Here is a 115,343-nt window from a genome sequence, read left to right on the forward strand (position 1 = left end):
CCTCGGCACCCTTCCCCCACTTCGGAACCTGTGGGGAAAGGGCGCCGAGGCGTCTGGGCGGCCGAACGGGATTGGCGAGGATCGGCCGGCCACACAGGACGGGGTCGGACGGTAGCAAGGTCGGACGGCATCAGGCGGAGCAGACATCGGATGACTGTGCCCGACGCGGGCGGGCCTCACGCGTGCGCGAGACCCGCCCCCGGGTGGCGGCACCTAGTCCTCCTGCTGCCGCTTCGTCCAGAACTCGACCTCGGCGACGTTCGCGTGGCCGCCGTCGGGGCCGAGGTAACGCAGCCAGCGGTAGCGGCTCTCGTCCTCGACCGGCAGCTGCAGCCAGTCGTAGCCCGGCGGGCGCCACATGACGGTCGCCAGATCCACGCATCCCCGGTCCGGGCCTTCGGTACAGCCCTGCAGCTTCCCGCCGGTCATCCGCTTCAGGTCCGCGGCGGCCTGACTGCGCGGCACGATCCGCACCTTCGTCACGCGCGCCCGGTGCCCGAGGTCGAGGCCCGCGTACCCGCCGTTCGCCTCCGGAGAGTCGAAGAAGGTCCCGGGGTCGCCGTCGAAGACCTTGTCATAGGTGGGTTCGGAGCCGCCGCCGGCCGGGCCGGTGCCGTACGGCGTCCCCGTCAGGCGTACGCCGTCGGCCGGGACGGCCGCGTACCCGTCCGTCACTCCGGGCGCCGGTCCGATCCGGTCCACCCGGTTCTCGTAGTCCAGGTTGCTGCCTGCACGCGGCCCGCCCCAGGCGCGGTCGGCCAGCACCTGCTGCGCACGGTGGGCGAACCAGTCGTGGTAGGCGTCCGACTCGGTGGTGGAGCGGTCGGTCCAGCGGGAGATGAGATAGCCGGACAGCTTGGGGTGATCGATGGGCTGCCACTGGCCGTACAGCCATACGTCGTTGGGGACGAGGGCGCTGTTCCCGGGGAGCGTTCCCGGTACCACGTACAGCTGCCGGTACGGCGAGATGGCGACCTCGTAGCCCTTGTCGAGGTACGTCTGCTCACTGTTCCACCAGACCTCGACCTTGATGTCGCGGTTGGGGTCGATGGTCGGGGACAGGTTCGGCTTCCACGGGTGGACCTTGACGTCCCACCAGTTCCAGATGACGGTGCGCTTCCCGTGGCTGCGCACGATCTCGTCCAGGTAGTCGATGAAGCGGACATTCACATCGGCCACGTTGGCGTAGCCGTTCTTCTTGGCGTAGTCGACGAGTTCGGGGCACTCCTCCAAGTTGGCCTGCCCGGGCGTTTCGTCGGCTCCGACATGGAACTCGGGGCTGCGCGGGAACCAGGGGATGAACTCGTCGAGCAGCTCCTTGGCTACATCACGCGTGGCCTGCTTGGTGACGTCGAGGTTGACGGGGTAGGGCTTGCGATTCATCGACTCGCAGGCCCACTTGGTCTCGGGCCAGTGCTCCGCGATCGCGCCCGCATGGGCCGGCAGGTCGATCTCGGGCACGATCGTCACGTGGTACTTCGCGGCCACTGCCTCGAAGCGCGCGATGTCGGCCTTCGTATAGGCCTGTTCGGGCGCCAGGCCGGGGAACTTCGGGCTCTTGAGGCGGAAGGCCTCCGACTCCGTCAGGTGCAGGTGGACGGTGTTGAGCTTGTACCAGGCCGCCGTACGGATCTGCTGCTCGATGTAGGACGGCTGGTAGTACTTGCGCCCGGCGTCCATCATGAATCCGCGCTCGTCGAGCCGGGGCCAGTCGGTGGCACTGCCGCGCGGGATCGAGGTCTTCCGGGTGTCGAGCGCGAAGAGTTGCTCCACGGTCTGGGTGCCGCGCGAGACTCCCGTCTCCTGTCGTGCGGCGACCGTCACTCGGTCACCAATGGTCAGCGCATAGCCTTCGCGGTGCTCGGGGGCCTGGTCACCGAGGGAGAGCACGAGATCGCCGGGGTGCGACCGCCGACCGGCTTCCACCGGCAGCCGTCGTCCGGTGATCCGCCGCAGGTCCGCCGCGAACGTGCGGGCCTCGTCGGCCAGCCGACGGTCGTGCGCCACGACTCTGGCGCGAGACGACAGGGTGAACCTGCCCTCACCGCCCTTCCACTCCTGCAGTGCCGGGGCCACTGGAGGAACCGGGTTGCTCTGGCTCTCGGCGGCGTGACCGGTCGGGACGACGCCGAGACCCAGAGCGGTCAGGGCGGCCACGACGGCCACGGTCGCGACGGACAACAGCTTGCGCATGCCTGACATGGGCCGGTGAACCTCCTGAACGGAACGCACGCCGGAGACGGCCGCGGTGAAGTGGCGGCCTGGCGAGGGGGCGGACGACCGCGCCTGTCCTGCCGTGACCTCAGGGGGCCAAGTACGCATCGACCAGGCGCCCCTGAGGGAGCGGCGATCGGGAATCTAATTGGTATAGACATCGGAGGTCAAGGAGAACGGCAGGCTCAGTGGTTCGGCCCGTGACGGCCCAGCGTCGGCTTGACCGGCCGATGTTCGGCAACGCGGCACGTCACAGCGCTCGGGCCAGGACGGCCTGAGGACGGGCTTCCGGCCGGGCGGCCGCGGGCTGACCGGGACCGCTTTCGGATCAACCGTCGAGGTTCCGGATCCTCAGGCGGCGCGCAGCTCTTCGGCGCTCTCCTTGTCCAGGGCGACGCGTACCAGGCCCGCCGCCAGCCGGGGCAAGTCGCCCTCGTCCACCAGCCCCGCGAGGTCCTTCGGGGTCGTCGGCAGGCCGAGGCGTTCCGCCCCCTGCAGCGCCTTCGCGTCGAGGTACGGCGCCACCTCCGGCCAGACGCCCTGAACCTCCCGGAGGAAGATGTCGACGCCGGACGGCCCGATGCCCGGGAAGTCGCGCAGCAGCTTCTTGGGGTCTCCGGCCTCGCGCAGCCGCCGCAGATCGCCCTGGTACTCCCGCTGCAGCAGTTCGGCCGCGTCCCCGAGCTGGGTGGCGGTCCGCTCGTCGTAACGCCGGTAGCCGCCTTCGCCGAGCGCGTCGACGCGCTGCTGCCAGGTCGCCTCGGCCATCCTCCGCGCGTCCCGCATCCCGGCGTTGAAGAGCGCGCGGGCGGCCGCGACCGCGATGTCCGCCTTGATACGGGCGGACAGCAGATGGGAGAGCACGAGGAGCTGGTACAGGGGTCCGGGCGTGTCCCGCAGCGTGATACCGGCCTCGGATGCGTACGTCCGGCCCTGCTGGTCCAGCAGAGTCCGCACCACCGCTTCGTGCTTCCTGCTCATGGCGGTCTCACCTGCCTGCCTCGTGCGTACGGGTGTGGGGACGTCCTGCGCCGGGTGCCCGGCCCTGGGGCGGGTAATCGGCCCTCGGAGGGTTTCCTCCCGGTTTGCTGGCACGGCGTACGGGCACTCGTGGCGCATGGCCGGCAACGACAGGGATCGGCTGAAGACCTACCGCTCCAAGCGGCATGAGGGCCGGACACCCGAACCCATGGGTGGTACGCCGTCCCGGGGCGGCGAGCCGCACTTCGTGATCCAGAAGCACGCGGCGACCACCCTCCACTACGACTTCCGCCTCGAGGCGGACGACGTACTGCTGTCCTGGTCGGTGCCGAAGGGCCCGTCCACCGATCCGCGAGACAAGCGGCTGGCCATGCGAACCGAGGACCACCCGCTCGACTACCTCGATTTCGAAGGGGTCATCCCGAGCGGCGAGTACGGCGCGGGCCGGGTCATCGTCTGGGACACGGGCACGTACCAGAACCTGACCGAGCTCCGCCACCGGGAGGTCCCCCTCGCCGAGGCGGTCGAGTCGGGCCACGTCACCGTATGGCTGGAGGGCGAGAAGCTGCGCGGCGGATACGCGCTGACGCGCATGGGCGGCGACGACGAGCGAGAGCGTTGGCTCTTGGTGAAGAAGTCCGACGAAGGCGCCGACGCCCGCCGCAACCCGCAGAGCTCGCAACCCGCCTCGGTCCGCAGCGGCCGCACCATCGAAGAACTGGCCGAGGACTGCTGACCGTGGGCCCCTGCACAGGGCTTCGGCAGCCGGGACCGGCGGATGCGCGGTCCACGGGCACGCGCGGCACCGCCGAGGGTGCCTGCGGTCGCCGCCGGCTCGGACGGACCCCGTAGGAGATCTGGGAGGAACGGCATGACCAGCGGGACGACGGGCGGCGAGGGACTGCGGATCGTCGTGGTCGGCGCCACCGGGAACGTCGGTACGAGCGTGCTCGAAGCGCTCGGCACCGACCCGCAGATCGGTTCGATCCTGGGCCTGGCCCGGCGGATCCCCGCGTGGACGCCGCCGAAGACGGCTTGGGCGAGTGTCGATGTGGGCAAGGAGCCCGACCTGGTCGAGCTCTTTCGCGGCGCGGACGCGGTCATCCACCTCGCCTGGCTCTTCCAGCCCACGCACGACCCGGAGACCACCTGGCGAACGAACGTGCTGGGCAGCATCCGGGTCTTCCAAGCCGTCGCGGAGGCGGAGGTGCCGGCGCTGGTCTACGCGTCCTCGGTCGGCGCGTACTCGCCCGGCCCGCGGGACCGGGCCGTCGCGGTCGACGAGTCATGGCCCACACACGGCTGGCCCGGGGCCGCCTACACCCGCGAGAAGTCCTACCTGGAGCGGACACTCGACGCCTTCGAACGCGAGCACCCGGCGGTCCGGGTGGTGCGGATGCGGCCCGCCTTCATCTTCAAGCGAGAGTCGGCGAGCGAGCAACGCCGGCTGTTCGGCGGGCCGCTGGTGCCGGGCAGCCTGGTCAGGCCCGCACTGCTGCCGCTCGTACCCGACCTCCCAGGGCTGCGCTTCCAAGCGCTGCATGCCGCCGACGCGGGTGAGGCGTACCGGCTCGCCGCGACGCAAGATGTGCGGGGCGCCTTCAACCTCGCGGCCGAGCCAGAGGTCGATGCGCAGTTGCTGGCCGAGCTGCTCCAGGCACGGGTCGTCAAGCTGCCGGTGCCGGCCGTACGGGCGGGGCTCGCGGCGGCCTGGCACCTCCACCTGGTCCCGGCGTCACCCCATCTCTTCGACGCGGTCCTCCGGTTGCCGATCATGGACACGTCGCGAGCCCGCGAGGAGCTGGGCTGGCAACCGCGCCACACCGCCGAGGAGGCGCTGCGGGAGTTCCTGTCCGGTCTCCGGGAGGGCGCGGGCGCGCCGACGGCCCCGCTGGCGCCGCGAACCCGGGGCGGCCGCTTCGGTGAACTCGTCACGGGAGTCGGTCACCGGCACTGACCCACCCACCTGCGGCTCCGGAGCGGGCAGGGCTCCGGAGCCGCCAAGGGGTCAGGGCAGGGGGACCACCTGCTCCGCCTGTGGCCCCTTCGGGCCCTGGGTCACCTCGTATTCGACCTTCTGGCCCTCCTCCAGCGACTTGTATCCGCCGGTCTGGATGGCCGAGAAGTGGACGAACACGTCCGGGCCGCCCTCGTCCTGGGTGATGAAGCCGAACCCCTTGTCGGCGTTGAACCACTTCACAGTGCCCTTTGGCATAAGTCCCGATCCTCATCCGGTCCACGGCGTGACGTCGACGCCGGCCGCAGTCCATCGCGCGCGACTGCGGCATTTGATCATTCCTCCGCGGCGCCGACCGTGTGCACATCTGCTCTCCAGGTCACCCGGAGGGAGGTTCCGCGTTCTCGCGTTCTGTCGTGCCGCCGGCCGACGGGGCCGCGTAGAGCCCAGGGAGCGCCTCCTAGTCCTCGGGCGCCATCTGATGGACCAGCGGTGTCAGGGCCGTACCGATCAGGGTGGCCGAGGCGATCGCACCGAGCGTGATGCCCCAGGCGACCGGGCCGAGTGGGGTGCAGCCGAAGAACTGGCTGACGCCGGGCGTCTGGACGATGGCGGCGAGTGCCACGGCCGAACCGAGGCCCGCGATGAGGACATGGGGATCCAGGCCACCGGTGGTGAGGGTCTGCGCCAGCTGGGTGCCGACCACCGCTGCCAGCGCCACCGTACTGGCGCGCCGCCGGGTGCCCGTCAGGCGTGCCGCGCTCCAGGCCAGTCCGGCGCCGAGCGCGGTGATGGCACCGCGCAGCAGCATCTCGTTGGTCAGCGCGGTGCCCAGGGAACGGTGCGGGCCTTCACGCAGCAGCCGCTCGCCGGTCTGTCCAGTGGGCTCGCGTACGGCGATGGCGAGCGCCGGAGCGAGATCGGTGAGGAGGTTCACCAGCATGATCTGACGGGCACTCAGCGGCGTGCTGCCGGTGAGGGCGGAGGTCAGCACGCTGAAGGTGACCTCGCCGAGGTTGCCGCCGATGAGGATGGCGAGTGCGGCCCTGACGGAGGCCCACATCGCCCGCCCCTCCATCAGGGCGGAGACGATCGTCTCCAGTCGGTCGTCGCTGACGACGAGGTCGGCCGCGGCGGTCGCGGCCGGGGTTCCGCGCCGTCCCAGGGCGATGCCCACATCCGCGAGCCGGATGGCGGGCGCGTCGTTGGCGCCGTCGCCGGTCATCGCCACGACCTGCCCGAGTCGCTGATAGGCCTGGACGATACGGACCTTGTGGTGCGGGCTGCAGCGGGCGATCACGTCCACGGTCGGCAGCAGTGCGTCCAGTTCGGCGTCGTCGAGCTCGTCCAGTTCGGGGCCGGTGGACACCTTCGGATCCGTGACGTCGCTGATGGTCGCCGCGATGGCGTCCGCGGTGGCGGGGTGGTCGCCGGTCAGCATGACGGTCTGCACACCCGCCTCGTGCAGGCGGGCGGTGGCGGGGGCGGCGCTGGTGCGGACGGGGTCGGCGAGGGCGATGAACCCGAGGAAGACCAGGTCCTCCACGGCGTCGTCGGTGAGCACCTCGTCCGCGGCCATGGGGCGTTCGGCCACCGCGAGCACCCGCCGGCCGGCGCCGGCGAGCTCTTCCGCCGCACCGGTCAGCTCCGTCACCGAGGCCTCGTCGAGGTCGGTGTCCCCCTCCGGCAGCCGCCTGCGGCGGCAGCGGTGCAGCACGTTCTCCGGGGCCCCCTTCACACTCAGCAGTACGCCGTGTGCGGTACGGCCCGTGGTGGCGTGGTAGGCCCGGGAGGGCTCGAAGGGCAGCGCGTCGGTTCGCCGCCAGCGGGGCGCGCCACGACCCACGGCGACGCGCGCCCGGCGGGCTCCGGCCGTCACCGCGCGGTCGGTCTGGTGGGCCATGGGCTCCGCCTGCCGCGCCGGCGGGGTGGCCCGCAGCGCGGCGGCGAGCACCGCCTTGCGCGGAGTGTCGAGGCGCTCCGCGGGCAGTGTGCCGTCCCCGTCGCTGACCGCCGCGAGCTGGAGGTTGCCCTCGGTGAGGGTCCCGGTCTTGTCGAAGCACAGCACCTCGGCGCGGCCGAGCGCCTCGATGGTGCGGGGGTTGCGTACCAGCGCGCCGAGGTCGGCAAGCCGGCGGGCGGCGGCCAGTTGGGCCGCGTTGACCAGGAACGGCAGGCCTTCGGGGACGGATGCGACGGCGAGGTTCACCGCTGAGGCGAGGTTGTCGGTCAGGGCGTGTCCGTGCAGCAGCCCGGCGCCTGCCACGGCGGTCGCAGAACCGAGTGCGACGGGCACGCTGGCCCGGGTGAGCGAGGTCAGGCGCGCCTCCACGCCGGTCACCGGGGCCGCCTGCCGGGCCGTGGCCAGACTGCGCCCGACTTCGGTGGCCGGTCCCGTGGCCACCACGACGGCCAGGGCCCGTCCGGCGGACACGACGGTTCCCTCGTAGAGCATCGAGCTGCGGTCCGTGAGGTGCGCGGCGACCACCGGCGCCGGGTCCTTGCCCACGGGGAGGGACTCCCCGGTCAGGGACGACTCGTCGACTTCGAGCCCGTCGGCCTCCAGCAGCCGGCAGTCCGCCGGAACCACGTCCTCAGGACGCAGCACGATGACGTCCCCGTGGACCAGGTCACCGGCCGTCACCAGCCGTTCCGTACCGCCTCGGCGGACGCGCGCGCCGATCGCCGAGCGGGCGAACAGCTCTGCCAGGGCGCGCTCGGTTCTGACCCGCTGGAAACCGCCGACCAGCGCGGACGTGGTCGTGATGGCGGCCACGAGCGCGGCGTCGACGCGTGAACCCACGGCGGCGGCGAGTGCGGCTCCGGCGGCGAGGACCGGGGTCAGCGGGTTGGCCAGTTCCTCAATGAAGGCCGACGGCAGGCTGGTGCGCGTCGGCTCATCCGTACGCCGGGCCAGCCCGGCCCGGGAGGCGGCCTCCTGCGGTGACAGGCCGTCGGTACTGGTGCCCAGGCGCTCCAGCACCCGGTCGGCGGGCATCAGATGCCAGGGAATGGTGGTCACCGGCGGGGCCAGGGGACGGGCGAGAAGCTGCCGGGCGCGCCAATTGCCCAGCCAGAAGGCCACCGCCCCGGCGGAGTTGCCCACCGCCATCTCCCGCGCACACGCCTGCCACGGGGGAGCCTGGAGGGCGGCGACCGCGCCCACCCCGCTTCCTCCTCCGGCCAGCACGGCGCTCTCCCGGTCGACCCGCGCGGCCACGCCGACCGCGTCCACGATCAGTCCTGCCGACTCCAGGTCCGCCCCGACCAGCAGGTGTGCGCCCCAGGCCGGAGGCTCGCCCGCGCGGTGCACGCCGACCCCGCAGTCGGCCGCGCCCAGCGCCCGGCGGTTCCCGGAGACGAGCAGGACGACCGCGCCGTCGGCCTGCAGTCCGCGCACCGAGGCCACCAGCCTGCTGCCGGCCGGCACCATCGCGTCGGCGAAGGAGAACGCCGGGTCGCTCCGTTCTCCGGCCATGACCACGCGCGCGCCTGCCCGGCGGGCGGCGGCCGCCACGGCCTCCGCGCCCGGCGCCGTCTGCCCGGCCAGGCCTGCTACGGCCTGCAGCCGACGCCCTTTGGCCAGGCCCAGCTCCCGCTCGCTGCCCTTGCGGCGCAGCCGGCCGGCCGCCTGCCGCCCCGTACGGCCCGAGAGGTCCAGCCGGTCCAGTGGCCCCAGGGTCCAGCCCGCGTCGTCGCGGCGGGTCTCCAGAGGCTCTTCCGGGTCGAAGAGGGCGAAGAGCCGCTCGGTGGTCTCCTCGGGCTCCGCACCGCTCAGCAGCTCCAGGTCGATCGGCTCGTACCGCTCGGTGCGCAGCGCCTCCTCGTCCAGCACCACGGTGTCCACCTGGCCGAGCCGCCGCAGTGCGCCGCGGTCCATGGCCACGACGCCACGCAGAGCAAGGAACCGGCCGAGTCGGGTGGCGAAGCCCTCCCGCCCGGCCTCCGGTGCCTTGGGCACGCCGGCCAGAGCGACGGCCAGGCCACGGCGGGGCCCGGCGAAGGGTACGGAGAGGGCGCCGGCCGCCGCACCGGCCGCTATCGACCACTCGGCATAGCGGTCAGTGGCCGCCATCGGGGACGGCCCGGGCCGCTCGACCACGATCGGTTCGGCCGACGCCTCGTCCGGCCCGGACACGAGCCGCGGCTCGGCCTCCGCCCACGACTCGCGCTCGGCGTTCGCCTCCCGCCACTGGGCCAGCCGCTGGAGCGCGTCCAGGGCGATTCCGCCGCCGCGCGTCGCTACTCCCTGGGCCAGCGCGCTGACCACCGGCAGCACCGACTCGGCCTGCTCGGTGCTGCTGACCGCGGCGACCAGGTGCCGCAGCCGCGGATGGTATTCGAGGGCGGTGGCGAGCGCCCCCACCTCGGTGGGCAGCTTGAGCCAGGGAGCCATCCGCAGTCCGGTGGAGATGCCCAGGCCCAGGGCGTCGGCGGTGAGGGCGGAGACGGACTGCCGGGTCTTCGGCCCCTCACAGGGGTGGTGCGGCTCCGGGCACCATTCGTCGAACTCGTCGGCGTGCGGGGCCGCGCCGTGGGCTTCCGCGTGCGCGACCCGGGCGACCAACTCCCGCTCGGGCGGGGGTGGTGACGCCAGCGCCACCACGACCCGTTCGGACGGCGCGTTCACCCGCGCCCACAGCACGCCCGGATGCTCCTCGAGCGCCCGCTCGACGCGGCGGGCCATGCGCTGTCCTCCGGCCCCGTGCACCCCGTGGACCTCGATGTAGCAGCGGCCCGGACGCGACCACACCCCGCGTCGCGGCAGACCGACCAGCCGGCCGGCCAGATCGGCCACGCCGTGCACGCCCGCCGTCACACTGTCCGCGAGCGGGCCCAGCGGCGGTGTCGGTATCCGCAGCCCTGACAGCGGTGACATCGGTGAGGCCTCCGGTCCACGATCGCCAACGGGGAGTGACCCCCGGGTTACCCGCCATGCGCCGCTGACACCTGTGGAGCGCCGTGGTCCGGCGTCCCGGTGAGTGATCGCGACTACCATGAATGATGGGAAGAAATACTCCGACGTGATGCACGTGTGGACGTGAGACTCGTGACTACCCCGACCACTCCCAGGAAGCGCACCCCCGCCGGCAAAGCGAAGGCACCCTCACGCCGGGCCGGCACATCGACGAAGAAGCCGCCGGCGAAGTCCTCGACGACGGCCAAGGCTTCGGAGAGCGGTGCTCGGCGCACGATCACCATCACCGTTCCCGACGTCGGCCGGGTCGCGAGCGGCGCGGCGAACGCGGCGATGCTGCCGGTGGCGGTGGCCCGTCAGGTTCTCCCCGCCAAGGGCGGCCTGCCGCTGTACGTGGGCCTCGGGGTGCTGGGCGCGGCGGACGTCCTCGACTGGCCGGTGGCGTTCGGGATCGGCATCGGCTACGCCGTTCTCCGCCGGAGCGGATCGCTGGCTCCCGCGCCCGGCCAGGGGTGAGGGCTGACGCTCCGGGACTCGCCGACGGTCTGATTCGACGTGTGTCAACATGGGCGTATGCAGACCGTCGAAGTCCTGTCAGGGCCGGAACCGGCATCGGAAGCCGTACCGTGCTGCCCGCCGCTGACCGAGCGTCCGCTGAGCGTCGCGGAGGCCGAGCGGACCGCGGTGATGTTCAAGGCGCTCGGCGATCCGGTGCGGCTGCGGCTGTTCTCCCTGATCGCCTCCCACGAAGGCGGTGAGGCGTGCGTCTGCGACATTTCCGATGTCGGCGTCTCGCAGCCCACCGTCAGCCATCACCTGAAGAAGCTCCGCGAGGCCGGACTGCTCACCTCCGAGCGGCGCGGGACGTGGGTGTACTACCGGGTCGAGCCGTCGGTGATGGCCGCCATGGGGCAACTGCTCACTCACTGACACCTCCGGGACGATCTCGGCGGTCGGCCCAGCAGCTGTCGCGGCGCCAGGCGTCGCGGCATTCCCTGACCGCGACCGCGCCGGCGGCGACCGTTACCACCGCGGTGCGCGGACGTCCAGGGCGCGCAGCCGCGCCTCGAACAGCTCCGAGCGATGCACCGCCGACCGGTGACAGGGGCCGACTCCGCTTGTACTCTCCGTGACTCAGCAGCCCGGACCGGCCTTGCGGGCCTGTGCGGTCATCCGGCACAGGGGGGAACATGGAGGCGCCGGACCAAAGCGGGCGCAGGCGACATGCGGGCCGGACAGGGCGCCGAGTCCGCATGTCGTTGGGACAGGCGGAGGGAGTGCCTGGGGTGAGCACAGCTGGACCCTTGGGGACGGGCAGCGATCAGCCGTTCCCTGAGGCGTCCCGGCCGAGCGGGCTGCTGGACGTGCTGGGCGTCGCAGCCGTGCTGCTCGACGCCCAGGGGCGAATCGTTCTGTGGAGTCCACAGGCCCAGGAGCTGTTCGGCTACACCGCCAAGGAGGCACTCGGCCAGTACGCAGCCCAACTCCTGATCCACGAGCAGCACCGCGACCTGGTGGTCAAACTGTTCATGGACGTGATGGCCACCGGCCGCAGCTGGGCCGGAGCCTTCCCCGTCCGGCGCAAGGACGGCAGCACCCGGCTGCTCGAGTTCCGCAATATGCGGCTTCTGGATGACCGGGGAGACCTGTACGCCCTGGGCATCGCCACCGACCGGGCGACCTTGCGCCAGGTGGAGCGGGACCTGGCGCTTTCCGTGCGGCTGGTCTCCCAGTCCCCCATCGGGCTGGCAGTCATGGACACCGATCTGCGGTACGTGGCCGTGAACCCCGCGCTGGAGCGCATCAACGGGATTCCCGCCGAGGACCACCTCGGCCGCACCTGCCGCGAGGTCCTGCCCTTCCTGGACGTCGAGACGATCGAATCCGGACTACGCCAGGTGCTGGAGACCGGAGTCCCCCTGCTCGACCAGTACGCCGTGGGCCGCACCCCGGCCGATCCGGATCAGGATCACGCCTGGTCGGTCTCCTTCTATCGGCTCGAGGATGCCGCCGGAACGGTTCTGGGCGTGGCCACCTCGGTGGTGGACGTCACCGAGCGGCACCGGGCGGCCACCGAGGCCGACCGGGCCCGGCAGCGCCTCTCCCTCATCGCCGATGCCTCCACGCGCATCGGCACCACGCTGGAGCTGGACCGGACCGCCCGCGAGCTGGCCGAAGTCGCCGTGCCCGAGCTCGCCGACATAGCGGCGGTGGATGTGCTCGACTCCGTACTGGAGGGCCGCCGCACCGATCTGTCATCCGACGACCCGGCGCTCTTCCGGGCCCTGGCCGTCAAGGCCGCCCACCCCACTGAGGCCCTCCGCGCCGCCGATCCCCCCGGTGACCTGGCGCTCTACGCCGCCGACCGTCTCGTCACCCAGTGCGTGCACACAGGTCGCCCGGTCATGGTGCGCCATGTGAACCACCGGGACCTGCCGCGCATCGCCCGCGACGCCGACGCCGCCACGCTTCTGGGCCGGGCCGGCGTCCACTCCTACCTCGCGGTGCCGCTGACCGCCCGCGGCGAGGTGCTGGGCGCCCTGGACCTCAAGCGCACCCGCAACCCACTGCCCTTCACCGACGACGACCTCGTCCTCGCCCGCGAGCTGGCCGCCCGGGCGGCCGTGCAGATCGACAATGCCCGGTGGTACCAGCGGGCTCGTACCACTGCGGTCACCCTTCAACGGAGCCTGCTGCCGGAGCACCCACCGGCCATGAAGGGTCTGGAGGTCGCCTCCCGCTACCAACCGGCCGGGGCCGCGAGCGAAGTCGGCGGCGACTGGTTCGACCTCATCCCCCTGGAAGGGGACAAGACCGCACTCGTCGTGGGCGACGTGATGGGCAGCGGCATCGACGCGGCGGCCACCATGGGCCGCCTGCGCACCGCGACCAGCACCCTGGCGTCACTCGACCTCGAACCCGCCCGGCTCCTCCAGCACCTCGACAAGATCACCGTCGGCCTCGAGCACTACATCACCACCTGCATCTACGCCGTCTACGACCCCCACCGGATGCAGTGCCAGATCGCGAACGCCGGCCACCTTCCCCCCGCTCTGGTGCGCACCGGTCACCCCCCGGAACTCCTCGACCTGCCCACCGGCGCGCCCCTCGGCGTCGGCGGCGTCACCTTCGACACCACCACCTTCACCCTCGAACCGGGCGACCAGCTGGTTCTGTACACCGACGGCCTGGTCGAAACCCGTCGACATGCACTCGACGAACGCCTGGACACCCTCCTCAACCTCCTCGACGACCCCCAACGTTCCCTGGAGAAGACCTGCGACCGGCTCCTTCGGGCGCTGCGCCACCCCGACACTCACGACGATGTCGCCCTGCTCATCGCCCGCGCCCAGAACCTGGCCCGTCCCCCTTCAGCCGTGGCGAGCGGGAGCCGTCCGCCCGCCCCCTGAGGCAGCTGATGCTCCCGAGCCGCCGTGCCGAATAACCGTCGGCACGCAGGGATCGCGCAGGGATGCCGTACGCGTCCGGGGACGTCCCCAAGTCGGGGCCCTGGTCGCGTTCCCGGGCCGATCGCTGTCACATGGCCGCGTCAGGCCAGCCGAGCGCAGGCTTGGCCGGTGGGTTCGCGGGACCCGCGCCGACTCCCTCCAGATCGCGGTCCGCCGCGCGCATCAGCTGCCGTGCCAGGTCGCTCATCGCCCGGCTGGCCGCGAGCTCGTCACCGATCTCCGGCACGTCGACGTCCTCAGGGTTGCAGCGGGCGACGCCTCGGCCCGTGAGCGATGCGGACCCGGTGTCGGTATCCAGCACCGCACGGGCCTTCGTGATCCCGTCTTCTTCGACGAGGTAGAGGCGGACCTTCCACTCCACCGTGCGTGACATGACGATTCTCCTCACCTCGGTCCGGGCCGCCTCGGTCCGGACTCGTCGGCCGCCCGGACTCCGCCGGGAGCGAGCACCTCCTCCTCGATGCGGTGCCGTACGCGGTCGGCCAGCGCGGTCAGCTGCTCGGAGAAGACGGCGCGCGGGGCGGTCGGGTCGGTGATCCGCCGGGCGTCCTGGGGGAGTTCGGCCAGGTCGGCGGTGAACCACGCCCGAGCCTCGTCGAGCGCGGGGCGTTCCCCGGTGCGCTGCCCGTCGCGCATGACCGTCGCCAGCAGCGGCTGTCCGTCGGGGGGCGGCCGTTCGTCGCGGAGCCCGACCACATCAGGATATCCGGGGCGGCGGAAGATCTGTTTGGGCCCTGGTGCCGTGACCTTCGCCGAGGAGAGCTTCATCACCGGCCGACCGTCGTATTCGACCAGCTTGTAGGCGGAGTCCAGGAAGGGGGCGTCGGCGGAGACCCCGACGCGAGTGCCGACGGCGTAGGTGTCGATCGGCGCTCCGGAGCGGACCAGTTCGGCCACGGCGTACTCGTCGAGTCCGCCGCTGGCGACGATCCGTACGTCCGGCAGCCCGGCGGCGTCGAGGATGCCCCGCGCCATGACCGCCAGGGAGCCGAGGTCGCCGCTGTCCAGCCGGATCGCCGATCCGGACCCGAGGTCCAGGTCGCGCAGCACGCGCGCCGCCGTGCGCACCCCTGTCTCGGTGTCGTAGGTGTCCACCAGGAAGGTCACCGGTCCGGGGTGGGATCGGGCGAAGGCGCGGAACGCCTCCTCCTCGGCGCCGAACGCCTCCACGAACGAGTGGGCCATCGTGCCGACGGCGGTCAGCCCCTCGGCGCGCGCGGCCGCCACGTTGCTCGTACCGGCGAAGCCCACCATCGCGCCCAGCCGGGCGGCCTCGAATCCGGCCTCCGGGCCGTGCGTGCGGCGCAGGGAGAAGTCCACGACGGGGTGCCCCGCCGCGGCGAGGACGCACCGCGCCGACTTCGAGGCGATCGCCGTCTGATGGCTGAGCCGGTTGAGGAGATACGTCTCGACCAGCTGCGCCTGAGGAAGCGGCGCGGTCAGTTCGAGCAGGGGCTCCCCCGCGAGCACGACCCGGCCCTCCGGCACCGCCCGCACCTGGCCGGTGAGTTCCAGGCCGAGCAGCGGTTCCAGGTCACTCCTCGGCCGGTGCAGGGCCGCGGCGAAGTCGTCGACGTCCTCGGGCCCGACGCGGAAGCCCGACAGGAAGTCCAGCGCCGATTCCAGACCGGCGCTGACGAGGAAGCCGCGGTCGGGCGGCAGCTCGCGGACGAAGAGACTGAACGTCGCCGGGGCGGTCATGCCCTCCCGCAGATACGCCATCGCCATCGTGACCTCGTAGAGATCGACGGTCGTCGCGCCCGACATCCGCACCTCCTCCACACCGGTCCACCCCGGTCCGAGTGCCCCTTCCGCCTGACCGGAAAGCCATGCCGGGTCTGCACATCTGCACATCGACGACATCCGGGGCCTCCCCCGGGCGGGATCAGAACTACGGGGCGCAGCGCATCGTGCACGATGCGCAGTCTTGTGCGAATCGGGCCGCTCTCCCCCACCCTGGAATCAGAGCGTGACGCCGGAGCGGGCCGACCATGGCGTGGGACCGCACCGACCGGGCTGAGCGCCGGCTTCCTCGTCGAACCCACGGAATAAGGAGGCCAACGATGACCGAGCACGTTGCCCAGAGCATGCATGAACGACTGGGCCTCCTGGAGGACCAGGTGCAGGTCCTGGCCCAGGCCGTGCGGGCGCTGGCCCAAGGTCTGGAGGAGCTCCCGTCACAGGAAACGGAGACGGAAACGGAGACGAAGGAGAAGGCAGCCCGGGGAGCGAGGCTGGCGCACGAACTCCTGCTCTCCCAAGGGATGTAGCTGCGTACGTGCCCGGCTGGTCACGAGGGTGATCAGCCGGGCACGGGTGTCAGGCGAACGTGAACGCGGTCATGACGAGCAGGTGTTGAGCATGCTCTGCAGAGCCGACTTCTCGCTGGACTGGAGTTTCAGACCCCAGTGGTACTTGGACCGTATCCACATCTTGGAGTACGTGCAGTGGTAGGAGGACACGGGCGGTGTCCAGGTGGAGGGATCCTGGTCGCCCTTGGACTGGTTGCTGTTGTCGGTGACCGCGATCAGCTGCGGGTAGGCCAGGTCGTTGGCGAAGTCCTGACGCTTGCTGGTCGTCCAGGTGTTGGCTCCGGAGCGCCACGCTTCGGCGAGCGGCACCACGTGGTCGATGTCGATGTCGGACGCCAGGGTCTCGGTGATTCCGTCATACGGGCTGTACCAGCTGCCGGAGTCCGGATAGCAGTCGCTGCCGACCACCACGTTCGTACCGTCGCGCTTGAGCACTTCCTCCCGGGTGTTACAGGTGCTGGAAATGGTGATCCAGTGCGGGAACAAGTCCCGGGAGTAGCCGGTCATGCTGCCCTCTGCGGCGACGGTCAGCGCGTTGAGCTCGGCCTGCGCGGTGGCTTTGCTGGGGATGTTGGGCGGGGTCGCGTACGTCGGGGTCGTCAGCGTGACCGTCAGGGTGACGGCTGCCAGGGTCGCGACGGACAAGCGGGCCCAGTGGCGACGAGCGGGGGCCAGGGAACGGGTCACAGGTCCTCCTGCAGGCAAGGGCCGGTGGGCGCCGGGCATGCCGGCGCCCACCGGTTACGGGGGTGCTTCAGGGATCAGAGGGAGGTGCGGAACGGGCCGGTCACCTCGTAGGTGCCGAAGTCCTGCGAGGAGAAGTACAGCCGGTTGCCCGCAGGGTTGAACGCCGGACCGGTGATCTCGGAGGAGGACTGGTTGAGGACCCGCAGGAACGGGGCGATGATGTCGTCCGGGGTGATGATGCAGATCTCCATGTTGCCGCCGTCCTCGGCGACGTAGAGGTCGCCGACGGCGGCAGACGCGGTGATGTTGTCCACGCCGGTGAGCGGGGCGCCGGAGACGTTGTCGTCGTAGACGATCGCGATCGTGTTGTTGGCGGCGTGGTAGGCCCAGACGCGGTTGTCGCCCTTGGTGGTGAAGTAGCAGATGTCGTTGCGGTACCAGCAGCCCTCACCGCCGTTGAACAGCTTGGCGCCCGAGACCTGGTCGCGGGTGGGGGTGGGGCTGCCGTCCGGGTCGGGCACGTTGGCCCAGGACAGCACGCCGGAGACCTCCTTGAGCACCTGCAGGGTGCCGGAGGACAGGTTGCCCCAGGTGGTGGGCACGAACCGGTAGAAGCAGCCGTCGGAGGCGTCCTCGGTCAGGTAGATGACCTTGCGGACCGGGTCGGAGGCGGCGGCCTCGTGGTTGAACCGGCCCATCGCGGGCCGCTGGACGGCGGCGTTCACGCCCCACGGGTCGGTCTCGTAGACGAAGCCGGTAGGGACCTCTTCGCAGGACAGCCAGGTGTTCCACGGGGTGGAGCCGCCGGCGCAGTTGCGGTTGGTGCCGGACAGGATCCGGTACGCGCCGGTGATCTGAGCGTTGCTGTCGAACTTGATCGCGCCGACACCGCCGGCACCGCTGCTGAGCTCGGCGTTGGAGACGTAGATCCAGCCCGAGCCGTCGGCGAAGCACTCGCCGCCGTCGGGGGCGCCGTGCCAGGTGTAGTTGGTGCCGGCCACTTTCTGCCCGGAGCGGGCGATCAACCGGCTGGTGAAGCCTGCCGGGAGCATGATGCCGTTGGCGTCAGCGGCCTGCAGGTCCCCATACGGGCTGGGACCGGGGAGAGCGGGGTAAGCGGCGGCCTGCCGCCACAGGGAACCGGAGAAGGCTGCCGCGCCGGCGCCGACGACGGCGGCACGAAGCAGGGTACGGCGTTCCACATCTACTCCTTCGTCAAGAAGGGCGAACGATGACGTTGTTGAGCGCCGCCGACTGGTCACGTGGACAGTAGAGCCACCGCACGAGGACCGTAATACTCCCCAAAGAGAACTCCTTCCGACGATGCGGTGCGTGAAAATCGCGCAGAAACGATCAGTCGCGTCACCAAGTTAACGAGCGGGGAATTCATGGCACTTCACAGAACGAAGGACCGGGATCTGCGCTATGCGCCACCTACGTCGACGCCGGACTCCCGGCACCGGAATGCGTACGCAAGTACGGCCGGAGTCTGGCTCCTCGGCCGCCCGCCGTGACATCGCGGGTGCGCCTCCCCGGAGGCCAAAGGCAACCGTTGACCTCGAGGCGGCGAGCCGGGTCGGAGTCCCTGGGAGTGTTCGGGTAGAACTCCGGTGTGGACGACGGCGACGAGCCGAATGCGGAAGAGCTGCCCGAACTGTGCGACCTGTGCGGTGTGACCATCGCCAACGGATCGGAGGTCTATGACCTCGTACCGGATTCGTCCGTCATCCACGCCCAGGACCCGACGCTCGACGGAAAGCGGTTCCTGACCGCCTGCTCCCCGGACCATCTCGAGGAGCTGCGGGAGCAGTACCGGCGCAGGCCCTTTGTGAACGAGGAACTCTGGGCGGGCAAGATCCTGCGTGCGCTCGAACAGCACCCTGAAGGCCTCGACCAAGATCGGCTACTGGAAGCGACGGGGTTGAACCCGCTGCAGATCGAACGGGCCGTGGCCTGGCAGAACGAACGCTATCGCCGCTGGCGTGAGGAGTACGGGGAGTACCCGGGCGAGGGGCCGAGCGAGCCGGGCGACAGCTCGTGACGGCTGACGCGCCCCCGCGCACCGGGGCGGCTGCCGAACACCCTGGTCACCGGAGGTCGGCCACGTCGGGCCTCGCCCTGCGGCAACCCGTCGCCGACCATCACCACGGATGCCGGAATACCCCTAGGGGGTATAAGGTTGACCGCGTGGTACGGCAGAGCACCCAGCCCCACCGGACAAGGGGAACGCAGATCATGGAACACAGCCACCACGACACCGACATCGCCCACACCCACGCCGGGCACGCCCCCCACGGAGGCCCGGCTGCGGAGACGAGCTGGCGCACCGCTTCACAGGCGACCCTCCACTGCCTCACCGGCTGCGCCATCGGCGAAGTGCTGGGCATGGTCATCGGCACCGCGGTCGGCCTGGCCGACATCACCACCGTCGCCCTCGCCGTCGCCCTGGCGTTCTTCTTCGGCTACGCGCTGACCATGCGCGGCGTGCTGCATGCGGGGGTGCCGTTCCGGCAGGCGCTGAAGGTGGCACTGGCCGCCGACACCGTGTCCATCACGGTGATGGAGATCGTGGACAACGCCGTCATGGTGGGCGTGCCCGGCGCGATGGACGCAGGCGTGTCGAAGATCCTCTTCTGGGCGGCGCTGGCGTTCTCCCTTGCCGTCGCGTACCTGGTCACCCTGCCGATCAACCGGTGGATGATCGGCCGCGGTAAGGGCCACGCCGTCGTCCACGCCTACCACTGACGCTCGCCACTGATCCCGTCGTCGACCGTCCCCCTGGGGGCACTCCCCCTGGGGTTCCCCATGCCGCAGGGCTGGGGGTACCCCCAAGCAGCCCAGCCGCCCTCCGAATGATCGCCGCCCGGAGGGCGGCCCGTTCACCGCGGCGCCGAGGTCCCCAGGAAGTGGAAGCCCGGCCGAGGATGCATGAGGAAGTCGTGGTGGGAGATGTTCCACGCGTACGCGCCCGCGAGGGCGAACACCACGCGATCTCCGGCGCGCAGCCCCGCCGCCGGGACCCCGCGGGACAGGACGTCCTTCGGGGTGCACAGCTGACCGGTGAAGGTCACCCGGTCCTGATGCGCCACCGCGCGCGGCCACGGATGCGGCCAGGGCTGCCCCACCGGCAGCACCGCGCAGGGCTGATCGTGACCCTTGGTCGCCGGGGTACGGAGATGGTGAGTGCCGCCCCGCACCACCGCGAACTCCTCGCCATGGCTGCGCTTCACGTCCAGCACCTCAGTGGCGTACCAGCCGCAGTACGCGGTGAGGGCACGGCCGGGTTCGATGCGGAGCACCAGGTCGGGGTGGGCGTCGCTGAGGCGGGCCAGGCCCGCGCCGTACGACGCCCAGTCGAAGCGGGCCTCCGGTTCGGCGTAGTCGACACCCATGCCGCCGCCGACGTTCACCTCGGCGAGATGGATCCCGTGACGCTCCGCCAGTCCGCGTGACCAGGTCACGATCGACTCGGCGACCCCGAGCAGTTCGGGGGCCTGCAGGCCGCTGGCCAGGTGGGCGTGGATGCCGCGCAGCCGCAGGTGCGGGTACCTGCCGTCGGTGAGGAGCCGGACGACGTCGTCCGCCTGGGCGGGGTCGAGACCGAAGGGGGCCGGGCGTCCGCCCATGGCGAGGGAGCTGCCCTCCAGGGAGTCCGCGGACAGGGGAAGGTTGAAACGGAGGAGGACCGCGATGGGTGCCTCCGGGGCAATGCGGGCGGACAGGTCGGCCAGCATGTGGAGTTCGTGGGCGCTCTCCACGTGGAAGCGCTCCACACCCTGCTCCAGGGCGGCCATGATCTCCGCGGGGGTCTTGCCCGGTCCGCCGAAGGCCAGCGGTCGGCCCAGCATGGCTTTGCTGACGTGGTCGAGTTCGCCGCCCGAGGAGACCTCGTAGCCGTCCACGTACGGGCCCAGCGTGGCAAGAATCTCCGGCTCCGGGTTGGCCTTGGCGGCGTAGTACAGCTCGCCCCGCTCCGGCAGCACCGATCGTACGAAGGCGGCGTGGTCGCGCAGCGCCGAGAGGTCGTAGAGGTAGGCGGGCAGCTCCGCGGAGGTGAGGGACAGGGCACGGTCGCGCACCGGGGCGGTGACCAGGGCAGTGGGGAGGGTCATCGGGCGGCGCTCCTTGGGGTACCCCCTGGGGGCACCTCCCAGCGGTAGCTGGGGGAGGTAGTCCCCCTAGGCCTAACGGCATGGGAGGTGCCCCCAGGGGGAGGGTCGTCGGTGCGGGAGGCTCGGGTCAGCACGTGCTCGGCGAGCGGAAACGGTGAGGGCAGGCGCACATAGCCGGCCTCGCGATCGGCCCTCCGTTCCCAGCGGGTGAGCAGATTGGCCTTGGCGGGCAGCGGTGCGCCGGCCAGCAGGGCGCCGAGCCGGGGCGGACAGCCGTGCTCGTCGGCGTAGTTCTGGATCGTGGCGCGGACCTGCGCCCACAGGGCGGCCTCGATCTGCGGGTGGAGGTCGGCAAGGGCGGCGAGCAGCTCGGCGACGTGGTTGACCAGTAGGCAGTAGACCACCCGATCCCAGCCGCGCTGCGCGTCGTAGGTCATCGGCCCCACGACCTCGGGCGGCAGCGAGGCGAGGGTGTCGGCGTGGTGCTCCGGGACGAGCTTGGTGCCCTCCAGGTCGCGGAAGAGGACCTGAGCGGGCATGCCGTCGTCGTCGACGCAGACCAGGACGTTCTGCAGATGCGGCTCCAGCACCAGTCCGTGGTCACAGTAGGCGGCGAGGACGGGCGGGAGGAGCAGGGTGAGGTAGGCCGCCCACCAGTCGAGGGCGGTTCGCGGGCCCGCCCCGTCCAGGAGGCGGGAGATGTGGGCGGGGCCGGTCGGGTACTCGTCGGCGACGGCGGCCGCGAGCAGCGGAGTGATGCCCGGCGGCAGACGGTTCGTCAGGCCCTCACGGACGATGACTCCGAAGCCTTCGAGGAGCGCGAGGTCGGGGCGGCCGTCGGGCCCGGGGAGCACCAGGCTGCGGTAGGCGGGCTCGCGGAGCACGGCGCTGCCGGGGAACCGCGCGGCCAGGTCCTCGAGCACGGGCTCCAGGAGGCGGGACAGGGCGACCGCTCCCGACAGCTCGTAACTCGCGTTTTTCCGCAGGCAGTTGGTGATCCGGACGTTCAGGCTGAACTTCAGGAAGGTGTCGCCGTTGTAGAGGGTGCGGACCGAGGCTGTGGCGGCGAACGGCGACGCGCCGAGGCCCAGGTCGAGGACCTCACCCCGATCGAGGGCTCGCCGGAGGGCCGGGTGCTCGTGCAGCAGCTCGTACTGCCAGGGATGCGCAGGCAGCAGCCGGTAGCCCTCGGGTACGTCGGGGCAGAGCCGGTCCAGCGCCTCGGTGGCGCCGGGGACAACGGTCTCCTCGGCGATCAGATGTGCCCGCACGGCGAGGTGACGCAGCGGGAAGGAGGCCCCCGACTCGGGTGCGTACGACGACCAGGACGCCGGGTCGCCGGTACGGGCCTTGGGGGTCGGATGGAACCGGTGCCCGAGGAGCAGGGACTGCTCGGAGGCCAGGTAGGTGGCGATGGGACCGTCACCGATGCCCGGTGCGGTGCGGGAGGTGGCGAGGGCGGCGGAGACCCCCTGGTGGCTGGAGGCGATCTGCTGCAGGAACTCGTCGTTGCCCACCCCCGTGCGGAGCGACAGCTCGGCACGGGTGTACTCGGCGAGGCGGCGCCAGTCGATCTCGGCCCAGTGGCCGCCGCGCTGCTCGGCCACCGGCCCGGTGAACCGGTGCGCGCCGAGCAGGGACGTACGGCGCAGCGCGACCCGGAGCAGGACTCCGCGGCGCGGCAGCCGCAGCAGCAGGTGGCCGTCCGTGACGGCGGTCTCGTGCTCAGGCCCCGACACCTCGCGCAGCAGGCAGTTGAGCAGGGTGTGCGCCACGGCCTCATCGGCGGTGGGCAGCTCGGTTGGAGCGGACCTATGGAGGGGGGCGGTGCTCGGGGCCTCGGAGCGGGACCCGGGCACGCTGAAGGCGATGGTCATCGGGTCACGCTCCCCGCAGCGAACAGTCGGGGCGCAGCAGGTAGTTGGGGCCGTCGGTGTAGTGCTTGTTGATGTCGGCCGCGCCGGAGCGCTCCTTGGTGAGCAGGGTGCCTGCGGTCACCATCGCCTTGACGGGCAGCCTGTGAGCGTCCAGGACGTGCGCGCGCAACGTCGCTCCGGGCTCGCCCGGGCGCGTGCCGAGCCGCTCCACGGCCTCGGCGAGCCGGTCGCGTAGCACCCGCAGCAGCTGCTCCACCGGGGCCCGGCCGTGCCGGGCCAGCCCGAAGGCGTACGCCCCCGCGCACAAGTGGACGGTGATGGTGGTGAACAGGTCGGTGACCGCCGAGTCGTCCTCGCTGAAGATCCGGGCGTCCGCGAAGTCGGACGGGCGGGGGGCGTCGTCGCCGAGAGTCTCGCGCATGCGCCGGGTGTTGATGCGCGGCCCGTCGTTGTCCTTGAGCAGCAGCCGCAGCCGGGCGCGGCCCGCGTGCTCGTCCAGCACCAGGGAGATGTTCTGCTGGTGGGACTCCAGCGCGATGCCGTACCCGAAGAGCGTGGTCTGCCAGTCGAACAGCAGGGTCAGGCAGGCGTCGAGCAGGGCGACCGGGTCGCCGCCGTAGAAGCGGTCGGCGAGGTGGTCGATCAGCAGTCGGCCGCCGGGAGCCTCGCTCAGCAGCGCGGCCATGGGCACGACGACGGCGGTGTCGAGTCCCGCGGGGTAGCGTCGGCAGAGGACGGCGAGGAGCTCGTGCCCGGCGTGGGCGTACGTGGTCTCGTCCGCCTGCAGGACCACCCCCGCGAAGCGCGGCTCCCGGGCGATCACGGCCTCGAGCAGGCGCTGGCCCGCCGCGCCGTCGACGAGCGTGCCGGGCTTGATGGTCCGACGGTTGCGCAGGCCGAGGGTGGCGGTGGCGAGCGGCAGTTTGAGGTGGAGCGTGGGGTCCGCGGCGAGCGCCACGGTCCGCATCGACAGGGTGGGAACGGCCTCCAGGTACGGCCGCTCGGCGACCACCGCATCGCCCATGAGACCGGCGTCGCGCAGGGCGTCGTTCAGCGGATCGCCACAGGTCAGGGGGTGTACGGGGAAGGCGAAGTGACTGCCGCTCAGCTCGGGCAGGCCGATGACGGCGGGTGTGGGCCAGCAGTCGGGCAGCGCTGGGAGGCACCCTGTCACGGTGAGCGCCCGCTGCGGCAGAGCGATCCAGCCCAGCGCAAAGCGCGGGTGGAACTCGGGTGCGTACGCGTGCAGTTGCTCCTCGTCGAGGCCGGCGCGCCCCCGAGCGGTGGGGTAGACGGGGTGGTCGAGGTGGGCGGCGAGGGTGTCGTGGGCGAGCCCGGCGGCGAGCCCGGTCCAGTCGGCGGGGTCGGCGCCGTAACGGGTGGTGAGCCGGTCGGCGACCGCGTCACGTACGGCGGAGTGCAGCCGCATGGTCGCGAGCGTCTGGCGGCACTCGTCGGCGAAGGCGTCGAAGCCGCCCCGGTCGGCGGGGTCGGCAAGGGCGCTCAGCGCACCGAGCACGCTGTCCAGATCGCCCAGTTCACTGCCGCCCGGTTCACTGCCGTCGGCCTCCCGGCGCAGCAGTGGCAGACGCGCGGCGTGCTCGCACTGGAACCCGTCCTCGCCCACGGGGAGCAGTAGTGCGTCCCCGTCACCGGTCGCCAGCCGCAGCCACCGGCCGTCGGGCCGCTCCACAGCCGTACTGCGCGTGCGCAGCCCGACGACGTCCTCCCGCAGGAGCGCGCTGAGCACCCGTAACAGCAGGTCCCTCTCGGCGGTGTCGGGGGCGGTGCTGGTCGTCGTCGCCGTCACGAGGCGATCTCCCAGCGCTGTGCGGCAAGGAAGCCGGCCGCAGCCCGGTCCACCGCCTGCTGGTCGGTGCCGGTGGCCCGGAGCACGCCGAGGAAGTCGCGGTTGGTGTGGTACAGCTCGTGCCGCTCCCCCACCTCGCGCAGCGGCCGGTACGTCAACCGCACGGCGCCCACCACGAGTTCGGCGGCAGCCGGGGCGGCGGTCAGCGTCCCGGCACTGTCCGCACACGGGTAGTCGAGCCGGGCCGCGCGGTCGGTGCGCATGCCCAGGCGTACGGGCAGCGGGTCGCCCAGGTGTGTCCGGAGGATGTGCTCGAAGAGCGGGATGTCCAGCAGCTGAGCCAGCAGCAGATCGCACTGATCGCCGACGGCACGGTAGTTGACCTCGATGATGCGGGCGCGGCCCTGGTGGACGACGAACTCGGTGTGGCAGGCGCCGAAGCGGACCCCGAGCGCGTCGAGCTGGGCGAGTACCTGCGCGACGATCTCCTCGGGGTGGTCCGGGACGAAGGTGAGCGCTTCCTCGATGAAGTACGGAGGCGGGGACACCCGGGTGTGGAAGCCTCCCAGGACGTGCCGGGTTCGGCGGTCGCCGAGGGTCTCCAGGGTGTAGAGCTCGCCCGTGAGGTACTCCTCGACGACCAGGGCCGCCTGCGGCCGCCGCGCCTGGATCTCCTTGCAGCACAGTACGAGGTCCTGGGGTCCGTCGACCAGCACCACGTCCTCACTCGCCACGCCCTCCCGGGGCTTGACTACGCAGGGGTACGGCACCTCGAGGCCGGCGAGATCAGCCGGATCCTGCCCGGCGGCGAGCTCCGTCGACCACACCGTGTCCGCGCCGGTGGCGGCGAGGTGACGGCGCATCTGTGCCTTGTCCTTGACCCGCAGCGCGGCCTGCCAGCTCTTGGCGGGGAGACCGAAGTAGTCGGCGGCCAGGGCGGTCTGGGTCTGCAGGTGGTCGCTGTTGCTGAACACGGCGTCGGGGGCGTGGTGGGTCGAGATTCGGGTGATGACCGCGCGGAAGTCGCGTACGTCGCACTCGAGGATCTCGGTGTCCGGGTGGCTGCGGCGATGAGCCTCGGGCTGGTCGGTCAGGAGGGTGACGTCGAGGCCGAGCCGGGAGGCGGCCGGGAGAAAGCCTTGGGTGACCGAGTCGGTGGGGTTGAGAGCGAGCAGGTAGATCCGCATGGGCGGAAGACCCCTTCCGAGTCGAGGCGGTGGTGACATCCACGTTGCATCCAGATTGTCGTCCTACGTTCTCAACTCGCCACCTGTCGCCCCGACATGCGGAGCCCTTGATCGTCGACCCGGGCTCGATGATACAGGTAAGGTGAGGCTAACCTTTTCACCTCCTGTCCGTTCCTCCGTCCCGTGTTGGGAGACGTGCCGATGACCACGGCCCCGGGGTTCCCGGCGGTAGGCCCCGGCCTGAGCGCCTCCAGCCTCCTCACCGACATCTACCGGCGTCTCACCGCCTCGTGCGACGCGCTCGATGTGCGCGTCGCAGACCGGGGGTCGGCGACCGCCGATGAGTCTGCGGCGGGCGAAGGATGGGTCGACGGGGCCGAGTTGGCACAGAGCGCGGAGGCGCTCGACGCCTTCGTCGACGCGGAGGCCGCCCGCATCCGGGACCGTCACGGGCACCCTGCCCGCAGGGACGTCGCCGCGTCCCGCGCGCTGCACGCCTACCTCTGGTCCGTCAGTCTGCTGATGAGCGGCGTCTGGTACCTGGAACGGCGCGTCCCGCGGATCCGTCCGCAGGACGTACGGCTGGACCTGGCGACGGGCGCGTTCCAGCTCGTCCCCGGGTCCGGTTTCGCCTGTCTGCCGAACGATCCGGCGGCGAGCCGGGTTCCCGGCGTCCGCGTGCTCGTCGACGAGGAGGCGCTGCGCACCGAGCTCCGGGCCGCGGTCGCCGACCACGTACGCCCGCTCCTCACCGCGATGGGCCCTCACCTGCGGCGGGGCCCCCGCGCCTTGTGGGGCATGGCCGGGGACGACCTCATCTCCGGGATCTGGTACCTCGGCCGCATGCTCGATCAGGAGCAGCACGCGATACGGGCCGCCACCGAACTGCTTCCGAAGAACGTCCCACCGTTCCCCGGCAGAGCCGACTTCCGGCGGCTGACCGGCCGTGACGGACAGCAGTACCCGACCCGTACCCGGCTCGGCTGCTGCCTCTACTACACGCTCCACTCCGCCGATGCGTGTCTGACCTGCCCGCGGACGTGCGACGCCGAGCGGCTGCGCAGACTGGAGGCGGACCCGCCCGCCTGACGTCGGCCGCCGGCTCTCGCTTCAGCGCGCGGGCAGCCTGCGTAGCACTCGATGCCGGCACGCGCCGGCGTGCTCAGAGTCCGCTCCCTTCGCACTCCCGGCCGTCGACGAAGGTCGCGACCACATCGATGTCGCCGATGCGCGAGGTGCTGACGTGCCGTGGATCGTCGGCCAGCACCACCAGATCGGCCCGCTTGCCCGGGACGAGGCTGCCCGCCCTGTCGTCCCAGTGGCAGGCGAAGGCTCCACCGGTGGTGTACGAGCGCAAGGCGTCGTCGACCGTGATGCCCTCCTCCGGGCCGATCACCCGGCCTGATTCCGAGGTCCGCTCCACCATGAACTGGATCGCCCGCAGCGGTGCCCCGTGCGTGACCGGCCGGTCGGAGCTGCCCACCAGCGTGATGCCGTTGTCCAGGAATCCCTTGCCCCGGTACAGCCACGGGGCCCTGGCCTCACCCATGATCGAGGCGTAGTCGTCGCCGAAGTAGCGCAGAAAGTTCGGCTGGATCACGGCGATCGCACCGAGGTGTGCGAACCGGTGCAGTTGATCGGGCCGGACCAGGCCCGCGTGCTCGATGCGGTGCCGGGCATCCGGGCGCGGCCGGATCCGCTGGGCCCGTTCCAGGGCGTCCAGAGCGAGGTCGACGGCGCGGTCGCCGATGGCGTGGACGGCGAGCTGCCAGCCGGCGAGATGGCCGTCGACGATGGTCTCCGTGAGGAGTTGCGGGTCCGCTTGGAGCTGACCGTCGTGGTCCAGCCCCTGGTACGGGCTGCTCAACGCGGCGGTGCGGGCCATCATGCCCCCGTCGGTGTAGACCTTGAGGGCGCCCACGGAGAGCCAGTCGTCGCCGAATCCGGTGCGCAGCCCCAGGTCGAGGGCCCGGGGCAGGCCGTCGTCGCCGTGCGAGCCGACCGGGTGCAGCGTGTCTGCGGCCACCATGAGCTGCACCCTCAAAGGCAACCGCCCCCGTTCCCGGGCGAGCTGATAGGCCGCCAGCTCCACCGGGCTGTGGCCCAGCAGCCCGCCGCCGATGCCCGCTTCGGCACAGGCCGTCACCCCTTCCGCCAGGCAGGCGCCTGCGGCACGGGCGATCGCGTCCACGAGCTCCTCCTGGGAGTACGGCAGACGGAGCCGGCGTGCGGCGGTCATCGCGCTCTCGGCGAGGAAGCCGTCCTGGTGCGGGACATGAGCGGGAAGCAGGTCCAGTACAGCGCTGTTAACCACACAGGCGTGTCCTGAGTCGTGCATCATGAACACCTTGCGGCCGGCACTGACCTTGTCCAGTTCGGTGGCGGTCAGATGGCGCCCCAGCGCTCGCTGGTCGTAGCCGGCGACGTCCACCCAGGCGCCCTCCGGTCTGCGTGCGACGGCCTCGGCCACGATGCCGAGCACGTCCTCGGCCCGTACGCATGGGGCCACGCTGGGGGTGGTCGCCTTCAAACCCGCCCAGGCCAGGTGGACATGGCTGTCGATGAACCCGGGCAGCACGGTCGCGCCCTGGAGGTCCACGACCCGGCGCGCGGGAAGTCCGGTCACGGACTCGTCGAGGCCCACGATTCGACCACGCCAGATCCCTACGTCGTGAGCGATGGGGTGGTCCGGGTCCATGGTGACGAACTCGGCGTTCGTGAGCCTGGTATCGAGCACGGGCAGCCTCCTCATGCAGAAGTCCTCCACTCCGGAGCGTACTTAGACTAGCCTTACCTAACCATCGGATCGCCTGCGCGCAGGTAGGGGCGGCACGACTCGACAAGGAGAACGGCGGGGAAGCGATCCACGGAAAGCAACCGAGAAGAAGGGCAGAGCTCACCGACCATGAGCAATGCACCGATCAGCGTGTTGGCCCTCAGCACCTACATGCTGTCAAGGACGGGGCAGGCGGCGCGTGCTCGAGTCGCGCGGAGGTTGACCGATCGCGGCCTGCGCCTGTGGCACGTGATGATCCTGGCAGCGCTGCACGATGTGGGCCCGCACTCCAAGGGGGAACTCGCATCCCGGCTCGACATCAACCAGAGTGATGTGGTCAAGGTGGTGGACGACCTGCTGCGAGCCGGTCAGGTCGACTGCGCCCGGGACCCCGCCGACCGACGCCGTATCGAGGTCACGCTCACCCCGGAGGGCAGGGCGGCGCTGGCCGACATCAGCGCCGAACTGTCGGCCCTCGACGACGACCTCCTGTCCCCTTTGACCACGACCGAACGCGCCCAGCTCGCCACCCTGCTCCGTCGGCTCCAGCTGCACATCTGCCGCCCCGGCCGTGAGGATGGGCCGCCGCCCCGGAGCACCGTGCGCCACCGGGACCGACCCAAGCTGTTCCGGACCCGGCCCACGGCGTGACCGCGCTTCAGCGGGGCGCACGGCACCGGCGCCGAGGTGTGCCGTCCAGCTGATCAGGCCCGTGCAGTGGCCAGGTCCTGGCGTCCGCCCCCCACTCGTCCCGGCAGGGGTGGGCAAAGTTGATCAGCGCAGCTGGATCAACCGAGGACACCAGTCGCGTCGACGCGGTCGCGACCGTCAGGTGCGCGCTGCCACTGCGGATGGCCATGGTGTACCGGGGCGAGGACGGCGTCCGAAGAATGCTGGTCGCCGACCGGGACCGTTTCGAGGCCGCTTGGCGGTACTGGACGGCCGGGACGAATGGGGCGTCAAGATGTACGCGGACCTGAGCCCGGCCCCGGGGGCGGCAGACGTCTCCGCAGCCGCGGAGGGCCGCGGACGCCCCTCGTCCGGCCGTGACTACCTGCGACGGCGGCGGTATGACCGGCAGGCCCGGGAGAACGCCTGGCGGCACGCGGAGGAGTGCGCGCGAGGTGCACACGGCGCTCGGCGCGATCGCCGAGCACACCAGGCTGCATCGACCACAGGACGCTCGACTGTCGGGTGCGCCCGGACAGAACATCCTCAACGGCGCGTATCTGGTGCCGCGGGCGGAGGTCGACGCGTTCGCGGCCCTGGTCGGCCAACTGGCCGACTAAGCCGTCGGACTGCGGATCGAGCTGACCGGGCCGTGGGCGCCGTACTCCTTCACCGGCGTCGCCGCGGGAACCTTGGAGGCCCGGTGAGCGCCGCCGTAGAGCCGCTCGCGCAACGGCAGATCGCGCTGATCGATCTGCTGGACCGGCTGCTCGCAGGCGGGATCGTGGTCGCCGGGGACGTCACGCTGCGGATCGCTGATGTCGACCTGGTCCGGATCGACCTGCATGCGCTCATCAGCTCGGTGAACGAGAACGTGCCGTCGCCCTGGGACCGATTCGAGCCGGGAGCGGAGCCCTGACGCGCGCCGTCACGGCCGGCGCGCCGGGGCTTCTACAGTCATCCTTCGATGCCGGTCGTGGTGTGTGCGGCGCCCACGGGTTTGGATTCGGGGGATCCACGCTGGCGGAGGTAGATCGACAGAATAGCCATGGATGCGATGGCCAGAAATTCGGATTGCCAGTTCTGTAGCGTACGGTCCCAGAAGTCCGCCGAGAAGAGGTAGTCGGGCCAGCTGATGGGATCCTGGAGCTGCCGCAACTGCTCCTCGTTGTAGGCGGCTACGCCCGTGATGGATTGGGCGAGCCATGAGAACAAAAAGATCGTTCCCATGACCAGTCCCAGCGAACTCCCGTACACCCTCTGGCGGATGCCACCGACAGCCGCCCACCGGGGAGAGTCCTCGCGTGCATGGGCACCGACTCGCTGCGCCTTGTCGGATTCCATGCCGATCATCTTTGGATGCTTCGACTCCGGAGAGCCACGCTGGATCAGCCACACGGTCAGGAAGACGTAGAGAAAGAACTGGAGGTATTCCGACTGCCAGTTCTCCATCACGTCGACGGCAAAATCGGAGGACGCCATGTAGGAGCCGATGCCGATGGGCTGGAGATTCTCCGCCACGAGACGGTTGTTGAAGTCGGCCTGTCCGGCGAACGCCTGGCCGACGACAGCGAGCAGGAACGCCGTCCCGAAAGCGAGGCCCAGGCTGTTCTCCCTGAGGAAGCGGCGGAGGGAGGCAGTCATCGGTGCAGCACCCCCAGCGTGATGCAGTAGGCGAGGCCGGCGGCGATCACCAGTAGGCAGAGGGCGAACATCACTCTCATCCGCCCCTCACCCGCTTTTCAGCGTGCAGCGGTAGGGCTGCTGCGGCCGAGGAGCGCAGCCCGCCGCGACGACCTTCCAGCCCGAGGAGAACAGGGAGAGGAACAGCGTGTCGCTCGAGAGGACCACGCGTGCCTGCCGGCCGTGCACGTCGACGCTGCGGATGTCGCGGCGGTCTGCGGCTGAAGGGATCTCCTCGTCGAGTACGCCCTAGTGGCAGGCGGCCTTGGCCACCTGCGCGACTTCCTCGCGTGTCCCCGGAGCCAGGGCGTCACACAGGGCGAACACGTCCCGCTCTCGCAGTGCCGTCTCGAATCGGAGCGCCGCCGCCTGAGCCGCTGAGCGCCGCTCGTCCACGCTGCCGCAGGCGCTCGCCAGTACGAGGACGGCCACGGTTCCCGACGTCACGCCCCACCGTGCCCGCCATCGCCTCGGCATCTGATGGCCTCCCGGTACGGCGGTCTTCGCGAGTCCCGACGGAGGGTAGCTGCGGTGAGCCGAGCCCGGCGCTGCACTCGCGCAGGACGCCAGCGATATTCCCTCCGGTGGCGGAGGCGCGGGCGCCAACAGGTCGGATGTCGCAGCGGCTCAGCGCGGATGTAGCAATGGGCCATGGCTTGCCAGGATTTGGGGCTGGTTGCCGGGGAACCCGGGCGGGCGGAGGTTGATAGTTATGGTTCCCCTGCTGCTCGTTCTGCTTCTCGCCCTGCTTCTCTTCGGCGCCGGCTTCACGCTCAAGGCACTGTGGTGGATCGCCGTGATCGTGCTCGTCGTGTGGCTGTTGGGCTTCTTCGTCCGGCCCACGACAGCGGGCGGCCGGAGGGGCCGCTGGTACCGTTGGTGAAAGTCCCAAATGGAGAGGGTCGGCACCTATCGGTGCCGACCCTCTCCTTCATGTCCTCAGCAGGCGTAACCTGCCGTGGGTCAGACTGCCCGGACGCTCGTGGCCTGCGGGCCCTTGGGGCCCTGGGCGACCTCGAACTCCACGCGCTGGTTCTCCTCGAGGCTACGGAAGCCGTGGCCATCGATCTCGGAGTAGTGCACGAAGACGTCAGGTCCTTCGGTCTGGGAGATGAAGCCGAAGCCCTTCTCCGCGTTGAACCACTTCACGGTTCCCTGAGTCATCTATTGCTCCTTACAGGGGCTGGTACAGGGCCCGCACCATGCGGTGGCCCCGGGCCGGTTCACGACGCGGCTCCTCCAGATCCCTGAAGGCAAGCGGCGCGCCCGCAACATCGTTCCTTGCGAGCGTGCTGGAAAACACAAACACACAAAAACTATGACCAAGCATTACAACACGCACTCTGCGTGGTTCATTCCCGAGCACCCGGAGCATCTCTCTTGGCGCCTGCGTGCGGAGCCGACGTCGTCACTGCTGGTGATGCGGGCTCCCTTCGGCGTGACCCGGCGAAAGGGGGGACATCGACTGTCGGCCCCGAGCATTGATCAGCACCTCGCGAGTCTGAATCTCACGGTGGCTGCGTAATCACGGAGGGTTAGCCCTGACGCCCGCCCGTCGGCGCCTTCTGGCCCATTCGCGGCGCGCGAGGACGCCGTCGGTGGCTCGTGTCGCACCAGGGATATCGTCAGGAGGGGGCGCCGCTGCCCACCGCTACTCCGCACTCTAGGCTTGCCTGGCTCGCGGCGCGTCCGCGCGTGAACCCCATGGGCACCGGCCCCAGCAGTAGGCCTGAGGGCATGGGGACGGCTACGAGTCGGCCAGCTGGGGCAGCACTTTGGCGCGGTAGAAGTCGAAGAACCCGCGCTGCTCCGGACCGATCTGGGTCACGTAGACGGTGTCGAAGCCTGCATCGACATATGTGCGCAGGGCCTCGATGTGCTGGCCAGCATCGTCGCCGCAGGTCACGGTATCGGCGACCATGTCCTCCGTGATCAGCTCGCAGGCTTGCTCAAAGTGGCGGGGCGTCGGCAGGACTTGGCCGAGTTCGCCGGGAAGGAGCATGTTCGGCCACAGCCGCCGCGCCGTACTCACTGCTTCTTGACGGTCGGGACCCCAGCACACCTTGAGGCCGCCCTGCACCGCTTTCTGGTTGCCGCCGCTCCCGCGGAACTGGGTAATCAGATCCTCGTCCGGCCTCATCGTGATGTACCCGTCGCCGATGCGGCCGGCGAGCGCGGTGGCAGCCGGGCCGAAGCCTGAGACATCGATCGGAACAGGCTGATCGGGGCGTGTGTAGAGCCGGGCGTTCTCCACGGTGTAGTGCTGACCCCGGTGGCTGACTTCCTCGCCGGTGAAGAGCCTGCGGATGATGGCCACGGCCTCCTCCAGCATCTCCAGCCGGACCGTGGCGCTGGGCCAGGCATCGCCGAAAATATGCTCGTTCAGCGCCTCGCCCGTGCCGACTCCCAGCCGGAACCGTCCATCGAGCATGGCTGCCGAGGTGGCGGCGGCCTGGGCCACAACCGCGGGGTGGGTGCGCAGGCTCGGGCAGGTCACGGCCGTCTCCACCGGAAGCGACACCACCTGTGAAAGGCCGCCGATGACCGACCAGACGAACGGGCTGTGGCCCTGGGCGTCGTTCCAGGGGTGATAGTGGTCGGAGATCCACAATGCTTCGAAACCTGCTTGCTCGGCCATACGCGCCTGCTCCAGCAGGTCAGCGGGACCGAACTCTTCGCAAGCTAGGAAGTAACCGAACTTCGTCATGCCCTTGCCTCCAGTCGCCCGAGCCCCTTCAGTCACGGCGGGTGACCAGGGGAAGCGGGACGAAACTCGTCGAAACCACCATCGCAGTCCACCCCCGCCGCGTCGGGCATGCCACCGACCCAGCTCCGACCTCCTCGTACCGGTCCGGCGGCCCGGATCACGTCCGTGGCTGCCCTCTATGCCGGCGGCTGGACGCCTTCGTACTCGTCGGCGCCAGCTGGTGGACACTGGCGGTCGCCGCCTTCCTCGCCCTGGTCACGATCTGTCTCACCACCCAGCGGACTCCGCGCACCGGCGCCAGCGGCAAGGTCAGGAGCTGAGTCAGCAGGCCACCCTCGGACGAAGCTGTACAGGACGGCTTGTGACCGGCCGATCAGGCGGGGGCAGGCCCTTTGGCGGCGCGGGCCTGGTCCTGGGACCAGACCAGCAGGTCGGCGGGCACGCGGGCCGGGTTGGGCGCTTGATCAGAGTTTGCGGGTGTCGCGGGGCTCGACGTAGGGCTCTTCGCCGGGTGGGTGGCCGGTTTCGATGGCGCGGCCGCGTGAAAGTTCGGCGTTGAATTCCAGGCCGAGCAGGATGGCGATGTTGGAGATCCACAGCCAGATGAGGAAGATGATGATGGCAGCCATGCTGCCGTAGGTCTTGTCGTAGCTGCTGAAGGTTGCCACGTACAGCGCGAAGAGGGCGGAGGCGATGAGCCAGATCATCACGGCCAGGATGCTGCCGGGGGTAACCCAGCGGAAGGGGCGTTTGACGTTCGGGGACGCCCAGTACAGCAGCGCAATGATCAGCATGAACAGCAGGATCATGACGGGCCATTTGGCGATGTTCCACACGGTGATGGCTGTGTCGCCCAGGCCCAGGATCTGTCCTGTCCTCTCGGCGAGGGCGCCGGTGAACACCACGCCGATCGCGAGGGCGGCCAGCAGCACCACCACGACGAGGGTGATGCCGAGCCGGGTGGGCAGGGTCACCCACACGGGCCGGCCTTCGCCGATGTCATAGACCGCGTTCGAGGCCCGCATGAACCCCGCGATATATCCGGAAGCCGACCACAGGGCGACCGCGATGCCGATGATCAACGCGATGCCTGCTCGACCCTGGCTCTTCTCCAACTGCTCCAGGATGTTATTGAGGATGTCTCGGGCGGCTCCTGGGGCCAGGCTGCCCAGATTGTCGGTCAACGGCCTGATGCTGGAAGCGCCCAGCAGTCCCAGGATCGACACAAGTGCCAGCAGGGCGGGGAAGATCGACAACACCCCGTAGTAGGTCAGGGCGGCCGCCAAGTCGGTGAGGTTGTCGCCCTTGAACTCCTTGACGGTGCGCTTGAGCACTCCCCACCACGATTGTTTGGTCAGGTCTGTCGGCTTCTTTGCTGGCGGCTGCCGACTCGGCACGGCGTGGGACGCGTCGCCGTTGTCGTCTGCGTTGTGTTGCGCCATGGCTCACTACTCCGATCCGCGCCGCCGCAAACCCGGGGATGGAACCCGACCCGTGCGTCGGCCGCTGTTGGCCGTTCATCCTCGCCCGGCCTATTCGATCGAGCACTGGCTGGATATCGCAGAGCTGGGCCGAGGCCGCCGACTCCGCGGTGTCGGCGGCATTCAGCGCCGGTCTGTTGTCAGACGCGTCGTCGGGAGGCGCCGCCGAACAAGCGAGCAAGTGCGCGGAACGGCAGACTGACGACCGAAGCGATGGTGTTGCCGATGGCGCGGAGCACATCGGCAATGGCCTGGAACATGTGGTCTCCTGTGCTGAGAATCTCCGGTCGAGTTGCCGGAATCCGCCGCCCTACACCGCTTACTGCCTTCCATCCGTATACCCGCCCTTCGGTAATCAACAGGAAGGTGCTGGATTGGTCCTCTGGTGTCGCCTCTACGCCCGACGCGCCACCGACTTCTAAACTGCTGAGTTTCGGTCTTCCCTATCTGGAGATTCGGTGGGCATATCAAGGGAGGACCCAATGTCAGCCGGGACCCTCATTGCCATCATCATTCCCTCTGTAGTCGTGCTGGTCATCCTCGCCGTGGCCCTGCGGGTCTATCTCCGCCGCCGACACCTGGAGGAGCGGTTCGGGCCGGAGTACGAGCGCACGGTCGAGGCCGAGGACAGCCGCCTCGCGGCGGAGCGCGAGTTGCAGAAGCGTGAGGAGCGCCACGACGCTCTAGAGATCAAGCCACTGCCCAGCACCGTCCGGAACCGATATGCCGAGGACTGGAACCGAGTGCAGGAGACGTTTGTCGACAGGCCGCAGGCAGCCGTGGACGAAGCGGATCGATTGGTGACCGCACTCATGAGCGAGCGCGGATATCCGACCGAGGGGTTCGAGCAGCAGATCAAAGATCTCTCCGTCGAGCACGCAAGCACGCTGGAGCACTATCGGACTGCGCACGAGGTCACGCTGAGAAGCAGTCGACGGGAGGCAACTACCGAGGAGTTGCGGGGCGCGATGGTGCACTATCGCGCGCTCTTCGACGAACTGCTCGAGCCAACGTCCTGAGCGGCGAGTCTGAGACTGCTCTCCGTGCTCACTGTCAGTAGTGAGGCAGTCTGTCCTGCCACCACGGGGGATGAGCAGTCGGGTCGCCGCGGGACGGATGGAAGGGAGATGAAAGACATGCAGCGCGAAGGCATACCTGCGCGCGATGAAGCACTGTCCACCGAGGATATTGCCCATCCTCAGGAAGCCAGCCGGGATGAAACTGCAGCGCGCCCGGACGACGTACCCCTGATGCCCGGCGAAGCCACGGCCGAAGAACCGGTAGGGGCCGCGCCGGAAGCGGCGCCCGCTGTGGAGCAGGCGGAGGGCGGTACCGCCGAGGCTGCCGTGCCACCCAAGGCGGAGGAACCCGCCGAGGAGACCGGGCCGCTCCTGGGTAGGGAGGCGGACGAGTTCCACTCGAGGTGGCAGGAGATTCAGAGCGGGTTCGTCGACGATCCAAGGGAAGCGGTTCATGCGGCGGACGCCTTGGTCGCGGACGTGATGCAGACACTGGCCACGTCCTTCGCCGAGCACAAGCAGGGGCTGGAAGAACAGTGGCAGCGGGGAGAGGAGGTCGCTACCGAGGATCTGCGTGTCGCGCTCCGGCGCTACCGTTCCTTCTTCAACCGTCTGCTCAGCACGTGAGCAACGGTGCGAACCATCGCGCGAGAGGCGCCTATGCCGTCTCCTCGGCGATGGAACACTGGGCCGGAGGCCGCCGACTGGTACGGCCGCCCGGCGGCCTCCGGCCCGGCGGTGGTCTGGCAGTCGGCTGCTGGGCCTATTGGCCGGTCTGGCGAGGGGAGCTTGATCTCCTGCTCCACAGGGGTGAGGTGGTGGGAGTGCGCCCCCGCAGGCACGCGGCTGAGCTACCTCCGCAGCCGCCGCTCAGACCCCTGTTTCTGAAGCGAACATGCAAAGAATGTGGCTCACGCAGCTGTGATGCGTCAGATACGTCGGCTGTTCGGATCAACGACGCCGTTAGGTGTGGGGTGGCGTGACGGGCGGCTGAACGCCTCGCCGGTGGCGAGGACTCTGTCCACGTCACATTGCGGGGGTGGGGCGCGTCCGGGCCTGGGCCGGTCTGTGCGGGCGCGCCCGATCCGTGCGGTGCGGGCGAGCAGGTCCGGTTCCCTGCCCGCCCCGGGCCGTGATGGGCTGTTTCCCCCTGTGCGGCGAGCACTACAGCCGGCCGTTCGTGGACGCCGAGCTGTGGGCGGGGAAGATTGCTCGGGTGCTGCAGGAGCATCCGGACGGGTTCAGCGAGGAGGAACTGGTCGAGGAGACCGGGCTGGACCTGGGCCAGATCGAAGCCGGGGTGATGTGGCAGAACATCGAGTTTCCTGCGCTGGAGGAAGCGGTTCGGCGAGAAGGACGGCCCGGACGCCGACGAATAGTTAGGCGGCCTGTGGCAGCTGGTCTGGCCGTGTGGTCGGCGGGGCGGCCGGACGGGCTCGCTTGCGGGACCGCAGACCATCCGGGTTGACGTCGCGGGCCCTGCCGCCCTGCTTCGGTGTCTCGAAGTCGACCGCCCACCGCCGCTTTCTGATCTGGTCCAGAGCCGCAGTCTGGGGCCGGCTGCACGAGGCAGTCCTGCACCGGCTGGATGACGCCGGTCTGATCGATGTCTCCCGCCTCGTTCTCGACTCCGCCCACGTCCGGGCGAAAAAGGGGGCGAACGCACAGGTCCGAGTCCCGTGGACCGGGGCAAGCCGGGTTCCAAGATGCAGGTCCTGTCGGACGCGAACGGCCTGCCCCTGGTCGTGGGCGTCTCGGCCGCCAACACCCACGACAGCGAAGGGTTGAAGCCCATGGTCGCGGGTCACCAAACGAGACACGACCCGGATCGCGGCCGCCATTTCAAGCCCGAGCGTCTGCATGCAGACAAGGCGTATGACCGCCCGGACCTGCGGAAATGGCTGCGTGGCAAGCGGATCGGCGTCCGGATCGCCCGAAGGGGCATCGAGTCCAGCGAATGATTAGGACGTCGTAGGTGGGTGATCGAGCGGACGATGTCGTGGCTGTCCGGCTACCGCCGACTCAGCCCCCGCTACGAGCGCAATCCCCGCAACTACCTCGCCTTCTCGGACTTGCCGCAGCCCTCTGCTGCTACAAACGGCTCGTCCGCCTCACCACGTACGACCGGGCCTAAGCCTCTAGGCCGCGTCTCATTCGGCCGGCTCAGTAGCGGTCGATGGCGGTGGCGTCGCGCTGACCGAACAACTCGTTGGTTTCGCGATCCTGGCAGAGCAGACCTCGGATCATTGCGGTTTCCATTGATGGGACGAGCGATCAAGTGGCGCAGCCCTCAAACGCTACCGCGAACATTTTCGCACTCATTGGTCCGATGACTCTTGCTTCACTCGGTCTGGATGGTCTATACCAACATGTGTACCGACGCACCGTCAGGGCCCCGGCAGGACGCGACTTCCGCTACAGATCCGGGAGGATCCATGCATCGAGCCTCGCGTTTGAAGACATGGCACGTGCTGTTGTCGATGGTGTGTGTGGTGGTGATGACCGCCACCGTGAGCCTGGTGAACATCGGGGGCCCATCTGTCGCGCGCGCCGCCGACAACGGACTGTCGATCACGCCCGCGATGGGTTGGAGCAGCTGGAGTTTCGTGCGGCGCAACCCGACTGCAGCCACGATCGTGGCGCAGGCGAACGCGATGAAGAGCAGCGGCCTCACCGACCGCGGGTACATCTACGTCAATGTGGACGACTTCTTCCAGAAGTGCGACGGCAACGGCTTCATGGTCGACGAGTTCGGCCGATGGGCGGTCGACACCGCCAAGTTCCCTGGCGGCATCAAGCCGGTCGCCGACAAGGTGCACGCCAACGGCCAGAAGTTCGGCCTCTACGTGACCCCTGGCATCCCGAAGAACGCGGTGCTGCAGAACACCCGCATCGAGGGCACCAACTACCGGGCCCGGGACATCGCCGACACGACCCGGTACCACAAGAACTACAACTGCAAGAACATGTACTACATCGACTACAGCAAGCCGGGCGCGCAGGCCTTCGTCGACTCGTGGGCCAGGCTGTACGCCTCGTGGGGCGTGGACTACCTCAAGATCGACGGCGTCACCGTCGACACCCCGGACGACATCAAGGCGTGGGCCACCGCGCTCAAGAACACCGGCCGGCCGATCAACTACGCGCTGTCCAACAACCTGAACATCAGCGGCGCCGCCCTGTACAAGAAGTACGCCAACAGCTGGCGCACGCAGGGCGACATCGAGTGCTACTGCCCGCCTGGCGGCGGTGGCAGCGGCGGCCCCTCGTACCCGCTGACCAGCTGGGCCAAGGTCTCCAGCCGGTTCGGCTCCGCGGCCACCTGGCAGCCGCACGCCGGGCCCGGCGGCTGGAACGACCTGGACTCCATCCAGATCGGCAACGGCGCCAACGATGGCATCACGACCGACCAACGCCGCTCGCACTACACACTGTGGGCGATGGCCGCCGCGCCGCTGCTGCTGGGCAGCGACCTCACCAACCTCGACCCCGTCGACCTGACCATCCTGAAGAACCCGCGGCTGATCGCCGTCAACCAGGACGGCGTCGCCGCCAAGCGGATCTACAACGGCCCCGGCGGCGTGCAGCAGGTGTGGAGCAAACGCGAACGTAACGGCGACTACATCGTCGCCCTGTTCAACACAGGGACCAGCGGCGACCAGACCGTGTCCACCACCTGGACCGCCGTCGGCATCACCAGCGACCGCGCCAACGTCACCGACCTCTGGTCCGGACGCAACGTCGGAGTCGTCGACAAGTCCTACAGCGCGACGCTGCGGCCTGGCGAGACTCGCCTGATCCGCGCAGTCCCCGAGTAGGACCCGTCCGCGGCCGCTTGGGCCGATGCCCAGGGCGCGCCCACTGTTGGGCGCGCCCGCCGCGTCGACTAAGGCGTCTCCGCTACGGCCACGGATCCGGCGCCGGCCCCGGCGTGGCGCTTACGGGCGGTGGGCACGACCAGCGGGGTGCCGGTCTCCGGATCGTCGATGATCCGGCACGGAAGGCCGAACACGTCCTCGACCAGCTCACCGGTCATGACCGTCGCCGGATCGCCTTCTGCGGCGATCTCGCCGCCGGCCCTCATCACCACGAGATGCGTGGCGTAGCGGCAGGCCTGGTTGAGATCATGCAGCACCGCGACGATGGTATGCCCCTTCTGCTCATGAAGGTCGGCACACAGATCCAGCACCTCGACCTGGTGCGCGATGTCCAGGTATGTGGTCGGCTCGTCCAGCAGCAGGATGGACGTCTGCTGCGCCAGCACCATGGACAGCCATACGCGCTGCCGTTGGCCACCGGAGAGGTCGTCGACGGGCCGGTCGGCGAGCTCGAGCACCCCGGTCAGCCGCATCGCCTCCGTCACGGCGGCCTCGTCCTCGGCGGACCACTGCCGCAGCAACCGCTGGTGCGGATACCGGCCGCGGGCCACCAGGTCCCCCACCGTGATCCCGCTGGGCGCGGTCGACGACTGCGGGAGCAATCCCAGTCTGCGGGCGACCTCGCGGGACCGGTAGGACGAGATGGCGGCCCCGTCCAGATAGACCTCTCCCACCCTCGGCCTGAGCATCCGGGCCAACGCCTTGAGCAGGGTCGACTTCCCGCACGCGTTCGGGCCGACGATCACCGTGAACGACCGGTCGGGGATGACGACCCCGAGGGAGGTGGCCACGATCCGCTGGTCGTAGGACAGCGTCAGGTCCTCGGCCTGCAGTCGGGCCGTCGGGAGGTTCGTTCCTGTCATGCGCGGCTCTTTCGCGACTCTGTGACCAGCAGCCAGATGAGATACAGCCCGCCGATGGTGCCGGTCGCCGTACCCACCGGGAGGAGGACGGGGGAGAACACGCGCTGCACCGCGAGGTCGCTCCCGGCCAGCAGGACGGCGCCCATGAGCGCGGCCGGCACCAGTGCGGGGCCGGACGACCGGGTCAGCCTCCGGGCGAGTTGAGGCGCCGCCAGTGCGATGAACCAGATGGGGCCGGTCACGGCGGTGGCGAAGGAGACCAGTGCGACGCTGATGACGAGCAGGGCGGTACGGCTGCGGGCTACGTCGACGCCGAGTGCCATCGCCGTGTCGTCGCCCATCTCCACCATGGAGAGTCTGCGGGCGAGGAGGAAGGCGAGCGGAAGCAGGATCGCGACGGCGATGCCGACCGCGGCTGCGTGGTCCCAGCCCCGGTTGCCCAGGCTGCCGATCAGCCAGGCCTGGGCTTCCAGCGCCTCCTGCCAGCTCGCCCGGGTGATCAGGTACGAGTTGAGGGCGAGCAGCAGGGCGCTCACCCCGATACCGATGACGATGAGCCGGAACCCCTGCAGGCCGCGGCCGAGGACGAGGAGGTAGACGGCGGCGGCTGTGGCGAGCCCGCCGATCAGTGCCCCGAGCGCGATCTGGGTCATGCTTCCGTGCAGCATGACGATGACGACCAATGCTCCGGTCGCCGACCCGTTGGTGAAGCCGATGATGTCGGGGCTGCCGAGCGCGTTGCGGGTCAGGCTCTGCAGGATCGCCCCGCTGACCGCCAGGGCCGCTCCGACGCACAGCGCGGTCGTAAGGCGCGGCATGCGCAGCGTGTTGACGATGAAGTCCGCGGCTCCCGATGCGTCGCCGAACAGTGCCTGGAGCACTTCGGCGACGGACAGCTCGAAGTCCCCGGTCGTCAGGGTGATTCCCATGACCACCGTGAGCACGGCCAGCAGTGTCGTCGTCACGGCCACGGCACGGCCCTGGAGCCGCAGGGACAGACGTCCTCGCCGGGTACGGATGACCAGACCGCTGACCACACGGGGGTCCGCGGCGTCCATGGTCGCGGAGGCTCCGGCCTCCTTTACAGCCTTTACAGCATTCACAGCATGACCAGCTTTCGGCGGCGGCACAGCGCGATGAACAGCGGTGCACCGAGAAACGCGGTGACGATGCCGACTTGGACCTCCCCCGGGGCACCGAGCACCCGGCCGAGGACGTCTGCACCGATCAGCAGGATTGGCGCGAGCAGCGTGGAGTACGCCAGCACCCACCGCTGGTCGGGGCCCACCACGAACCGGGCCACGTGCGGCACCACGAGGCCCACGAATCCGATCGGTCCGGCCGCGGCGGTGGCGGCACCGCACAGCAGCATCACCGCGACGGCGCCCAGCACCCGGGTGCGGTCGACGTTCACCCCCAGGGCGCGTCCCAGCTGGTCGCCCATGGCCAGCGCGTTGAGCGACGGGGCGAGTCCGAGGGCGATCAGCAGGCCCACGACGACGAACGGCAGGATGACGTAGGCGATGTCGAGGTTCCTTCCGGCGAGCGCGCCCACCGTCCAGAACCGGAACTGGTCGAACGCCCGCGGATTGAGCAGCAGCACCGCATAGTTGAAGGCGTACAGCACCGCCGTCACGGCTGCCCCCGCCACGACCAGCCGGTCGGGGGTCGCCAGCGTCCGTCCGGACGCGCCAAGCAGGTAGACCACCACCGACGCAGCCGCCGCGCCGAGGAAGGCGAACCACACGTAGCCGAGGGCCGTCCCCACCCCCAGGAACCCGATAGCCACGACCACACCTGTCGAGGCGCCCAGGCTCACCCCGAGCAGGCCGGGGTCGGCGAGCGGATTGCGGGTCAACGCCTGCATCAGGGCGCCGGACAGGCCAAGTGCCATGCCCACCAAGAGACCGAGCAGCGTCCGGGGTATCCGGTACGCGTGGATGATGACCGCGGCATCCGACCCGTCGTTGTGCCACAGCACGCTCCAGGTCGAGGTGAACGGGATATCCCTGGTGCCCACCCACACACTGAGCAAGGCGATCACGACCAATGCGGCGATCGCAGCGACCAGTCCCAGACTGCGCAGTGCTGCCGCTGCCGCTCGGCGCGCCGACGGCGTCCCTGAGCCGCCTACACCGTTCTCGGGTGTCACCTGCGACTCGACCGACAACAAGGACCTTCCCCCCTGGCGACACGTCGCGGCCCCGCGCGAACAACAGGTTAACTTAGGCAAGCCTAACCGAGTACCGCATACAGGGTCAACGCTCGGCGCTCCGCCGCGCACCACAGCTGACTCGCTCAGCGCATGGCAAGCGCTGCATCACAAATCGCCACCGCAGACCGCGCGTTGAGCCCGTACCTTCCTGGACACCGCAGCCATGTCCTGAGCCGCCGTCCGAGAGCTCACGGTCGGTCTATTAGAGTAGCCTTACCTAACTTACGACGGTCTCTGCGGAGGTACCGAATGCTCGCTGGAGGACCGACGGGGGGCGTTGTCCTCCGGAGGGCGATCGGGGGCCAACGTCGTCATATTGCCGGGGCATCGCTCCTCGGCATGGCGCATCAGGGATGCGAGGCGATGGTACCCGTCGTCATCGGCCTGATCATCGACGAGGCGGTGGCGACCGGTTCCTCCGGTGCCCTGCTGCGCTGGCTGCTGGTACTCGCCGTGCTCTTCTTCGTCCTGTCCACGTGCTACCGGACCGCCGCCAGGATCACCGACGGAGCGGGCGAACGAGCCGCGCACCGTATCCGGCTCGATCTCGGCACCAGGGTGCTCGACCCGCGGGGCGGAGCCGACGCCGGCCGGCTTCCCGGCGCGCTCACCGCCATCGCCACCGGCGATGCCGCCCGGGTGGGCGCGGTCGCGGCCGCCCTGCCGTACGGGATGTCGGCGATCGCCGGACTGGCCATCAGCGCGGTGGCGCTGCTCCGGACCTCGGTACCGCTCGGTCTGCTCGTCCTGCTCGGCGTACCGCCCCTGCTGTGGCTCGGCCACCGGATCAGCCGACCGCTCGAACGACGCAGCGAGGTCGAACAGGAGCGCGCCGCCCACGCCTCCGGCGTCGCCGCCGACCTCGTCGCGGGCCTACGCGTCCTGAAGGGGATCGGCGCAGAACCGGCTGCGGTGTCACGGTACCGGCGGACCAGCCAGGACTCGCTGGCGGCGGCGCTGCGTGCCGCCCGCAGCCGGGCCTGGCACGATGGCGCGATTCTCGCCCTGACCGGGATCTTCATCGCCGTCATCGGCCTGGTCGGCGCGCATCTCGCGATGCGTGGCGCGATCAGCATCGGCGACCTGGTGGCAGCTGTCGGCCTCGCCCAGTTCCTGCTGGGGCCGTTCCAGCTCCTCACCTACGTCAGCGGCGAGTTCGCCCAGGGCCGTGCCTCGGCCGACCGGATCGCCGAGGTGCTGGCGTCGCCCCCCGCCGTGACGGCCGGATCGGCCACGCTGCCCAATCCGGTCACCGGCAGGCTCCGGCTGCGTGGCGTCACACACGGCGCGCTGCGCGGGGTCGACCTCGACATCGGCCCGGAATGTCTGGTCGGCGTCGTCGCCAAGGACCCGGCCGTGGCGACCGACCTGCTGCTCTGTCTGGGCCGCGAACTCGACCCCGACGAAGGCGAGATCGAACTCGACGGCGTGTCGCTGTCCGAGCAGGACCCCGACGGCGTCCGCCGCGCGATCCTGGTCGCCCACCACGACGCGGACCTGTTCGAGAGCAGCCTTCTGGACAACGTACGGTCCGGAACGGACAGCGACACAGCGGACGTCGAACCGGCGCTGACGGCCTCGGCGGCGGACGATGTCGCACGCTCCCTGCCCCAGGGCGGGAACACCATGCTCACCGAACGCGGACGGTCGCTCTCCGGCGGACAGCGTCAGCGCGTCGCGCTGGCCCGGGCGCTCGCCGCCGATCCCCCGGTGCTGGTCGTACACGATCCGACCACCGCCGTCGACACCGTCACCGAGTCGCGGATCGCCGCCCGCCTGCGGGAACTGCGCCGTGACCGCACCACGATCCTGGTCACCACCAGCCCCGCTCTGCTCGCCGTGACCGACCGTGTGGTGGTGCTCGACGACGGCGGCGTGGCCGTGGAAGGCCGCCATCCGGACCTCGTCGCCACCGACGAGGCGTACCGCTCGGTGGTGCTGGCATGACGGCTTTGAACGACAAGGCCGTGAACGACTGTGGCGCGCATGGCAAAGGTGCTCACGGCGCAGGCGCGAACGACGAAGGCGCGAACGACGAAGGACGGACGATGAGCGAAAGCAGCACGCCCGATCGCGAGCTCCTGCCCACCGCCACCGGCGCCCAGACCCTCGCCGTCGTCGGCGCGTTGCTGCGCCGTCACCGACTGCTGGCGGTCTCCGCAGTGACCGTCCTGGTCATCGGAACGGGAATCGGCCTGCTGACCGCCCCGCTGCTCGGACGCATCGTGGACCTGGTCGTCGAGCAGCGCGGTCCCGGCTCGCTGACGGTGCCGATGATCCTCCTCCTCGCGGTGGCGGTGGCCCGGGGGGTCGCGACCGCGATCGGCAAGTCCCTCGTCGCCCGGCTCGGCGAGACCGTCCTGGCGAGCCTGCGCGAGCGGTTCATCGCGCGGGCGCTGCGGCTGCCCCTCGAACGCGTCGAACAGGCCGGCTCGGGCGACCTGACCTCCCGGGTGACCGGCGATGTGACCCTCATAGCGAAGGCGGTACGCCAGGCACTGCCCGAGTTCAGCGGCGCCCTCCTCACCATCGCGCTGACGCTGGTCGGGCTCGCCGTGCTGGACTGGCGCTTCCTGCTCGCCGTGCTGCTGGCCGTACCGATCCACGTCCTTACCGTGCGGTGGTACATCCCCCGCGCCACCCGGGTGTACGCAGCGCACCGAGTGGCGGCCGGTGCCCTGCAGCACCAGCTCCTCGACAGCGTCGGCGGTGTCCGGACCGTGCGGGCGTTCCGGCTGAACGGCAGGCACGCGGAGCTGCTGGAGCAGCGGTCGCAGGCAGCCGTCGAACTCGCGCTGCGCGGCATTCGACTCATCTCGGGATTCTTCTCGCGGCTCAACCTCGCCGAGTTCGTCGGCCTGGCGGCGGTCCTGATCACCGGATTCGTGCTGGTCGACAACGGTTCCGTGAGCATTGGCACGGCGACCGCGGCAGCGCTCTACTTCCACAGCCTGTTCAACCCCATCAACGCCGCGCTCTTTCTGATCGACGATGCACAGTCCGCCGGCGCGAGCCTCGCCCGCCTCGTCGGCGTGTCGAACCTGCCCATCGAGCAGGAGCCCGACGGACAGGCCGTACCGATGGACGGCTCGGTCAAGGTCTCCGCGCTCAGCCACGCGTACGTCGCCGGGCACCCGGTGCTGCACGAGGTCGATCTGGAGGTACACAGCGGGGAGCGGGTTGCCCTGGTCGGTGCGAGCGGGGCGGGGAAGACCACCCTGGCGAAGCTGATCGCCGGCGTCCATCAGCCGTCCAGCGGCTCGATCGTCCTCGGCGGTGTCGACACCCGAGAACTCGGCCCCGCCGGTATCCGGCGGGCGGTGACGCTGATCAGCCAGGAGGTCCACGTCTTCGCCGGGCCGTTGGCCGACGACCTGCGGCTGGCCCGGCCGGAGGCCACCGACGAGGAACTGCGTACCGCACTGGCCCGGGTGGGGGCCCTGGACTGGGTGGAGTCGCTGCCCGACGGGCTCGCCACCGTGGTCGGCGAGGGCGGGCACCGGCTCACAGTGACCCAGGCCCAGCATCTGGCCCTGGCCCGCCTCGTCCTTGCCGACCCGCCGATCGCGATCCTGGACGAGGCCACCGCCGACGCCGGCAGCGCGGGCGCCCGCGTCCTGGAGACGGCCGCCCTCCAGGCGCTGGAAGGGCGTACGGGCCTGACGGTGGCCCACCGGCTGCCCCAGGCCGCCACCGCGGACCGCGTCGTCGTCCTCGACCAGGGCCGGGCCGTCGAGACCGGTACGCACGAGGAGTTGGTGGCCGCGGGCGGGCGCTACGCCGCGCTCTGGGCCGCGTGGTCCGACAGCAGGCGGCTCCGGGACGAGGAGCCGCAGGTGGCTGTGGAGGCCTGACGGCCTGCATCGCCATAATGATCACTCTAGGGCTTCGATCGCCGAGGTGATCAGTGCCCGCGCCGCCGCTCCGTAGACGGCCAGCTCTGACAGCTCCGCGAACGCCTTCTCGTACTCGGCGATCTCGCCCGGTGCGGTGACGGTCACAGCCGCTGACAGCAGCTCCGCGTGCACGCGCCGGTCATCGAAGATCGTGAACGTCTCAAGGGCCCACATGCGGCGCTGGGCGGTGAACGGAATGACGCCGAGACTGACCGAGGGGAGGGCCATGGTCGCCAGCAGGTGGCCGAGCTGCGCAGCCATCACTTCGGCGTCACCGATCCGGTACCGGAGCACCGTCTCCTCGACCAGGAGAGCGAAGCGGTGCTTGCCGCTGTGGACGATGCGGGAGCGGTCCATCCGGGCGGCCACAGCCTCGGCGACGTCGTCCGGGGTGCCGCGGAAGGCCGCGATGGACGACAGCAGTGCGTGTGCGTAGCCAGGTGTCTGCATGAACCCGGGCACCACGTTGGAGCAGTAGACCCGGAAGACCTCGGTTTCCTCGTACAGCGGCGTACTGGACTGCTGGAGTCTGCGCAGCCCGGTGCGCTGGAGCCGCTTCCACTGGACATACATGGAGTCGGCCTGGCGATTCGCTGCGATCAGGTCGGCTGCGTTGCTCTCGCTCCCGCAGGCGGTGCACCATGCTCGGATGTCGTTATCCGACGGTGGCGTGCGAGCGTTCTCGATCCTCGACGACTTTGACTCGCTCCACCCGCACCGGGCCGCCAGTTCACGCCCCGTGATCCCGGCGTCCAGACGGATCTCTCGCAGGCGTACTGCGACCGCTTCGCGTGCCGCCTGGGCGCTGGACGAGGGAGACGTGGGCATGAGCCGGCGATCCAGTGATTGGCTGTCAGACTCGGTATTCCTCGTGGGGGATGGCCCGTTCCCACACGGCTTCGAAGGCGGAGACGCAGAGCTTCACCACGGCCGGGTCATCGACGAGCTCGTCCTCCACCACAGCGCCATCGCCTGCGAAGTGGTGAACGCGCAGGAGCCGGTCGTCGAAGCACCAGAAGTCGTTGCCGGGCAGCGCGAGATCTGTCGCCCGTCGCCGGGGCAGCCACCGCACCTGTTCGCCCGACGCGACGTTGGCGTGAGTCACGTAGTGCTCCCAGCGGATGTACTCGCTCACCGGCTCGGAGACGATGCGGGCCCGTCGGATTTCTACGCTGCGGGACACAGCGTCAGTGATCAGCGAGTTGAATGAGTGCCACCACGACGGACGGTCGTCCCAGTCGATGCGGTGCCCTCGCTTCCACGCGTCGAAGCGCTCGTTACTGGCGTACGAGTCGCGCATCTCCAGGTGGACCGCCGAGCGTTCGCACGCGGCCAGCAGGTCACCGAAGCTCGGAGCGCTCGACGGCATCACATGCCTCCCTGATCAGTGGCACCATGCGCACGGGGAGCCGGACGACTGCTTCGTGCGATGGGATCGGTCCGTTCGCCGGGCTGGTCGACTGGCAGGCCGCCTGCAACTGCGCATCTGCTTTCCACCCTTGGAACACAAGCTCCCCGGCGCCCTCGTCGACCCACACCGTGGGGCAGTGGTCACGGTCGGTGTCAGGGTCGATGCCCACAAAACGTAGTCCCACATCTGCCTCCCATGGCTGGGGACTTGCTCATGTTTGCATGACTATCACCGCAGAGTCGGGACACACGGTCAAGGGTGCCCAGAGAGAAACTGGTGTGCAAGTCGCTGCAAGTTCGTTGATACGGACGGGCGTTGGTTCCTAGCGTCCTTGTTATGAGCGATCCCTCGACGACCATGGCTCCCCCTGTGCACGTCGGCCTACCCCCCGAGGCTCCGAAGCCGGTCGACGGATGCGACGTGTGCGCCGCCCTTGACAGGCAGCGGGCCGAGGCGGGGGCGGCCCGGAATTGGTCTCTCGCCTCAGATTGCAGCGTGGAAATTGCGCGGCATCCTCGAGGGCACGCGGGGTGGCCGTCGTGAGCGTCTATGCGTTCGTTGAGCACACGATCAAGGAGCACCCCGACACGGACGTGACCTACGAAGCCGAGTGCTTGTGGTGCGACTGGGCTGCGACGCCTGCCGATGACTCGGAGCCGGTGGACATGGCGTGCATGCAGCACACCGGCCGGACCGGCCACGCGGGATTCCGTCGCCTGCGCACGTCATTCGCGATGGTCATCCGCAGGAAATGAGACCCCTGCCTCACTGTGCGCGCGGCGGCGCATGGCGGGGCAGGCCCCACACCACCCCGGGCCGCCGTCCTCGTGGTGGGCGTCCGGGGCCTTGTGCTGCTGGTCACCACTCGACGTGCCGGGAGATCACTTCGAGGGTGCTCGACAGCTCCTTGTCGGCGTCCCGCTCGAACGTGCACTCCGCGAGGACCCGGTCGAACAGTGCGGCCGTGTGCAGGTCGTCCGTCCGACCATTGACCACCATGTCGGTGATGGCGCGGTAGACAGCGTCCTCGCTGCCCAGGGCCTCACGAAGCCTTGGGCCGACGTCGGTCTTCAGATCCATGTCCATGCCGAACTGCGTGAGGATCTGAGCGAGGGAGCACAGCCCGTCGCAGAGGTCGCCTTCGCTGCTCGATTCGAGGATCACCTTGGCCCCCTCGTCGTCGTCGGCCAGTAGGGCGCGGGTGAACGCCGTCGCGGCGGCGAGGCGGTCGTACTCGGTGGGGGTGAGCGCGGCCATGTGGATCACTTCTTGGTGCGGGTACTTCCAGTGTTGCTCTGGCCGTCCTGTTGCCGCTGGCGCGCTGCACGGCCCAGGCTCCGAGGGCGAACGCTCCGGCCAGCACCATGACGGTCGCCAGGATGGTGACTGAGGGGCATGACGCTGTCTGCCCGCTCTCTGTCGCCGCTTTCCCGGCGCGGTAGCACTGGGCGGTCAGCCGGCGGCGGCGAGGAGCTGCGTCGCTGCCAGCTCGCCGTAGAGCGGGTCGGAGGCCACCAGCTCCGGGTGCGTCCCCACGGCGCGCACCCTCCCGGCCTCCATCACCACGATCCGGTCCGCGAGCGTCACGGTCGACAGCCGGTGGGCGACCACCAGCACCGTGGTGTCCCGCGCGGCTTCCGTCACGGCATCGCGCAGCGCCAGCTCGTTGGCCGCGTCCAGCTGCGAGGTCGCTTCGTCCAGCAGGAGCAGCCGGGGGCGCCGCAGCAGCGCGCGGGCGATGGCCACCCGCTGTCGCTCGCCACCGGACAGCTTGCTTCCGCGGTGGCCGACCGGCGTCTCCAGGCCGTGGGGCAGCCGGTCGACGAGCGCGGCCAGCCGGGTCCGTACGAGGACGTCGTGGATCTCCTCGTCCGTGGCGTCCGGGGCGGCGAAGACCAGGTTCTGGCGGAGCGTCCCCGCGAGCACGGGCGCGTCCTGCTCGACGTATCCGATCGCGGCGCGGAGCCGGTCGAGCGGCCAGTCTCGGATGTCCTCGCCGTCGACGAGGATCCGGCCGCCCGTCGCGTCGTAGAACCGCTCGATCAGGCCGAAGACCGTGCTCTTGCCCGCGCCGGAGGGGCCGACGAAGGCCGTCATGCCACCAGCGGGTATGGAGAAGCTGACGCCGTGGTGGACCGGAGGCAGGTCGTCCCGGTAGCGGAACGTGACCTCCTCGAAGGCGACAGATGCGGGTGGGCCGTCCGGTCGCCCCGGCACCCCGTGATCCGGCTCGACGTCGAGCCGCTCGGCCTCGGATATCCGCGCGATGGCCGCCGAACCCACCTGGTACTGGGACGCCGCCCCGACCAGGTCGGAGACCGGTTCGATGAGATAGAAGAGGAAGAGCAGAAACGCGATGAGGGTGGAGACCGGGATCGCCCCGGAGGCCACCCGGGCGCCGCCGACGCCCAGCACCGCCAGGAAGGACACCTGCACCGAGAGCCCGGTGGAAGTCCAGGCGATCGACTCCCATTTCGCCGACCGCACCCCGTGCCGCCAGGCCTCCCGCGCCGCGGCCTCGACCTCGGCGATCTCCCGCCGCTCGGCACCCGACGCCTTGACGGTGCGGAACGCGCCCAGGCTTCGCTCCAGGGCGGTGGCGACCGCGCCGACCGCCTCCTGGGCCTGCTTCGTGGCCTTCGAGATCCGGGGCATCACCCAGCTCACGGAGGCGCCGATCAGCACGAACACGCCGATGGTCACGCCCAGCAGCACCGGGTCCATCAGCCCCATCATCACGATCGTCGCGACGAGGGTGAGCCCGCCGGTCAGGGCCGACACCACGGCCTGGGTGCTGACCTGATCGAGCAGGGTGGTGTCCGAGGTGACCCTCGAGATCAGATCGCCCGGCTGAGTGCGCTCGAGCTCGGGGACGCGCAGCCGCAGCAGCCGTCCGATCAGCCTGCGGCGGGCCGCGAGCACCACGGACTCCGATGTCCGCTCCAGGATGTACTGGCCGACCGACTCGATGGCCGTGCCGAACAGGACGAGCGCGGTGAGCACCAGCAGAACGGAGGCGATCGGCTCATCGCTGCCGAGCCGGTCGACCAGCGCCTTGGCGGCGAGGGGTTGGGCGAGCGCGGTCGCCGCCCCGATCAGCGCGAAGAGCGCGCCCAGGGCGACCGCCGCGCGATGCGGCCGGAAAGAGGCGTACAAAGCACGCCAGGTCTCGCGGGCGGAGGGCTGCTGCGCCGCGCTCGATAACGCGGCGGCTGTGGGCGGGGCGGCCTCGGCGGCAGGCACGTCGGTCTCTCCAGGGGGCTTGCGGGCACGCTGCCGGCGGATGGCAGGACGCGATGCACGGCAGGTTGCCCGATCAAGGCTGGCCGGCGCGACTGAAATTCTTCCGGGCGGGTTCCCGGCCGGGCGGCTCAGTCGTGTACGCCGTACAGATGCAGCAGGGCGACGACGGCGGTAGGGGTCGGTGCGGCCCCGCTCGCTCCTCGGAGGCGAGCATCTTCTCCAACTCCCGGGCGATCGGCGGCTGTTCGCCTTCGCCAGCCAGGTCGGTGAAGGCCGGTACGCCGTACCAGGTATGCAGTGGGGCGCCGATCCCGGCGAGGGTGGCGGTCAGCGCGCCGAGCCGGTCGACCCGCGCCTGAAGCCCGATGCAGGGTTAGCCGTTGGCCGAACGCCCCCCGGCTCTGCCACGCCATCGGCACCCACCTGAGGAGGAACACTGTGGTCCCGAGCACCCGCACGAACGTGGTGATCCGCACCTATGGCCCCGGCCAGATCCCAGAACGTGCAACAGCCGCACCGGGCCGATGCGTCCGGCGCCGCCGGCTCATGGTGGGTCGGGTGATGTCAGACCTGGGTGCCAGCACCGCGCCCGCTTGAGCGAGGGGGCGAAGACAGCAGATGACATCGAACACGTTCCGTATCAGCGAGGATCTGGGCGTACGGCGGCTCGGGTTCGGAGCCATGCACCTGCCGACCGAGCCTGCCGCCGACCGCGAGGCCTCCCGCGCGGTCGCCCGACGGGCTGTCGAGCTGGGCGTCACGCTGATCGACACCGCCTACTTGTACGGCGGAGGAGCCAATGAAGAACTCCTCGCCGAAGCCCTGCACCCCTACCCGGACGGGCTGCTCATCACCACCAAGGTCGGCGTCGCGCGATCGGTCTCCTCAGGAGAGTGGAGGCTGGACGGCCGCCCGACCGTCCTGCGCGCTCAGGTCGAACAAGCTCTCCGCAGGCTTCGCGTCGAACGGATCGAGCTGCTCCAGTTGCACCGCATCGACCCGGACACCCCTCTCGCCGATCAGCTCGGCGCGCTGCGGGAACTCCAGACCGCGGGCAAGGTCGGCCGGATCGGGCTGTCCGAGGTCACCGTCACCGAACTCGAGCGGGCACGGGAGATCATCGACGTCGCGAGTGTGCAGAACCGCTACAACCTGCTCGACCGCGAGCACGAGCCCGTGCTCGCGGCCTGCGAGGCAGCGGGGATCGCGTTCCTGCCGTGGCGGCCCGTCGCGGCAGGGGCGTCAAGCGCGAGGGCCGAGATCGCCGCCGTGGCCGCCGAGCTCGCCGCCACGCCCACGCAGGTCTCGCTCGCGTGGCTCCTCGAACACTCGCCGGTCATCCTCCCGATCCCGGGCACCGCCCGGATCGACCACCTGGAGGAGAACCTCGCCGCGGCGCACCTCCGCCTGACCCCCGCCCACCGCGACCGCCTCAACCGGCTGCCTGAGCCGGCATAGACCCATCGGCCCCGCCACTGCGGGCGGCACTCGACCGACCCTCTTGTGACCTCCCTCTGGAGTGCTCCCAGGGCGCAACAGTGAACCGTTAGGGAACGGTTAGTGATGCGTCAACGCATGTCGGCAGGGTCTGAGGCGTACCAAAGACCAGCTACGCAAACGGGGAGACGCGCATGCCTTCCACTGCCAGCACCCACCCAGGCCCGCAATCAACGCCAGCAGCTCTCGCCCTGTCGCCCGGCCACTCCATCAATCGTCGAGGCTTTCTGGGCTTGGGGCTGGGTGCGGCGGCTGTGCTCGGGGCCGCGGGCTGCGGAATGGGTTCGGGATCGGCGGCCGGTACGGGCGGCTGGGGCGCGGGAAGCGGTGGTGGGGGCAGGCAGAGTCGCCCCCGGCTGATCGGTGACGGTTCCACCGCCGATACCGGTGAGCAGCCCGGCCAGCCGAAGCCCGAGCGGCTCGAACCCGGCCAGAGGCCGCCGCAGTTCGTGATCTTCTCCTGGGACGGTGCGGGCGATGTCGGCAATGGACTCTTTCCGCGCTTCCGCAAGCTCGCGAAGGACCACGGCGCGGCCATGACCTTCTTCCTCTCCGGGCTTTATCTGCTGCCCGAGTCGAAGAAGAGCCTCTACCGGCCGCCGAACAATCCCGTCGGGGCCTCCGACATCGGATACCTCACCGACGAGCACATCCGGATGACCCTGGAGAACGTTCGTCTCGCCTGGCTCGAGGGCCACGAGATCGGCACCCACTTCAACGGTCACTTCTGCGCCGGGTCGGGCTCGGTCGCCCACTGGACGCCGGCCGACTGGCAGTCGGAGATCGATCAGGCAGTGTCCTTCGTCACGAAGTGGCGGACGAACACCGGCTTCACGGACCTGGACCCGCTGCCGTTCAACTACGAGAAGGAGCTGATCGGCGGCCGTACGCCCTGTCTGCTGGGCCAGGACAACCTGCTGCAGACGGCCAAGCGGCTGGGCTGGCGCTATGACGCGAGCGCGCCGGGCGGACACCAGATCTGGCCCACCAAGAAACAGGGCATATGGGACTTTCCGCTCCAGCAGATACCCTTCCCGGGCCGGGACTTCGAAGTCCTGTCCATGGACTACAACATGCTCGCCAACCAGTCGCAGAACGCGATGCAGAGCGATCCGTCCAAGTACCCGGCCTGGGAGCAGCAGGCGCGCGAGGCCCTGATCGCGGGCTTCCAGCGCGCATACGAGACCAACCGCGCCCCACTGTTCATCGGCAACCACTTCGAGCAGTGGAACGGCGGCATCTATATGAACGCCGTCGAAGAGGCCTTCAAGCACATGGCGGACGAGAAGCGGAAAGAGGTGCGTCTGGTCTCCTTCCGGCAGTACGTGGACTGGCTCGACGTCCAGGATCCAAAGGTGCTGCGGAAGCTGCGCGGCCTCGGGGTGGGACAGGCGCCGACGGGCGGCTGGAAGGCATACCTCTCGGCCATCTGAGCACCGGCGACCAAAATCCCGGAACCCCGCGGCCACCACAGGGGCTACCCCCACCGACGCCATCCCATGCCGCCGCGCACTTCCCTCCCCGGTGCACGGTTGGCTACTGCCCGATCGGCTACCCCATCAGACCGGGCAGAGCGAGCCTGCCCACCACTACAGCCGGCGCACCCGGCGTCACGAACTTCCGCCACATTGACGGGCAGTCAGCCAGCAGACTCCAACAACCCGAACCTGACCAGCAAAAGTAGCGAACTACCGCTGGAGTAAGGGGTTCGCCGACGCCTCCTATGACCTCTGCAGATCGGTGTACTACTGCTGTCCTACGGGGACCACGAGATATGCCCAGAAGGCCACGAGGCGTGCGTGGCGGAACCGCGTCCGATCGTGTGCGAGCAGCCCCCACCTGTCGATATGACGCGTGATGCGCGTGGCCCACGCTCAGTTGATGAGCCCGTCACAGTAGTTCAACATTAACAGTATTCTCGCAACTCTGTTGAAAAAGCCTCTGTGATGAACCCTTGCGTCGAAAGCAGCGGCTACGTCAAGGTTTGGTGCGCGGCGACCGGCCCCCACCTGCGCCGCCAGGCAAGCACCTCCTCGGGAAACGCGTTGCGCTTCGGCCGCGTTTCTCCATTTTCCCTGCCTTGGTGTTTGTGCTGCAATCGGAAGGAAACGCTGTGAGAGTTTCCCGGAAGTATTTCATTGCCGCTGCTGTCGGCGCCCTGCTTTCGGTTTCTGTCGTAACCATTGCGCAGGCTGAGGACTCGGCTCCCTCCGCCCCGCGCTACCAGCCGGAGATGGTCAAGGCTCTGGCCGAGTCCCTCGACGTCAGCGAGAAGGCCGCCGTTGACCGTCTGGACCGGCAAGCCGCGCAGCAGCGCCGGTTCGCCGAGCTGCGCAGGAAAGGGATCAAGGCAGACGGCGCGTTCTTCAACAAGAAAGGTGTGCTCACGGTCAACGCGCCCAACGCCAAGGCTGCTGCGGAGATCGAGGACGCGGGTCTGAACGCCCGGGTGCCGGCGCAGGGCCAGTCCGCCCTCGACCGTATCAAGGCCGCACTCGACGCCAAGGCTGCCAAGCGGGTGCCCACCGGTGTCTCCGCCTGGTCGGTCGACCTCGCCTCCGACATAGTCACGGTGGAGGTGAACAGCGACAAGAGCGCAGCGGCCCGTTCCTTCCTCAGGGCGGCGAAGGCTCACGGCGACGCCGTCCGCGTCGTACGTGGCCGGCAGGCCCTGGCCCCGCAGGCCGTGATATACCCGGGCAGCCGGATGACGTTCAACGGCTATATCTGCTCGGTCGGTTACGGCGCCCGCGACGCGTCGGGCAAGCAGTACTTGGTGACCGCAGGCCACTGCATCGAGGACCTACCGGACCTGTATTACGACGGCTCGCACTTCGCCAAGGGCACGCACACCCGCTTCGCGCTCGGCACGTCCAGTGTGGACATGGGCATAGCCGCTATGGACTCCGACGACTCCATAGCCACCGCGGTCGGCACCTGGGGCCAGGCGGGCAACATCGCGGTCAGCGGCAGCACGCGTGCGGCACCGGGTGCCGCGCTGTGCAAGTCGGGCCAGACCACAGGCTGGACCTGCGGCCAGGTCAGTTCGTACAACGTCACCGTCACCTACATCGACCAGAACGGTGGTCCCAACACGGTCGTCTCCGGCCTCGGCAGCTCCACCGTGTGTACCGAGGGCGGCGACAGCGGCGGCGCGTACATCTCGGGCAACCAGGCCCAGGGCATGACCTCGGGCGGGCCGGTCAGACAGCGGTGCAGGCAAGGGGTCAACTCCCGGGGGACCTCGTACTTCCAGCCGCTCGACGACGCCCTGTCGCACTACGGGCTCGCCCTCAACACCAACTGAGGCACGCACGCACACCAGGGGACATGGGGCCGCTCGCCGGATAGGCTGAGCGGCCCCGCTTGGCTGGCATATGGCCGGAATTGGTTGCCGAGCGCCGACTCACGACGTACGACGCGGACTCCCGGGCGGCACCCGCGGTCCGGGGCAGCCGGGTCCGGCGGGTGCCGGAGCGGGCACCGTGACACCGTGCGACCCCCACCCGGAGACGTCATGACAAAGGCGCCCCACGAAAGCGAACAAAGCGACAGACCCGCTCACCGCCCATCGCACTTGGCCACTGCCGCACCGGAGGGCGACTCCCAGCCCCACCCCGCCACCGCGACCGACACCAACACCCCCGTCTCGACCACCGCGACCACTCTCAGCCGCCGCACCGCCACCAGCGGACACCCCGCAATCGCAGCCACCAGCGGCGGTGCACGCACGGCCAGCGCGCGCAGCCAGAGCGCCGCCCGCACCGCCGCCACCGCGAGCGGTTCCGCTGATCAGAACACCACCTCCTTCCCTCCTTCCCAAACCTCGGCGGAACCGACGTTCGCGGCAGTTTTCCGGGAAGCGCTGCAGCGGCGTGGCCTCTCCCTGGAACGGGTGCGGGACCGGCTCGAGGCCCGGGGCATCACCATCAGTCTGGCGACGCTGAGCTACTGGCAATGCGGACGCAGCCAACCGGAACGGGCTCTGTCGCTGCGCGCCGTGGACGCCCTGGAGACCATCCTCGTCCTCCCTGAGGGGACTCTCCGCTCCCTGGTCGGACCGCACCGTCCCCGCGGTCGGGCAGTGTCAGGTCCCCAGGACCTGACCGCATCACAACGCGTCTTCGGCGAGAACTCGGTCGTGGAAAGGGCACTCGGTGAGGAGTTCGCGCACTTCAACGAGGATGTCAGCTCGCTCGCCATCCATGAGACCGTGCGCTTGGACGAGCACCGGTGCATACGCGAGATGGCGGTGAACCAGGTACTGCGGGCCACCCGTGACGGTGCCAGCCGGATGACCGTCGTGCACAGCATCGACGACAACGCGACCGAGTCGATCGACGTGTCCGTCCGCTGCGGGAAGCTCGGTACCGTGCGCTTCCTGCCAGAGTTGCGCAGCATCGTGGCGGACATCCTGTTCGGCCGGAAACTGGCGAAGAACGAGACCATGGTGGTCGATTACGCCATCACGCTTGGCCCGAGCCGGGAGATCTCCACGCACCACGAGCGCCGCACCCGGGTCAGTCTGCGCGAGTTCCTGCTGCACGTCTACTTCCACCCGGCGGCCCTCCCGGTGAGCTGTCACCCCTATTACCTCGAACGGATCGGCGCGGAAAGACGCTACCGCCACCGGATCCCACTGGACGTCTCTCACACAGCGCACATGCTGCCCACGAAATGCCCGGCTGGCATACACGGTATGTCCTGGGAGTGGCCTGGCTGACGCGCGCGGCTGCCGCCCGCGCCACCTCTCCGCGGCAAGGCAACCCTTTGGATCCTGACCGCAATTGGGCCTCTGGCCAGTGCTTCCGCCAGCCAGAGGCCCTGTGCGGCAGACCCTCGACGCCCGTCGGCGCTTCCGACGGATATCACGGAACATCGCCACGGCGAGAGCAGCCGTGGCGGCGTCGGCACATGCGCGCCCTGCCCCACCACTCCCACGAGGCGGGGGTGGACCAGCCCGCCGCACCACCAAGGAGTGCGTCACCTGACCAGAGGACGCAGGCAGGGGCAGGCGCCGCGTGGGGCTGCCGCGGGCCTCGGCCAGTGGTCCAGCTCGCCGCAGTGTCTGGAGGGAAGTCCGCACGTCAGCACGGTGGCCCAGTTCGGAACCCCACACCCCCCGAGTGCTCAATGTCTCGGCGGATGCGGTGCCTCCGAAGGAACTGACTGCCAACCAGGCTCAGATGGCCGCTGCGTCGACGACCGTGTCCCGCTCCGAGCCGGTTCCGTACTCTGTTTCGTGGCCGACCCGGGCAACAGGGCAAGCTGCTGTTCGATGTGCCTGGGGGCAGCGCCAGCTGCAGCGCCTCGGTGATCGTCTCGAACACCAAGAACGCGGTCTGGACTGCGGCCCACTGCCTCCACGCCGGTAAGGGCGGCGGCTTCTACAAGAACTTCGTCTTCATCCCTGCCTACAAGAACGGTCTGACGCCCTGGGGCTGGTGGTTCCAGGACCGGGTCATCGTCCCGTCGAAGTGGGCCATTTACTCCGACTACTACTCCTCCGACCTGGGCGCGCTCATCGTGAAGAAGGACCTGCTCTACGGCAACCTCCAGGATGCGATCGGCGCCTACGGCTACAACTTCAGCGATGGCCCCGCCTACAGCGACGTGCACTCTTACGGCTATCCGGCAGACGGCTACAACCGCCCAGACTCCGACTTCGGCGATGGCGAGTACTTGATGTACTGCCGCGGCAACACCGTCGACGGCGGGCCCTGGGACCTACTGGACGAGCGGCTGAGGATGAACTGCGACATGGGCCACGGCGCCAGCGGCGGCCCCATGGTCACCGGCATCGCCACCGGCAACGTTCGGATCGTGGGGGTCAACAGCCACCGCTACACCACCAGCAGCGGAGCATGGGCGGACAACCACCTGTACTCCTCTGAGCACGCCAGCGAAGCCAGGTCCTCTCCTCCATCAATAACTGACCCAAGCGGCACGAAAGACCACAGGGCGCCCCCAGCAACTGGGGGCGCTCTTCCCGCCCATGCTGCTATTGCGCCCGTTACTCTCGCTCCACCCCCGGCATCATGGGATCCGCCTGCCGCAGACGCTCGACAATCTCCTCCTGCGTCCAGTCCTCCATAGGGTGCTCCCCGGTGAAGAGCCCTATCTGCACATCCCCGCGATCTTCGACACGGGCGGCGCCATCATCGTCACCGCTTCCTACAGCGAAGGCCGTGGTCGCCAACCCTGCGGCCGCCAGCGTTCCCGCAGCGATAGCCACCAGCCGCAACCGCCGAGAATCTCGCCCACGCCCCTTTGTCCCAAAGCCCGCCACCAGGGACATCCCTTCTCGCCCGCCGAAATCCCGCGCATCTTGATCCCCCCGCACCTGCGATGACCCCCTCAGCTACCAGCGAAGCCCGCAGGCTCACTGCCCAGCCAGCGGCACGCCCCAGCAGGCATGGACGGCCAGCCGGCACCTGGGATGTTCACCTGCAGCGGTGCGGATGCTGCACACGCCCGTTGTCCCCGCCACCGCCCGGCACGTGACCACGCCGTCCATCAACGGTCGGCGCGCCGGCTGTCCCGGTACCGCCGTCTGGGGCGAGCCGCATGGCTGAGTGTTCTCGAACCTCAACGCAGCAGGTCAGCGGCCGCTTGAGATGCATGAGGTTAAGAGCGCTTCGCCCGAAGGTTCAACACACTGGCTCAGGCGCCGTATGCGTTCCACCCGCATCACTCGCTCGGAGTAGGGACACTGTGGTCGCAGATGGAGAAGCTCGACAGGGAGGGAGCTGCGGGTGGCAGCGCAGGATGACGGGGAGCCGCCGGCGGAGCTGGAGTTGACGTCAGCGGAGCGGGGGCTGTGGCAGGCGTACCGCAACGGCACCGAGCATGATCTGCGGACGGGAGATCCGGCGGAGGATGACCCGGGCGGTGACCGCACCTGGGGCCCCGAACGAGCCGTGCGCGCCCAGGTGATCGCGCTTCTGCTGCTGAACGGCCCACCCGCGCAGCCAGGCAGGGCAGCGGCGCTGAAGATGATCGGCTGCCGGATCACCGGCGAACTCGACCTATCGAACTCGGAGATCACCGTCCCATTCGACCTACAAGACTATCGCCTGGAGCAGCCGTTTCGGCTCGTCGACTGCCGGGCGGGCACCCTGATCATCGACCGGTGCCCTGTGCCGCGTGTGGACGCGACGCGGCTGGTCACGGAGGGCGACCTGAGTTTGAAGAACTGCGATGTGCCGCAAGGCCTGGCGCTGCCGCAGGCCCGTATCGGCATGGATCTCACGCTGGAGCATCTGCGGCTGGGCCCTAACCAACGCGGCAAAGCGCTGGATGCCGACGGGATGAACGTCACCCAGGATCTGAACGCCGACTGGCTCGAGGTCACGGGTGAGCTGAGCCTGAGAAGCGCACGCGTCGGCGGCAGCATGAGTCTGCGCGCATGCAGGCTGGGCAATCCGCAAGGTACGGCGCTCAACGCGCCTCGACTCGTCGTCGAGGAGAACCTCGTGTTCGCCCCAGATGTCGAGTCCCCCAGCTATCCGGATGGCCGCAGCCGACTCATCGCCCCTCGGTCCAAGGCAACCTCCGTCTGGACGGGTCCACCTTCGGCGGCGCGCTAGTCCTCGAGAAGCTCCGGCTGATGTTCGAAATGGACCAGGAACTGTCGCTGCGTAATGTGCAGGCTCCGGAGTTGCGCTTCACCCCCGAGCCACCGGGACGCGGCCGCGTCGATCTCAGCAACGCCGTTGTGGGCCGGTTGGTCGACAGCGCCCAGAGCTGGCCAAGCATAGGCGGGCTCGAGTTGCGCGGCTTCACCTATGAAACCCTCATCCCAGTGGACCACTTCCCCCTGACCCGCCGCCTGGAATGGCTGTACGCCGCCACCCCCGAATACTCCCCCGAGCCGTACGACCGCCTCGCCGCTTCCCTGCGCGCAGCGGGTGAGTACTCCGACGCGAACACCGTTCTCCTTGCCAAGCTCCGTCGAGGACGCCGGGACCTGCCACTGACGCTAAAGGTCTGGGAGCACATCCAAGACATCGCCCTGGGCTACGGATATCTGCCCGCCCGCGCCCTCCTGTGGCTGAGCGCCCTGTGCGTCTCTGGTTCGGTATGGTTCGCCAACCATCCCCCGCCTCCCCTCAAGCCCGACGAGGCGCCGCACTGGGAGCCCCTCATCTACACCCTGGATCTCCTCCTGCCCGTCCTCGACCTCGGCCAGGAAGCCGCCTGGCGCACTTCCGGTGCCTCCCAGTGGATAGCCCTCGCCCTGGTCATCCTGGGCTGGCTGCTCGCCACGATTGTGACCGCCGGAGCGGCGGTGTTGATCTTGCGACGGAACTGACAGCCCCATAGAACGGCCCGCCTGCGGCTGGGCGGTTGGCCTGCGTGGGCGAAGGAGCCGCGTCACCGTCGGCCCAGCTCGGTCGGACTGCGCCGCGGGCGCGATCCCACCTGGGGACGGCAGGGGACTGCGCCGTGGCGACGATCGAGGACCGCGGGGTCCCGAACACCCGCCGACTACTGGTTCGGACCGGATCTCGTCGACCAGGTCCCCGAAGGCACCCGCAAGCGCTGATGGAGCTGTGCGAGCTCGCCGTACGGCCGCCGTGGCAATCCCAAGGCATCGGCTCCTAGCTCCATGCGGCGCTTCTGAAGGTCATGGCACCGAAACGTGGTCCTCGCTTCTCGCCCTGCCCTCCAACCAGCGCAGCAGAGACCTCTACGCCCGACTCGGCCACAAGTACGCGGGCCCCTACCGCAACACCCCCGACAGCCCGGAATTCGACCTCATGCTCCTGAATGCCCCTCGCCACTGACCTCCGCCGGGGAACGACCGGCCCCTCCTGCGGCGTCAGGCGGTCCTGCTACGCAGACGGAGCGATGGCGTGGATTTCTTCCCACCCGCCACTTTCGCCTTCCCGCCGCGCGGCTGAACGCGCGTCACCGCCTGCGGTGAGGATCATTCCTCACCGCAGGCGGCGACTTTCTTTCAGCCGGGGTCAGCCCTGCTGCGCGATCAGGCTCGCAGGCCGCAGGTCGGTCCAGTTGGCCTCCACGTACTCGAGGCAGGCCTCCCGGGTGTCCTCGCCGAAGGCGGTCCGCCACCCGGCCGGCACCTCGGCGAAGGACGGCCACAGCGAGTGCTGGTTCTCGTCGTTGACCAGCACCAGGAAGCGGCCCTGCGGGTCCTCGAACGGGTTGGTCGTCATGCGTCGTCACTCCTCATGGACTTTACGGTGAACAGCTCCGAGAGCGGCTGCTCCGGGTGGGCTGCCACGTTCCGCAGCAGCACCAGAAATTCGTCGGCGAGCTGCCGTGCCTTGGCGTGGCCGACCAGCTCGGTCGCGTGGATCAACTCGCAGTGCACCGGGCCATCGCCGCGCGGCTCGTAGAAACTGAGCGTCAGCTCCGCCCTCGCCGAGCCGGTCGGCACGGCGTGGAACAAGCCCATGCCGCCCTCCAGCTCCCCGAGGTCCGCCTGCTCATGGTGGATCACCATGACCTGCGGTCCCTCCAGGGGCAGACCGGTCACCCGTACAACCTCGTCGAACGGGATGTCCTGGTGGTCCAGGGCGCTGAGCGTCGTCTCCCGCACCCGGGTCAGCAGCTCCGCGAAGGTCGGGTCCCCCGCGGTGTCGGTGCGCAGCACCACGGTGTTGAAGAAGCAGCCGACCAGATCGGCCAGCTGGTCGTCGGTACGGCCGGCAACCATGGTGCCGACCGGCAGGTCGGTGCCCGCGCCGTGTGCGGTGAGCAGTGCCGACAGTGCCGAGTGCAGGACCATGAACATGCTGGTGCCTGTTGCCCGGGCGAGTTTGTCCATGTCGGCATGGAGCTGCGCGTCGAGGACGAAGCCGACGTAGTCACCGCTCCAGTCGGGCAGGCCGGGTGCGGTGGGACGTGGCCGGTCCGTCGGCAGCGCCAGCTCACGCGGTATGTCGTTGAGCGTCTGCTGCCAGTACGCGAGCTGCCGCCCACCCAGGCTGTCGGGGTCGGTGAGGTCGCCGAGCACCTCATGGGCCCAGTGGGCGTAGTCGGCGTACGTCACCGGCAGCGGCTCCCACTCGGGCTCCTGGCCGTGCGTCCTGGCTGCGTACGCCGTAGTGAGGTCGCGGAACAGGGGCACCACCGACCACTCGTCCACTGCGAGGTAGTGCATGGTGAGCAGCACCGCCTGGCTGCCGTCCGCATCGGTGAGCAGCCGGGCCCGCAGAGGCGGTTCCTGTGACAGGTCCGGGGCTTGCGCGGCCAGTTCGGCGAGTCGGGCGTCCAGGTCGGCGCACCGCTCCAGGGCCAGGGCCGGGGGTTCGGTGGCCTGCTGGTGGACGACTCCGTTCCGCTCGGTGAAGACCGTGCGAAGCGGTTCGTGCCGTGCCACCACGTCGCCGAGTGCGGCAGCGAGCGCACCGGCGTCCAGCTCTCCGGGCGAGCGCAGCACGAGTGCGTGGTCGAAGCTGGGGTGCCGTCGGTACGACGCCCACTGCCACCGCTGCACGGGGGCGACCGGCAGTGTGTCGCCCTCCGCGCGGTGCTCGACCGGGCGCAGCGGCGGCCGGGCGGCCGACGCTCCGTCGAGCTTGGCCGCGATGCCGGCGACGGTCAGCGAGTCGAAGACGTCCCGGATACTCAACTCGACGCCGAACTCGGAGCGAATCCGGCCGAGCAGCCGCATCGAGGCCATCGAATGGCCGCCCAGCGCGAAGAAGTTGTCGTGGATGCCGACGTCTTCCAGCTTCAGGATCTCGCCGAACAGCTCGGCCAGGCGAGCCTGCGTCTCGGTGGCCGGGCGGGCGTCACCGGTCATCCCGGACCAGTCCGGTGCGGGCAGCGCCTTTCGGTCCACCTTGCCGTTGGGAGTCAGCGGCAGCGGACCGTCCAGCGGCACCACGAGGGCGGGCACCATGTACTCGGGCAGCAGGCCGGCAACGTGCGTACGCAGCGCCTGCGGGTCGAGCTCCCCGTCCTCGGGGCCGCTCTCCGGAACGGCGTAGCCGACCAGGCGCACAATGTCGCCGTCACGGTCGGGCACCACGGCGGCCTGGCTGACCGCGGGGTGTCCGGCGAGCGCCGCCTCGATCTCGCCCAACTCGATGCGGAAGCCGCGGATCTTCACCTGGTTGTCGACCCGGCCGAGGAAGTCGAGGTTGCCGTCCGTGCGCCAGCGGGCGCGGTCACCCGTGCGGTACATCCGGCCGCCGGGCGGCCCGAACGGGTCGGCGACGAACCGCTCGGAGGTCAGCGCCGCGTTGCCGAGGTAGCCGCGGGCTAGGCCGCGTCCGGAGACGTACAACTCGCCCACCACACCCGGCGGGACCGGGCGCAGGTTGGCGTCCAGCACGTAGCAGACCGTGTTGGGGTCCGGTCGGCCGATGGGCACCCGGCCGGTCGGCCGCCCGCCGTGTTCCCGGGCGGGCCACAGCGTGGAGTTGACCGTCGCCTCGGTCAGACCGTACGCGCAGATCAGGTTGGCCGTGGAGCCGAATCGGTCGAACAGGTCCGGCGGCACCGTCTCGGTGCCGACCAGGATGGTGGACCCCTCGGGCAGCTCGCAGCCCGCCGGCAGCGCCGACACCAGGGACGGCGGAAGGATCATGTGGGTGATCCGCTGGTCCGCGAGGAAGTCGGTGAGCGCGGGTCCGGCGACGCGCGCCTCGTCGGATATGAGCACGAGCCGGCCGCCGTGGCACAACGCCATCGACAGTTCGAACACGAAGACGTCGAAGCCGATCGAGGCGAACTGCAGCACCCTGCTGTCGCGTTGCAGGCCCATCCGGTCGACCGCGGTGGCGACCAGGCTGGAGATGCCCTCGTGTGGGACGACCACGCCCTTGGGCCGGCCGGTCGAACCGGAGGTGTAGATCACGTAAGCCGCCTGGTCCAGGCCGACCGGCAGACCGTCCACCGCGGACTCGGGCAGCCGGTCGAGTTCAGTCGTGACCTCCGGAGCGTCGAGCAGCACCACGGGCACGCCGGCCACCTCGGGGATCTTCCCCGCCACCGGCTCGGTGCCGACGACGAGCGCGGCCCCGGAGTCCTCGATCATGTAAGCGAGCCGGTCAGCGGGGTGAACCAGGTCGAGCGGCAGGAACGCGGCGCCGAGCTTGAGCGCGGCGAGCACTGTCGCGACCATGTCGGCCGAGCGCGGCACGGCCACGCCGACCACGCTCTCGGGGCTCACCCCGCGCGCGGCGAGCAGCCGTGCGATCTGGTTGGCCCGGGCGTCCAGTTGGGCGTAACTCAGCGACCTGGACCGCTCCACGACGGCCACCGCCTCGGGACGCTCGGCGACCAGCTGGGCGAACAGGTCCGGCAGTGACGACTCGTCGACCGCCCGCGCGGTGGCGTTGAAGCGCTCCAGCACCAGCTGCCGTTCGTCGGCGGCGAGTACCTCCGCTCGGGAGACCGGCTGATCGGGTTCGGCGACGACCGCCGCGACCAGCCTGCGGAGCCGGTCGCCGAGCCGCTCGGCGGTCTCCTGGTCGAACAGCTCGGTGGCGAACTCCAGGCGGCAGCTGAGCGTGCCCTCGTCCCCGTCGGCCGCCACGTGCTCGGTGAAGCTGAAGACGAGGTCGAACTTGGCCGACCGGATCCGGAACGGCACGTACTCCACCCGGAGCCCGGGCAATTCCAGCTCGTCGCCAGTGCGGTTGTGGTAGCCGACCATCACCTGGAACAGCGGGTTACGGGCGAGCGAGCGTGTCGGGTTCAGCTTCTCGACGATGGACTCGAACGGCACGTCCGCGTGGGAGAACGCGGCCAGGTCGGTGTCGCGGACCCGCGCCAGCAGCTCGGTGAAGCTCGGGTCGCCGCTGAGGTCGGTCCGCAGCACGAGCGTGTTGACGAAGAAGCCGACCAGTTCGTCCAGTGCCTCGTCGCTCCGCCCCGCGATGGGCGAGCCGAGGGGGATGTCCGGGCCGGCGCCCATACGGTTCAGCAGCGCGGCGACCGACGCGTGCACCACCATGAACATGCTGACGCCGCTCTCCCGGGCCAGCCGCTTCAGACCCTGGTACGCCGGGGCGTCGAACTCGATGTCGAGCTCGGCTCCGGAGAAGGCCGGACGTGCCGGCCGGGGCCGGTCGGTGGGCAGCTCGATCTCCTCGGGAGCGCCCTCCAGCGTCGTACGCCAGTACTCCAGCTGGCGGGCGGCCAGGCTCTTCGGGTCGGCCGGGTCACCGAGCAGCCGCTGCTGCCACAGCGCGTAGTCGGCGTACTGGACGGGCAGCGGCTCCCACGTCGGTGCCGAGCCGGACCGGCGGGCGGCGTAGGCCGCGGCCAGGTCGCGCAGGAAGGGCCGGTCCGACCACTCGTCGGTGGTGATGTGGTGCAGCAGCAGGATGGCGACGTGGTCCTCGGGCGTCACCTCGACGATCGTCGCCCGCAGCGGCAGCTCGGCGGCGAGGTCGAACGGGCGGTTGATGGCGGTGTCGATGATGCCGCGCACCTCGTTCTCGGTGGCGCGGACGCACTCCACCACCGGGTGCGCCTGCTCGACCGGCAGGACCCGTTGGAAGGCCTGACCGTCGCGTTCGGCGAAGACCGTGCGCAGCGCTTCGTGACGTGCCGTCACATCGGCCAGCGCGGCCCGCCACGCGTCCACATCGAGGGTGCCGCGCAGCCTCATCACCAGCGGGAAGTTGTACGCGGCCGAGGTGCACTCGATCTGCTGGATGACCCACAGCCGCTGTTGGGCGTGGGACAGCGGCAGTTCGGCGGGCCGCTCGCCGGCTGTGAGCGCCGGGCGGGCGGCGGCGTCCGAGCCGACCGCACGCTCCACCAGCTGGGCGACGGTCGGTGCCTCGAACAGATCCCGGATCGCCAGCTCGGCCGAGAGCGCGGTGCGCGCGCGGCTGATCAGCCGGGTGGCCAGCAGTGAGTGGCCGCCCAGGTCGAAGAAGTTGCTGTCGATTCCGACGCTACCCTCCGCAAGTCCGAGCACTTCGGCGAAGAGCGCACAGAGCGTCTCCTCCTGCGGTGACCGGGGCGGGCGGCTGGTGCTCGGCCCGGCGAAGTCCGGGGCGGGGAGGGCCTTGACGTCGAGCTTGCCGTTGACGGTCAGCGGCAGCGTCTCCACCGCCACCAGCGCGGCCGGAACCATGTAGTCGGGCAGACCGGCCTTCAGATGCTCGCGCAGCCGCTGGAGCAGCGCCTCGCCCTGTTCCGCCTCTTCCTCCGGTACGACATAGCCGACCAGGCGCTTCGTACCGGCGGTCTCCGCCACGACGACGGCGGCGTGCGCGACCTCGGGGTGCGTGGCCAGGGCCGAGGAGATCTCGCCCAGTTCGATCCGGTATCCGCGGATCTTGACCTGGTCGTCGGTACGGCCGAGGAAGTCCAGCAGCCCGTCCGGCCGCTGCCGGACCAGGTCGCCGGTGCGGTACATCCGCTCGCCAGGGGCGCCGAACGGGTCGGCGACGAACCGCTCGGCCGTCAGGCCTGGCCGGTCGTGGTAGCCGCGGGCCAGGCCGGTTCCGGCGATGTACAGCTCGCCGGGGCAGCCCGGCGGGACCGGGCGCAGCATCGCGTCGAGCACATAGGCCCGGGTGTTGCGGATCGGCATGCCGACCGTCGGTGTCGGGCTGTCCACGGTGGACCCGCCGAGCGTGTTGATCGTGTACTCGGTCGGCCCGTACAGGTTGTAGCCGTAGGTGCCCTCAGTACGGCGCAGTCGGGTCCACACCGCGTCGGACACGGCCTCACCGCCGAGCAGGACCAGTGCGGGCCGGTGCTTGCCGGTGGTCTCGTCCTGGTCGAGCAGACCCTCCTCGATCAGCAGCTGGGCGTACGTGGGCGTCACATTGACCACGTCGACGCGGTGCCGGTCGCAGTAGGCCACCAGGGCTTCGGCATCGCGGCGCAGCTCCTCGTCGCAGACGTGGACCTCGTGTCCCTCGACGAGCCAGAGCAGTTCTTCCCAGGACATGTCGAAGGCGAAGGAGACGGTGTGCGCGATGCGCAGCCGCCGTCCGCCCGCCGAGGCGATCGCCGGGTCGAAGATCTCCTTCTGGTGGTTGAGCTGCATGTTCGTCAGCCCGCGGTACGGGGTGACGACGCCCTTGGGCTTGCCGGTCGAGCCGGAGGTGTAGATGACGTAGGCCGGGTATTCCAGCCGGTCCGGCACGTCGTGCGCGAACGCAGGCCGCTCGGCGTCGGTGACCTCACCGCCCGGCAGGCCGGCCAGCTCGGCGCCCACGGCCGGGTCGTCCAGCAGGAGTTCGGGGGCCAGGGCTCCCGACTCCCCTCGCAGGACCGGGGCGACCTCGGTCGTGGAGAGCAGGCATAGGGGCCCGGTGTCCTCGACCATCAGGCGCAGCCGGTCTGCGGGGTGGTCGAGGTCGAGCGGCAGGTACGCGGCGCCGGTGCGCAGCACCGCGAACAGCGCCACGACCATCTCGATGGAGCGCGGCAGCGCCAGGGCGACGACCTGCTCCGGTCCAGCGCCGCGGGCCAGCAGCAGCCGGGCGAGCCGGTTGATCTGCGCGTCCAGCTCGGCGTACGTGAGCGCGCGCTCCCCGAACACCAGCGCCACCGCGTCCGGGGTACGGGCGACCTGCGCCGCGAGCATGTCGGCGACGGTCTCGTTCGGCACGGAGTCACGGCTGCTCGTCCACTCGGCTACGAGGGCTTCCCGTTCGCCGGGCAGCAGCAGGTCCAGGGAGCCGACGCGCGCCGACAGATCGCCGATCAGCCGTTGCACCAGGCTGCCGAAGCGCTCCAGCGCAGCCGCGGCCTGCTCGTCGTCGACCAGGTCCGGGCGGTACTCCAGCTTCGCCTGGACGACCTCGGCCGGGTTGACGATCAGGGTCATCGGGTAGTGGGTGGCGTCCACACTGCCCACGCCGATGATGCCGTGCCGCGCGGTCAGCCGGCGGAACGCGCCTTCGTCGGCGAAGTTCTGCAGCACGTACAGGGTGTCGAAGAGGGTGGGGTGGCCGCCGGCCCGCTGCAGCTCGGCCAGGCCGAGGTACTCGTGGTCCATCACGGCGACCCGCTCGGACTGCATACGGCGCAGCAGGTCCCCGACCGGCTCGTCGGGGTCGAGCGTGACCCGCAGCGGCACCGTGTTGAGGAACATGCCGATCGCCGAGTCCACTCCGGACACGTCCGCAGGCCGTCCGGCGACCGTGGCGCCGAACACCACGTCGTGGCGCCCCACGGTCGCGGACAATACGAGCGCCCACGCGGCGGACAGCACCGCGTTGATGGTCAGCCCGTGCTCACGGGCGGATGCCCTCAGCTCGTCGCTCAGCTCGCGGCCGAGGGCGAGGGTGCGGCGCCGCGGGATGGTCGGCTCGTCTCCGCGCTCGCGGGCCACGAGCGTCGGCTCGTCGAGCCCGGCCAGCGCCTGCCGCCACGTCTCACGGGCCGCGTCGAAGTCCTGCCCGTCGAGCCAGCTCAGGTAGTCGCGGTAGCTGCCGGGCACGGACAGCGCGGTGTCCTCGCCTGCCGCTGCGTACAACTCAAGGAGTTCGTCGAGGAACAGAGACTGCGACCAGCCGTCCCAGGCCACCAGGTGGTGGCTGAGCATCAGGCGGTCGGTGTTCTCGGTGAGCCGGATCAGCTTGAGCCGGAACAGCGGGGGCGCGGCCAGGTCGAAGCGCTGCCGCCGGTCGGCATCGGCGATCTCGGCGAGCCGTACCTGTCGCTGCTCGTCGCTCAGGCCGGTCAGGTCGACCTCGGTCAGTGGCACGGGCAGCTCCGCCGCGCGGCAAACGAACTGCACCGGTTCTGGGAGTCCGTCACTGGTGATACCGGCGCACAGGCTCGGGTGCCTGCGCAACAGGGTCGCGCACGCCGCGCGCAGGCGCACGGCGTCGAGGCGGTGGCCGAAGTCGAAGGTGTCCTGTGCGGTGTAGACGTCCAGCGCAGACGTGTCGTAGCTGGCGTGGAAGTGGATGCCCTCCTGCAGCGGCGACAGCGGCCAGATGTCGGCGACGGGGGCTGGGCTGAGGCTTTCGATCAGGTCGATGTCGGCCTGGGTGAGCCGGACCAGCGGCACGTCCGACGGGGTGAGGGCGGGCGCGGACCCGGGCTCGGCCGTCCGCGTGACGAGGTCGCGCAGCGCGTCGGCCCACGCACGGCCAAGGCCGTGCACGTCATCCTCGGTGAGCGCGTCGCCCTCCGGCCAGGTCCAGGTGGCGCGCAGCTCGGGGCCGTGGGGGGTATCCGCGCACACCGCGTTGACCTGCAGCGGGTACGGCATGGCCAGGTCGGCGTCCGGTTCCACGGACAGTGCGTCGGCCTCGACCGCGGGCGCCCAGTCACGGGTCTGCTCGGCGGGGAGCCGGCCGAAGTAGTTGAACAGCACCTGCGCGCTGGACAGCTGGGCGAAGACGGGGGCGAGCTGCGGGTTGAGGTAGCGCAGCATGCCGTACCCGGCGCCGGAGTCCGGTGCCGACCGCACGGACTCCTTGACCAGCTTGAGCACGCCGAGTGCGTCGTCGGCGGCGGGGAGCCGTACGGGGTGGAGGCTGGTGAACCAGCCCACGGTGCGCGACAGGTCCATGTCCGCCCCGTCGCGTCCGTGACGTTCGAGATCCACCAGCAGGTCGCCGTCCACCGGCAAGTCGCCGTTCCGCTCGACGCGCCAGCGCGACACAGCAAGGCGCAGGGCAGCGAGCAGAACCTCGGTGACATCGGTTCCGGCCGCGGCGGGCACCGCCGTGAGCAGCGCCTGGGTGTCCGCGGCGGACAGGGACACCAGGTGTTCCCGGGCCGAACCGGCTGTTCCGGTACGGGTGGCACCAGCGACCAGTTCGGCTCCGGGTGCCAGGGTCTTGGCCCAGTACGGCAGTTCGGCCTGCCGCTGCGGCGAGGTCGCCTGCTCGGCGACGGCTCGTGCGAACCGCCGCAGGGACGTGGGCACCGGCTCCAGGACGGGCCGCTCACCGCGCGAGACGGCCTCCCACGCGGTGGCGAGGTCCCCGAGCAGCACGCGCCAGGACACGCCGTCGATGACCAAGTGGTGGACGACGAGGAGCAGCCTGCCCGGTCGGTCGGCGCCCGCGTCGAACCAGACCGCCTGCAGCATGACGCCGCTGTCGGGGTCGAGCCGGGAGGCCGCGCTGTCGGACTCCTCGGCGATCACCGTGCGGAGTCCGGCGTCGTCGAGATCGCGTACGTCGACGCGCCGTAGCAGCGCGGCCGCGTCCACCGAACCCACGGCTAGCGTCTGGGCCGACCACAGCGCCGGAATCGCCGGGCCGAGGTCCATGCGGGAGAGCGTGAGCCGCAGGCCGTCGTGGTGGTCCAGGGCCGCTTGCAGCACTCGCGCCAGCGCGTCGGCGTCCGCGGCGGCGGGCGCCTGCAGCAGCATCGACAGATTGAAGCGGTTGATCGATCCGCCGTCCTCGCGGAGCTGGTGGACAATCGGCAGCAGCGGTACGTCGCCCACTCCGTCGGAATCGGCGACTGCGGGAGGTGCGGCTTCCTCCGTGCCCGTGACGGTGGCTGCCAGCGCGGCCGGCGTGCGGTGTTCGAACACGTCCCGGGGGCTGATCGGCAGGCCGGCCTTGCGGGCGCGGCTGGAGACCGACATGGACAGGATGCTGTCTCCGCCGAGCACGAAGAAGTCCTCGTCCGCGTCGACCTCGTCAATCCCGAGCACGTCGGCGAAGATCGCGCAGAGCTGCCGCTCGCGGCCCTCGCGCGCCGTACGTCCCTGGCGCTGCCGGACCTCCGGGGCGGGAAGGGCCTTGTGGTCGATCTTCCCACCCGGCGTCAGTGGCAGCGCGTCCAACCGCACGAAGTGGCTGGGCACCATAGGTGCGGGAAGCGAACCGCTCAGCGCGTCCCGTACGGCCGCGACGTCCAGGTTCGCTCCGGCGACAGGGACCAGGTAGGCCACCAGCTGCTTGACTCCCCGGTCGTCATCGCGGGCCACGACCACCACATCGCCGACGGCCGGCTCGTCGCGCAGCCGGGCTTCGACCTCACCGAGCTCGATCCGGTTTCCCCTGATCTTGACCTGGTGGTCGGTGCGCCCGAGGTAGGTGAGCACACCGTCTCCACTGAAGAGCACCAGGTCTCCGGTGCGGTACATCCGCTCCCCCGGGCCACCGAAGGGATCGGCGACGAAGCGCTCCGCGGTCAGTGCGGTGCGCCCGTGGTAACCGCGGGCCAGTTGCGCGCCCGCGATGTAGAGCTCGCCCGGCTCTCCCTCCGCGACGGGGCGGAGGTACCGGTCGAGGACGTACAGCCGGGTGTTCCACACCGGGCGTCCGATGGGTACGGTGCCCTCTTCACCCGGCTCGGAACCCGCCTCCCAGCTGGTGACCTGGATGACGGCCTCGGTCGGCCCGTAGACGTTGAACAGGGGGACCCCGGTGCGCTCCATCCAGCGCCGCGCGAGCGGAACGGGCAGAGCCTCTCCACCGCTGAACGCCCTGCGCAGGCTCGCCCACCACTGACCGGCCTCTTCCTCGGCGAGCAGCGCGCCGTACAGGGAGGGCACCAGATCGACATTGGTGACCCGCTCGCGTCGGATCAACTCGGCGAGATACGCCGGGTCCCGGTGACCGTCCGGCCTGGCGATCACCACGGTGGCACCCGTCAGCAGCGGGGCGAAGATCTCCTGCACTGATGGGTCGAAGCTGGTCGAGTACTGGTGCAGCACCCGCTCGCCAGGGCCGAACCCGAACCGCTCGGCGGTCCAGGACAGTTGGCCGACGATCGCTCGATGCGTCACCACAACGCCCTTGGGACGACCGGTCGACCCCGAGGTGTACATGAGGTAGGCGGCGCTGTCGGGGTGGACAGCGGCGCGTGCCGACACGGGCACGGCGGCTTCGTCCTCGCCCCGACCGACGACGACCCGCGTCACGCCCTCCAGTTCGGGCAGCCGCGCCCAGGACTCCTCGGTCGCGACGGCGGTCCGCGCCCCGGAGTCGGCGAGCATGTAGCGCACCCGGTCGGCCGGGTAGTCCACGTCGACCGGCAGATAGGCCGCACCCACCTTCATCACGCCGAGCAGGGCGACCAGGGTGTCGGCCGAGCGGGGTACGGCGACGGCGACAACGGCGCCCGCCGTCACGCCCTGGGCCAACAGCCGGTGGGCGAGTGTTTCGGCCCGCGCGTCCAACTCGGCGTAGGTGGTGTGCCGGTTGTCGTGGACCAGCGCGGTCGCGTCGGGGGTACGCCGTGCCTGCTCGGCGAACGCATCGTGCACCGTGGCGTCGGGCAGCGGGTGTACGTCTCCGGTAAGCCGGTCGAGGGTCCCGTGCAGCTCGTCGGCCGGCCTTGTGGCCAGCTGTGCCACCGGGAGCCGAGGGTCGTTGATCACCTGGTCCAGCAGCGCCCGCAGCCGGGCGGCGAGCCGCTCGGCAGCCGCGGCGTCCAGCCGGGTGGGATCGTGTTCGAGCCGAAGCTCAAGTCGTTCCCCAGGGAGCACGGTGAGCGCCAGCGGGTAGTGCACCGCGTCGCGTATGTGCGATCCGACGATGCGGACCTGCCCCGCCGGATCGGCCGGCTCGCCCGCGTCGGGCAGGTTCTCCACCACGACCAGCGCGTCGAAGAGTTCGCCCTGGCCGACGGCCCGCTGAATGTCGGCGAGTCCGAGGTGCTGGTGGTCCAGCAGGTCGGCCTGATCCTCTTGGAACCCGGCGAGGACCTCGGCGAGCGGCTGCTCCGGGCGCCACCGCAGGCGAGCGGGTACGGTGTTGATCAGCAGACCGACCAGCGCTTCGATGCCCTCAACGGCGGCTTGCCTGCCGGAGACCGTGGTCCCGAAGACCAGGTCGTGCGAGCCGACCACATCGCCGAGCACCAGCCCGAACCCGCCCTGCGCGATGGTGCTCAGAGTCAGGCCGAGCTGCCGGGCGCGCGCCATGAGCGCCGCCGTGTCCTGCGCGGACAGCTCCACGGTGACCTTGCCGACCTGACTGGGGCTCACGTCCCCTGCGCGTACGGGCAGCCTGGCCGGGGTGTCCAGGCCCGCCATGGCCTCCCGCCACGCGCTCATCGCCAACTCCCGGTCGCGCCCGGCGAGCCATCCCGCGTAGGCCCGGTAGGTCGCGACCGGCTCCGGGCGTGCGGCGGCGGCGGCGGGGCGGTAGCCGTCCAGCAGCTCCCGCATGACGAGCGAGACCGACCAGCCGTCGACGACGATGTGGTGCATGGTCAGCACCAGGAGGGACCGCTGCTCGCCCAGCCGGATCAGCGCGGCCCGCATCAGCGGCGGGACTCCGAGGTCGAATCCCTCGGCCCGCTCCTCCGCCGCGATCTCGTCAGCGACCGTGGACTGCTCCGCCACGTCGCGTCCCGACAGATCGGCGAAGCGCCACGGCAGCTCGGCACGCCCACCGATGAGCTGCACGATCCGGCCGTCCGGAAGCTGCCTGAAGACGGCGCGCAACAGGGGGTGACGGTCGAGCAGACGCTGCGCGGCTGCCCGCAGGGCCTCGGCGTCCACGTCACCGGCGAGTTCGAGGGTGTCCTGCACGGCGTAGCCGTCGGCCCCGCCCTCGTCGACGGAGGCGTGGAAGAAGAAGCCCTCCTGCAGCGGGGTCGCCGGTACGACGTCGAGGAGATCCGGGACGGCGGAGGCACACTCGGCGCGCTCGGCATCGGTCAGTGCCACGAGGGAGAACGGGGCGGGCAGCGCGTCGTTCTCGCGCTGGGGCACGTCCGCGGCCTCGGTGACACGGGCGAGCGCCGCCACCGTTCGCTGCCGGAACACGTCACGGGGGGTGATCGCCAGCCCGGTCTCGCGGGCGCGGTGCACCAGCTGGATCGCGACGATGCTGTCACCGCCGAGTTCGAAGAAGCTGTCGTGGACGCCGACCGACGGCAGGTCCAGGACCTCGGCGAACAGCGTGGCGAGAGCGGCCTCGGCCGGTGTCGTCGGCGCGTCGGCGCCGCCCATGGCCGTCCACTGGGGCGCCGGCAGGGCCCGGGCGTCCAGCTTTCCGTTGGGCGTCAGCGGAAGGGGGCCGTCCAGACGGACCACGGCCGACGGCACCATGTAGTCCGGCAATCCGTCCGCCACCTGCGCCCGCGCCGCCGCCACAGAGGCGTCGCCGTCCGCGCCGCCGTCCCCGACGAGGTAGGCGACGAGGCGCTTCACTCCTCGGTGGTCCTCCCGGACGAGGACGGCGGCCTGGGCGATGCCCGGGCAGGCCATGAACGCACTCTCGATCTCGCCCGGTTCGATCCGGTGCCCGCGGATCTTGAGCTGGCCGTCCGCGCGGCCGAGGAACTCCAGGTTGCCGTCCTCGCGCCAGCGGACGCGATCGCCGGTGCGGTACATGCGCGCACCCGCCGGCCCGAACGGGTCGGCGACGAACCGCTCCGAGGTCAGCCCCGGCCGGCCCAGGTAGCCGCGCGCCAGACCGCGCCCGCCGACGTACAGCTCACCCTCGACGCCCACAGGAACCGGACGCAGCGCCGAATCGAATACGTAGGCACGGGTGTTGGGGTCGGGCCGGCCGATCGGTGCGGGCCCCTGCCAGTCGGGCTCGGCGGGCCACAGCGTGGAGTTGACCGTCGCCTCGGTCAGGCCGTAGGCGACGACCACCCGCAGCCGCCGGGACCAGCGGGCGATCAGCTCGCTCGGCACCGCCTCGGTACCCACGACCAGCACCGCGCCCTCGGGCAGCTCGCAGTCCTGCGGCAGCGCCGACACCAGCGACGGCGGCAGGATCATGTGGGTGGCCTGGTGCTTGGCGATGTAGTCGGTCAGAGCGTGTCCGGCGACGCGGCGCTCGGTGGGGACCACGATGACCCGGCCGCCGACGCACAGCGACATGATCAGGTCCCAGACCGTCACATCGAAGCCAGCCGAGGCGAACTGCACGACGCGGCTGTCCGCCTCGATACCGATCCGGTCGGTGGCCGTCGCGATCAGACTGCCGACTCCGTCGTGGGAGACGACCACGCCCTTCGGGCGGCCGGTGGAGCCCGAGGTGTAGATGACGTACGCGGCCTGGTCCAGGGCGATCGGCAGCCCGATGTCCGAGTCGTCCAGCGCGGCGGACTCGGCTGCCACGGACGGGTCGTCCAGCAGCAGCTGCTCGATGCCGGGCAGCTGCGGCAGCTCACCGGCCAGTTCGCGGGTCGTGACGACGGTGCGCGCGCCGGCGTCGGACAGCATGTACGCGATCCGGTCCTGGGGGTGGTCCGCGTCCAGCGGGAGATACGCAGCCCCCGCCTTCATGACCGCCAGGAGGGAGACCACCAGCTCGGGCGAGCGGGGCACGGCCACGGCGACGACGTGCTCGCGGCCCACGCCCCTCGCGATCAGGAGGCGGGCCAACCGGTTCGCGGCGGCATTGAGCTCCGCGTAGGACAGGTCCCGGTCCTCGCACACGAGCGCGACGGCGTCCGGCGCGTGACGCACCTGCTGCTCGAACGCGGCAGGCCAGGACAGCTCGGGGACGTCGCGCGGAGCGGCCCCGAACACCTCCAGCAGCCGGGCCCGCTCCGCAGCGGCGACCAGCTCGATGTGACCGATGGGGCGATCCATCCCCTCGGCCATCGCATCGAGCAGCATGAGGAAGCGGCGCTCGTGGTCCACCAGCGTCTGCTGGTCGCACACGGCCGCATCCGCGTCGAAGTGGATACGCAGGCTCTCGCCCGCTCGGGACTCGCTGACGGTGACCGCCAGGTCGCTCACCGGGCCGAGCCATACGGGACACAGGTCGGTCTCGTGGTCGCCGAACCGCAGCCCCTCGCCGAGGGGCAGCAGGACGTTGGCCGTCGGCCCCACGAGCTCCGGCAGACCGTCCGTCAGCCCCAGGTCCCGGGCCAGGTCCTCGGCGCGGTAGCGCCCGTGCGCGACGGCCTCGGCGATCTCCCGCCGTACCGCGTGCGCGACCTCGGCGGAGGTCATGTCCCCGCGGACCGCGACGCGCAGCGGGAGCACGTTGGACACCATGCCGGGGACGTCGCCCCACCCGGCGTCCGCCCGGGCGGTGACCGGCAGTCCGAGGACCAGCTCCGGCTCGCCGGTGACCCGGTGCAGGTAGGCGGCCACGGCCGCGACCAGCAGGCGGGACAGTCCTATGCCCGCGCCGTCGCCGGCGACGCGCAACCGGGCGGTGCGCTCCGGGGACAGCTCCGCCGTGCGCCGCTCCCGCCGCACCATCGGCGTCTCCGAGCGCTCGACCAGGCGGACGGGCTCGGGCCGGTCGGCCAGCCTGCTCAGCCAGTACGCGCGGTCGGTCCGGCACTGCTCGGAGTCGCGGTACGCCCGGTCGGCGTCCGCCAACCGGGACAGCGCCCAGTCGGTGTCACCGGCCGGGCCGTCGGCGGTGTAGAACTCGCCGGCCCGGCGGGAGACCAGCCCGACGCCCATGCCGTCCATGACGATGTGGTGGTACCGCTGGTACCACAGGACGCGGTCGTTCTCGAGCCGGAGCAGGGCCTGGGCGAACAGCGGGCCACGGGTGAGGTCGACGGACCGGTCGCGATCGGCGTCCATCCACTCAGCGGCAGCAGCATCCGGATCCGGCGCGCCGCGCAGGTCGACGCGGAGGACGTCGACAGGACCCCGCGTGGGTACCTGACGCGCTCCTCCTTCCTCGGGGCTGATCCGCACGTGCAGGCACTGGGCCTCCTCGACCGCTCGCCGCACGGAGGCGGCCAGGCGGTCGAGGTCGACGTCGCCCCGCAGTTCCAGGAAGAACGCGATGTTGTAGGCCGAGCTCCCCGGCTCGATCTGGTGGGCCAGCCAGATGCCGGTTTGCGGACCGGTGATGGCTATCCCGGTCGCGGGTGTCCGGACGGACTCGGCATCAAACATGGGTCGAATCGCCTTTCCCTGCTCGTGCGTGAGCGTTGAATCGTTACGTCGCGTCGGCCGTCAGCAGCGGCTCGAGATCGTCTTGGCGTAGGACAGCACCATGTGCGGGCCTCGGCCCGCTCGACCGCCTGGTGCACGGAGGCGGCCAGGCGGTCGAGGTCGATGCTGCTGGGCAGCTCCGGGGAGCATGCGCTGCCGTTACTTGACGGCCTCGAGCATCGGCACCACCTCGTCGATGGCGTACGGGATGCTCAGCACGGTGTTGAACGACAGTGCGGCGCCGATGTCCGGGCTGTCGTACGGCAGGAACAGGTCCCGCTTGTCCTGACGGGCCTTCGTCTTCTTGTAGAGCGGGTCGGCCTTCAGGCTCTTCTCCGTCTCCGGCGTGCCCAGCCATACCGTCCGGTCGGCTTCCATCACGTCGAAGCGCTCAAAGCTGAAGTCGCCGACATTCTGCTTGCCCAGCGCCTTCTGATAGGCCTTCGAGGTGGTGAAGCCCATCTCGGTGAGGAAGATGACCTTCGGGTCCTTGGGCGAGAACGCGGAGTACTTGCCCGGCTCGTAGGGCTCGCCGACGGCGACGGTCTTCCCCTTCCACTCCGGGTGCTCCTTGCGGACCTCCGCGAAACGCGCGTCGATACCGCTGATCAGCTTCTCGGTCTCGGCCTCCTTGCCGAGAGCCTTGCCGATCTGCTGGGTCATCACCTTCCACGGCGCCTGGTAGTCCTCGTGACCCTTGGGCTGAGCGACGACCGGGGCGATCTTGGACAGGGTTTCATACTGCTCCTTCTTCATGCCCGAGTACTGAGCGATGATCAGGTCGGGCTTGAGGGCGGCGACCTTCTCCACGTTGTACTCGTCCCGCTCGCCCACGATCTGCGGCGGCGTGGAGCCCCACAGCTTCTTGGCCCACGGCCACTTGCCGTAGGGCTTCTCCTTGAACCAGTCGACCGCGCCGACCGGCTTGACCCCGAGCGCCAGCACCGCGTCCTGGTCGGACAGGCCGAGGGTGACCACCTTCTTCGGCTCTGCCTTGACCTCCGTGCTGCCGTACTTGTGCTCAACGGTGACGGGGAAGGCGTCGGCCTCGCTGTTCGCCTTGCCGGCGGACTTCGTCTCGTCCTGATTGACCTCGCTGCCACAGGCGGTCAGGGCCAACGCGGCGACGACGGCGACGGCCGCGCGCGGGAGTTGTCTGACGATGCTGGTCAGCGCCGGGCGTGAACCAATGGACACGGATCTTCCTTTCACGGGGGTTTCACAGTGCGCACCACGCCCGTCCAGGCAGCAGAAGTCCACCTGGACCGACGTGATCTGTGGGGGGCAGCTGGACTAGAGGGAAGAGCTGATCTCGTCGACGGCGTGCCGGATCTGGTCGGTGGCCGGCTCCCGGCCCCGGTCGACGACCGACTCGAGAATCTCGCCGACCCTGATCGCGATGTTCGACAGCAGGGACGAGGTGATGCCGTGGGTGTGTTCGGTACCGCCCTGCAGGTAGATCCCGCACCGCAGTTCGGGCGCCGTCGTGACGCGGTAGTCGCGCTCGACTCGGGGGCGGCCCGCTTCGTCACGGTGGCAGTACCCCTTGACCTCGCCGAGCAGGCCGAGGGCGTCGGCAGGCCGGTAGCCGGTGGCATAGATCACCACGTCGGCGTCCAGCGGGGTCTTCTCCCCGGTGACCAGCGACTCGACGGCGGTGTGCACGGTGTCCGGGGCCTCGGTGACATCGGTGAGCCTGGAGACGTTGAACATCCGCAGCCGTTCGGTGCCGAGCACCTTCTCCTGGTACATCCGCCGGTAGAGGTCGTCGATCAGCTCGATGTCCACCACGGAGTAGTTGGTGTTGCCGTGGTAGTCCATCAGCTTGCGCTTGATCTCGTCGGGGGCCGTGAAGTAGTCGTCGACCGCTGCGGGATCGAAGATCCGGTTGGCGAAGCCGCTGTCATCGGCGGGGCTGTAGCCGTAACGAGTGAAGACGGCGCAGACCTCGGCCTGGGGGAATCGCCGGTGCAGGAAGGCGACATTCTCCGCGGCGCTCTGTCCGGCGCCGACCACGACGAAGCGGGACGGCTCGGTGCCGTCCAGGCCGTCCACCCGTTCCAGTAGCTCGCTGTTGTGCCAGATCCGGTCCGTACGGGCGACGCCCTCGGGCATCTGCGGGCGCAGGCCCGTGCCGATCACGAGGTTGCGGGCCCGGTAGACCACCGGCTCCGAGGACGATCCCGTACGGGCCGTCACATCCAGGTACTCCACCACTCCGTCGCGCACCACAGGCCGCACGGCGACGACTTCGTGCCCGTAGGACACCATGTCGTCCACCTTGACCGCGGCCCACTCGAGGTAGTCGTGGAACTCGATCCGCAGCGGGAACAGGTTCTTGTGGTTGACGAAGTCGATCAGCCGCCCCTTGCTCTGCAGGTAGCTCAGGAAGCTGAATTCACTCGCCGGATTGCGCAGGGTCACCAGGTCCTTAAGGAAGGACACCTGCATCGTGGCGTCGTCGATCAGCATGCCGCGATGCCAGCCGAACCGTGGCTGGCGCTCCAGGAAGTGGGCCGTTACCGCCTCCTGCCTGCCGACGCGGGCGTTGTGCTCGCTGAGCGCTATCGCCATGGCCACATTGGACGGCCCGAAGCCGATTCCGATGAGGTCGTGGATCGGTGGTGCGTCGTCAGGAAGGGCCTGAGACATGTCACTCCCATCGTGCGGGGCAGCCGCTTGTCAGGCGTTTCGGAAAGTAGCGAGCAGGGCACGCCTAGGGATGACGGGCCGAGCTGAACTTAGGTGAAGCTAACCTAATCTCGCGCCGCTGTCGACCGCACAAAACGGGCAACTGATCAGTAATGCTCGGTAATAGTCCGCCGGTTGCGATTGTTAGGTAAGGCTTGCTTTACTTCTCCTCGATCGACATCCAGTCCTCGAGGAGGAAGCCCATGCGGGTCGTCATGTTCGGCTATCAGACCTGGGGCCATCGCACCCTGCAAGCGCTCCTGGACTCCGAGCACGACGTGACGATGGTGGTGACCCACCCCAAGAGCGAGCATGCGTACGAGAAGATCTGGAGCGACTCGGTCGCCGACCTCGCCGAGCAGCACGGGGTGCCCGTACTGATCCGCAACCGCCCCGATGACGACGAACTGTTCGCGCGGCTCGAGGAGGCCGAGCCGGACATCATCGTGGCCAACAACTGGCGGACCTGGATCCCGCCGCGCATCTTCAACCTCCCCCGCCATGGCACCCTCAACGTGCACGATTCGCTGCTGCCGGCCTACGCGGGCTTCTCCCCGCTGATCTGGGCCGTGATCAACGGTGAGCGCGAAGTGGGCGTCACCGCGCACATGATGGACGAGGTGCTCGACGCCGGTGACATCGTGCTTCAGCGCGCGGTGCCGGTCGGACCGACGGACACGGCCACGGACCTCTTCCACAAGACGGTCGACCTCATCGCCCCGGTCACCACCGGAGCGCTCGAGCTGATCGCTGCCGGGCGCACCGACTTCACCAAGCAGGACAGGTCCCGCGCGAGCTTCTTCCACAAGCGGTCCATCGAGGACAGCCGCATCGACTGGAACTGGCCCGCCGAGGACCTCGAGCGCCTGGTCCGGGCCCAGTCCGACCCGTATCCGAGCGCCTTCACCTTCCACAAGGGCAAGCGCCTGGAGATCGTGACCGCAGCCGTGTCCGAAGGCCGCTACGGCGGCACTCCAGGCCGGATTTTCTACCGCGAAGGCGATGGCGTGGTGATCGTCGCCGGAGCCGACGCCCGTACCGGCCGGAACCACGGACTGGCCATCAAGCGGGTGCGTACCGAGGACGGCCGCGAGATGCCCGCGACCGACTACTTCACCACGATGGGCGGCTACCTCACCAGCCGTCCCTGACCCTCAGACGATCAAGGGATTCAACACTCTATGCGTACAGCCCGGCCTCGGCACTACCTCATGTGCCGGCCCACCCACTTCGACGTGGTCTACTCCATCAACCCGTGGATGGACCCGCGGAAGCCCGTCGACACTCCGCTGGCCATCGCCCAGTGGGAGCAGTTGCGCGAGGTCTACCTGAGCCTCGGCCACACCGTCGACACGATCGATCCGCTGCCCGGCCTGCCCGACATGGTCTTCGCCGCCAACGGCGCCACGGTCGTCGACGGACGCGCGCTCGTGGCGCGCTTCCGCAACACCGAGCGCGTCGACGAAGGCCCGGCCTACCACGACTGGTTGCGCGCTCACGGCTTCCCCGAGCTGCGCACCGCCGAGTTCGTCAACGAGGGCGAGGGAGACTACCTCATCACCGGTGACTGGCTGCTCGCGGGCACCGGATTCCGCAGCGACCCGCGCTCGCACGCCGAGGCCCAGGAGTTCTTCGGACGACCGGTGATCAGCCTGACCCTCATCGATCCGAACTACTACCACCTGGACACCGCGCTGGCCGTCCTCAACGAGAACACCATCGCCTACTATCCGGGAGCCTTCTCCCCCGGCAGTCGCGCCGTTCTGCAGCGGCTGTTCCCGGACGCCCTCGTCGCCACCGACGCCGACGCCGCGGTCTTCGGACTCAACGCGACCTCCGACGGCTACAACGTCGTGCTGCCGCACAACGCGACGGACCTCGCGGCGAAGTTGAGCACCCGAGGCTTCAACCCGGTCGGCGTCGACCTGTCGGAACTGCTCAAGGCCGGCGGAAGCGTGAAGTGCTGCACGCTGGAGCTGCGTTCGGCCGGCTAGACCGTTTCGTTGGAGTGTTCACCGCGCTGATGGCCCAGGCCGATGCCGATGAGGACCTGGACTGGGTGGTCGCGGTGGACTCCACGATCGTGCGTGCCCACCAGCACGCGGCCGGGGCCCGCAAGAAGGGGCCCCGGCCGGCGAGCCGGACGACCATGCATGCAGCGGTCCTTGAACGAATGCCCCCGCCACTCCGCGTCCACTCCCAGGGAGCTCAGAAGATCTCCGAGAACGTCGGCGATTTCCACCGCGCCATCGCGCCGCAGGTCGTTCAGGTCGACATACAGGTCCGGGGATTGGCGGGATCCTTCATGGAACTTCACAGGTTATTTCTTCTGAGAAATACGAGGGCCGAGACCGGACGCGCCGTGAGTGGAACGGACGCTTTCCCTTTTGCGTACTCCATGTATGTCGAGCGCCCACCTTCCCTCACTAAGGGTGGCCGATTACCGGCCGCGCGAGAATGTGACGCAAGGCACATCCTGACCCTCTTCTGACGAGACAAAAGCCGCATTAGGTCGGGAAGTGCTGGCGGAAGTAATGATTCAGGCAACACAACCCCGATGGCTGTACATTGCCGGGGAATTACCGGCGCTTGACCTTCATCAGCAGGCATTCGTAGCCTCTTCGGCATAGCTCGCACCGCTGGCCGACGGTGCGTCAGCCTCAAGCTGATTTTCACGGGGGATCACATGTACGACGTCATTGTTGTGGGTGCTCGCTGCGCCGGATCGCCGCTTGCGATGCTCCTGGCGCGACAGGGATACCGTGTTCTCGTAGTGGATCGTGACTCTTTCCCCAGCGACACGGTTTCGACTCACTACATTCACCAGGCGGGCCTCCTGCGGCTCCAGGACTGGGGCCTCCTCGACGAGGTCATAGCCGCGAAGACCCCGGCGCTCCGGAAGATGCACTACTCGTACCGGGGAATCGATCTCAACGGGTTCGCCGACCCCGTCGACGGCATCGACGCCGTGTACTGCCCGCGCCGCATCGTGCTCGACGAGATCCTGGTCAACGCGGCTCGCAGGGCCGGCGCCGAGGTCATCGAGGGGTTCACCGTATCCGACCTGATCTACTCCGACGGCCGCGTGACGGGTATCCGCGGACGCGAGGGGGACGGGCCGGAGCAGGAGTTCCGTGCGTCCCTGGTCGTCGGCGCCGACGGCTTCCACTCCACGGTCGCCAAGAAGGTCGGCGCGGAGCTGTACAACGTGCGCCCCGCCGCCGGCTTCATCTACTACTCGTACTACAGCGGTCTGGACTGGGGCCTGCACCACAAGACCGGGTTCAACGAGCAGTGGTTCGGCGCCTGGCCGACGAACGACGGTCTGACCATGCTGGCCGTCATCTGCACCCGGCGCCAGCTCAAGGAGTTCCGGCAGAACGTGGAGGCCCGATTCCAGGGCGTCTTCGACGACGTGTCCCCGGACATGGGCGTACAGCTGCGCGAACAGGGCAAGCGCGAGGAAGACTTCAAGCCCATGCGCTACCCGGACAACTACTACCGCCGCGCCCACGGGCCCGGTTGGGCCCTCGTGGGCGACGCCGGGTACCACAAAGACCCCTACACCGGGTGGGGCATCACCGACGCCTTCCTCCACGGCGAGCTCCTCGCCGACCGCATCCACCAGGGTCTGTCCGGCGAGCGGCCGATGGAGGATGCGCTGGCCGAGTACAACAAGGTGCGTGACGAGGAGAGCGCGGGCGTCTACGACTTCACCACCACGCTCGGCGAACTCACCGAACTCCCGCCGTTCTTCGAGGCGACGATGAGCGCCATGAGCGCGACCCAGGAGTGGACCAACAAGATGCTCGGCCTGATCGCCGGAGTCGTCGAGGACCATGAGATCTACTCGCCGGAAGCCCTCGAGCGTCTCTACGACGACGCGGGAGTGCCGCAGGAGAAGCGGATCTACGACCCGGCCGGCTGAGCCCGCCGGCGCTGCGGGACAGCGGCGTTCGCAACGCCCAAGTGCCGTGCCGTCGCCAGGGTCTTGCGCACCCCGCTCCGTACGGGATGCGGGCCCTCACCGTCGGCCGCCCGGACAGCGTGGCGCCCTGGAGGTCTGCCGCAGCATCCCCTCGGCAGTCATGGCTCAGTCGAACCGCAGTCACTCCACAGTCGTTCCCGTCACTCCCCGGGCCTTGGGTGGGCCTTCGCCGTATCCCGCGGTGCGGAGAGCCGCTGCGCCGGTGCCTCGGCCGCGGCACCCGTACGTGCCCCCGAGCATCAAGCGCTCCGGATCTCCGCCCCGTGGCCCCGGGTCCATCGGCACTCCGCCACCGCATTCCATGCACCTCACCCCATGAGGGAGCCCAGCAGATGACGCGCGCGTCCAGCATGTTCGATCTCATCAGTGAGCAGGACGAGGAAAGGCCCTACTTCGAGACAGGCGGTATCGGCAGATCACACGAGTTCTACACCGGCGAGGAGCAGTACCGGCGGGAGATGTCCCGCATCTACGGCCGGCGATGGCTCCCGGTGGACCACGTGTCCCGGCTGAAGGAGAAGGGCGCCTACAGCACCCTGAACATCGGCACCGGCTCCGTCCTGATCATCCACGGGGATGACGGGATCCAGGCGTACCACAACTACTGCCGGCACCGGGGCTACAAGCTCGTGGAGGAGGCCACCGGCAAGCGGCAGAGCCTGGTCTGCCTCTACCACTGCTGGGTGTACGACCGCAACGGCAAGCTCAAGAGCCTCAACGGCACTTACTTCGACCACTTCTTCGAGAAGGAGAAGAACGGGCTGCTGCCCGTACGCACCGAGATCCGCCACGGGGTCGTGTTCATCACCTTCTCCGACGACGCCCCGGACCTCGACGCGTCCCTGGGCGAGTTCGGTGAGTTCGCGCGCGTCTACGAGCTCGCCGAACTGGAGTGCGTCCAGGCGAAGGACTATCCGGTCGCCTCGAACTGGAAGTTCGTCGCGCACAACGTCAACGAGAGTCTGCACTTCCCCACGGCGCACAAAGACCTCCACCGCATCACCGACTTCGACGACGCGGGCACCTACGACCTGAAGGGCGACATCGTCGGGGCCTGGCAGTCGATCCGCAGCGGTTACAACTCCGTCTCCATGACGGGGCGCAGCCGGCGCGCACCGATGCCGCTCGTGCCCGACGCGGACCGACAGAAGATCAATTGGATCACGATCCTGCCCAACCTGCTGTTCGGGTTCACCGGCGACTACGTGATGATGCAGTGGGTCTGGCCCGAGAGCCCCGGCACCTGCTTCGTCCGGCACTTCTGGCTCTTCCACCCCTCGGAGACCGCCAAGAGCGACTTCTCCCACGAGGCCGTGTTCGCGCTGTGGGACAAGGCGAACTACGAGGACTGGGAGATGTGCGAGCGCACGCACCGCGGTCTGTCGAACCCGATGTGGACCCCCGGACAGCTCTCCCTCGACGAGGAAGTCGTCTCCCAGATCGACGCCTGGGTCGCCGCCGAGACCACGGACACCGTGGACAGTGCGGCGGCCTCGGAGGCCAAGGGGTGAGCATGGCGACCAACTGCTTCATCATGGGCGGAACCCGGGTCCTCACCCAGTGCGCCGCGCAGCTCGTCGACGCGGGCATGCGGATCGAAGGGATCTTCAGCGACGACCCGGCCGTGGCTGCGTGGGCGGGCGAACACGCCATTCCCGTGCTCGACCCGCACGGCGACCTGTCGGCCACGCTCTCGGAGCGGCAGTTCGACTACCTCTTCAGCATGGTCAACTTCCGGATCCTTCCCGGTGAGGTCCTCGATCTGCCCAAGATCGCCGCGATCAACTTCCACGACGGTCCCCTGCCCCGGTACTCCGGCAGCCACGTCCCGGCCTGGGCGCTGTACGAGGGCGCGACGCGGCACGCGGCGACCTGGCACCGGATGACGGAGGCGGTGGATGCCGGAAGCGTGCTGCTGGAGCGCTGGTTTCCCGTCCGTGAGCACTCCACCGCCCTGTCGCTGACGTACGAGACGGCCGAGGTCGGGATCGAGCTCTTCGCCGACCTCGTGCCGCACCTGGTGGCGGGGACCCTGCCCGAACCGGTGGACACGAGCGACCGCGAGCGGCGGTTCTACCGACGGTCCGCCCGCATGGCGTCCGGCGGGCTGATCCACGCCGGCACCTCGGCCGCGGAGGCCGAGCGGATCTCCAAGGCTCTGGACTACGGCTCCTTCCCGAACCCGCTCGGGGTGCCGACCCTCATCACCGAACAGGGCGCGGTCTTCACCCGGCAGGTCAGGCTCATCCCCCGGGACGAGCCCCGCACCGAGACCACCGTGCTGTCGGTGACCACGTCTGCGCTGACCCTGTCCGCCCCGGACGCGGACCTCGTCCTGAGCGACTGCGCCGCCGTCGACGGGAGTGCGCTCAGCGGCCAGGCTGCCGCACAGCGCCTGGGCATCACCCAGGGGGCACCGCTGCCCGCGGTCTCGGCTGAGCGGCTGGCGGCCATCGCCGCCGCTCAGAAGCCGCTACGGGCGCACGAGCCGTGGTGGCGGGAGCGGCTGCAGGAGGTGCGCCCCGCCCCGCTGCCCGCCGATGACTTCTCCGCCGCTTCGGCGCACTACGGCCGTTACGAGCTGGCGTTCGCGCCCGGGTCGCGCGAGGAGGCGGTCGAGGTCATCCGCGCCTTCCTCGAAGTCGTGGCCGAGCGCGCGGGAGAGCGCACCTTCGACTTCGCCTGGTCGCCGTCGGCCGCGCGCGTACTCGCGGAGGAGACGCATGGCATCGCCGCCGCACGCTTCCCCGTGCGGTTCGACGGCGACAGCACCCGGTCACTGCAGGACAAGCTGGACGAAGTGGCTGCCCGGAAGGGCTACGCCGGCGACCTTGAAGTCCGCATCGGCCTGGCAGGACGTCCGCTGGGCTCCGAGGAGCCGACGTTCACCCGGGTCATGGTCATTGAGCGGCTCGCGGGCGAGGAGGCGTCCGCCGAACCGCACACCGAGATCGCGTTGCTGTGCCTGCAGGACGGTCCCCCCACGGTCTTCGTACGGGAGACCGCAATGGGGTCGGACGAGGCGCTGGCTTTCACCGAGCGGGTCGAGGACGTCGCCCTGACAGCGCTGCTCCACGGGGAGGGCGTGCTGCCCGCCGCGCAGCCGGACATCTCCGCCGCCGCGCCGCCAACGGCAGGTGACGGGCACCCCGTTCCGGCGGTTCCTGCGGAGGCTGTCGAGGCCGAGACCGAGGCAGGAGCCGAGGCCGGGGCAGAGGCCGAGACCGAGGCGGAGACAGGGACGGGAACCGCGACGGAGGAACCCGTCGGCAGGACCGTACTGGACCTGATCGCCGCCACGGTCGCCGAGACGCCCGGAGCCACCGCTGTCCGCAGCGGTGACCGCACGCTGGACTACGCCGGCCTGGACGCCTGGGCGGACGCGATCGCCGCTCGCCTGCACGACCAGGGCATCGAACCCGGATCGGTGGTCGGTCTGCTGGTGGACCGGGGCATTGATCTGATCCCCGCCATGCTCGGCATCCTGCGGACCGGTGCGGCCTTCCTGCCGTTGGACCCGGGGTATCCGGTGGAGCGGCTGCATCGGTACGTGGAAGTCTCGCAGTGCGACCTGGTCGTCACCGACGCGCGCACCCACGCCCTGGGCGAGTCGCTGGGCGACGCCCTGCGCGTGCCCGGGTCGGACGGCTCGGCGCAGGCGGTGCCGCCGCGGGTCGGCGCTTCGGATCTGGCCTACATGCTGTTCACCAGCGGGTCGACGGGCGACCCCAAGGGCGTGGAGGTCGAGCACGGAGCGCTGGCGAACTTCCTCGCCGGGATCGGCGAATGCCTGGGCTCCTCGGCCGACGACGTCATGCTCGCGCACACGACCGTGGCCTTCGACATCTCCCTGCTGGAGCTGCTCCTCCCGCTGACGGTCGGCGCGACGGTCGTCCTGGCTTCCCGTGAGGTGGCCCGCGACCCGCATCGACTGGCCGAGCTGACCGGCGAGGTGACCGTCGCCCAGGCGACGCCGAGCATGTGGCGCCTCCTGCTGGGCACGGTTTGGACTCCGCACGCGGAGCTCACCGTTCTATCGGGCGGCGAGGCCCTGCCCCCGGCAACCGCCGAGCGTTTGCACGCGTCGGCGCGCGATCTGTGGAACCTGTACGGGCCGACCGAGGCGACCATCTGGGCCTCGTGCCACCACGTCACTTCCGTGGGCTCGTTCCTGCCCTTGGGCGAGCCCCTCCCGAACTTGGAACTGCACATCCTGGACGCGCAGTTGGAGCCGTGCGCCCCGGGTACGACGGGCGAGCTCCACATCTCCGGCGCCGGGCTCGCACGTGGTTACGCGGGCCGCCCGGACCTCACGGCGGACGTCTTCACCGTCCACCCCGTCACCGGCGTACGTCTGTACCGGACCGGTGACGAGGTACGGCTCCACGCCGATGGGGCCATCGAGTGGCTCGGCCGCGCCGACGCCCAGGTGAAGGTGCGCGGCAACCGTATCGAGCCCGCGGAGATCGAGCGGGTGCTGGAGCGGTTCAGCGGCATCACGGCGGCCGTGGTCGTCGCGGCGCGGTTCGAGGGCCGCGGTGAACCCCGGCTGACCGCCTACCTGGTCGGCGACGCCACGCCGACCAAGTCCCAACTGGACGACTTCGTGGGCAACTCGCTGCCCGGCTACATGGTGCCCGACGCCTACGTGCGCGTCGACGCCCTGCCGCTGACCGACAACGGCAAGGTCGCGCGGGCCCGGCTGCCACTGCCGACCCGGGACAACATCATCCGCTCCACCGCCGTGTCCGCCGAGGCAGCCGCGGAGCCGACGCGCGCGGAGGCACCGGCAGAGCCGACGGGCGCCACCGTGACCGACATGACCGCGGGAGCACTGGCGGAGTCGATCGCGCGGGTCTTCGCAGCCACGGTGGGGCACCCCAGCTTCGATGCGAACGCCAACTTCTTTGATCTCGGCGGCGATTCGGCCAACGTCACGATCGCCGCAGTGCAGCTCAGCCGTGAGCTGGGCGCGAAGATCACCGCTCCGGCGATCTTCGCCACCGGAACCCCGGCCAAGCTGGCCCGGCTGCTGAGCGACGAGGGCCTGGTGCAGATCACCGACACCGAGACGGAAGGTTCCGAAGCGGAAGCCGCCATGGCGCAAGACGCCGTATCCGTACCGGAACCGTCGGAAGAGGAGAAGCGGCCGGTGCCGGTCGCCACGGCAGCGGCGACGCCGACGGACACCCGGCCCGAGCCGCCGCGGCGGGGAGCCGCCGACGGTTCCCTGGCCGTCATAGGTATGGCGTGCCGATTCCCCGGAGCCACCACACCGGACGAATTCTGGCTCAATCTCGTCAACGGCGTCTCCAGCGTGGGGCATACCCCGACCGGGAAGCGCGGCTGGGACCACCTCTGGACCGACGCCGACGAGGTTCTGACGGGCTGGGTCGACGGAGTCGAGTTCTTCGACGCCGCACGCTTCGGCCTCACGGACCGCGAGGCACGACGACTGGACCCCCTGCAGCGGATCCTGCTCAGCGTGACGGCGGAGGCGCTGGAGAGCTGTGGCTACGACCACGCGTCGCTCGGTGCCGACACCGGGGTTTTCATCGGCACCATCGCGAGCGACTTCCCGGAGCTGGTGGCGATGAGCATCGGCCACGGCGACCCACACGTGGCGACGGGCACTGCCATGTCCATGGTCGCCAACCGGCTGTCGCACGTCTTCGACTGGTCGGGACCGAGTTACGCCGTCGACACGGCATGCTCGTCGTCCCTCGTCGCACTGCACCAGGCGGCCATGCACCTGCGATCGGGCGACGTTGACGCCGCCGTGGTCGGGGCGGCGAACCTGGTGCTGACCCCGGCCAAGACGCGCTCCTTCGCGCGCAACGGCATGCTGTCCCCCCAGGGGGTGTGCCGGACCTTCGACGAGGCGGCCGACGGTTACGTACGCGGAGAGGGCTGCGGCGTCGTCGTCCTCAAGCGGCTCGCCGACGCCGAACGCGACGGTGACCCCGTCCTCGCCGTGGTCCGCGGCACCGCCGTCAACCACACCGGGGGAAGTGCCGGCTTCCTGACGGCGCCCAGCAGGCCGGCGCAGGAAGCGGTACTGCGCAAGGCGCTGGCGGCGTCCGGGATCTCCGCGGGCGACATCGGCTACGTCGAGGCGCACGGCACCGGCACGCAGCTCGGCGACCTCATCGAACTCGAAGCCCTGCACACGGTCCTGGGCGAGACGGCCGGGCGGCCGGTCGCTGTGGGATCGGTGAAGACGAACATCGGCCACTTGGAACCCGCCGCGGGCATCGCCGGACTGATCAAGACGATTCTTGCCCTCCAAGCGGGATGCATCCCGCCCTCCCTCAACTTCAGCACTCCGAACAAGTCCTTCGACTTCGAAGGCTCGCCCCTGTTCGTCGCCGACCAGCTGCTGCCGTGGGCCGGTCGGCGAGTCGCCGGGGTCAGCAGCTTCGGCTTCGGCGGCGCCAACGCCCATGTGGTGGTCGAGGCGGGCACCGGCGCAGTACCCGACGCCACGGACACGGGGCCGCGCCTGGTAGCCCTTTCGGCCGGATCGGACGCGGCGCTGTGCACCCTGGCGCACCGGCTCGTCCTGATGCTGCGCTCCCCGTACTGCCCGTCCTTGACATCGCTGAGTGAGGCCAGCCGGCAGCTTCCCGCGGCGACTCACCGTCTGGCCTGCGTGGTGGACAGCGTCGAGCAACTCGACGACAAGTTACGGCTGTTCCTGGCCGGCGTGGACGACACCCGTTCCCTCTGCATGGGGGTGGCTCCCGAGACCGAGCGTACAAAGGCGGCGCCCATCGCCGCCGGAGCGAGCCGGGAGGCGCTCGACGCGGCGGCACGGAAGTTCGTCGCCGGCGCGGACCTACCCGCCGGGCAGCGGCGTGCCGGCGTACGCTTCCCGACCGCGCCGCACGACGAGAAGTACCTCTGGCTGGAGCCCGCCGAAACGCCGAAGCCCGTGAGCGCGCCGCACGGCGACGCCCCGGTCGGCGATGCCGTAGCCGGTCGTACGACGAGCTCGTGGACGGAGCACCCGGAGGCCGCGGAGCACGTGGTCCTCGGCAAACCGACCCTCCCCGGGGCCGCGTACCCCGGCAAGGTGGCCGAGCTCATCGGCCGGGACCGGTTCGGCCTGCGTGACATGACCTTCCGGGTGGCCGTCGAGACTCCCGCGACGCTCTCTGCCGAGCGCGACGGAGCCGCGGTTTCGTTCCGCGACGGCACCGGCACCCTCGTCTGCACCGCCGAGGTGACCGGTCCCGAGCAGCCGGTGCTCGCCGCACCGGTGTCCGGCGACGGTTTCACCGCCGTGGAGCTCGACGCGATGTACCGCGCCTTCGAACGCGACGGACTCAGCTACGGCGCCGGTTTCCGGACCGTTGCCTCGCTGTCCGCCGCGCCGGGGCAGGCGATGGGCGTGCTGCGGGGCGAGGTGGCTCCCCTCGGTGTGGTGGACGCCCGGCTCCTCGACGGCGCGTTCCAGGTCGCCCTCGCCGCCTGCGGCGCAGAGGGACTGTACGTGCCCTTCGCCATCGAGCGGCTCACCGTCCTCGGCCGCCTTCCCGGCACCGCCCGCGTGTACGCCCGGCGCGAGCGGGACACCGGGCCGGACTCCGGTCTGCTGACCGCGAGCCTGGTGATCCTCGACGACGACGAACCGGTGCTGGAGGCTCGCGGGATCACCTGGAAGCGGCTCTCGTCGGCGCCGCCGACCGGAACACCGCGGTCCGGGGCGACGCAGGACGTCCGTACCCCTCAGCCCGCAACCCCAGGGGTCGCCGCGCGCAACGGTCACCGTCCCGCCGCGGGGACCGGCCCCGCGGGCGGCCTCGACGTTGCCCTGGCCCAATGGGTGGCGGACGCCTTGGAGTTGGACGTCGACGACCTCGAACCGGATCGCCCGTTACAGGAGCAGGGGCTCGATTCGATGCTCGCCGTCTCGCTGGCACAGGACATCCGGGCGAAGCTCGACGTCGACATCCCGGTGACGCTGGTTCTGGAGGTCGGTACGGTCGACCGGCTGGCCGCCGAGCTGCGTGACGAGTACGGGGTCACGGCCGCCCCAGCCGACGCCGCACCCTCCGCGAGTGGTGTCCAGAACGCCTCGGTGCCCGAGCAGCAGTCGGTCTCGGTCACCGGCGCGCATGCGGGACCGACGACGGACGGCGGGACCGCAGTCGTGGCTCCGACGTCGACGGACTCGCCGGCTCCCGGCGAGCCCGTCGAGGCGGCGGCCACGGACCTCCACGACATCGCCGTCGTCGGCTTCGACGGAGTCTTCCCGAACGCCGAGAACACCACGGAGCTGTGGCGGGTTCTCCTGGCGGGCGAGGACTGCCTGCGTGAAGTACCCGCGTCACGCTGGGACATCGACGCGTACTACGCCACGGACGGCAAGCCCGGCACCGTGTACCTCAGGCGTGCCGGCTTCGTCGAAGGGCTGAACGACTTCGACGCCGGGTTCTTCCGGCTGTCGCCCGCCGAAGCGCAGTGGATCGACCCCCAGCAGCGCCACCTCGTCCAGTCCGCCTGGCGCGCCCTGGAGGACGCCGGCCTCGCGGAAAAGCCGCAGCGGTCCACGGGCGTGTTCGTAGGCGCCAGCTACCAGCACTACCGCGACATCGTCGTCGGCGACGTCGTGCAGACGGCGGCAGGCCTGGGCAACCACAACGCGATCCTTGCCAATCGGCTGAGTTACTTCCTGGACCTGCACGGGCCGAGCATGACGATCGACACGCTGTGCTCGTCGTCCCTGGTCGCCTTGCACACGGCGGTGGGCAGTATCCGCGACGGTGAGTGCGAGCAGGCCATCGTCGCCGGCGTGCACATGGGGATGTCACCGCAGTACTTCCAACTGGGCTCACGACTCAGGTCGTTCTCGCCTTCGGGTGCGTCGCGGGCGTTCGACGCGGACGCGGACGGGTTCGTGCCCGGCGAGGGCGTGGTCACGGTCGTGATCAAACCCCTGAAGGCGGCACTGCGCGACGGCGACCGGATACGAGCCGTGATCAAAGGCACCGCGGTCAACCACGGCGGCCGCACCAGCGGCCTGACCGTGCCCAACAGCACAGCCCAACACGAGGTGATCACGGCTGCGTTGGGGGATGCGGGGGTTTCGCCCGAGACGATCCAGCTGGTGGAAGCGCATGGCACGGGGACGAGTCTGGGTGACCCCATCGAGATCGAGGGACTGACCCGCGCCTGGCGCCAGCACACCAGCCGCTCCCAGTACTGCGCCATCGGATCCCTCAAAACCAACATCGGCCATCTGGAACCGGCCGCGGGCCTGGCCGGGCTGGTCAAGGTCCTGCTGGCGATGGAACACAACCAGATTCCCCCGACCCTCCACGTCACCCGCCCCAACAACCACATCCACTTCGAGAACACCCCCTTCTACCTCGCCGACCGGCCCCAACCCTGGCCCCACACCAACCACCCCCGCCGAGCCGCCATCAGCGCCTTCGGCATGGGCGGTGTCAACGCCCACGTCATCATCGAAGAACCACCCGCCACACCCACCCGCACACACCTGCCGCAGGACAGCCACATCCTGCGCATCACCGCCGCCGACGAACCTGCTCTACATACCCTGGCCGCCGCCTACGCCGACCAGCTGGCCGGCACGCCAGAGGATCGGCTGGGGGACTTCGCCTATACGGCCAACACCGGCCGCGCCGCCCAGCGGTACCGCGCGGCGGTTCATGGCGCGACCGGCCAGGAGCTGGCTGCCGGGCTGAATGACATCGCAACCGGGAGTGTCGCGCCCAGCCGACAGAGCAGCAAACCCACTGTCAGTGCCTTCCTGTTCACCGGGCAGGGCTCGCAGTATCCGGGCATGGGCCACGGCCTCTACACCACCGAACCTCACTTCCGTCAGGCGATGCACGAGTGCGCGGAGCTCCTGGCCCCTCACAGCGACATCCCTCTGCTGGATCTGCTTTACGGTGACGCCCAGCACCTGCTCGATCAGACCCAGTACGCCCAGGTCGGCATCGTCAGCGTTCAGGTGGCCCTGGTGCGCTATCTGGAGGCCGTCGGCGTCCGGCCGGATGCTGTTGCCGGGCACAGTCTGGGCGAACTCACCGCCGCGTGGACGGCCGGCGTCCTCACCCTCCCCGACCTCCTACGCCTGACCGCCCTGCGCGGCCAGCTCATGCAAGCCCAGCCCACCACCGGCGCCATGGCCGTGGTCCATACCGACACCGACACCCTCACCGCTGCCTTGCAGGCCTATCCGGATGTCGAGGTCGCCGCCTACAACGCGCCCCGCATCCACACCATCACCGGCCCTGCTCAGGCGGTCAGCGACTTCTGCCGGCACACGACCCACCACACCCAACCCCTGACCGTCAGCCATGCTTTCCACTCCGCTGCCATGGACGGGGCCGTTGCGCCGTTCGCCGACGCCGTGGCCCTCACCGCCCTCACACCACCTGCCATCGCCTTCGCCACCACCCTCACCGGCACCTGGCACACCCCCGCCACCGCGACCGATCCCGATCACTGGGCCCGGGCCGTCCGGCGGCCGGTCCGCTTCGCCCAAGCCCTCTCCAGCCTCAACGACACCAATCCGCACACCGTTTGGGAGATCGGACCGCACCCCCAGCTGACCCCGCTCGCCCGAGCCACCCTTGCCCACCCCCATCCGATCTTGATCCGTACCCTCCACCGCGATCGCAACGACCAGAGCCAGCTCCACACCGCCCTGGCCACCCACCACAACCACACCAGCACCGAGCTGAACTGGACCAACCTCCACCACGGCAAACACCACCGCACCACCACCATCCCCAGCTACCGCTTCAACCGACAGGAGCTGGCCGCGCCGCCTGCTCGCCGCCGCACCGTGGCGAGTGCTGCCGGCCACCCACTGTTCGACCGTCACTACGAGCACCAGAGCGAGGGACAGTGACGCACCGGACCGAGACCTACGAGAAGACGTTCGCGGGGCACGAACCCTTCATCGCTCAGCACCGCTCCGCCGGAACCGGGCTGCTGCCCGCCTCTGTGCAGATGGAGATGGCGATGGTGGGCGTCGCCCAGCGCCGGCCGTTCGCCCCGCTGGAGCTCACCGATGTGGCCTTCCTGAGGCCCCTCACCATCGCCGACGACGCAGCGGCGGCCGTCCGGCTCGACGTGGCCTTCGGGCCTCAGACGCGCTTCGAGCTGAGCACCGTGGTGGCGGGCGACCGCAAACCGCTGTCCACCGGTACCGGCGAGCTGCTCGCGAGCGACACCCCGCCCCGCACCGACTGGCAACTGACTGGCTTACGGACGATCACCTCGGAGGAGCTGTACGAGAGCTGGTCGCGCGAGGGTCTGCAGTACGGGCCCGACTTCCGTACCGTTCACGAACTTGCCGTCGGGGACGGCGTTGCGCGGGCCACTCTGCGTACCGATGCCGAGCCCATGCCGTGGTACTCCCATCCCCTCCTGGTGGACGGCGTGTTCCAGGTAGTGAGTTGTGCGCTCCAGGACCTCACGGGAGCAGCCGGTCCGCTCCCCATGCTGCCGATCGGCGTCGCTCGCGTCGCGCTCTTCGCGGACCTGTCGGCTCTGGCGGCCGGTGCAACCGTCCTGGTGCGCCGTACCGGCGTCGAAGGCGCGTACTCGACCGCGGATGCCCTGCTGCTGGGGCCGTCGGGGGAAGTCGCCGCGGAGTTCAGCGGCATACGCATGCGCCGCACGGCCCCATCGGGACCGGCTGCCCAGGCGTCGCGGCAAGCCCCGCAGCCGGTCTCACGGATCGAATGGCGGCAAGCGCCCGCACCCGGTCGGCGGCGAGAGCCGGCGACGGGCACATGGGTGGTCCTGCACGACGGCGGCACCGGCAGCCTCGGCGAGCGCACGGCCCGAGAGCTGCGCGCCGAGGGCGCCCGCGTGGTGGAGGTCGGCGTCGGCGCGTCCCGCACACGCACCGAGGACCGGGATCACCGGGCGCTGCCGTACCCGGACGAGAGCGCATTCCGACAGCTCTGGGAGGCGGTCGGCGACCCGATCGCGGGTGTGGTGCACCTGTGGAACAGTGGCGACGCGCACAACGTACGGGCGGCAGAGCCGGAACTCCGCGTCGGCCTGTACGGATGCCTCGCTGCCCTGAAGACGCTCGGTGAGCAGCAGCGGAAGTCCCGCTTCTTCGTGGCGACCCGGGCCGCGCAGCCGGTGGCGGACGACGACGTGCCCGTCCCCGCACGCGCCGCCCTGTGGGGCTTCGTGCGCACCGCGGCCATCGAGTACCCGGGCCTCCGCCCGCGGCTGGTAGACCTCGACGACGCTTCCGGCGACGCGCTCGTGGCGGAGCTCGGCGACGGCCCCACGGAGGTCGGCTACCGGCAGGGCGTGCGCCATGAGCCCGTCCGCGTACGTGACCGGTCGGTCCATTCCGGAGCGCAGCCCATCAGGAGGGGCGGCCGTTACCTCATCCTGGGCGGGCACGGTGGGCTTGGCCTGGAGGTCGCCGACCGGTTCGCGGAGGAAGGCGCCGGCGTCGTCGCTCTCGTCAGCCGGTCCGGCGCAACAGGCGCCGACCAGGACCGGTTGGCCGCGATCGGAGCGCGAGGGTGCTCCATCGCCTCGTACAGTGCGGACGTCACCGCCCCCGGCGAACTGGCGGCCGTGGTCGAACGCGTCCGCGGAGAATTCGGCGACCTGCACGGTGTGGTCCACGCGGCCGGCACCCTCAAGGACGGACTGATCCGCACCACCACCGTGGAGGACATCGCCGCGGTGATGCGGCCCAAGGCCGACGGCGTCCACGAGCTGGCCGCCGCCGTCGCCGGACTGGACCTGGACTTCGCCGTACTGTTCGCGTCGGTCTCCGGCACGTTCGGCAACCTCGGGCAAGGGGGGTACGCCGCCGCCAACGCCTACCTCGACGCCTTCGCGCATGCGCGCGGTAAGCCGTGGCTGAGCGTCGACTGGGGTCTGTGGGGCGAAGTCGGCATGGGAACGGATGTCGCGGAACAGTTGCGGCGCCGCGGCGTCCGGCCCCTGGGCACGGCGGAGGCCCTGGACGCCCTGATCGCGGTGCTGGGCGGGGACGCGCGCCAAGTGGTCATCGCACACCCCGACGACTCGGACTCCATCGCCGAGACCGACGCAGACGGCGTGCATGCCGAGGGGGCCCGGGAACGCGTCGAGGACGAGTTGGAGCGCTTCCTTTCGGAGCGCCTGGGCGTCACCGCCTTCGACCGCGGTATACCTCTGGCGGACTACGGCATGAGCTCGATCATGAGCGTCGAGCTGTCGGAGGACCTGTCCCGCAGATGGAGCATCCACCTCCCGGCCACGCTCTTCCTGGAGTACGGGGACTTCACGGAGCTCGCGCAGGCGCTGACCGACCGATACGGAGCGGCCACCGCCATCGCCGTACCGGCTCCGGACGCGCCCGCTCCGGACGCCCCTGGTCCGGACGGATCGGCTCCGTCCGGCCCGGCTCCGCGCGAGTCTCAGGATGCGGAGAAGTCCCGGGAGCCGCAGCCGGTGGCTGCCTCCGGCGGCCGACCACGACGAGCAGGCGCCGCCCGCGGCAAGGACGTGGCGGTGGTCGCCGTATCGGGCGATCTGCCCGGAGCCACCGACCTGGCGGACCTGTGGCCCCTGCTCCGCTCCGGCGGGCACGCGTTCACCGAGATTCCGGCCGAACGCTGGGACATCGACGCCCACTTCGAGAGGCGCGGTCCCCACATGAAGGGCACCTACTGCCGTACGGGCGCCTTCGTCACCGACATCGACCGCTTCGACCCCGCGTTCTTCGGCATCTCGGTACGCGAGGCCGAGGAGATGGACGCGCAGCAGAAGCTGCTGCTGGAGCACGCCTGGGCGGTGAGGGACGACAGCGGTCTCGCCGACCGCCGCGACATCGGCGTCTTCGTCGGCGCCACGTACACGCATCATCGCGACGCCCAGGGACTGGAGACCGTCGGACCGCACACCGCGCTCGGGTCCATGAACGCCGTGCTGGCCAACCGCATCTCATACGCACTGGACCTGACGGGCCCTTCGCAGACGGTCGACACCCTGTGCTCGTCGTCCCTCGTCGCCATCCAGCAAGCGGTCGCCGCTCTGCGGGCGGGGCACTGCGGCGCAGCGATCGTGGCGGCCTGCCACGTCGGGCTCACCCCTTGGTACTACCGCAGCCTGAGCCAGCTCGGTGCCCTGTCCGAGACCAGGCCGCGCCCTTTCGACGACCGGGCCGACGGCTTCGTCCCGGGTGAGGGCGCGGTGGCCGTGATGCTGAAGCGCCTCGAGGACGCCGAGCGGGACGGGGACCGGATCTGGGGCGTCATTCGCGGCACGGCAGTCAATCACGGGGGCCGCGGCAGCGCCCTGCCCGTACCCCGCAGTGAGGCGCAGGCCGCGGTCATCCGTGCGGCGCTGGACGACGCCGACGTGGCCCCGGCGGACATCTCCCTGATCGAGACGCACGGCACGGCGACCCAGCTGGGCGACCCGATCGAGATCGCCGCGCTGACCGAGGTGTTCGGTGACGACCCGGCCCGCCCCGACCCGTGCCGCATAGGCTCCGTCAAGGCCAACATCGGGCACCTGGAGCCGGCCAGCGGGCTCGCCGGTCTGGTGAAGGTCCTGCTGTGCCTGCGGCACCGGGAGATCCCGCCCCTCGCGGGGTTCGAGACCCCCGGCGCGCACCTCGACCTCTCCTCCGGGCCCTTCGCGATCCCGACCGAGCCGGAGCCGTGGCCGTCCGACGGACCCCGTCGTGCGGGAGTCAGTGCCTTCGGCATGGGCGGGACCAACGCACACATCGTCGTGGAGGAGTACGAGGAGTACGGCGCCGACCCGTCCACCGAGGACGGCCGTCCGCCCGCCGCACTGGGTGAGCACCTCTTGGTCCTGTCCGCACACACACCGGACGGCCTGGTCCGGCGCATGGCGGACGTCCACCGACTGCTGCAGCGGGAAACGCCGTCTGGCCTGAGCGCGCTGTGCTACTCGACCGCCGTCGGACGCGACCACCAGCCGTACCGGGTCGCGATCCTGGGGTCTACGGCCGACGAGCTGAGCGCCGGGCTGTCGCTGGCGCTGCGTACAGGGGACGGTGCACATGGGTCCGTCGTGCGCGGCGGAACGGTCCTGGAGATTGGGGCGTCCACGGCCGACGACGCGTTCATCGAGCGCTTGGCGCCGTACACCTCCCTCACCGCCGAGCGGATCGCGGCGCGACTGCGCGTCCCGGAGAACCGGGTGAGCACCGGCCTGGCCTTCCTCCACGTCAACGGCGCGACCGTCGAGTGGCGCAAGGTGTACGACGGCGTGCCGGTCCGGCGTATCACGCTGCCGCCCTACCCGTTCCGGGGGCATCCGGCCCGTGTCGAGGGCGATGCGGACGGCCGGGCCGTGGGACATGCGGAGCAAGCGGAGGACGTGGCCGAGATCGTCACACGGTTATCGCGAGTCCATCGGGTCCTCGGTGAGGAGACCGTGCCGGGGGCGCTGCCGGTGGCTCTCGGGCTCCGGAGGGCCGACATCCTGCGGCGGATCACGTTCACAGGACGGGGGACGGGACTCCATCCCCTCACCAGCGACCTGGACGATCCCGCCCGTACGGGGCCGGTCACGTTCCGGCACGGCGACCGGGTCATCGCCCGTCTTGAGGTGGGTACCCCGGACGAGCCGCCGGCCGGAGCGCCCGGTGAACCGGACATCGACGCTCAGCGCGCCGGCCTCGGCCGGACGTTGGAACCGGCCGGCCTCTACGCCTGGTTCGCGGCCAAGGGAATGGACTTCTCCGCACCGCTGCGGTCCATCGCCGAAGTGCACTACGGACCTGGCCGCGTGCTCGCGCGGGTCGGCGGCTCGGCCGACAACCACCCGCTGGAACGCGCGGTGGTGGCACTCGACGCCGCCCTGCAGAGCATGGCCGTCCTGACCTTGGCAGACCCGGGCGCTGCGTCGGCGACATACCTGCCGGTCTCCATCGGGCGGGCCGTGCGGTGGGGCGACCCGGCGCTGACGGCCTTCGTGCTGCTGGAAGCGGGCGAATCCGAGACCGACGGCGCGCGGCGCGGCGACGCGACCCTGTTCTCCGCCGACGGCCGGGTTCTGGTCCGGCTCGAGGACGTCGAGTACCGGACGGTGACGGGCCCGGGCGCACCCGACGCGGCCGACGAGCCCTCGCATCCCGTGGCCGATGAGCCCTCGCCGACGCGCGTGTCCGGTCCCGCCCCGCGCGGAGGCGGGGTCGCGGCGGCGGAAGCCGCGGTCGTCGCACTTGTGCGGAACGCGTTCCACGACCCGAGCATCACGCCGACCACCTCGTTGTCCGCAGTGGGGCTCGACTCCATGCTGGCGACGGCCATCGCAGCCGACATCGAGGAGACGTACGGGGTCAGGCTGAGCCCCACGGACGTCCTGGACGCGGCGGACTGCCGCACCTTGGCCGCGCACGTGGCCGAGCAGGCCGCCGAGGGAGTGTTCGCACCGGCCGCCGACGAGCAGCCCGCCGATGCACAGCTCAATGCGCAGGCCGCCGATGAGCGGACTGACGATGAACGGACTGACGAGCAGGCCGATGCCCGAGGCCAGGTGGCCGCCCTCGGCGCGCCCGCGGATGCTCCTGAGGTCGTGGCGGGATCGCGGGACATGGCCGTCGTCGGCCTCGCCCTCGCGCTCCCCGGCGCCCCGGACGCAGCTGAGCTGTGGTCGCTGCTCTCACGCGGAGGCACGGGAATCCGCCCGGCGCCGTCCCACCGCTGGGGTGGGTACGCCAACGGGCACGAGCCCGACGTCGGGGGGTTCCTCGACAACGTCGAGGAGTTCGACGCCCGGTTCTTCGACTTCTTCCCGAAGCAGGCCGACGTGCTCGACCCTCAGGTGCGCTGGCTGCTGCGGACGACCTGGGAGGCGCTGGAGTCGGCCGGCCTTCCGCCGCGCCAACTGCCCTCCTCCACGGGCGTGTTCGTGGGCGCCAGCTACCAGCACTACAAGGACTACAACATCGCGCCGGAACTGGACGCCCCCAGCGGTCTGGGGAATCACAACGCGTTCCTCGCCAATCGGGTGAGCTACTTCCTGGACGTGCACGGGCCGAGCATGACGATCGACACGCTGTGCTCGTCGTCCCTGGTCGCGCTGCACACGGCGGTGCGCAGCATCCGCGACGGCGAGTGCGAGCAGGCCATCGTCGCCGGCGTCCGGGTTGCGATGTCGCCGCTGCACTACATCGCGATGAAGAACCTGCGGGCCCTGTCGCCTTCGGGTGCGTCGCGGGCGTTCGACGCGGACGCGGACGGGTTCGTGCCCGGCGAGGGCGTGGTCACGGTCGTGATCAAACCCCTGAAGGCGGCGCTGCAGGACGGCGACCGGATACGAGCCGTGATCAAAGGCACCGCGGTCAACCACGGCGGCCGCACCAGCGGCCTGACCGTGCCCAACAGCACAGCCCAACACGAGGTGATCACGGCTGCGTTGCAGGACGCAGGCGCTTCGCCCGACACCATCGAGCTCGTCGAGGCCCACGGTACCGGCACCAGCCTCGGCGACCCCATCGAGATCGACGGACTGACCCGCGCCTGGCGCCAGCACACCAGCCGCTCCCAGTACTGCGCCATCGGATCCCTCAAAACCAACATCGGCCATCTCGAACCAGCAGCAGGCCTGGCCGGACTGGTCAAAGCTCTCCTGGCCATGGAACACGATCAGATCCCCCCGACTCTTCATGTCACCCGCCCGAATGACCACATCCGCTTCGAGGACACACCGTTCTACCTGGCCGACCAGCCCCGGCCCTGGCCCCGCACCAGCCACCCCCGCCGAGCCGCCATCAGCGCCTTCGGCATGGGCGGCGTCAACGCCCACGTCATCGTGGAGGAACCACCCGCAGTGGGCGTCCGTACGCCGCTGGACCAAGACAGCCACATCCTGCGCGTCACCGCTGCCGACGAACCCGCCCTGCGCACCCTCGCCGCCGCCTACGCCGACCGGTTCGACACATCACGCGACGACTGGGAGACCGCCGACCTCTGCCACACGGCCAACGTCGGCCGCTCCCTGCTGGAGTTCCAGTCCGCTGTACACGGACGTACCGCCGCCGACATCGCCACGGCGCTGCGCTCCGTCGCCGCCGGCAGCGTTCCGGTCGCCCGCGTCGACATCGACCTGACGGCCGAGAAGGCCGCGAGCGGCACCGCGCCGGCTGAGGCACCGCACCGTCACAGCGCGATCGTGGACATGGTGAGGTCCGGGTACGCACACGTCGACTGGGCCTCGCTCTCCGCTCCGGGGGCGCGTATCACGGACCTTCCGACGTATCCGTTCGCCCGGGGGACGTACTGGCACATGCACCGAGCCGCGGCGTCGGGTCCGACGCAGGCGGGCCCCGAGGCCTTCCGCGTGGAGTGGGGCGTCCGGGAACTGCCGCCCGCCTCCTCGGCGGAGCCCGCCGCGGTGCGCCTCGTCACCGCGGAGCCCGCCATGAGGGACGCGCTGACGGCCGCTCTCCGTGACCGGGGAGTGCTCGTCGTGAAGTCCAGGCAGCGGACCGACGCGGTCATCGTGGTCGACGCGCCGAGCCCTCGGGCCGACGAGCCGCTCGACTTGAGCGGGTTCTGGGCCGAGCTGAGCAGCCTCGTGAAGGAGCTGCCCCCGCGCGGGAAACTGCTCTGGGCGGGACGCCAGGGCGCGGCCGTGCACCCCGAGGAGCGCGGGAGCCTGCGCCCCGAAGCCGCCGCCATGGCCACAGCCGTACAGGCCGCCTGCGCCGAGAGCCGGAAGTCCGCCGCGGTCGTCCACCTGGACCCGGCCGACACAGCCGACGTCCAGGCCCGGCAGATCGCCGCGGAGTACTCGGCCCTGCGCCTGGGCCCCGACGGTGCAGACGCAGGTACGGGTACGGGCTCCGGTACGGTCGCGGCCTACCGGCGAGGCGTCAGGTACGTGCCGGAAACGGTGGCCGCACCGCCCGGCCCGCCCTACGAGATATCCACCGACGGGTACTACCTGGTGACCGGCGGACTGGGCGCCGTCGGAAAACTCCTGACCGAGCGTCTGATCGACCGGGGAGCGGGGCGCATCGGCGTCGTCGGGCGGTCCGTAATCGATGTCGCCCACTCCGCCACCCTGCAGGAGCTGGCACGCCGGGCCGAGGTCGCATACCTACCCTGCGACGTGTCGGACGCGTCGGCTCTCACGGCTGCGGCCCGGGAGTTGGAGAGCCGCTGGGGACGGCTCCTCGGCATCGTGCACTCCTCCGGCGGGGTCAACCCGTTCGGCGCGATGCACCGCCGGCCCTGGAGCGACGCCGCCAGGGTGATCGCGCCGAAGGTCTCGGGCTCGCTGAACGTCGTACGGCTGGCGAAGGAGCAGGGCGCCGACTTCGCCGTCCTGGTGTCCTCGATCGCCGGTGCACAGGCCGGGGCCGGCCGAGGTCTGGTCGACTACAGCCTGGCCAACGCCTACCAGCTGGCCCTGGCCGAGCGCGAGAGCGACACCGCCACCACCGTCACGGCGCACGCGTGGCCCAACTGGTCGGGCATCGGCATGGAGGCGGACGCGTCCTTCTCCGCCGCGCACTCGATCAGTGCCGACCAGGCGCTGGACGGGTTCCTCGACCACGTGCGGTCGGGCGGTGCCGTGATCTTCCCGGGAAGCGCACCTGCGGCTGCGCCCGAGGTTCCCGCCGAGCCCGCCGTATCCCGTACGACCGCGCCGACGAGTACCGCGGAACCGACCGGCTCCGCGGCGCCCGGTACCGCGGCGGAGATCCGCAGCGTGATTCCCACGCCGACGCCCGCCGGGCAGGACACCGCGGCGATGCGTGCGCGGGTGAGGGACGCCTTCGTCCATGTGCTCGGCGAGGACCCCGGCGATCGCCCGCTCCAGGGTCTGGGGCTCGACTCCTTGGTCATCGCCGAACTGGCCACGGCCCTTGAACAGCGCAGCGGCCTCACCGTCGATCCGTCGCTCCTGATGCGGGCGCGTACGGCCGATGACATCGCGGACGGACTCGCTGTGACCGCCCCGGCCGGGCCTTCGGCCCCCGAGGTGCCTGTCCCGGCCGAGCACCCCGCCTCTGACGACGTACGCACCTCGGCGCTGAGCGCGCTGCTGCGTCCTCTGCTCACCCTTGACGGGGACCGGTGACGCCATGACCAAGGAGCCGACGGAAAGGACTGCTGTGAGCGAGCCCGACAGCCGCATCGCCGTGATCGGCCTGGCGGTACGGCTCCCAGGAGCCGAGGACGTCGTGGACCTGGCCGACATGCTGGGGCGCGACGGGGTCGAGGTCGACGAGGTCCCACCGAGCCGCTGGGCCCGCGATCTGTACCTCGGTGACGGTTCTCATCAAGGTTCCCACCACCGTGGCGCGTTCATACTCGACCCGTTCTCCTTCGACCACGAGGCGTTCGGCATGACCGCCGAGGACGCCGTTCTCCTCGACCCCCAGCAGCGGGTGATGCTGGAGGTCGGCGCGCGAGCCCTGGAGGACTCCGGGTACCTGGCGGCTCGGCGCAGGCTCAATGCCGGCGTGTTCATCGGCGGGCGCATGAACGCGTACGGATTCGACCAGGGGCGGGGCCAGATCCCCGCCGACACGCCGGGTCCCACCGACGGACCCAGGCCCGCGGCCCTGTGGGGACGGTCGCAGAACTTCATGGCGGCCTGGCTGTCCGACCGCTTCAACCTGTCGGGTCCGAGCCTGGTCGTCGACACCGCCTGTTCGTCCTCGCTGTCGGCGGTCTGGCTCGCCTGCCAGAGCCTGGCGGCCGGTGCCTGCGAGCTGGCCGTGGTCGGCGCGGTCGACCTGCTGATCGATCCGCTGACGTTCGTGCTGCTCTCGCGCACCGGAGCCCTCTCCCCCGACGGCCTGTGCCAGACCTTCGACAGCAAGGCCAACGGCTACGTACCGGGGGAAGGAGCCGTCGCCCTCGTGCTGAAGCCGATGACGGCAGCGCTGGCCGACGGCGACGTGATCCTCGGAGCGATCAGTGGGACCGCGGTCAACAACGACGGCCACACCATGGGGGTCACCACACCGAACCTGGAAGCCCAGGTGGAGCTGTTGACCAAGGTGTACGAGAAGGTGGACCCGGCGACCGTCCAGTACGTCGAGGCGCACGGCACCGGCACCGCCATCGGCGACCCGATCGAAGTGCGGGCGCTGACGGAGGTGTTCGGCAGGCTCGGCGTGCCGCGGAACTCGGTGGCGCTCGGCTCCATCAAGCGCCGCATCGGCCACCTGCACTCGGCGTCGGGCCTGGCCGGCCTGGCGAAGGTCATCGTCTCGCTGCGCGAGGACAGCATCCCCGCCCTGGCGGTCGACGCACCCAACCCCCGTCTCAACCTGGCCGACGGCCCCTTCTACCTCCCGGACACCCACCGCCCCTGGCCCGAGGCACCGGTGCGGCGGGCCGCTGTGAGCGGATTCGGCTTCGGCGGCACGAACGCGCACGTCGTGGCCGAGGCCGCGCCCCGCACCCCTTCCGGGCCGGTGCGTGCCGACGGGGCACCCCGGCCGGTCCACGTCCTGCCCCTGTCCGCCGACAGCCCGTACGCACTACGGGAACTGGCCGCGCAGTGGCTGGAGTTCCTGCCGACGGTGGCGGAGCATCTCGGCGACGTGTGCGCCACAGCCCGGCTGGCGCGTCCGCACCGTACCGAGCGGGTGGCCGTCTCCGGGTCCGACGCAGACGAGCTGGCAACCGCCCTCCGTACGTGGCTCCTCCGGGGCGACGGCCCCGCACCCGGCGGGACCCAGAGCCCCCGGACCGCCGTGTCAGTACGTCCCGAGGCAGCCGAGGCCCCACCCGGGTGGCTCCTGGACCTCAACCGCTCCACACCGGCCGTGCACGAGGTCATCGGCCTCTTCGAGACGGCGACCGGAGCGCGACTGGCCGAATTCTCCGGCGAGTTGCTGCGGATTAGCGCGGCGGTCGCCCTCGCGATGGCGCTGCGCGACCTGGGGTTGCCCGAAGACGCGGTAGACCTGCCCCCGGGATGGGAGGCGGTCGGGGACTTCGTACGGGGACGCGTCCCGCTGGAGCAGGCGCTGGCCGACGTGCTCCGGCGCGACAGCGACCCGGCGATCGGCCCCGAAGGTGACGGCGCGGCCGTCGCCGAACGCGACCATGAGGTCTGCGCACGGCTGGCCGGGGCCCGCGGTGAGCCAGAAGTGGCCGCGGTGCTCGCTGGGATCACCGCCGAGCTCTTCCAGGCCGGCCAGGACATCGACTGGGCAGCGTTCCAAGGGGACACGGCGTGGCGCAAGCGACTGCTGCCGTCGGTCCAGCCGCGCGGCCGGGCCCTGGATCTGCGCGAGCCGCTGCGCTCGGCCGAACCCGGGGCGCCCGCGGAGCTCGTCTCGGACGGGGGGACTGGGGGCTACGTCTTCTCCCGGGTGTTCGGACCGGGCGAGGCCCCCATCGCCCAGCACGCCGTGTACCGGAAGATCATGCTTCCGGGTGTGGCGTGGTTCGACTTCCTGCGCGAAGGCGCCGCGCTGCGCGGTGAACCCTTCCATGGGGTGCGGGACGTCCTGTTCCACCGTCCGCTGATCCCCTCCGGAGCGCGCCGAGTGGTGTGCCGGGTCGACGCGGACAGGCGGTTTACGGTGGAGGACGCCAAGAGCCGGGACCTCTTCGCCACCGGTCGGCTCACCACAGAGCCCGCCCCCGAGCCGGTCCCCGTGTCGGTCGCCTCTCTGCTGGACAACTGCGCCGAGGTGCACGCGGGCTCGGGCCTCTACCGGTGGCTGCGACGGATCGGCTACCACCACGGCCGCTACTACCGGAACATCTCCTGGGTGGCCGGCCTGCCGGACGGCGGCACGCTCGCCCGGATCGAAGGCGGGCGCCAGCGGGAGATGAATCCGGACGGCGTGGAGCTGTTCCCGGGGCTGCTCGACAGCGTCACCATCGCCGCGCTCAACCCGGGCAACCCGGTGTTCGGCACCGCGGACGCATCCGCGTTCATCCCGCTCTCGGTGGGCCGGGTGGACGTCTTCGGTCCGCTGGACGACGCCGCCTACGTACGGACGCAGACCGCCTTCTGGAACGACGAAGCCTGCCGCGTCACGCAGACGGTCACCGATGTGACGGGCAGACCGCTGCTCGTCTTCGGTGACATGTCGTCCAAGCGGGTTCCCACGCAGGCGTTCAGCGAGGAGGATGCGGCTGCGTCGCCCGCTGCGGCAGCCTCGCCCGCCCAGACTGCCGCGCCGACCCCGGCTCCCGTGCACGTGGACACCACCGCACCCGCCTCGGGGGCAGCGGAGGTGGCAGCTGCTCCCGCCGCGACGCCCGCCCGGCCGCAGCCGCAGACCCCGGCGCACAGCGGCCAGGCCTCGCCGGCCGCGCGGGTGCTCGCCTGGTTCCTCGAGCTGACGGGCACCTCCGAAGACCACGCCGACACGGAGTTCCTGTCCGCCGGATTCGACTCCGTCGGCCTGGTGACGCTGAGCGAGCGCATCTCCCAGGAGCACGGCCTGTCCCTCTACCCGACGGTCTTCTTCGAGTACCCGACGCCCCGGCAGTTCGCCGATTTCGTCGTGGCCGAAGCACCGGACCTGGTGGACACGCTGGCCTCGCCGGCCGGCCCGGACGCAGACACGTCCGAGGATGCCCCGGCTCCCGAGGCCCCGGTCGCCGAGGGAGACCTCGTCTCCGCAGAAGTCCGGGCTGCCGAGGACGAACTGGCCCCTGCGGACGACCGGGCGCCGGCGGACAGGCCGACCGAGGAGCGGATCACCGCTGTCCCACGACGGTCCGCCACCGCACGCCCGGTCGGCCCCACGGGCGACGAACCCCGCTCGCGCGACATCGCCGTCGTGGGCGCGGCGGTCAGGCTGCCCACCGTACGCACCCTGGCCGACTTCGCGGATTTGCTCACCGAAGGGCGAGACACCGTTCGCCGACTGCCCGAGGACCGCTGGGGCTTGGGGTACGCCCGCTGGCCACGCCGGGGGGACCCCCACTCAGGCGAAGCTCTGGGGGAGGAAGGGCCGGCCCCGTACGCCTCGTTCCTGGACAGCGTTGACGAGTTCGATCCCGCCCCCTTCCGGATCTCGGCCCGGGAGGCCCCCTTGATCGACCCGCAGGCAAGGATCGTGTACGAGACGATCTGGGAAGCCCTTGAGGACGGCGGCCGGCTCGGTGATCGGGCCGAGGGCGGCAACACCGGCCTGTGGATCGCGTACAGCCACGACCACTACCACGAGGAGCGGGCCCGCCACGGTGTCCCTGACGGGCGCGGCCTGGGTCTTGAGGCGATGATCGCGAACCGGCTGTCCTACCTGATGGACTGGCACGGGCCGAGCGGGCTCGTCAACACCCTGTGCTCGTCCTCGCTCGTGGCGGTGCACACCGCACTCCAGCACCTGCGCACGGGTGACATCGACACGGCGGTGATCGGAGCCGTGCACGCCGCCATCAGCCCGGAGTACTTCCGCTCGATGAGCGATCTGATGGCCTTGTCACCACGGCACCGCTGCCGCGCGTTCGACAACACCGCCGACGGCTTCGTACCGGGAGAAGGGGCCGTCGCCGTGGTGCTGCGGCGGTACGACGACGCCCAGCGGGACGGAGACCGGGTCCGAGGCCTGATCAAGGGTGCGGCCGTCAACCACGGCGGACGTACGACCCGATACTCCGCACCGAGCCCCCGCGCGCAACGAGACGTCATCACGGCTGCGTTGCAGGATGCGGGGGTCTCGCCCGAGACGATCCAGCTGGTGGAAGCGCATGGCACGGGGACGAGTCTGGGTGACCCCATCGAGATCGACAGTCTGACCCGCGCCTGGCGCCAGCACACTGACCGTGCCCAGTACTGCGCCATCGGCTCGCTGAAATCCAATGTCGGGCATCTGGAACCGGCCGCGGGCCTGGCCGGGCTGGTCAAGGTCCTGCTGGCGATGGAACACGAGCAGATTCCGCCGACGCTGCATGTCACCCGCCCGAACGACCACATCCACTTCGACGACACACCGTTCTACCTGGCCGACCGGCCCCAACCCTGGCCCCACACCAACCACCCCCGCCGCGCCGCCATCAGCGCCTTCGGCATGGGCGGTGTCAACGCCCACGTCATCATCGAAGAACCACCCGCCACACCCACCCGCACACCCCTGTCCCAAGACAGCCACATCCTGCGCGTCACCGCCGCCGACGAACCCGCCCTGCGCACCCTCGCCGCCACCTACGCCGACCAGCTGGCCGGCACGCCAGAGGATCGGCTGGGGGACTTCGCCTATACGGCCAACACCGGCCTCGCCGCCCAGCGGTACCGCGCGGCGATTCATGGCGCAACCGGCCAGGAGCTGGCCGCCGGGCTGAATGACGTCGCCGCCGGCCATGCCCCCATCACCCGGCAGAGCGGCAAATCCACTCCCACCGCATTCCTGTTCACCGGGCAGGGCTCGCAGTATCCGGGCATGGGCCACGGCCTCTACACCACCGAGCCTCACTTCCGTCAGGCGCTGGACGAGTGCGCCGAACTGCTCGCCCCCCACACCGACATCCCTCTACTGGACCTGCTCTTCGGTGACGCCCAGGACCAGCTCAACCAGACCCAGCACGCACAGATCGCCATCGTCAGCATCCAAGTCGCCCTGGTCCGCTGCCTCCAAGCCGCCGGCATCCAACCCGACGCCGTCGCCGGACACAGCCTCGGTGAACTCACCGCCGCCTGGACCGCCGGCGTCCTCACCCTCCCCGACCTCCTACGCCTGACCGCCCTGCGCGGCCAGCTCATGCAAGCCCAGCCCACCACCGGCGCCATGGCCGTGGTCCATACCGACACCGACACCCTCACCGCTGCCTTGCAGGCCTATCCGGATGTCGAGGTCGCCGCCTACAACACCCCCCACATCCACACCATCACCGGCCCCACCGACGCCGTCACTGGCTTCTGCGAGCAGACCCCCCACCGCACCCAACCCCTGACCGTCAGCCACGCCTTCCACTCCACCGCCATGCAACCGGCCATCGCACCGTTCGCCGAAGCCATGGCCACCACCCCACTCCAACCACCCGCCATCGCCTTCGCCACCACCCTCACCGGCACCTGGCACACCCCCGCCACCACCACCGACCCCCACCACTGGGCCCAAGCCATCCGCCAACCCGTCCACTTCGCCCAAGCCCTCACCACCCTCAACGAAACAAGCCGCCCCCGCACCATCTGGGAGATCGGACCCCACCCCCACCTCACCCCGCTGGCCCGCGCCACCCTCCCCCAACCCCACCCGATCTGGATCACCACCCTCCACCGGGACCACAACGACCAAACCCAGCTCCACACCGCCCTCACCAGCCACCACAACCACACCGGCGCTCCCCTCAACTGGACCAACCTCCACCAGGACAAACACCACCGCACCACCACCATCCCCACCTACCCCTTCAACCGACGGCGGTTCTGGATATCGGCTGGCCCAACTGAGGCCGGGGACGCAGTGAACGCCGCTGACAGCACACGCCCTCCCGAGACGAAAAGGCCCCAGCACCATGGCTAGCGAGTACGGACTGAAGCGACACTTCAACGGTGAGGCCGCGCGTCTCATCGGCGGCCAGATCCGCGCCGTCCACCCCGAGTTCGACGTCGAGGACTACGCGGCCGAGGTCGAAGAGCGCATCCCCGGCAAGGAGCTGAAGGACCGTGTCCTCGTCCTGACCGAGGGTCTGCGCACCCGGCTGCCCGAGGACTACGCCGACGCCGTGGCGATCCTCGTGTCGATCCTCGGCAACGAACTCGCCGAGGGCGAGGGCATGTTCAACACCAGCTGGTTCCTCATGCCGGTCGCCAGGTTCGTCGAGGAGTACGGCCTCGACCACCCTGAGCTGTCCTTGGACGCCATCGAAGAGATCACCAAGCGGCACACGGGCGAGTACGCGATCCGGCCCTTCATCGAGAACCACTCCGCGCTGACGATGAAGCGCATAGCGGAATGGGCCCACAGCTCGAGCCACAACGTGCGGCGCCTGGCGAGCGAGGGAGTCCGCTCACGCCTGCCCTGGGCCCGCACCCTCACCGTCTTCGTGAAGGACCCGCAGCCGGTCCTGGAGATCCTCGAACCCTTGCGCAGCGACCCCTCGGAGTACGTGCGCAAGTCCGTCGCGAACAACCTGAACGACATCTCCAAGGACGCTCCCGAGGTCGCGCTCGCCACCGCGCTGCGGTGGCTGGAGGAGAGCCCCACCCCGGAGACGTCCTGGATCGTGAAGCACGGGCTGCGCACCCTGGTGAAGAAGGGCGATCAGCAGGCCCTGGCCATCTTCGGGGCCACAGGCGGCGAGCATGTCCGCGTGCCCCGCCTGCGGATCACTCCCCAGTCGGTGACCATCGGGGACACACTCGTCATCAGCTTCGACATCGAGAACACCGACGACCGGCTCCACAGCATCGCGGTCGACTACGTGGTCCACCACGTGCGGAAGAACGGCCGCAGCATCCCGAAGGTCTTCAAGCTGACGACCCTCGACCTCGCGCCCGGCGAACAGCGAACCCTGGAGAAGACCCACGCGATCAAGGAAGTGCAGACCCGCCGGTACTACGCAGGCGAGCACCTCGTCGACATTCAGGTGAACGGCCTGGTCAGGGCCACCGAACGATTCGACCTGCGCACATGAGCGGCGTGCGGTTCCACGTCAGCGCCGCCGATCCACTGGTCTCCGACCACCGGGTCGGCGGTACACCGGTCATTCCGGCCGCGACGCAGATCGACGCGATGCTGTCCGCTTGCGACGCCCGACAGCCCGACAGCCGATGGACGTTGGAGAACATCGCCTTCCGCGTACCGCTGCGGGTGGCCGGGTCGGATGTTGAGCTCGAAGTGCTCACGACCGAGGAGGGGCAGTGCTCGGTCCGCTCGCAGCAGGCCGGCGAGGACGGCGTACCGGTCGAACACAGCACGGCCCGCACGTCCGGCAGCCCGCTGCCACCACCCGGCTATCTCGACGTCGCCGGGCTGCGTGCCGGCTGCACGGAGAACGTTCCCCTGTCGGACGTGGCCGCGTGGCGGTACGCGAGCGGCATCACGTACGGGCCGGCGTTCCAGGCGATCCGGTCGGCGTACCGAGGGCCGGGGCGGATGCTGGTGGTGCTGCGGGCGGCCGACGACCTGCACCGGACTCCGTTCGTCCCGCCGCCGCTGCTCGACAGCGTCTTCCAGACCCTGGGCATGCTCGACGACGGAGCGGCTGGGCCGGTTCTGCCCTGGTACGTCGGCCGGATCGTCGCCCGTCGGAGGATCTCGGGCACGGTCCTGGCCCTGGTCGAGCGGGACGAGATACCCGGAGTCCGAGGCGGTGTCGTACGGGGACGGGCCACCGTTTGCAATCAGCAAGGGGAAGTCCTGCTCGAACTGGACCGCATCACCCTCAAGGGCACCGCAGCCGCGGGAGGGGAGGAGAACCGATCAGCCGTCCGGTCGATTGAGACCCTCGCCTGGCGAAAGGCCGACGCGGTCGTAGAACCGCCCGCGTCCGACGGCGCGTTGTTGGTCGTCTCAGCGCACGACCTCCACCCGCCCGGCGACCGGCCCGTCGTACGTCTGACGCCGGCGGAGCTCAACCAGGAGCGCCTCGACACGCTGTTGGGCGAGACCCCCGTTCGTGACGTGGTGTACGTAGCGCCGCGCGGCATGACGAGCGAGGCGCAGGTGACGGAAGGCCTGCAGGGCATCTTCGCGCTGGTGCGCCGGCTCGCGGCGCGTCCCCCGGTGCCGGACCTGCTGATCGTCACGGCCGCAGCCCACCGGGTGACGGGACAGGAGACCGTCGACCCCTTCATGACCGCGCTGTGGGGGCTCGGCCGCACGCTGCGAGTCGAGCATCCCCGCACCACAGTGCGTCTGATCGACCTCGGCCCCGAAGGCCCCGAAGGGCTTGCTGCGCCGCTGTGGGACGCACTCGGGCAATCCCAGCCGGAACTCGCCCGACGCGACGGTTCCTGGCACGAACCCTCGTACGAGCCCTCGCTCGAGCCGCCGCCCGCGACCGCCCGGACCGCCCGATTCCGCGGCGGACGCTTCCTCATCACCGGGGGCATGGGCGGCATCGGCCTCTCGGTCGCGGAGTTCCTGGCTGACGAAGGCTGCGCGCACCTGACCCTGGTGGGCAGGACCGTCCCGGACCGAGGAGAGGCCCGGCAACGGCTCGACCGTCTCGGCGCGCTCTGCGACCTGGACATCGTGGCCGCGGACGTACGCTCCCTCCGCGAGGCGCTCAGCGGCGCCGCGCGCTACGACGGGGTGTTCCACGCCGCCGGCGTGCTGCGGGACGGCCTGGCGCGCACCTTGACGCCGGAGAAGGTGGACGAGGTCCTCGGCCCCAAGATCGGCGGAGTACACGCGCTCGCCGACCTGTTGGCCGGGCACGCCCGGCCGGACTTCGTCGCCGTGTTCTCGTCGGTCTCGGCCGTGCGCGCGAACCTCGGACAGAGCTCGTACGCGGCGGCCAACGCCTACCTGGACGGCTACGCCACCCGCAAACGCGCCGAGGGTGAGCCCTGGTACAGCCTCGGCTGGGGCCTGTGGACCGTCGGCATGGGCGAGGCCGTCGCCCCGAAGGCCGCCGCGCACGGCGTCCCTGCTCTGACGGCGGACGACGGCGTCGCCCTGCTGCGCACGGCCCTCAGCCGTCCCCCCGCGAACTACGTCCTTTCCGCCGCCGCGAAAGCGAAGGATCAACAGATGACCGCTGTGACACCGGAAAGCCGGCTGTGGCCGTCGCTCACCACCGCTTTGAAGAAGATCCTCCACGTCGACGACGTGTCGCCCGAGGACGATCTGCTGGAGATGGGCCTCGACTCGATGATGGCGGTCGAGATGGCCGCGTCCCTCTCCGCCGACGGAGTGGACGTCGACCCGATGGTGTTCTTCGAACACAGCAATGTCGGCGCGCTCCTCGGCCACCTCGAACTGCTGCCGCGCAGCACTCCAGGTGCCTGGCCCGTCGACGGAGGCACCGTCGCCCCGGCCCCCGTTCGGGAGGTGCCCCACGAGGTGCCCGCGGCGGCTGAAGCGGGCGCATCCCGCACACCGGCTCCTCTGCGGCAACCAGGTCCGGCGGAGGGGCCGGCCCCTGCTCCCGGCGGATCCGCGGCCGACTCCTTCGTCCCCGACTGGGACCGCTTCCGGGACGTGGAGCCCGCCCGACCCGCGGCCGGCGCCGCCCCGAGCCGCGCACTGCCGACGGTCACGGCACCCCTGCCCCCGGCGCTCTCCCCGTCGCCGACGACTGCCCAGGCCCCGGCGACACCCCGTACCGCCGGGCGCGTACCGCGACGGACCTTGCCGGGTCGGCTGTCCGACACGCCGCACGGCACCTTCCTCGACCGGCGCATCGACGCCCTGTCGGCAGAGGACCGCCTCGTCGTCGCCAAGGACGAGTACTTCTACGAGCCCGTCATCGAGCAGGCCGAGGGCCCCCGGATCAAGTTCGACGGCCGCTGGTTCCTCAACTTCGCCTCCTACAGCTACCTCGGACTCATCGGGCACGACTACATCGACCACCAGGTCCTGCGCGCCGTGGAGCGGCACGGGACCGGCGCCCACGGCGTACGGCTCCTGGCAGGCACACTGCACCTGCACCGCGAACTGGAGCTGGCGCTCGCCCGCTTCCTCGGGGCCGAGGACGCCATCGTCTTCTCCAGCGGCTACATGGCGAACGTGGCGACCGTGGGCGCACTCGTCGGCCAGGGCGACGTGATCATCGGCGACGTGTACAACCACGCCAGCATCCTCGACGGGTACCGGCTGTCGGGAGCCAAGGTCATCACGTACGCGCACAACGACCTGGCCGACCTGGAACGAGCGCTGCGCAAGGTGGGCGACGCGGGACGGCTCGTGGTGACCGACGCCGTCTTCAGCATGGACGGCGATGTGGCCGATCTACCGGGCATCGTGGAGCTGTGCGAGCGGTACGACGCCCCGCTGATGGTCGACGAGGCGCACAGCCTCGGTGTGCTCGGCGACACCGGGCGCGGCATCACCGAGCACTTCGGCATCGATCCGGCACGTGTCGACGTGAAGATGGGCACGCTGTCCAAGACCGTGCCGAGCGCGGGCGGTTACGTCGCGGGGTCGAGCGACCTCGTCTTCGCTCTGAAGAACAACGCACG

67 protein-coding genes and 4 pseudogenes (1 of these 71 running past the window's edge) are annotated in these 115,343 nt (G+C 70.2%); 38 read left to right on the plus strand and 33 right to left on the minus strand.

Annotated features, from left to right (window positions below):
- Positions 1 to 213: 213 nt before the first annotated feature.
- Positions 214 to 2,202 carry a family 20 glycosylhydrolase gene (locus ACTWQI_RS03145; RefSeq protein ID WP_443267193.1) on the minus strand — a complete coding sequence of 663 codons (1,989 nt, stop codon included), beginning with the start codon at positions 2,200 to 2,202 and terminating at the stop codon, positions 214 to 216.
- Between the two features lie 363 nt (positions 2,203 to 2,565).
- Positions 2,566 to 3,195: an endonuclease gene (locus ACTWQI_RS03150; protein WP_443267195.1), complete on the minus strand. Its 630-nt coding sequence runs from the start codon at positions 3,193 to 3,195 to the stop codon at positions 2,566 to 2,568.
- A gap of 136 nt (positions 3,196 to 3,331) precedes the next feature.
- Between ACTWQI_RS03150 and ACTWQI_RS03155 the strand changes: the two genes are divergently transcribed.
- Together ACTWQI_RS03155 and ACTWQI_RS03160 are read left to right on the plus strand one after the other, a co-directional pair.
- Positions 3,332 to 3,931: a DNA polymerase ligase N-terminal domain-containing protein gene (locus ACTWQI_RS03155; RefSeq protein ID WP_443267198.1), complete on the plus strand. Its 600-nt coding sequence runs from the start codon at positions 3,332 to 3,334 to the stop codon at positions 3,929 to 3,931.
- Positions 3,932 to 4,066: 135 nt separating this feature from the next.
- On the plus strand, positions 4,067 to 5,152 hold the full coding sequence (locus tag ACTWQI_RS03160) for an NAD-dependent epimerase/dehydratase family protein (protein WP_443267199.1): 1,086 nt from the start codon (positions 4,067 to 4,069) through the stop codon (positions 5,150 to 5,152).
- A gap of 51 nt (positions 5,153 to 5,203) precedes the next feature.
- On the opposite strand, the gene ACTWQI_RS03165 is transcribed toward ACTWQI_RS03160, so the two are convergent.
- Positions 5,204 to 5,410 carry a cold-shock protein gene (locus tag ACTWQI_RS03165; protein WP_443267201.1) on the minus strand — a complete coding sequence of 69 codons (207 nt, stop codon included), beginning with the start codon at positions 5,408 to 5,410 and terminating at the stop codon, positions 5,204 to 5,206.
- A gap of 202 nt (positions 5,411 to 5,612) precedes the next feature.
- The gene (locus ACTWQI_RS03170; protein WP_443267202.1) at positions 5,613 to 10,031 is read right to left on the minus strand and encodes an HAD-IC family P-type ATPase; all 4,419 of its coding nucleotides are present in this window, start codon (positions 10,029 to 10,031) and stop codon (positions 5,613 to 5,615) included.
- Between the two features lie 171 nt (positions 10,032 to 10,202).
- Here ACTWQI_RS03170 and ACTWQI_RS03175 point away from each other — a divergent pair, with 171 nt between their 5' ends.
- The 3 genes from ACTWQI_RS03175 to ACTWQI_RS03185 all read left to right on the plus strand — a co-directional run bounded on the left by ACTWQI_RS03175 (position 10,203) and on the right by ACTWQI_RS03185 (position 13,480).
- Positions 10,203 to 10,586, plus strand: coding sequence for a hypothetical protein (locus ACTWQI_RS03175; protein ID WP_443267204.1), 384 nt, complete (start codon positions 10,203 to 10,205; stop codon positions 10,584 to 10,586).
- A 57-nt stretch (positions 10,587 to 10,643) separates the two neighbouring features.
- Complete coding sequence (locus ACTWQI_RS03180; protein WP_443267206.1) at positions 10,644 to 11,000, plus strand: ArsR/SmtB family transcription factor; 357 nt, start codon at positions 10,644 to 10,646, stop codon at positions 10,998 to 11,000.
- 356 nt (positions 11,001 to 11,356) lie between these two features.
- A complete protein-coding gene (locus tag ACTWQI_RS03185) occupies positions 11,357 to 13,480 on the plus strand; it encodes a SpoIIE family protein phosphatase (protein WP_443267207.1) in 2,124 nt (707 codons plus the stop codon).
- Between the two features lie 127 nt (positions 13,481 to 13,607).
- Here ACTWQI_RS03185 and ACTWQI_RS03190 read toward each other — a convergent pair whose 3' ends face one another.
- Positions 13,608 to 13,913: a DUF1876 domain-containing protein gene (locus ACTWQI_RS03190; RefSeq protein WP_443267209.1), complete on the minus strand. Its 306-nt coding sequence runs from the start codon at positions 13,911 to 13,913 to the stop codon at positions 13,608 to 13,610.
- A gap of 11 nt (positions 13,914 to 13,924) precedes the next feature.
- The gene (locus tag ACTWQI_RS03195) at positions 13,925 to 15,307 is read right to left on the minus strand and encodes a nicotinate phosphoribosyltransferase (protein ID WP_443267210.1); all 1,383 of its coding nucleotides are present in this window, start codon (positions 15,305 to 15,307) and stop codon (positions 13,925 to 13,927) included.
- A 296-nt stretch (positions 15,308 to 15,603) separates the two neighbouring features.
- Here ACTWQI_RS03195 and ACTWQI_RS03200 point away from each other — a divergent pair, with 296 nt between their 5' ends.
- Positions 15,604 to 15,810 (plus strand): hypothetical protein, encoded by a 207-nt coding sequence (locus tag ACTWQI_RS03200; RefSeq protein WP_443267212.1) that lies wholly within the window; start codon positions 15,604 to 15,606, stop codon positions 15,808 to 15,810.
- 69 nt (positions 15,811 to 15,879) lie between these two features.
- Here ACTWQI_RS03200 and ACTWQI_RS03205 read toward each other — a convergent pair whose 3' ends face one another.
- A complete protein-coding gene (locus ACTWQI_RS03205; protein ID WP_443267213.1) occupies positions 15,880 to 16,578 on the minus strand; it encodes an HNH endonuclease family protein in 699 nt (232 codons plus the stop codon).
- A 35-nt stretch (positions 16,579 to 16,613) separates the two neighbouring features.
- Positions 16,614 to 17,741, minus strand: a complete 1,128-nt coding sequence (locus ACTWQI_RS03210) for an alkaline phosphatase PhoX (protein WP_443267215.1) — start codon at positions 17,739 to 17,741, stop codon at positions 16,614 to 16,616.
- Positions 17,742 to 18,151: 410 nt separating this feature from the next.
- Between ACTWQI_RS03210 and ACTWQI_RS03215 the strand changes: the two genes are divergently transcribed.
- Positions 18,152 to 18,580, plus strand: a complete 429-nt coding sequence (locus tag ACTWQI_RS03215; RefSeq protein ID WP_443267217.1) for a hypothetical protein — start codon at positions 18,152 to 18,154, stop codon at positions 18,578 to 18,580.
- Between the two features lie 194 nt (positions 18,581 to 18,774).
- Positions 18,775 to 19,284, plus strand: coding sequence for a DUF4396 domain-containing protein (locus ACTWQI_RS03220; protein WP_443267218.1), 510 nt, complete (start codon positions 18,775 to 18,777; stop codon positions 19,282 to 19,284).
- Between the two features lie 134 nt (positions 19,285 to 19,418).
- Here the strand turns inward: ACTWQI_RS03220 and ACTWQI_RS03225 are convergent, their stop codons facing one another.
- From ACTWQI_RS03225 to ACTWQI_RS03240, 4 genes are read right to left on the minus strand one after another with little or no spacing between them, the layout of a single operon-like run.
- Positions 19,419 to 20,651, minus strand: a complete 1,233-nt coding sequence (locus tag ACTWQI_RS03225; protein ID WP_443267219.1) for a type III PLP-dependent enzyme — start codon at positions 20,649 to 20,651, stop codon at positions 19,419 to 19,421.
- A complete protein-coding gene (locus ACTWQI_RS03230; protein ID WP_443267220.1) occupies positions 20,648 to 22,528 on the minus strand; it encodes an IucA/IucC family protein in 1,881 nt (626 codons plus the stop codon). Before ACTWQI_RS03230 ends, ACTWQI_RS03225 begins: the two co-directional genes overlap by 4 nt.
- 4 nt (positions 22,529 to 22,532) lie before the next feature.
- Positions 22,533 to 24,338, minus strand: coding sequence for an IucA/IucC family protein (locus tag ACTWQI_RS03235; protein WP_443267222.1), 1,806 nt, complete (start codon positions 24,336 to 24,338; stop codon positions 22,533 to 22,535).
- Positions 24,335 to 25,525, minus strand: a complete 1,191-nt coding sequence (locus tag ACTWQI_RS03240; RefSeq protein ID WP_443267223.1) for an ATP-grasp domain-containing protein — start codon at positions 25,523 to 25,525, stop codon at positions 24,335 to 24,337. The genes ACTWQI_RS03235 and ACTWQI_RS03240 overlap by 4 nt, the downstream gene beginning before the upstream one ends.
- Positions 25,526 to 25,726: 201 nt before the next feature.
- Between ACTWQI_RS03240 and ACTWQI_RS03245 the strand changes: the two genes are divergently transcribed.
- Positions 25,727 to 26,614 carry an iron-sulfur protein gene (locus ACTWQI_RS03245; protein WP_443267225.1) on the plus strand — a complete coding sequence of 296 codons (888 nt, stop codon included), beginning with the start codon at positions 25,727 to 25,729 and terminating at the stop codon, positions 26,612 to 26,614.
- Positions 26,615 to 26,687: 73 nt separating this feature from the next.
- Here ACTWQI_RS03245 and ACTWQI_RS03250 read toward each other — a convergent pair whose 3' ends face one another.
- Positions 26,688 to 28,262, minus strand: coding sequence for an amidohydrolase (locus ACTWQI_RS03250; RefSeq protein WP_443267227.1), 1,575 nt, complete (start codon positions 28,260 to 28,262; stop codon positions 26,688 to 26,690).
- A 258-nt stretch (positions 28,263 to 28,520) separates the two neighbouring features.
- Between ACTWQI_RS03250 and ACTWQI_RS03255 the strand changes: the two genes are divergently transcribed.
- The 3 genes and pseudogenes from ACTWQI_RS03255 (at position 28,521) to ACTWQI_RS03265 (ending at position 29,889) form a co-directional block, all read left to right on the plus strand.
- Positions 28,521 to 28,952, plus strand: coding sequence for a MarR family winged helix-turn-helix transcriptional regulator (locus tag ACTWQI_RS03255; protein WP_443267229.1), 432 nt, complete (start codon positions 28,521 to 28,523; stop codon positions 28,950 to 28,952).
- Positions 28,953 to 29,265: 313 nt separating this feature from the next.
- A pseudogene (locus tag ACTWQI_RS03260) lies at positions 29,266 to 29,590 on the plus strand (GvpL/GvpF family gas vesicle protein).
- Between the two features lie 83 nt (positions 29,591 to 29,673).
- Entirely contained in the window at positions 29,674 to 29,889 is a 216-nt protein-coding gene (locus ACTWQI_RS03265; RefSeq protein ID WP_443267230.1) for a gas vesicle protein, read from the plus strand.
- Between the two features lie 38 nt (positions 29,890 to 29,927).
- Here ACTWQI_RS03265 and ACTWQI_RS03270 read toward each other — a convergent pair whose 3' ends face one another.
- Together ACTWQI_RS03270 and ACTWQI_RS03275 are read right to left on the minus strand one after the other, a co-directional pair.
- On the minus strand, positions 29,928 to 30,614 hold the full coding sequence (locus tag ACTWQI_RS03270) for a DUF6766 family protein (RefSeq protein WP_443267232.1): 687 nt from the start codon (positions 30,612 to 30,614) through the stop codon (positions 29,928 to 29,930).
- 288 nt (positions 30,615 to 30,902) lie between these two features.
- On the minus strand, positions 30,903 to 31,100 hold the full coding sequence (locus ACTWQI_RS03275) for a hypothetical protein (protein WP_443267234.1): 198 nt from the start codon (positions 31,098 to 31,100) through the stop codon (positions 30,903 to 30,905).
- A gap of 265 nt (positions 31,101 to 31,365) precedes the next feature.
- Between ACTWQI_RS03275 and ACTWQI_RS03280 the strand changes: the two genes are divergently transcribed.
- A complete protein-coding gene (locus ACTWQI_RS03280; protein WP_443267236.1) occupies positions 31,366 to 31,536 on the plus strand; it encodes a DUF5670 family protein in 171 nt (56 codons plus the stop codon).
- Positions 31,537 to 31,616: 80 nt separating this feature from the next.
- Here ACTWQI_RS03280 and ACTWQI_RS03285 read toward each other — a convergent pair whose 3' ends face one another.
- From ACTWQI_RS03285 to ACTWQI_RS03305, 5 genes are all read right to left on the minus strand, one after another.
- On the minus strand, positions 31,617 to 31,817 hold the full coding sequence (locus ACTWQI_RS03285; RefSeq protein WP_443267238.1) for a cold-shock protein: 201 nt from the start codon (positions 31,815 to 31,817) through the stop codon (positions 31,617 to 31,619).
- Positions 31,818 to 32,400: 583 nt separating this feature from the next.
- Entirely contained in the window at positions 32,401 to 33,360 is a 960-nt protein-coding gene (locus ACTWQI_RS03290; RefSeq protein ID WP_443267239.1) for an LLM class F420-dependent oxidoreductase, read from the minus strand.
- A gap of 157 nt (positions 33,361 to 33,517) precedes the next feature.
- Positions 33,518 to 33,652 carry a hypothetical protein gene (locus ACTWQI_RS03295; RefSeq protein WP_443267899.1) on the minus strand — a complete coding sequence of 45 codons (135 nt, stop codon included), beginning with the start codon at positions 33,650 to 33,652 and terminating at the stop codon, positions 33,518 to 33,520.
- Between the two features lie 172 nt (positions 33,653 to 33,824).
- Complete coding sequence (locus ACTWQI_RS03300) at positions 33,825 to 34,802, minus strand: YihY/virulence factor BrkB family protein (protein WP_443267241.1); 978 nt, start codon at positions 34,800 to 34,802, stop codon at positions 33,825 to 33,827.
- A gap of 179 nt (positions 34,803 to 34,981) precedes the next feature.
- Complete coding sequence (locus ACTWQI_RS03305; RefSeq protein WP_443267243.1) at positions 34,982 to 35,101, minus strand: LPFR motif small protein; 120 nt, start codon at positions 35,099 to 35,101, stop codon at positions 34,982 to 34,984.
- Positions 35,102 to 35,323: 222 nt separating this feature from the next.
- Between ACTWQI_RS03305 and ACTWQI_RS03310 the strand changes: the two genes are divergently transcribed.
- From ACTWQI_RS03310 to ACTWQI_RS03330, 5 genes and pseudogenes are all read left to right on the plus strand, one after another.
- Complete coding sequence (locus ACTWQI_RS03310) at positions 35,324 to 35,860, plus strand: hypothetical protein (RefSeq protein ID WP_443267244.1); 537 nt, start codon at positions 35,324 to 35,326, stop codon at positions 35,858 to 35,860.
- Between the two features lie 108 nt (positions 35,861 to 35,968).
- On the plus strand, positions 35,969 to 36,487 hold the full coding sequence (locus ACTWQI_RS03315; protein WP_443267245.1) for a hypothetical protein: 519 nt from the start codon (positions 35,969 to 35,971) through the stop codon (positions 36,485 to 36,487).
- A 508-nt stretch (positions 36,488 to 36,995) separates the two neighbouring features.
- The gene (locus ACTWQI_RS03320) at positions 36,996 to 37,328 is read left to right on the plus strand and encodes a hypothetical protein (protein ID WP_443267246.1); all 333 of its coding nucleotides are present in this window, start codon (positions 36,996 to 36,998) and stop codon (positions 37,326 to 37,328) included.
- A pseudogene (locus tag ACTWQI_RS03325) lies at positions 37,319 to 37,994 on the plus strand (IS5 family transposase); the annotation flags it as partial. The gene ACTWQI_RS03320 and the pseudogene ACTWQI_RS03325, both read left to right, overlap by 10 nt.
- 319 nt (positions 37,995 to 38,313) lie before the next feature.
- Positions 38,314 to 39,678 (plus strand): glycoside hydrolase family 27 protein, encoded by a 1,365-nt coding sequence (locus ACTWQI_RS03330; RefSeq protein ID WP_443267248.1) that lies wholly within the window; start codon positions 38,314 to 38,316, stop codon positions 39,676 to 39,678.
- A gap of 68 nt (positions 39,679 to 39,746) precedes the next feature.
- Here ACTWQI_RS03330 and ACTWQI_RS03335 read toward each other — a convergent pair whose 3' ends face one another.
- Genes ACTWQI_RS03335 through ACTWQI_RS03345 form a run of 3 tightly spaced genes read right to left on the minus strand, consistent with a single transcriptional unit; the run spans position 39,747 to position 42,771 of the window.
- Positions 39,747 to 40,601: an ABC transporter ATP-binding protein gene (locus ACTWQI_RS03335; protein ID WP_443267250.1), complete on the minus strand. Its 855-nt coding sequence runs from the start codon at positions 40,599 to 40,601 to the stop codon at positions 39,747 to 39,749.
- Positions 40,598 to 41,659, minus strand: coding sequence for a FecCD family ABC transporter permease (locus tag ACTWQI_RS03340; RefSeq protein ID WP_443267251.1), 1,062 nt, complete (start codon positions 41,657 to 41,659; stop codon positions 40,598 to 40,600). Before ACTWQI_RS03340 ends, ACTWQI_RS03335 begins: the two co-directional genes overlap by 4 nt.
- Before the next feature lie 41 nt (positions 41,660 to 41,700).
- Positions 41,701 to 42,771 (minus strand): FecCD family ABC transporter permease, encoded by a 1,071-nt coding sequence (locus ACTWQI_RS03345; RefSeq protein ID WP_443267252.1) that lies wholly within the window; start codon positions 42,769 to 42,771, stop codon positions 41,701 to 41,703.
- Positions 42,772 to 43,065: 294 nt separating this feature from the next.
- Between ACTWQI_RS03345 and ACTWQI_RS03350 the strand changes: the two genes are divergently transcribed.
- Positions 43,066 to 44,763, plus strand: a complete 1,698-nt coding sequence (locus tag ACTWQI_RS03350) for an ABC transporter ATP-binding protein (protein WP_443267254.1) — start codon at positions 43,066 to 43,068, stop codon at positions 44,761 to 44,763.
- A gap of 101 nt (positions 44,764 to 44,864) precedes the next feature.
- The gene (locus ACTWQI_RS03355; RefSeq protein WP_443267256.1) at positions 44,865 to 46,670 is read left to right on the plus strand and encodes an ABC transporter ATP-binding protein; all 1,806 of its coding nucleotides are present in this window, start codon (positions 44,865 to 44,867) and stop codon (positions 46,668 to 46,670) included.
- Positions 46,671 to 46,691: 21 nt separating this feature from the next.
- Here ACTWQI_RS03355 and ACTWQI_RS03360 read toward each other — a convergent pair whose 3' ends face one another.
- From ACTWQI_RS03360 to ACTWQI_RS03370, 3 genes are read right to left on the minus strand one after another with little or no spacing between them, the layout of a single operon-like run.
- Entirely contained in the window at positions 46,692 to 47,540 is an 849-nt protein-coding gene (locus ACTWQI_RS03360) for a helix-turn-helix domain-containing protein (RefSeq protein ID WP_443267258.1), read from the minus strand.
- Positions 47,541 to 47,565: 25 nt separating this feature from the next.
- The gene (locus tag ACTWQI_RS03365) at positions 47,566 to 48,081 is read right to left on the minus strand and encodes a DUF6879 family protein (RefSeq protein WP_443267259.1); all 516 of its coding nucleotides are present in this window, start codon (positions 48,079 to 48,081) and stop codon (positions 47,566 to 47,568) included.
- Entirely contained in the window at positions 48,053 to 48,307 is a 255-nt protein-coding gene (locus ACTWQI_RS03370) for a hypothetical protein (RefSeq protein WP_443267261.1), read from the minus strand. Before ACTWQI_RS03370 ends, ACTWQI_RS03365 begins: the two co-directional genes overlap by 29 nt.
- A gap of 355 nt (positions 48,308 to 48,662) precedes the next feature.
- Between ACTWQI_RS03370 and ACTWQI_RS03375 the strand changes: the two genes are divergently transcribed.
- The gene (locus ACTWQI_RS03375; protein ID WP_443267263.1) at positions 48,663 to 48,878 is read left to right on the plus strand and encodes a DUF7848 domain-containing protein; all 216 of its coding nucleotides are present in this window, start codon (positions 48,663 to 48,665) and stop codon (positions 48,876 to 48,878) included.
- 103 nt (positions 48,879 to 48,981) lie between these two features.
- Here ACTWQI_RS03375 and ACTWQI_RS03380 read toward each other — a convergent pair whose 3' ends face one another.
- From ACTWQI_RS03380 to ACTWQI_RS03390, 3 genes and pseudogenes are all read right to left on the minus strand, one after another.
- Positions 48,982 to 49,380, minus strand: a complete 399-nt coding sequence (locus ACTWQI_RS03380; RefSeq protein WP_443267264.1) for a hypothetical protein — start codon at positions 49,378 to 49,380, stop codon at positions 48,982 to 48,984.
- A gap of 195 nt (positions 49,381 to 49,575) precedes the next feature.
- Positions 49,576 to 51,366, minus strand: a complete 1,791-nt coding sequence (locus tag ACTWQI_RS03385; RefSeq protein ID WP_443267266.1) for an ABC transporter ATP-binding protein — start codon at positions 51,364 to 51,366, stop codon at positions 49,576 to 49,578.
- 128 nt (positions 51,367 to 51,494) lie between these two features.
- A pseudogene (locus ACTWQI_RS03390) lies at positions 51,495 to 51,733 on the minus strand (SAM-dependent methyltransferase); the annotation flags it as partial.
- Between the two features lie 251 nt (positions 51,734 to 51,984).
- On the opposite strand from ACTWQI_RS03390, the gene ACTWQI_RS03395 reads away from it, so the two are divergent.
- The 7 genes from ACTWQI_RS03395 to ACTWQI_RS03425 all read left to right on the plus strand — a co-directional run bounded on the left by ACTWQI_RS03395 (position 51,985) and on the right by ACTWQI_RS03425 (position 61,177).
- Complete coding sequence (locus ACTWQI_RS03395) at positions 51,985 to 52,824, plus strand: aldo/keto reductase (RefSeq protein ID WP_443267268.1); 840 nt, start codon at positions 51,985 to 51,987, stop codon at positions 52,822 to 52,824.
- Between the two features lie 173 nt (positions 52,825 to 52,997).
- Positions 52,998 to 54,296 (plus strand): hypothetical protein, encoded by a 1,299-nt coding sequence (locus ACTWQI_RS03400; protein WP_443267270.1) that lies wholly within the window; start codon positions 52,998 to 53,000, stop codon positions 54,294 to 54,296.
- A gap of 680 nt (positions 54,297 to 54,976) precedes the next feature.
- The gene (locus ACTWQI_RS03405) at positions 54,977 to 56,170 is read left to right on the plus strand and encodes a S1 family peptidase (protein ID WP_443267272.1); all 1,194 of its coding nucleotides are present in this window, start codon (positions 54,977 to 54,979) and stop codon (positions 56,168 to 56,170) included.
- 270 nt (positions 56,171 to 56,440) lie between these two features.
- Positions 56,441 to 57,586, plus strand: coding sequence for an XRE family transcriptional regulator (locus ACTWQI_RS03410; RefSeq protein WP_443267274.1), 1,146 nt, complete (start codon positions 56,441 to 56,443; stop codon positions 57,584 to 57,586).
- Positions 57,587 to 58,176: 590 nt separating this feature from the next.
- Positions 58,177 to 58,959, plus strand: coding sequence for a hypothetical protein (locus ACTWQI_RS03415; protein WP_443267276.1), 783 nt, complete (start codon positions 58,177 to 58,179; stop codon positions 58,957 to 58,959).
- Positions 58,960 to 59,618: 659 nt separating this feature from the next.
- The gene (locus ACTWQI_RS03420; RefSeq protein ID WP_443267278.1) at positions 59,619 to 60,452 is read left to right on the plus strand and encodes a hypothetical protein; all 834 of its coding nucleotides are present in this window, start codon (positions 59,619 to 59,621) and stop codon (positions 60,450 to 60,452) included.
- Between the two features lie 20 nt (positions 60,453 to 60,472).
- Complete coding sequence (locus ACTWQI_RS03425; protein WP_443267280.1) at positions 60,473 to 61,177, plus strand: hypothetical protein; 705 nt, start codon at positions 60,473 to 60,475, stop codon at positions 61,175 to 61,177.
- A gap of 658 nt (positions 61,178 to 61,835) precedes the next feature.
- On the opposite strand, the gene ACTWQI_RS03430 is transcribed toward ACTWQI_RS03425, so the two are convergent.
- From ACTWQI_RS03430 to ACTWQI_RS03445, 4 genes are all read right to left on the minus strand, one after another.
- Complete coding sequence (locus ACTWQI_RS03430; RefSeq protein ID WP_443267282.1) at positions 61,836 to 62,045, minus strand: MbtH family protein; 210 nt, start codon at positions 62,043 to 62,045, stop codon at positions 61,836 to 61,838.
- On the minus strand, positions 62,042 to 77,575 hold the full coding sequence (locus ACTWQI_RS03435) for an amino acid adenylation domain-containing protein (RefSeq protein WP_443267284.1): 15,534 nt from the start codon (positions 77,573 to 77,575) through the stop codon (positions 62,042 to 62,044). The genes ACTWQI_RS03430 and ACTWQI_RS03435 overlap by 4 nt, the downstream gene beginning before the upstream one ends.
- Positions 77,576 to 77,773: 198 nt before the next feature.
- Positions 77,774 to 78,811, minus strand: a complete 1,038-nt coding sequence (locus tag ACTWQI_RS03440) for an iron-siderophore ABC transporter substrate-binding protein (protein WP_443267286.1) — start codon at positions 78,809 to 78,811, stop codon at positions 77,774 to 77,776.
- A gap of 96 nt (positions 78,812 to 78,907) precedes the next feature.
- The gene (locus tag ACTWQI_RS03445; RefSeq protein ID WP_443267288.1) at positions 78,908 to 80,266 is read right to left on the minus strand and encodes a lysine N(6)-hydroxylase/L-ornithine N(5)-oxygenase family protein; all 1,359 of its coding nucleotides are present in this window, start codon (positions 80,264 to 80,266) and stop codon (positions 78,908 to 78,910) included.
- Positions 80,267 to 80,508: 242 nt separating this feature from the next.
- Here ACTWQI_RS03445 and ACTWQI_RS03450 point away from each other — a divergent pair, with 242 nt between their 5' ends.
- The 10 genes and pseudogenes from ACTWQI_RS03450 to ACTWQI_RS03495 form a co-directional block, all read left to right on the plus strand.
- Positions 80,509 to 81,456 (plus strand): methionyl-tRNA formyltransferase, encoded by a 948-nt coding sequence (locus tag ACTWQI_RS03450; RefSeq protein WP_443267290.1) that lies wholly within the window; start codon positions 80,509 to 80,511, stop codon positions 81,454 to 81,456.
- A 30-nt stretch (positions 81,457 to 81,486) separates the two neighbouring features.
- Positions 81,487 to 82,299 (plus strand): dimethylargininase, encoded by an 813-nt coding sequence (ddaH, locus tag ACTWQI_RS03455; protein ID WP_443267292.1) that lies wholly within the window; start codon positions 81,487 to 81,489, stop codon positions 82,297 to 82,299.
- Between the two features lie 59 nt (positions 82,300 to 82,358).
- Positions 82,359 to 82,430: pseudogene (locus ACTWQI_RS03460) on the plus strand (transposase); the annotation flags it as partial.
- Positions 82,431 to 83,042: 612 nt separating this feature from the next.
- On the plus strand, positions 83,043 to 84,233 hold the full coding sequence (locus tag ACTWQI_RS03465; protein ID WP_443267295.1) for an NAD(P)/FAD-dependent oxidoreductase: 1,191 nt from the start codon (positions 83,043 to 83,045) through the stop codon (positions 84,231 to 84,233).
- Positions 84,234 to 84,625: 392 nt separating this feature from the next.
- The gene (locus tag ACTWQI_RS03470) at positions 84,626 to 85,804 is read left to right on the plus strand and encodes an aromatic ring-hydroxylating oxygenase subunit alpha (RefSeq protein ID WP_443267297.1); all 1,179 of its coding nucleotides are present in this window, start codon (positions 84,626 to 84,628) and stop codon (positions 85,802 to 85,804) included.
- A gap of 2 nt (positions 85,805 to 85,806) precedes the next feature.
- Entirely contained in the window at positions 85,807 to 95,181 is a 9,375-nt protein-coding gene (locus tag ACTWQI_RS03475; RefSeq protein ID WP_443267298.1) for an amino acid adenylation domain-containing protein, read from the plus strand.
- Positions 95,178 to 104,369: an SDR family NAD(P)-dependent oxidoreductase gene (locus tag ACTWQI_RS03480; RefSeq protein WP_443267300.1), complete on the plus strand. Its 9,192-nt coding sequence runs from the start codon at positions 95,178 to 95,180 to the stop codon at positions 104,367 to 104,369. Before ACTWQI_RS03475 ends, ACTWQI_RS03480 begins: the two co-directional genes overlap by 4 nt.
- Positions 104,370 to 104,403: 34 nt before the next feature.
- The gene (locus ACTWQI_RS03485; RefSeq protein ID WP_443267302.1) at positions 104,404 to 110,736 is read left to right on the plus strand and encodes a beta-ketoacyl synthase N-terminal-like domain-containing protein; all 6,333 of its coding nucleotides are present in this window, start codon (positions 104,404 to 104,406) and stop codon (positions 110,734 to 110,736) included.
- Complete coding sequence (locus ACTWQI_RS03490) at positions 110,729 to 111,850, plus strand: DNA alkylation repair protein (RefSeq protein ID WP_443267304.1); 1,122 nt, start codon at positions 110,729 to 110,731, stop codon at positions 111,848 to 111,850. The genes ACTWQI_RS03485 and ACTWQI_RS03490 overlap by 8 nt, the downstream gene beginning before the upstream one ends.
- Positions 111,847 to 115,343, plus strand: the 5' portion of a protein-coding gene (locus ACTWQI_RS03495) for an aminotransferase class I/II-fold pyridoxal phosphate-dependent enzyme (protein ID WP_443267307.1). Its footprint extends 391 nt past the window's final position; 3,497 of the gene's 3,888 nt are visible here — the first part of the coding sequence; the start codon lies at positions 111,847 to 111,849; the stop codon falls past the right edge of the window. Before ACTWQI_RS03490 ends, ACTWQI_RS03495 begins: the two co-directional genes overlap by 4 nt.

Source organism: Streptomyces sp. KR80, assembly GCF_052245555.1.
In the GTDB taxonomy this organism is placed as follows: domain Bacteria; phylum Actinomycetota; class Actinomycetes; order Streptomycetales; family Streptomycetaceae; genus Streptomyces.

Bases quoted from the DNA above. Each gene is read 5' to 3' on its own strand.
- ACTWQI_RS03355 (WP_443267256.1), top strand. From the start codon at position 44,865: ATGAGCGAAAGCAGCACGCCCGATCGCGAGCTCCTGCCCACCGCCACC.
- ACTWQI_RS03335 (WP_443267250.1), bottom strand. From the start codon at position 40,601: ATGACAGGAACGAACCTCCCGACGGCCCGACTGCAGGCCGAGGACCTG.
- ACTWQI_RS03360 (WP_443267258.1), bottom strand. From the start codon at position 47,540: ATGCCCACGTCTCCCTCGTCCAGCGCCCAGGCGGCACGCGAAGCGGTC.
- ACTWQI_RS03465 (WP_443267295.1), top strand. From the start codon at position 83,043: ATGCTCCTGGCGCGACAGGGATACCGTGTTCTCGTAGTGGATCGTGAC.
- ACTWQI_RS03310 (WP_443267244.1), top strand. From the start codon at position 35,324: ATGTCAGCCGGGACCCTCATTGCCATCATCATTCCCTCTGTAGTCGTG.
- ACTWQI_RS03435 (WP_443267284.1), bottom strand. From the start codon at position 77,575: ATGTTTGATGCCGAGTCCGTCCGGACACCCGCGACCGGGATAGCCATC.
- ddaH (WP_443267292.1), top strand. From the start codon at position 81,487: ATGCGTACAGCCCGGCCTCGGCACTACCTCATGTGCCGGCCCACCCAC.
- ACTWQI_RS03320 (WP_443267246.1), top strand. From the start codon at position 36,996: ATGGGCTGTTTCCCCCTGTGCGGCGAGCACTACAGCCGGCCGTTCGTG.
- ACTWQI_RS03180 (WP_443267206.1), top strand. From the start codon at position 10,644: ATGCAGACCGTCGAAGTCCTGTCAGGGCCGGAACCGGCATCGGAAGCC.
- ACTWQI_RS03400 (WP_443267270.1), top strand. From the start codon at position 52,998: ATGCCTTCCACTGCCAGCACCCACCCAGGCCCGCAATCAACGCCAGCA.
- ACTWQI_RS03470 (WP_443267297.1), top strand. From the start codon at position 84,626: ATGACGCGCGCGTCCAGCATGTTCGATCTCATCAGTGAGCAGGACGAG.
- ACTWQI_RS03170 (WP_443267202.1), bottom strand. From the start codon at position 10,031: ATGTCACCGCTGTCAGGGCTGCGGATACCGACACCGCCGCTGGGCCCG.
- ACTWQI_RS03300 (WP_443267241.1), bottom strand. From the start codon at position 34,802: ATGGCGCAACACAACGCAGACGACAACGGCGACGCGTCCCACGCCGTG.
- ACTWQI_RS03365 (WP_443267259.1), bottom strand. From the start codon at position 48,081: ATGCCGTCGAGCGCTCCGAGCTTCGGTGACCTGCTGGCCGCGTGCGAA.
- ACTWQI_RS03425 (WP_443267280.1), top strand. From the start codon at position 60,473: ATGTTCGAAATGGACCAGGAACTGTCGCTGCGTAATGTGCAGGCTCCG.
- ACTWQI_RS03190 (WP_443267209.1), bottom strand. From the start codon at position 13,913: ATGTCACGCACGGTGGAGTGGAAGGTCCGCCTCTACCTCGTCGAAGAA.
- ACTWQI_RS03280 (WP_443267236.1), top strand. From the start codon at position 31,366: ATGGTTCCCCTGCTGCTCGTTCTGCTTCTCGCCCTGCTTCTCTTCGGC.
- ACTWQI_RS03490 (WP_443267304.1), top strand. From the start codon at position 110,729: ATGGCTAGCGAGTACGGACTGAAGCGACACTTCAACGGTGAGGCCGCG.
- ACTWQI_RS03315 (WP_443267245.1), top strand. From the start codon at position 35,969: ATGAAAGACATGCAGCGCGAAGGCATACCTGCGCGCGATGAAGCACTG.
- ACTWQI_RS03245 (WP_443267225.1), top strand. From the start codon at position 25,727: ATGACCACGGCCCCGGGGTTCCCGGCGGTAGGCCCCGGCCTGAGCGCC.
- ACTWQI_RS03160 (WP_443267199.1), top strand. From the start codon at position 4,067: ATGACCAGCGGGACGACGGGCGGCGAGGGACTGCGGATCGTCGTGGTC.
- ACTWQI_RS03150 (WP_443267195.1), bottom strand. From the start codon at position 3,195: ATGAGCAGGAAGCACGAAGCGGTGGTGCGGACTCTGCTGGACCAGCAG.
- ACTWQI_RS03200 (WP_443267212.1), top strand. From the start codon at position 15,604: ATGACCGAGCACGTTGCCCAGAGCATGCATGAACGACTGGGCCTCCTG.
- ACTWQI_RS03430 (WP_443267282.1), bottom strand. From the start codon at position 62,045: ATGACGACCAACCCGTTCGAGGACCCGCAGGGCCGCTTCCTGGTGCTG.
- ACTWQI_RS03225 (WP_443267219.1), bottom strand. From the start codon at position 20,651: ATGACCCTCCCCACTGCCCTGGTCACCGCCCCGGTGCGCGACCGTGCC.
- ACTWQI_RS03220 (WP_443267218.1), top strand. From the start codon at position 18,775: ATGGAACACAGCCACCACGACACCGACATCGCCCACACCCACGCCGGG.
- ACTWQI_RS03445 (WP_443267288.1), bottom strand. From the start codon at position 80,266: ATGTCTCAGGCCCTTCCTGACGACGCACCACCGATCCACGACCTCATC.
- ACTWQI_RS03475 (WP_443267298.1), top strand. From the start codon at position 85,807: ATGGCGACCAACTGCTTCATCATGGGCGGAACCCGGGTCCTCACCCAG.
- ACTWQI_RS03195 (WP_443267210.1), bottom strand. From the start codon at position 15,307: ATGTCGGGCGCGACGACCGTCGATCTCTACGAGGTCACGATGGCGATG.
- ACTWQI_RS03270 (WP_443267232.1), bottom strand. From the start codon at position 30,614: ATGACTGCCTCCCTCCGCCGCTTCCTCAGGGAGAACAGCCTGGGCCTC.
- ACTWQI_RS03395 (WP_443267268.1), top strand. From the start codon at position 51,985: ATGACATCGAACACGTTCCGTATCAGCGAGGATCTGGGCGTACGGCGG.
- ACTWQI_RS03205 (WP_443267213.1), bottom strand. From the start codon at position 16,578: ATGCCCGGCGCCCACCGGCCCTTGCCTGCAGGAGGACCTGTGACCCGT.
- ACTWQI_RS03155 (WP_443267198.1), top strand. From the start codon at position 3,332: ATGGCCGGCAACGACAGGGATCGGCTGAAGACCTACCGCTCCAAGCGG.
- ACTWQI_RS03230 (WP_443267220.1), bottom strand. From the start codon at position 22,528: ATGACCATCGCCTTCAGCGTGCCCGGGTCCCGCTCCGAGGCCCCGAGC.
- ACTWQI_RS03290 (WP_443267239.1), bottom strand. From the start codon at position 33,360: ATGACGAAGTTCGGTTACTTCCTAGCTTGCGAAGAGTTCGGTCCCGCT.
- ACTWQI_RS03380 (WP_443267264.1), bottom strand. From the start codon at position 49,380: ATGGCCGCGCTCACCCCCACCGAGTACGACCGCCTCGCCGCCGCGACG.
- ACTWQI_RS03240 (WP_443267223.1), bottom strand. From the start codon at position 25,525: ATGCGGATCTACCTGCTCGCTCTCAACCCCACCGACTCGGTCACCCAA.
- ACTWQI_RS03450 (WP_443267290.1), top strand. From the start codon at position 80,509: ATGCGGGTCGTCATGTTCGGCTATCAGACCTGGGGCCATCGCACCCTG.
- ACTWQI_RS03165 (WP_443267201.1), bottom strand. From the start codon at position 5,410: ATGCCAAAGGGCACTGTGAAGTGGTTCAACGCCGACAAGGGGTTCGGC.
- ACTWQI_RS03285 (WP_443267238.1), bottom strand. From the start codon at position 31,817: ATGACTCAGGGAACCGTGAAGTGGTTCAACGCGGAGAAGGGCTTCGGC.
- ACTWQI_RS03340 (WP_443267251.1), bottom strand. From the start codon at position 41,659: ATGGACGCCGCGGACCCCCGTGTGGTCAGCGGTCTGGTCATCCGTACC.
- ACTWQI_RS03145 (WP_443267193.1), bottom strand. From the start codon at position 2,202: ATGTCAGGCATGCGCAAGCTGTTGTCCGTCGCGACCGTGGCCGTCGTG.
- ACTWQI_RS03350 (WP_443267254.1), top strand. From the start codon at position 43,066: ATGCTCGCTGGAGGACCGACGGGGGGCGTTGTCCTCCGGAGGGCGATC.
- ACTWQI_RS03305 (WP_443267243.1), bottom strand. From the start codon at position 35,101: ATGTTCCAGGCCATTGCCGATGTGCTCCGCGCCATCGGCAACACCATC.